We start from the raw sequence: 112,445 nt of genomic DNA, 5'->3' as shown, positions 1-112,445 counted from the left end.
GGAAGTAGTGGTCCTTGAGGTCGTTCAGCGCGTCGGGGCCGAAGTCGCCGTACATCGCGACCGTGCGGGCCGCCGTATCCGTCGAGCCGCCGAGGATCAGCGCGAGCGCCGCGGCGTTGCGGATCTCCGGGTTCTGCAGCTTCTCGAAGAGCTTCGCCTCCGTCGCCTGATCAAAGCCGCCGATGCCGATCGCGCGGGCGTAGGCCATGCGCAGGCCGATGTCGAGCTCGGGCGTGAGCAGGTCCGCGAGCTCCGACGCGATCGTCGGCACGGGCTTGAGCGAGAGCGTCGAGGCGTAGCAGGCGCCGATGAGCTGCTTGCGCGGCTCCTTCTTCGCCCCGTACTCCTTCGCCTTCTTCGCGACCTCGCTCATCGTCTTGTCGTCGGCGCACCACGCGAGCGCGTCACAGGCGGCGGCGCGCGCCTCCTCGTGCCACGACTCGTCCTCGATGAGCTCCATGAGCGGCTTCGAGGCGCGGTTGTCGCCCCACTGCCCGAGGCCCTGCGCCGCGCCGTAGCCCACCGCGCGGAGCGCCATGCCGAGCATCGCCAGGCCCGCGCCGTTCAGCGCCTCCTGCGTGATGTCCATCTTCTTGTCGGGCTTGCGCTTGAACTGCTCGAGCAGCTTCGGGAACGCCGACTCGTCCTTCATCAGGCCGACGTAGCGGAGCGCGCTCTGCGCCGTCTCGAAGGCCGTGGGGAAGGGAGGCTGCGCGCCCTCCTTCGGCAGCGGGTCCTTCGGGAACGCCCAGTCGCGCAGGTCGTTCTTGACCTTCTCGCTCTGCACGGCGGCGAGGAAACGCAGGCCGTTCGCGTGCGGCTGCGGGCGGTCCTTGATCCAGAAGAGCACGCCGTCCTCGGCCGCGGCCTTGAGCTCGACCTTCTTGTCGGGGTGGATCATCGCGAGGTCCGCGAGCATGCGGGTCGCGACCACGCGCGGCAGATCCGTGCGCGAGAGATGGCCGCCCTCGTCGGCCTCCCAGAACCGCTCTTGCGCGTAGAGCTTCCCGGGATCGATGCGCATGCGCTCGCCGAGGTACTTCGCCGCGCGGACGTCGCCGACCTCGGCGAGCCGCGTCCCGGCCTCGCCCTGCCAGTGCAGCGTGGGCTTCGAGCCGTCGAGCCACTTCACGAGCGAGTCACCGACGCGCGGATCGGCGATGTCCTTCATCATCTCGAAGAGCTGCTTCGTCTGGAACCACTCGCTCTCGGGCGGATCCTTCTTCACGCTGTCGAGCGCGAGCACGAGGCCCTCGCCGCCGATGCCGTCGCGCAGCGCCTCCAGGAACTTCTGCCGGTTCTCCTTGCTCGAGCTGCTGAGCGCCGAGAGCAAGGGGGCGCGCGCGGTCTCGTCGCCGATCTTGCCGAGGCCCGTGGCGGCCTCGCGGCCGACCTCGGAGTCGGGATCCTTCACGAGCGTGATGAGCGTCTGCGTCCACTTCGGGGACGCGTCGCGCGAGAGCAGCGTGGCCACGAGCTGGCGCACCGACGGGCTCTGATCGCTCGCGAGCTTGGCGAACTCGTCGAGCGGCACGAGGCTCGCGAGCCGCTCCGGATCGAACGCGGTGCCGCCGCCGAGGCGCTCGACCTTCGACAGGAAGCCCTTCCTGTACTGGTCCATCGCGTCCTTGAAGACCTGCGGCTCCTTCAGCATGACGAGGGCCCACACGATCTGCGGCTTGTCGCTGTCGTCGGCCTCCTGCAGCGCCTTGAGCAGCGCCGCCTTGCCGGCGTCGCCCTTCGGCGATCCGTAGTAGGCGAGCACCTGCGCGGAGACGCCCTTCACGCGGTGATCGGGCTGCTCGAGCGCCTTGATCGCGTGCGTCACGCCCTCGGGATCCTCGGCGTAGGCGAGCTGGATCAGCGCCTCTTGCTGGAGGGACCACTCGTTCGGGTTCGCGGCCCACGTGCGCCAGCGCGGAATCTGGTCCTTCACGGGCAGGACGAAGATGTTCTTCTTCTCCTTGACGACCTGCTCGACCGTCATCTTCTCCTGGCCCTGCTTGATGCCGAAGAAGAGCGCGGCTGCGCCGCCGGCGACGATGAGCAGCGCCACGATGATCGTGACGGGGTTGAAGCGACCCTTCTTGAAGTCGCCGTCGCCGAAGTCGGCACCACCGCCGCCGCCGCCTGCGGGCGCGGGGGGCACGGCGCCGCCGTCGGGCGCGCCGCCGGGAAGGTCGGCGTCGTCCGGCGGCCACTTGGCGAGGTCGAGCCGATCGGGCGTTCGGAGCCTTCGCTTGATGGGTTTCGCTGTGCCCCCGAGCCCCTGGGGAGGAGGCTTATGTCCGTTGGGAAGAGGAGACGGTTCGGGCTGTGGATTCGGACGATCGAGCATGGTTCCTCCCCGCGTCGCTCTCGTGCGACCGGCGGAGCGGCGGCGCCGCTTTGCGGGGAGCGAACATACCAGGGGACGCCTTTCGGGCGCAGCCGCAAAGAACTTGCTAAGGAGAACGGGTGCCGACGCCCGCCTCCGCTCCCTCCGACGGCAAAGTTCGCTCCTGGGTGTTCGCGGGCCTTCTCGGCCTGGGCGCGCTCGTGGTGCTTTCTCTGCTGCCGCGCGTCGTCGGCGGGGGGAGCCCGTTCGAGGGCAAGCCGGCGCCTGACGCGGTCTTCGCGGTCGCGGCGAACGGCGATCCCGGGGCGCGCATGCAGCTCGAGAGCCTCAAGGGTCACCCGGTGGTCCTGGACTTCTGGGCGACCTGGTGTGGCCCGTGCGCCGCGCAGGCCCCGATCCTCGACCGCATCGCGCGAAGGTACGAAAAACAAGGCCTCATCGTGCTCGGCGTGAACGCGCACGACCCGCCCGCGAAGGCGAAGAGTTATGCGGAAAAGAAGGGACTTTCGTACCCCATCGTGATCGACGCGGGCCAGGAGGCGGCGCAGGCGTACGACGTGCAGAACCTGCCGAGCCTCGTGGTGATCGATCGCGAGGGCCGCGTCGTTCGGTACATGACGGGCCTCGTGGACGAGGCCTCGCTCGACGAGATCGTGGCGGCGACGCTGTAGCTAGGCGGCCGACGTCGCGCCCTCGGCCTCGCCGAGCACGCGCGCCGGGCGCTTCTCCTCAGCGCTCTCGGCGCCCGCGACCTCGCGGCGATGTTGCGACCACTGGTACGCAAGGAACCGCTCGACCGCGGCGAGCGCGTGCCCCGTGCGCTCCGAGGGGAACACCTCGAAGGCGTGCTGCGCGCCCGGCAGCTCCGCGTAGAGCACCGGCGCGCGGCTCTCGGCGCGCAAGAGCTCCACGAAGAGCCGCGCCTCCTGCACGGGCACGAGCGAATCGCGATCGCCGTGGACCACGAAGAACGGCGGCGCGTCCTTGCGCACCAGGCTCATCGGCGAGGCCGCCTCGAACGCCGCGTGATCCTCGTCGAGCCGCTTCTTCATCACGCTCTTTTCGAGGATCGTCCGCAGGAGCGTACCCCGCCAGATCCCGCGCCGGTCCGTGAAGTCGTAGACCCCGTAGAACGGCACGCAGGCTTGCACGCGCGTGTCCACGTCTTCGAAGCCCGGCTGGTAGCGCGGATCGTTTGGCGTGAGCGTGGCGAGCGCCGCGAGGTGACCGCCCGCCGAGCCGCCCGTGATCACGAGGAAGCTCGGGTCCGCCCCGTACTCCTTGCCGTGCTCGCGGATCCAGCGGATCGCGCTCTTCACGTCGATCAGATGATCCGGGAACGTGAAGCGCGGCGAGAGCCGGTAGTTCGCCGACACCACGACCCACCCGTGCGCGGCGAGCCGGTACGCGAGGGGTTTGCCCTGGTCGTCCTTGCTCCCGATCACCCACGCTCCGCCGTGCACGAACAGCACCGTCGGGCGTGGTTTCGTGTTGCCGCGCGGCCGGTAGACGTCGAGCCGCAGCTCCACGCCGCCTGCGCGCGAGAAGACGATGTTGCGCACGACCTCCACGCGGCCGTCGAGCACGGGCAGCGGGAAGAGGCGTTGCCGCAGCGAGAAGTGATCGTCGACGTGCGCGCTGATCTCCTCGGGGATCACGCTTCGATACGTTGTCCCGAGCCCCTCGCGCAGCGCCGACTCCGTCACGTCGCGCGCCTTGCGTGCGTCGATCACGATCCGCACGAGCCCGATCCACGACATCGACACGATGAGCAGCGCGACCCAGCCGGGCCAGCCGTCGAGCCCGCCGGCCCACACGAAGAGCGCCGTCGCGACGACCTGCCAGAACAGGTGGTGCGCCGCGAGCTCGCCCGTCAGCCACGACGCGAAAAACCCCGCGCCGACCAGCGGCCAGAACTTCCGGGCGGGCCGAAGCGCGTTGAGCGTGAACATCGCCCCGACGGCTGCGGCCATCAGGAAGAGCACCGGCGAGGGAAGCAGGAAGGGCAGGGGCACGTCGCGTGGAAAATAACCGAGGCGCGTGGTGTTGTCCCGCGCCGAGGCGGCATGAAATGCGCCGTCGGGCGAGCACGGCCCTGCGTGGTATCTTGCGCTGCGATGAAGAAGAGGATCGCGTTCGGGACGATCGGCGAGGTGCTCGTGCTCGCGCACGCCGATTCACCGCCGACCGATCCCGAGTGGAATGCCTACGTCGAGGCCTGGGAGGCCCACCACGCGACGCATGGCCGCTCTCGCTTGCTCGTCTGCACCGAGGGCGGCGCGCCGACTGCGGCCCAGCGCCACGGCCTCGACGAGCGCGTCCGTCGGTTCGGGTCCGACACCGCGCGTGCCGCGATCCTCAGCGAATCGCTCTTCGCGCGTGTCGTCACGAACGCCTTGAGCGCGATGGCGCACGCGCGTGATGACAACATCTTGGGGCGGTTCGGCGACAGCCACGGGCCCGCGTCGTCCCGCGTGTATCGCATGTTCGCGCGGAATGATCTCCGCCACGCGCTCGCCTGGCTCGACGTCTCCGCCACGCGCGAGCCCGAGATCGTTCGCTGCATCGAGCAGCTCAAAGCCGCGCTCGAGAACAGCGGCTGACCATCACGCCCACACGTCTTCGGCCACGCTCGCCACGACCGCGTGCTGGAACCGGAACGTCCGCGCCCGGTCGTACGTCCCCGTCAGGTTCAGCGCGATCTCGTCGAACGACGCGCATCGCGCGCGCCGAAACCCTTCCTCGTAGAGCATCGGCAGCACGTGATCGACGCCGAAGACCACGGGCTCGCCCATCTCCGCGACGTTGTCGCGCGCCGCGATCGACGACGCGTCGCGCACGTTCCCTTCGCCCATGCGTTTGCCCACGTGGTCGAAGAGGATCACCGAGCTCGGGTGGAGCTTTTCGGCGATGCGCCGCAGCGTCGCCCGTACGGCTGGTTCTTCCAGGTAATACGTCACGCCTTCCCAGATCAGGAGCGCTGGGAGTTCCGCGCGAAACCCGCTCGAATCGAGCCGCTCCACGAAATCGTTCACCGCGAAATCGCAGGGCACGTACGTCGCATTCTCGAACGGATACCCGGGCAGCGCGGAGAGACGCGCGAGTTTGTCCGCCTGCGTCGTCGGGTGATCCACCTCGAAGAACCGCACGCCCTTCTGCCCGAGCCGCGCCGCGCGGGTATCGAGCCCGGCGCCGAGCAGCACCACCTGGGTACACCCTCGCGCGAGCCAGCGCCGCGTCTCCCGGTCGAACAGCGCCGTGCGCAGCGCCACGAAGAGCTCGATATGCGGGTACCCCTGCTCGTAACGCGCCGCGTCCTCGAACCCGCGGGTCCCGGCGAGCGTGCGGGCGAACGGATCGTCGCAGAGCGGCGTTTCCCGCTCCGTCGCTCGTGCTCGGAGCGCCGCCACCATCCTCGCCGTTCGGCTCGGCTGCTGCATCGCCTCAGAATGACAGGGCATGCCGCAGCGCGCAACGTCCACGTTTCACCCAGGACGGACCAAATGCCTCGCGGGTCTCCCTGTCGTGTGGCGTGCGTCGGGGACATCGTCGACGGCAAGGGCGACCTCGAGCGCGTGATCGAGCGGTTATGCGAGCACCCGGGCGTCGCGGTGCGTGGCAATCACGAGCCCCCTACGCCCTTCGAGATGCCGTAGGCTCGAATCCATGCGCGCCGTCGTCTCGCCCCTCTTCTCGCTTTTCGCCCTTCTTTCCGCGTGTGGCGGAGGGCCCTCCGCGCAGCAGGAGCCGGCGAAGGCGCCTGTCGTCGAGATGGGCGCGGGTTCCGACGCGCCGCCCTTGTCTGCGCAGGGACCCGAGGACGACGGGGACGCCGAGCCGCGCGCCGCGAACGACGCCGAGGCCCTCGACACCTGTATCGAGCACATGCGGGACGGCCGGGGTTTGCCCGAGCGCGCGAAGGGCTCGCCCGAAGCCTCGCAATATGCCCAGACCCACGCCGCCGAGCGGGCGGGCAAGCTGGACGATGCGAAGAAAGGGTACCTGAAGCTCGTCCAGCAATATCCGGAATCGCTCTACATGCCGCTCGTCTTTTTCGCGTTCGGCGAGCTCTTTTTCAAGGACGGCCAAAAGGACCCCATCAAGCTCGATTTCGCGGAGCAGTCGTACGTCGAAGTGCTCAATTTTCCCATGCCGAACAACACCGCCTGGATCGCGGCGAACTTCCGGCTCGCCGAGGTCTACCGGCAAAAAGGCGAACACCCGCAGGCGCTTTCCTCGCTGAAGAAGGTCGCCGAAGCCGCGGCGAAAGAGCCGGGCGCGCCATGCGCGGCCTCGCTCGCCGCCCCCGGACGCGCGCGCCTCGTCGCCGTGTATGCCGACGCGGGCCGGCCGAGCGCCGCGTTCGATTTCTTCAAGACGGCGAGCGGCGACAAGGGAGACGAACGCACGAATGCCATCGCGATGGTCGCCTCGCTCGCAGAGCTCTACGTCCAGCAGCAGAAACACGACGACGCAGCGACGGCGCTGCTCACCGTGAATGCGAGGTTTTACGACGCGGCATATTGCCGGCGGGAGGGCCAGCTCGTCACGAAGCTCGGGCCCTCGCTCACGGCGACGCGCCGGGACGAGCTCGCCCGCGCGCATTCGCTCCATTGCGTCGCGCGGTGAGACATTTTACCGCGAAAGCTTCACCCATGCTGCCGCCAGCACCTCGGCCGCCCGCGTGATCTCCGCCTCCGTCGTCCCTCGCCCGAGCGTCAATCGCACCGAGCCGATCGCCTCCTCCGGCTTCACGCCCATCGCGAGGATCACGCTCGACGCCGACTCGTGGCCGTCGTGGCAAGCCGAACCCGTCGACGCCGCCACCTCCTCCGCCTGCGCGAGCAGCGCCGTCCCGCTCACCCGCGGGAACCGCACGTTCAGCGTGTTCGGCAATCGCTTCTCGGGATGCCCATTCAGCGCGAGCCCCGGCACCCGCTCGCGCAGCAGGACAAACAGCTTGTCCCGTAAAACCCGCACCCGCGCGCTCTCCGCCGCGAGGTCCCGCCTCGCCGCCTTCGCCGCGACCCCGAGCCCCACGATCGACGGCACGTTCTCCGTCCCGGGCCGGATCCCCCGCTCGTGCCCCGCGCCCAGCATGAACGGCGCGATCGGCATGTCTTTCCGGATGAACAGCGCGCCCACGCCCTTCGGCGCATACAGCTTGTGCCCTGCGATCGACAGGAGATCCGCGCCGAGCTCGCCCACGTCGATCGGCACCTTGCCCACCGATTGCGCCGCGTCCGTGTGCACGACCGCGCCCGCGCGCCACGCGGCCCGCGTGATCTCCTCGATCGGCTGGAGCACGCCCGTCTCGTTGTTCGCGTGCATCACCGTGATCACGCCCGTCTCGTCCCCGAGCTTTGCGGCGACCTCCTCCGCGCGCACCCGCCCCTCCGCGTCGACGCCCACCACATCGACGCGATGCCCGTGCCGCGCGAGCCACGCGCAGAGCTTCGACGTCGCCGGATGCTCGATCGACGACGTGATCAGGTGCGTTCGATCGGGCAGCGCCTCGGCCACGCCTCGGATCGCCAGGTTGTTCGCCTCGGTCCCGCCCGACGTGAAGACGAGCTCTTCCGGCGTGCAACCGATCAGCGCCGCCACCTCTGCGCGCCCCGCCTCGATCGCGGCCCGCGCGCGCCTTCCGTACACGTGGCTGCTCGACGGATTGCCGAATCCACCTCGCAGCCAGGGCAGCATGGCGTCGACCACCTCGGGCAGGAGCGGCGTCGACGCGTTGTAGTCGAGGTAGATCGGATCTTCGGCGTGCACGATCTCTCGCGGTACTCAGCCCCCGCCTTCGCGTCAAGCGCGCTTTTCGCCGCGGAGCCCGTGCGACTGCCTTGACGTGTCGCTCCCGCTCGTGCCTCCATTCGTTATGGGCGTCGCACCCCGGCGCCCGCTTGATCTGGAGACGCACGATGAAAATGCTTGGTATCCTTGGAATTCTGATCCTTTCGGCGACCTCCTTCCTCGCGTGTAGCAGCGGCGAAGGATCGAGCGGGAGCGAAAACACGCCTCCCGCATCTTCGCTCGACGTCACGCCCTCGATCAGCGCGTGTGGCGGCTTCCTCGGCGCATCGGAGGGCGCGAAGATCCCGCCCTCCCCCGATCCGGCCACGTATTGCGAGGCCGAGCGCCTCCTCTGGAATTACGACGCCGCCACGCGCACGCTCGGCCTGCTCGACGCGCGCATCCAGCTCAATTGCTGCGGCCGGCACTCCATCGACGTCGCCGTCGAGGACGGCGTCCACGTCGTCACGCAGACCGACGCCCCGGAAAAACTCGAAAACGGCGACGAGGCACGTTGCGGCTGCATGTGCGTCTTCGATTATGCGGCCGACGTCGCGCCCGTCGAGAGCTCCACCATATCGATGCGCATCATGCGCAACGTGACGGACCAGAAGCCGCCCGTCACGCTCGTATGGGAGGGCACCGTCGACCTCACGGCCGGCTCGGGCGAGGTCGTGATCTCCACGGCGAGCGCCGAGCCCTGGTGCAGCAACAAGGAACCCTGATCCTCGGGGCTTCCCCGCGCGCGCGGCCTCGGTTATCCTTCGGCGCGAAAAGCGGTCCGGAGGACAGATCATGGCGGAAAAGTACCGGCTGGTGACGCGGAGCGACTTCGACGGCCTCGTGTGCGCCGTTCTCTTGAAGAAGCTCGGCATCCTCGACGAAATCAAGTTCGTCCACCCGAAGGACATGCAGGACGGCAAGGTCCCCGTCACCGAGCGGGACATCACGACGAACCTTCCGTACGTCGAGGGGGTTCACCTCGCGTTTGATCACCACGCGAGCGAGACGCAGCGGGTCGGCAAGCGCGACAACCACATCATCGACCCCCATGCCCCCTCCGCCGCGCGTGTCGTCTGGCGCCATTATGGCGGCAAGGACAAGTTCGCCGACATCCCCGACGAGATGATGGAGGCCGTCGACAAGGCCGACGCCGCGCAGTTCTCCCGCGACGAGATCCTCTCGCCGAAGGGCTGGGTCCTCCTCAACTACCTCATGGATGCGCGCACCGGCCTCGGCCGATTCCGGCAGTTCCGCATCTCGAACTACGACCTCATGATGCGCCTCATCGACGCGTGTCTCACGTCCTCGGTCGACGAGATCCTCCAGATGCCCGACGTCAAGGAGCGCGTCGATATGTATTTCGAGCACGAAGAGCGCTTCAAGGAGCAGATCCAACGCTGCTCCACGGTGCACAAAAACCTCGTCGTGCTCGACCTCCGGAACGAGGAGACGATCTGGGCGGGCAACCGTTTCATGATCTACGCGCTCCATCCCGAGACGAACATCTCGATCCACGTCATGTGGGGCCTCAAGAAGCAGAACACCGTCTTCGCCACCGGCAAATCGATCCTCGACCGGAGCAGCAAGACGAACGTCGGCGCGTTCATGCTTGAATACGGCGGCGGCGGCCACGAGGCGGCCGGCACCTGCCAGATCGACAATGACAAGGCCGACGAGGTGCTGAAGACCCTCATCGCCCGCATCAACGCCGATGGCTGATCGCCCCTCGGGCGATCGTCGTTCACAACCCTCCAGCGCCGTCGTCCATCCCTCGCCATGATCAAACGTCGCTCGTTCCTCGTCGGTTCGCTCGCCGCGGCCGCGTCCACGACCTTCGGCTGCGCGTCCCAGCCGCCCCCGCCTCCCGCCGATCCTGCGGGGGCTGCGGGCGCGGGCGCGGGCGCGGCGCCTCCGCCCCCGACGAACCAGAAAAAGAGCCTGCTGATCCTCGGCGGCACGGGGTTCGTCGGGCCCGCCGTCGTCGAGGCGGCGCGGGCGCGCGGGTTCGCCATTACCCTCTTCAATCGCGGCAAGACCCGCCCCGAGCTCTTCCCCGACATCGAAAAGCTCCGCGGCAACCGCGACCCCAACAAGGACGAGGGCCTCAAGGCCCTCGAAGGCCGGAGCTTCGACGCGGTCATCGACACCTCGGGCTACGTCCCGCGTATCGTCCGCGCCTCGGCCGAGCTGCTTTCGAAAAACGTCAAGCAATACATCTTCATCTCCAGCATCTCGGTCTACAAGGACACCTCGACGCCGAACATGGACGAGACCGCGGCGGTCGGGACCATGGCCGATCCCACCGTCGAGACCATGGGCAAGGAGTTCGAGAATTACGGCCCCTTGAAGGCTCTCTGCGAGCAGGTCGCCGAAAAGGCCATGCCTGGCCGCGTCGCCAATGTGCGGCCCGGGTACATCGTCGGCCCGGGCGACGGAACGGATCGATTCACGTACTGGCCGCTCCGCGTCGCGAAGGGCGGCGAAATGCTCGTCCCCGGCTCGGCGAACGATCCCATTCAGGTGATCGACGTCCGCGACCTCGCCGAATGGCTCGTCAAGCTCGTCGCCGACGGCACGAACGGCGTCTTCAACGCCACGGGCCCCGGCACGCCCCTCACGATGGGCGGCGTGATCGAGGCCAGCAAAAAGGCCTCGCCGAAGAGCGACGTCAAGCTCACGTGGGTCCCGGCCTCGTGGTTGAAGACGAAAGAATCGGGCGGCGGCGAGCCGATCGATCTGCCGATCTGGGCGCCGGCCGAGGGCGAAACGGCGGGCTTCCACCGCGTCAGCGTCGATCGTGCGCAGAAAGCAGGCCTCACGTTCCGCCCGCTCGACACGACGATGACGGACCTCCTCGCCTGGTTCAACGCCTTGCCCGCGGAGCGCCAAGCCAAACGCCGCGCGGGTCTCTCGCCCGAGCGCGAGGCCGAGCTGCTCCGCGCGTTCCACGAAGAATCGAAAAAGAAATAGCCGCCTCAGCGCGGATCGAGCGCCTCGCAGACGGGGGGCTTCACGTCCGTGTTCCAGCGGAACGATTGAAGCCACGCGTCGAGCGTCCGCTGCGCCATCGGCTCCTTGAACGATTGCAGGAACACGAGCGACCCCGTCCCGCCGCAGATCGGGACCATCACGGCGCGCACCGAGACCGACGTATCGCCGATCGTCCACCATCGCTCGATGCCAGCCCCGAGCGGCGTCGCCACGGGCCCAGTCCTCGCGGGCACCACGGGTTTTCCCTCCGCGCCCTTGGCGAGCCCGCCCGCGACGTCGGCGAACAGTTTTTCCTGGAATCGCGGCGTCGTCACGAGGTCCGAGACGAACAGGGCCCCGCTGACGAGCACGTCGGGGCGGCTGATCCGGAGCTCGAGCCCCTCGTATCCGAGGACGGCATTCACCCCGAACGGGATGCGCCCGGCGACGCCGAGCCACCGGCTGAAATAATCGTGACCGACGAGCCACCCGCGCTCGCGCTGCGGCAAGGGCACGCGCGGCGGGAGCTGATAGGGGAGAGCCACCGGCGGGCCCGCGGGCGCGGCGATCGGCGCATCGAGCATCTGCGTCGCGGCCGCCTCGGCGAGCGCCCCTGACAAACCACGGACCACGGCCACGCGGTTTTTCTCCGCGCGCACCACGATCCCGTCCTCGATCGACGTGCCTCCGAGCGACAGCGCGCGCAGGCAGCCGGGCCTCGATTGAAGGGCCGCGACGAACTCGGCCGCGTCGCTCTCCGAATCCCACGCCGTGCTCCAGAGCAGCCCCACGCCGCCCTTCGGCGACGCGACCAGCGTGTACCGATCGCCGCCCCAGCCCGCGGCCGCCGCTGCGGAGAGCGGCGAACATCGATCGAGCACGACCCGCGTCTCCAGCTCGCCGAGCGTCCCTTCGTCGAGCGTCCGGTATCCCTCGGGCGCCCGCGGCGCGGCCAGCACGACAGGCCGCTCCCCCGCGAGGTACTTTTCGGGGTGGATCACCTGTTCGGTCGAAACGGGCGGCGACACGAACATGCGATTGACGAGATCGAGCCCACCCGCGCGATAAAGCTCCGCGACCATGGCGGTGCCGGCGTGATACCGGAACAGGAGGCGCTCGCGCACGATGGGCAACGCGCGAAACAGCGCCGCATCGCCGTCGCCCGCGACAAACCGCTCGGCCGGCACGTCGCGCATCACATCGGCGGCCCTCCGCACCATTCGCTGGAACGGCACGCCGCGCTCCGACGCGAGATATGCGAACATCGTGAGCATCGCGTCGCCTTCGAGCAGCGACCCGTACGCGAGGACCTCGTCCGCGTCCATCGTCGCCTGCTTTTGCTTGTCCGGCCGACCGAAGCTCTGGTCCTGCAAGGCGTGCTCGATCTCGTGCGCCAGGATCGCTCGTTCCTTTTCGGCCTCGGCCTCGGTGCGCGGCCGCGACGCGCGCACCACGATGATCCGCTGTTCGTGATCGTAAAAACCGCGCACCTGCTCTTCGAGCACCTCGCGCGTGCTGCTCGGCGGCGCGGCGCCCGGCTTTCCGTCGGGCAGGAGATCAAACGCGAGGTGAAATGCCGTGCGCGCCTCGGTCTCGGCCGCCGCCGCCTTCCGCTCGGCCCGCGCGCGCAACGCTGCGAGGAACGCCGGCTCGTCGAGCAAATACACCGGCACGGGCGCGCGCTGGGGCAAACCGCGCAGATGCGCGACCTCGGCGACGAGCGCCTGAATGCGCTCCTGCGTGAGTGGCGCCGGGGGAGCGGCCGCAGCGGGGTGTTCCGACGCAGGCGGCGGCGACCCGGCGCAACCAGCGAGGGCGAGGCAAAGACCTAACGCCGCGGCTCTTTGACCTGTTCGATCACCCATCGCGCGATCTCCTTCGCCCCTGGGCCCCCGAAATGCATTCCATCCGGCCGGATCGGCTCGCCTTCGCTCATGAGCGCGCATTGCCCGCCGGGGCAGAGATGCGCCGCGAGGTCGAGCAGGTGGATTCGCGGTTCCCCTTGCGCCGCCTTTTCGATCAGCGTGTTGAAGCAATCGACCTGTGCGTTCAGCGCCGGCTTTTGCCATCCGCCCACCGGATACGGCACGCGCGCCACGTAGACCCGGCCGCCCTTGTCCGCGAGCATCGCGAGCTTGCCCCCGAGCTCCTTCGCATACGCCGCGTCCCAGCCCGGCTCGCAGATGTGCTGCCAGCGCCCCTCGACCTCCACCCGCGCGAAATACCCGCCGCCGAGCACCACCAGCGTCGCGTCCGGGTGCAGCTCGTCCACGTCGCTCCCCCAGCGCGCGTCGCAATCGCCGCCGTCGTGCGGCACGTTCGTCAAGGAGCGCGCCGGCAGCGTCCCCTCCATGATGCTGCAATCGGGCGTCCCCCGCTCGATCACGAATGCGCCCGTGCCCGTCTGCACCGCCTTCATTCGCTCGCCGAGCGCCTGCGCCACGGAATCGCCGACGATCAGGATCTTCACCGTGCCCGGCGGCACGGTCTCCGGCCAAGGCAGGAGCTGGAGCCCGATCTGCATCACCCTCCGGCTCTGCGTGCCGACGAGCAGCGCGCCGATGCAGAGCGCCACCGACGACGAGAGCATCACCGCCGGCCGCCCGAACGGCGCGCCGCGCTTGCGGATCGGCTGCTCTAGGAAATGGTAGGAGATCAGCGCCACCGCGAACGTCGCCGTATACCGCAGCGCCGAGAGCCCGAGCCCGGACAAACCAATCCGCTCCGGCCGCAGCACCACGTAGATGGGCCAGTGCCAGAGGTAAAGCCCGTAACTCACGAGCCCCACCCACGCCACCGGGCGGAACGCGAGCGCCCGCGCCACGAGGCTCTGCTCGCCGTGCGCCGCGCAGACGATGAGCACGAGCACGCAGAGCTCCGTCCCGAAAAATCCCCCGCGGTAGAGCAGCGGGTTCTGCCCGTCGAGCTTCACCCAGGCCCACGCGAGCCCGATCGCCGCGAGCAGGCCGAGCCCATCGAGCGCCCGCACCACCTGCTTGTTTTTCGATGTCCCGCGCTCGGCCATCAGGCACGCGAGCGAGGCGCCGAGCAGGATGGCCACGCCGCGTGTATCCGTGCCCATATAGGCCCGCGACGTGTCCGTCCGGTTGCCCAGCCAAACCATCACCGCGCCCGAGATCACCGCGAGCCCGAGGGACACGGCGAGCATCACGCGCCGCGAGCCCCGCGACAGGTAGAGCACGCCGAATGCGAGCAGCGGCCAGACGACGTAAAACTGTTCCTCGATCGCGAGGCTCCAGGTGTGCTCGAGCGGCGAGGGCACCTGGAACATGTCCCAGTAGCTCCGCCCCGAGAAAATCGCGCGCCAGTTCGCCACGTAGGCCAGCGTCGCGAGCCCGTCCTTGCGGATCCGATCGAGCTCTTCGGGCTTCGCGAGCTTTTGTGCATACGCCGCGACCACGGGCAGGAGCGCGAGGAGCGCCGGGAAGAGGCGGCGCGCGCGGCGAACCCAGAAAGCCTTGAGATCGATCGTCCCGGCCTTGGCCCACTCCGCGAGCAGCAGCGAGTGGATGAGGTATCCGGACAGGACGAAGAACAGGTCGACGCCGAGATACCCGCCGTCGAGCCTGCCATCGTGGAACAGGAGCACGCCGAGCACGGCGAGGCCCCGGAGGCCGTCGAGCGCGGGCAAATGCGGGATGGTGGCGCGGCGGAGCGGATTAGGGGGTTGTTCGAGGGCAGGCGGGCTCACGGGCAGCCCGGGAGATAGCGCATTCCGGGCGCCCCGGACATGAAGAATGTGCGGGTGAAGGTCAGTGGACGACGGCGGCGCCGTCGGGCATGCCCGCTTCCTCGGCTTCGGCCTGGGGTGCGTCGGGCCTGCGGACGAGCCGGCCCGTGGGCACGAGCGTCGTCGTGGAGTCGCGCAGCTCGCGGAAGTAATACTTTCGGAAAAACAGCGTCGGCGCGTCGGTCGCGACGGACGGCTCCTCGCCCGGCGGCGGCACCTCGGGCGGGTTCGAGGTTTCGAGCACCTCGCGATCCTCACCGAGGATGTTGTTGAACTTCGTGGCGAACCAGGTGATGAGCTCCGCGCCGAGGAACGTCCGCGCCGAGATGAGCAACATCTTCGTGTGCGCCTCGTCGACCGGAATGCAATAGACCTGGATGCACATCCGGCGCTTTGGCTCGTCCATGATGTGGAGCTCCATCGCGTTCGGCCTGCGCCACTTCAAAATCTGCTTCTCCTCCGCCTCGTAATCCCATTTTGCGTAAACGAGGCCGCCGAAGGGAGCGGGCTCGATGCGCATCTCGAGGGTCGTGTCCGGCCGGAGCTTTTTCCTGACGTCCTTGCCGATGCTCTTGCGGTGGATGTAAGGCAGATGCGGCGTGTCGAGCATGTTCTCCATGGCCCGCGTCCAGTGCGTCTTCCAGATCTCCTGGGTATACCCGACGTGCCACCCCGGCTCGACCAGCGCGGGCGGCGGCTCGGGCTCCGTGCCGGCAGGATCCGGGCCCGTGAAGATCCAGACGAGCCCGCCGATTTCCCGCACGGGGACGGCCGTCGCGCCATAACGCGCGCGTTTCTCCGGGGAAACGGTGTTCAGGGGGATCTTCGCGCAGGCGCCGTCCTTCTGGAAGGACCAGCCGTGAAAAGGACAGGTGAGGCAGCCGGCCGCATCGACCTGACCCAGCGAGAGCGCGACGCCGCGGTGCGGACATCGATCGAGGAGCGCGCCCACGCCGCCCTTTCCATCCCGGAAGAGGGCGATCGTCTCACCGGCGACCTTCACCGAAAGCGGCTTCTTCCTGAGCTCTTTGGCCGTGATGACCGGAGTCCACACGTTGGCGAAGCTCTCGAACACGTTTGCCTCCTGTTTTGTTACACCAAATGTTCTAGAAAACAGGAAGCGGTTGTCAAGCCCTCGCTCGGAGAGTTCGCGGGGCCACGGCTGCGGAGGCACGCTCGCGGGCGAGATCCGTGGCGGCGAAATACTCGGTGATCCAGGAGGGAACGTCGCCCTCGCCCGGCGCGTGTGTGGTGCAGAAGAGGACACGCGTCGTCGCTTCGGCCTCGGGGAAACAGTAGAGCAGCGTGCGCTTTTCGGGCGTGCGCGGCGGGAGAAACAACTCGACGCAGCCGGGCGCGCGAAACACGAGCACGGGCTCCTCGGGCGTGTCGCCGAGGGCCCATGTGAAGGGCAGGTTCGCCGGATCGAGCAAGGCCTCGATCACGCGCCCGAACGGCGCAGACCAGGTCTCGGCGTGGACCACGAGAGGCCGCACCGGATCGAGCAAAGGCAACACCGGGCCCTCGGCCGGGGCCTCGCGGCCCGTGAAGATCCAGACGAGCCCGAGGGCCTCACGCGCGGGCACGGGCAGACGAGCCGGCAGCGTGACCACCTCGGGCAGAGCCGAGGACGCGTGATCGACGCACGCCCCGGGCTCCCCGTGCTCGTCGCGAAAGAGCAAGATCGGCTCCCCGGCGACCCGTACGCGCCGAGCTTCGTCCCGCAGATCCCGCGCAGGCAAGACCGGCGTCCATACGTTCGCGAAGCCCTCGAACATGGAAGCCTCCATTTTGTAGAACGGTGAGTCTAAGAAAAATCCGCCGTTCGTCAAGCGGGCCAGGCCGGGCTTGCGACGGCGGCCGCGCCCGAGTCTTGAACTGCAAGATGGATGATCTAGAGTTCCGGACGACGAGATGGGCAGGCCCGCAGGATCACGCAACCCGGACTTCGAGGCGACGCGCGCGTCGCTCGTCGCGTCCGTGCAGAAGCGGCTCTCGGAGCCGGACGGCCCGCGGGCGAGCTTCCGCGAAATGGCGGCGGCCGCGGGGGTGAGCGTGGCGACGCTCCGGCACTATTTCGGCTCGCGCGAGGGCGTGGTGTCGGCGGTGCTCTCGCATTGGCACGAACGCGGGCAGAGGTACATGCTGGAGGTCGCGACGGGTCCGCTCTTGCCCGTACGTGCGTCGCTCCGAGGGTTTTTGTTTTATCTGGACCTCGGCTTCCGGGCTGGCGTCGGGGAGGTGCACGCGATCGGCATCGCCTGCGGCCTGCGCGAGCCCACGCTCGGCCCGAAATACCTCTCCGAGGTGCTCGATCCGACGCTCGAATCCGTGGAGGCGCGGCTCGCCCGGCACGTGGCGCGGGGCGAGCTGCGCGCGGGCGACGTGCGGCACATGGCGCTCGCGCTGGTCTCGCCGCCCCTGCTCGTCTTTTTGCATCAACACCCGCTCGGCGGGACGAAGGCGCGCCCGCTCGATTGGGACAAATTCGCCGACGAGCATATCGAGGCCTTCCTGCGCGCCTACGGCACGGGCCACGAGGCGCCGGCCGAGCCGGGCGCCGAGGCGTCGTTCGGCGGCGGCGGTCCCCCGCCCCGAAAACGCCCGCGTGGGCAACACGACGCTTGAGAGGGCTCAGCGTTTGTCCGGGTGAATGCCGAGCGACGTGACCGTCTCCGGCGTCGCGGCCTCGACGAAGGCGCGCAGGCTCGCCGCGTCCATGGGGAGATCGTCCATCCAGCGCCGCACGGTCCGGTCTTTTCCGGCCGTCACGAGGGAGCGGCCTCCCTCGGCGAACCGGACGGCGAGGACGTTGCCCTCGTGCCCTTCGAGGAGCCGGCTCTCGCCCGCTTCGAGGTCCCATAACCGCACGATGCCGTCCGCGCCCGCCGTCGCGAGCCGGCTGCCCTCGGGCGAGACGTCGATCCCTTCGACGACGCCTCGATAGCCGCGCAAGACGTCGAGCAGCCGGCCGTCCACCGCGCTCCAGAGTTTTACGTTCGCCTCGCCGCCCAGCGTCGCGAATCGCTTGCCGTCCGGGAAAAATACGAGCCGCGTGAGCCCTGTCCCCGCGGCGTCGATCACGTGGCGCAGAGCGCCCTGGGGCACGTCCCAAAGGCGAACGGAATGGTCCATTCCGCCGGACACGAGCAGGCCGCCGTCCGGGGAAAACACGAGCACGTGGACCGCGTCGTGGTGGCCGGCGAGGACGGTCTCCCGGCCCGTCGTCAGTTCGCGCAGAAGGACCCGGCCATCGGCGAAGGAATACGCGAGGCGCGCGCCGTCCGGAGAAAACGCGAGCGCTGTGGCCGCGACCGAATGCCGCGCGAGGATCTGGCCCTCGCCGCCCTTTGCGGGAAAACTCCGAAGGACCCCGTCCGCGCCGGCCGAGACGACGCGCGCGCCGTCGGGCGAAAATAGCAGGTGGCTCGCCGCGCCATCGTGCGCGTCGAACGAGATTGCCGCGCCCTGTGTGCTGAAGATACGCACGCGGCCGTCCGCGCCGGCCGAGGCGATGGCGGTGCCGTCGGGGGAAAACGCGACGTCATGCACTTCGCCCGCGTGCTGGCCGAGCGTCCGCGGGGTGCCGTCTGTGAGGTTTGTCCAAACAACCGTCCCGTCGGCGCCGCCCGAGGCGACACACGCTCCCTGGGGTGAGACGGCGATCACGTGCGCCGCGCGCTCGTGTACAGCCATGACGCGGTCGCGCAAGGCTTCGAGCGAATAGACGCGCAGGCTGTTGTCGTAACTCGCGACGAGCGCGCGCTTGCCGTCGCGGGAAAACTCGACATCCGAGATCGAGTCGTTCGGGCCCCGCAGGATGCGCGACATGCTGGAGGCCACGTCCCACACCCGCGCCGTCTGGTCGGCGGCGCCCGACATCAAGGTCTTTCCATCCGGAGACACGGCGACGGTATAGACCGATCCTTCGTGTCCCCTGAGTACGCGCGCCTCGCCCGTGTGGACGTCCCATATTCGTACGGTGCGGTCGATTCCCGATGACACGAGGCGGGAAGAATCCGGGAGAAACACGACGGATCGCACCTTCCCGGTATGACCTTCGAGGCGCCTCGAAACACCCGCCGCGACGTCCCACAACCGAACAATGCCTTTTTGATCGCCCGTGGCCACGAGGGCACCGTCAGGGGAGAACGTGAGCGCCTCCGTCTCGTGCGCCTCGCCCTCGAAGCGGCGCTCGGTCCCGGCGTCGACATCAAAAAGAACGAGCGAACCTGCCGATACGAAGGCGAGGGTGCGTTCGTCCGGGGAGATGGCGAGTTTTCGCTCGGCGCCACCCACAGGCCACACGGGTTTGCATTGCCCCGCGGTGATGTCCCACAAGCAGACCGAGCCATCGCGGCCCCGGGAGGCGAGGCGACGCCCGTCCCGGAAAAACTGAATCGCGCCGAGCGGCGCCGCGTGTCCCGCGAGGACCTTGGTTTCGTTCGTCTTCACGCTCCAGAGCCGGACCGTGGTGTCCTTGCTTCGGCTCGCGAGCCAGGCGCCGTCCGGAGAGAATGCCGCTTCCCATACTTCGTCGGTGTGCCCTTCGAGGACGCGTGCCTGGGCTGTCGAAAGGTCCCATAGACGGAGCGTCCGGTCGTCGCTCGACGAGGCCACGAACCGGCCCTCCGGCGAAAACGACGCGCGATTGATACCCGCCGCATGCCCACGCAAAAGCATCGGGACGCCCTTTGCAAGGGCATCCGCCGCCACGAGCCGCTTGCGCCGGTGCCCCCGGAACGAAGCCGACAACGTCTTCAGCCAGGCGAGCGCTTCGAGGGGATCTCGCGAGGCCGCCGCGCGCGCCTCGACGAGCGTGAGCGTATCGGCGCGCTCCGATTCTCGCCGCTCGGCTTCCGCGGCCCTGTCGCGCTCGCGCCGCGCCTCGTCGCGCGCGTCGAGCACCCTTCCCACGGCGAGCGCGCCCGTGACCGCGAGCGCGGCAAGCGCGGCGAATGCCATGAGAAGCGTCGCGCGATGGCGACGGGCGAACCGAAGGAGCCGCTCGCGGGCCGAATAGTGATGCGCCTGGACAATCTGCCCTGTCTGGAACCGACGCAGGTCCGCGGCGAGCTCTCCGGCCGTTCGATATCGCTCGGCCTTCGCACGTGCCATGGCCTTTTGCACGATCGTCACGAGGTCGCGCGGCACGCCCGGCTGCAGCTTTTCGATGGGCACCGGTGGCTCACGCAGCACGCGCCGGACGATCTCCATCGGGTATTGGCCCTCGTACGAGGGTTTTCCCGCGAGCAGATGATACAGAATGGCCCCGATCGCATACACGTCGGCGCGCTCGTCCACGCTGCGCCCCGCCGCCTGCTCGGGCGGCATATACGCGGGCGTGCCCATGACGACACCAAGCACGGTGAGCGCCATCGATCCCGGCGAGGACGGCGACGACAATCTCTGCGGCGGCAGCGACGAGCAACGCGACAGCTCGGGGGATTCCTCGTTGAGGTCCTTCGCGAGCCCCCAATCGATGACCACGGTCTCGCCAAACGGACCGAGCAAGATGTTCTGCGGCTTGAGGTCGCGGTGAATGATGCGCTCGTTATGCGCATATGCCATCGCCTCGGCGACCGCGAGCACGTGGGGGAGCAGGACGAGGCGCTGATCGAGCGTGCTCGCCTCCTCGATGAAATGGTCGAGCGAGCGCCCGGAGACGAGCTTCATCGCGAAAAACGGCTCGCCCGAGGGCCAGATGCCCGCCTCGTAGAGCGGCACGATCGAGGGGTGCTGCAGGCGCGCCGTGATCCGCGCCTCGCGAATGAAGCGCTCCTCGGTCTGCGGATCCCGCGTGATGAGCTCCTTCAGCGCGACGGGGCGATCGAGGTGCGTGTCATACGCCCGCAGAATCCGGCCAATGCCGCCCTTCGCGACCTCCGATTCCACCGCGTACGTCTCTGGATCGACGACGCGCATTCGCCGCGTGGCGGCGCTCTCCGGGGCCTCTTCGTCCTCGGCCTCGTCCCTCCCGGTGCGCGCGATGAGCGTCTCCATCGGGGGCACGGGCAGCGTCTCGCCGAGCGTGCCGGGCCGGACATGTCTCCCCTCCGCGGGATCGAGCGTCGCGGCTTCGAGCGTGGAGGGGAGCGTGCGTCCGGCGGTCACGGCCAATCGAAGAGCGCGCGGCTCACAAATCCCAGGGTGACGCTCGCCATGTTCGCGGCAAACGCCCACCCGAGCGTCTTTTTCTTACCAATGAACCGGAAATATCCGGCCTCCGCGGTCACGGCGAACGTCTCGGCGATGACCACCATGATCCAGTACCGCGGCGTCTGCGATATCCATAACGAGGGATGGGGCGCGAGCACGGCGAGGTAGAAGCGCTCCCACAGGTTCGGAATGACGAACCAAACGATCGGGTGCGTCAGCGCGCTCGCGCCGAACGCCTCGTACACGCGGACGCGGAGCCCGTAGACGTAAATCGGGATCTCGACGACCTGCGTGAAGACGAATGCCCAGAACCAGTCCACCCCTCAACCCGCCGGACGCGCGCGGCGTTTCGCCCGGCAGAGCGCGAGCGCGGCCAGGGCGACGGTGATCCCGAGCGGGGCCCCTTCGTTCGAGCTTCCCGCCGCCGAGACGGAGCAGCCCTTTTTCTCGGCCACGGTCACGGTCGCGGCGGACGGCTGCGGGCCGGCCGTCTTTGCTTCGTTCGTCTGCGGAGCCGGTGCTTTTGCGCCCGCCACGCAGCGGAGCAACTCTCGGCCCCGGAGGTCCTTCACGCCGGTGCACGTGCCGGCCGCGCCGGCGGGATCGGCGCACGCATCCCCGGCGGCCTTGTTGTAACAGCTCTCTTCCAGCGGCCCGACCTCGTCCGCCGCCGCGGAGGCGGGGCCGACGAGCGCGGCGATCGCGAGGAAGACGCCGGAAAGGCGACGCAGGAGGGAGGGTTTGTCCTGGGAAATGGGGGCGTGCATCAAGAACACCTCGCTCCTTCGCCCGGCGAAGTCAAGGGCGACGGGGCGCGCGAGGCGCGGGCGGTGGAGGGCTGCGTCGCCAGGGCCGGATCGGGCGGGCAATTCTTCCCCTCGACATCCGGCGCGATCGGGCGGCACAATGGCGCCCATGTCTCGATGGGTCGCTCGCGCCGCGCTCGTCCTCGGCCTCGCCGAGGGCCCGCGCGCGCACGCGGGCGAGCCGGAGAATGTCTCGAAGGCGCGCGAAGCGCGCAGCCAGCGGGAGCGAGCGCTGCGCGCGTGGGGGCCGTCGCTGCTCGTCGGGGTCACGGGCGCCGCGACCGAGGAGGTGAAGGCGACGGTCGACGACAACCCCCTCGCGCTCGGGATGAAGGAGGTCGTGCTCGATGAGGAGGGCGCGCCCGCCGCTTCGGCTTCGGCCGCGCCGGGCCCCCTGCCTGCGAGTGAAGCAAAGACTGTCAAACCACTGCCTTCCGCGACGACGAAGAAGACGCGTGACCTCGGGTATTGAGAGACCATGGTGAGCACGAAAGCCGGCACGACGAAATCGACGAAGACCACCAAGAAGACGGCCACGAAGAAGGCCAAGGCCCCCACGAAGAAGGCGGCTCCCCCGGCGAAAAAGGCAGCCGGACGAGCGAGCAAAATGGAGGGGTCCGGCGGAACGCTCGAACGGTTCCGCGCCATTTGCATGGGTTTTCCCGAGGCGAGCGAGGTCGAGGCCTGGGGGCACCCGACGTTCCGCGTGCGGGACAAGATCTTCGCCGCGATTGGCAGGGAAAACGGCGTATGGTCGTTCGGCGTGAAGACCACGTTCGAGATGCAGGCCGGGCTCGTGGCGACCGACCCGCGATTCACGATTGCGAAATACGTCGGCAAACACGGATGGGTCAACGTGCGGATCGACGAGCCGAACGACGGCCCGGTCGACTGGAACGAGGTGCGGGCGCTCGTCACGGGCAGCTACAAGATGATCGCCCCGAAGACCCTTGCCGCGCGTGTAGACGACTGAGCCGCACCACCTCCTTACGTCACGTCACGCCGTTGGTAGATCCTTGATTATTCCTTTCGGGGTGTAATCAATTTTGCATATTTCCTGCTCGACGATGCCACGAGCGGCGTGATAGTCCCTCCGTTTGAACCCGTAGGTTCGTGGAGACTGTAATGGATTCGGCTTGGTTCCAGCATTGCCCGGGTATCCTCGTGGCCACGAGCCAGGAGGGCGCGATTTCAGGCTTCAATCCCGAGGCCGAGCGTGTCCTCGGAGCCGAGCGCGTGCGAGGCGGCTCCTTGTTCGAGTCCGTTCATCCCGATCACAGGGACGCGGTCGCGTCGGCGTGGGCGAAGATGAGCGAGGGCGAAGCCTGGAACTCCCTCTGCCAGATGCGTGACGCCGATGGTTCCTATCGTGCGTTTTCTCTGCATGCGCGGCGCGTGTCGGGTCGGTCCGAGATCTACGTCACGATCGTCGCCATGCCGCAGCTCTCCTCGGGTCATCTCGCGGTGCCCCCCGCCGAGGACTTGAAGTCGCTTCCCGTCATCGCGCCCGAGCGCGTGCTCCGGGAGATCCTCGATTGCCTGGATCTATCGGTGTACGTGATCGACCACCAGGGCACGTACCTGCTGCACGACGGAAAAGGGTGCAGAGCCGGCGGCTTCGAGCCCGGGACGCTCATCGGGCGAAACCTTTTCGAAATTTTCGGCGCCGATAAAGACTCCATGACCGATATCCAGCGCGCGCTCGCAGGCGAGCCCGTCCACGCGACGGCCGAGGCCATCGACGTCCTGTGGGAGAGCTGGTTCGTGCCGATGCGCGAGAACAGCGGCGAGGTCGTGGGGATGCTCGGCCTGACGCTCGCCAAGAGCGACGTGCGGAAAGCCTTGGTCGAGCTTCGGACGAAGATGGAGCTCATCGAGCGGCAAGAAGAGGTCATTCGGAACCTGGAGACGCCGGTGATCCAGGTATGGGAGAAGGTGCTCACGCTCCCGATGATGGGCATGGTCGACAGCCAGCGCGTGGGGCGCCTGATGGACGATGTGCTCTCGGCCGTGGTGCGCACGTCGGCGCGGTTCGCGATTCTCGATTTGACAGGCGTCGATATGGTCGACACGGCCACGGCGAGCCACCTCTTCAGCCTGATTCGAGCGATTCGGCTCCTCGGCGCGGAGGGCATCGTCACGGGGATCCGGCCGACGGTGGCGCAGACGGCGGTGACGCTCGGGCTCGATCTGTCGAGCGTGACGACGTGTGCGAACTTGCGCGAGGGGCTCCGGCTCTGCATTCGCCGGATGGCGGAGGAGAATCGGGGCCGTCGGAACGAAATGGATCAATAACCGACCATGTCTTCCTGCCGCGGCAGGTTTTCCACTTCGCGCGGGCCCTCCGCGAGCAAGGCGCGCCCGCGGCCGAGCGCGAGGTGGCAATCTCGTACCGTTGTGCAATCGCGGATCCAGCCGACGATTTTGGAGCGGCGCGCCACGACCTCGACGTCGAAGGCCCATATCATGGCCATGAGCGGCCAGACGAAGAACCGACCCGGGCTCACCCGGCTGCGCAAGGCCGGCGGGACGTGCTCGCCGCCGAAATGGCCCTCGGCCGCCGAGAGGATGAAGCCGGTGAGCGCCGAGCGGAACGTCTGGTTTGCATAGACGTGCTCGATGCAGCGTTTGTAAAAGTCGAATCCAGGGCTCGTCGGTTCGAGGCTCACGGCGCCGAGGAAGCCGCCGGCGTCGGTGAGCTCGGCGATGGCCCGCAGGCTGGCCGCGTCCGAGACACCATTGAAGCGGTCGGCGCCGAGGCCGACCGAGCAGAGCAGCTTGAGTTTCACGCCTTCGAGCGAGGCCACGGCGCCCACCGAGACCGCGTCTTCGATCGGATCGCCGAGCCCCTCCTCGTCGCCGCGCATGAGCGAATCCGAGCCCCCGTCGACGAGGATCACGGCGTCGACGGCGTGGCGCTGGACGAGCTCGGCATAAAAGGCGCGGAGCGCGGGCACGGTGAAGGACCGCGCGTAATAGGCGTACACGAAATGCGGCGCGCTCTTGGGGCGCTCCTGGTCGAGGAAGCTCGCGAGGTGGACCTCCGGGCCGTAATCGGGCGGGGGGCTCGAATGCGCGAGGACCTGCTTGACGACGGCGCCCGTCTCGGCCGTGTACACGACGGCCGCGTCGTCGATGCGCTCGGGCTGCCCGAACGAATAACTGCCGAGGATCACGCGCTTACCGAGGCGCTCGAGCTCGGGCAAGAGCGTCGCGCCTTGCAGGAAATCGAAGCCTCCGCCGCAGCCGCAGAGGAGGACGGTTTTGATCGAAGGGTCGGCGAGCCGCGCGAGGAAGGTCGGTAGCATGGCGCGGCGCCGAGGATACCACGGCGGCAGCGGATGTCGTAGTCCGAGCGCGTCAGCGGCGGCGCTTCGGCGTGCCGGGCTCGATGTGCCTTGGCTGCACGTGTCCCTCGCCGGAGAGCCGGGCCGCGAGGTAGTCGTGGTTCATTTGTGTGATGACCTGGAGGGGGATGCTCTTCGGGCATGCGGTCTCGCATTCACCGGCGAACGTGCAATGGCCGAATCCCTCCGCCGCCGCGGCCCGGACCATCCGGAGCGCGCGCCGCCCTTGCTCGGGCTGGCCCTGCGGGAGTTTTCCGAGGTGCGTGATCTTCGCGCCCGTGAAGAGCGCGGCCGAGGCATTCGGGCAAGCAGCAATGCAGGCCCCGCACGCGATACACGCGGCCGCGTCCATGGCCTGCTCGGCGTCGTCCTTGTGGATCGTCGAGGTGTTCGCCTCCGGCGCATTGCCCGTGTTGACGGTGACGTAGCCGCCCGCGGCGATGATCCGATCGAGCGCGCTCCGGTTGATGACGAGGTCCTTGAGGAGGGGAAATGCCTTGGCGCGAAACGGTTCGATCCAGAGCGTCTCTCCGTCGCGGAAGTTCCGCAGGTAGACCTGGCACGCGGCCGCGCCCTGGAGCGGGCCGTGCGCGAGGCCGTTGACCATGAATCCACAGGTGCCGCAGATGCCCTCGCGGCAATCGCTGTCGAAGGCGATCGGCTCTTCGCCTTTTTGCACGAGGCCCTCGTTGACGACGTCGAGCAGCTCGAGGAGCGACATGTCGGGCGAGGCCTCGGTGGTCTCGTACCGGACGAACTGTCCAGGCGCCTCAGGGCTCCGCTGCCGCCAGACCTCGAGCGCGATCCGCATCACTTGTAGCTCCTTTGCATGGGCGGGGCTGCCTCGAACACGAGCGGCTCCTTGTGCAGGATGGGCGGTTCGCCTTCGCGCCATTGCCACGCAGCGACGTAGGCGAAATGCTCGTCGTCGCGCAGGGCCTCTCCGTCCGGCGTCTGGTATTCCTCACGGAAGTGGCCGCCGCACGATTCTTCGCGGTGGAGGGCGTCGCGGCAGATGAGCTCGCCGAGTTCGAAATAGTCGGCGACGCGGCCGGCAGTTTCGAGCTCTCGGTTCAAGGTTTCGCCCCGGCCGGGGACGAGCAGTTCCCGGTAAAACCTGTCGCGAAGCTCGGGGATATGGGTGAGCGCGCGTTCGAGCCCTTCGCGGTTGCGCGACATGCCGCATGTGTCCCAGAGGAGCTTGCCAAGCTCGCGATGGAACGAGGCTGCGGTGCGCTTGCCGCGTACCGAGAGGAGCCGCTCGATGCGAGCCGCCGTGTCGTTGCGCGCGTCTTCGAACGCGGGGTGCGCGTCGTCGATCGCCGGCGGCTTTGCGCGCGCGAGGTAGCTGCCCACGGCGAGCGGGACGATGAAATAGCCGTCGGCGAGGCCCTGCATGAGCGCGCTCGCGCCGAGCCGGTTGGCCCCGTGATCGGAGAAGTTCGCCTCGCCGATCACGAAGAGGCCGTCGATCGTGCTCATGAGATCGTAATCGACCCAGAGGCCGCCCATCGTGTAATGGATGGCCGGGTAGATCCGCATCGGGGCGCGGTAGGGGTCCTCGCCCGTGATCTCGGCGTACATGTCGAAGAGATTTCCATACCGCTCGGCGATGACGTCCGCGCCGAGGCGGCGGATGGCGTCCGCGAAATCGAGGTAGACGCCGAGTCCGCTCGGGCCGACGCCGCGGCCTTCGTCACAAACAGCCTTGGCCGCGCGGGAGGCGACGTCGCGGGGCGTGAGGTTTCCATAACTCGGGTAGCGGCGTTCGAGGTAATAATCACGCTCGTCCTCGGGGATCTGCTCGGGCGAGCGTTTGTCCCCGGCGCGGAGCGGCACCCAGATGCGGCCGTCGTTGCGGAGTGATTCGCTCATGAGGGTGAGCTTCGATTGATGCTCGCCGCTGACGGGGATGCACGTGGGGTGGATCTGCGTGAAGCACGGGTTCGCGAGGTACGCGCCGCGGCGATGGGCGCGCCAGATCGCGGTCGCGTTCGAGTTTCGCGCGTACGTGGAGAGGAAATACGCATTGCCATAGCCGCCCGTGGCGAGGACGACCGCATCGGCGACGAACGTGCGGATCTCGCCGGTCACGAGGTCCCGCGCGACGATGCCGCGGGCTTTGCCGTGGGCGACGACGAGGTCGAGCATTTCCGTGCGTGGCGAGAGGCGCACCGTGCCGGCCTGGACCTGGCGGAGCAAGGCCTGGTAGGCGCCGAGGAGGAGCTGCTGGCCCGTCTGGCCACGCGCATAAAACGTGCGGGAGACCTGGGCGCCGCCGAAGGAGCGGTTCGCGAGTTTTCCCCCGTACTCGCGGGCGAACGGGACGCCCTGCGCGACGCATTGGTCGATGATGCGCAGGCTCACCTCGGCGAGGCGGTAGACGTTGCCCTCGCGGGCCCGGTAATCGCCCCCCTTGATCGTGTCCTGGAAGAGGCGCTGCACGCTGTCGCCGTCGTTCTGGTAGTTCTTCGCGGCGTTGATGCCGCCCTGGGCCGCGATGCTGTGCGCGCGGCGGGGGCTGTCGTGGAAAAATACGCATTCGACGCGGTAGCCGAGTTCGCCGAGCGTGGCCGCGGCCGAGGCGCCCGCGAGGCCCGTGCCGACGACGAGGACCCTGTATTTACGGCGGTTCGCCGGGCTCACGAGCGCATAGTCGAGCTTGCGGCGCTCCCATTTCTGCGGAAGAGGACCGCCGGGGATCTTGCCGTCGAGGTGCATGAATGCCTCCCCCTACCGCCCCCGCAGCAGCGAGAGCGTGAGCGCGGTGATCGGAATGGCGGCGAGGCCCACGGCGACGATCCACGCGAGGGCGGCGGCGAACCGCCGGAGCCCACGCAGCCGGTCACGCCGCAGGGTGAGGCCGAGCGATTGCGTCATCGCGAGCGTGCCGTGCGAGACGTGCAAGCCGAGCGCGATCATGCTGAGCACGTAGATCACAGTGGGCATGATCGACGAAAAAGCGGCCGAGACATTCGAATGGACGCGGCCCGGGGAATACGCGGGGAGGAAGAAGCCCAGGGTCAAATGGAGGACGTGGTAGACGACGAACCCGAGCAAAATGAGGCCGGTCCAGAGCATCGTGCGCGCGCCGAGGCTGCTCGCGGCGCGCTCGTAGCGGCCGTACGAGATCGGGCGCGCGACCTGGCGGCGCATGTAGAGGTCGAGTGCGACGAACACATGGACGCAAAACGACGCGAAGAGGACGGTTCGGGCCGACCAGAGCAGGGCGGGGTTTTTGTGGAGGAGCGCGCCATACGCGTCGAGCGCCTCGGGGCCCGCGAAATAGAGCAGGTTGCCCGCGAGGTGCAGGACGACGTACCCCGTGAGCACGACTCCGCTCGCTGCCATGAGCGCTTTTTTCGCGACGCTCGTCGCCCCGAGTTTCACGGTCGCCGCCATCCCGGGCCCCCTCCCTGCACGACGATCCGGATGCCTCAGCGCGGATACCCGTAATAATAGACGCGCGGCTGCGCCGGACCTCGCGGAACGACCACCGAGCGCGGATAAAAGAACGGATCGTACCACCAGTACGGATACGCCCCGCCGCCCCAGCCGTAGCCAAACCCGTACGTCACCGTGGACGGGGGAGGCTCGATGCTACGCCGCTCGAATGGGGTCCGCTGGGTGACGATACGATCGTCGGTGTGCACCCGCCAGACGATGTCGAATTGCGGTAGGTCGCGGGCACCCCGGAGCGACTCCGGGAGCGGAAAGTAGGCGTCGATCGTCGTCGATTCGCCGCGCGGGATCACGACGACGGGCATGCTCGCGTGGGTCGCATTCGCGAGCACGGGCGCGGTCTCGCCCGCCATGTCGGCGAACTGCACGCGGAGCTCGCGTGTATCGACGGTCCAGGGCTCGGCGCCGTCCTCGTTTGCCACGACGAACCGGACGTGGAGCGCGCGGACCGGCTCTTCGTCCTCGGAGAGGCGCACGTCCGTCACGCCAAACGAGCTCACCCGCACGTCTCCTTGGCCCGTGCCCGGCGGGATGTCGTACCGCGCCGCGGGATACCCCGATACCGTCGCGTTGGCTTGCTCGGCAGGCTGGTAATAATACGAGCCGCCGCATCCGGTCACGGCGAGCGCGAGGGCGAGGAGCAAACGGCGCATGTCCTTCGATCCGTGCAACCTTCATGCGCGAGGGAGCGCGATCCTCCTTCCAGGACGCCCGCTCGTGACCCTCCGAGGCAAGCTCCTCCGTGGCACTGTGCAATCGTCACCGTGCCCGGCCTGCGCACGAATCGTGCATGAAGCGCGCGCGAATCTGTTCGAATGAGGAGGGGGTCGTCATGGCTGGATTCATGCGCAAACGAGAAGGTCGAGAAGGGCAGGGCCCATCGCGGGAGATGACACAGGCGGGCGCCCGGGAGCCGAGGCGCGAGCAAAGGCTCGCGACGGCGGATCCGTTCCGCTCGCTCGGGTATGGAGATCCATTCCGACGCATGCGCGAGATGCTCGCGTGGGACCCGTTCGCCGAAATGGAATCCTTTCTGCCGCAAGGCCGGGCCTTCATGCCCGACATGGAGGTGCGCGAGACGAAGGATGGATACGCGATCCGCGCGGATCTGCCGGGCTTGAAGGAGGACGACATTTCAATCGACGTCTCCGGCCGGCGGCTCACGATCAGCGGCCGGCGCGAGGAGGAGCAGCGCGACGAGAACGAGCGGTACTGGGCCTACGAGCGTTCGTACGGGAGTTTTACCCGGTCGTTCACGCTGCCCGAAGGGATCGATCCGGAGCGGATCGACGCAAATCTTTCGAACGGCGTGCTCGAGGTGCTCATCCCGAAATCGAAGGCCGAGGAGCCGAAGCGCATCAGCGTGAGGCGCGGAGAAGCCCGCGCCGAGGAGCAAGGCGCGCAATCGAGCGTGCGTCCACAAACCTCGGCGAGCGGCGCGTCGGGCACGGGCGCGAGCACGACCGCAGGACAACCTTCCGCGGCCGGCGGGGGTGCGGCCGGGACGCACGGGACCTCGCAGGCCACGACGGGCGCGGGAGGCAGTGAACAGGGCATGACGCAGGGCGGCTCACGGGAGAAGGCGGCCTAGCAGCCCGATTTACAAGGGCGCCGCGGCGCTGCTATCACTGGCCGCGTGCTGCCGCTCGCGGAGGTCGTGCTCTTGGCCGGGATTCAGGGCCTCGCGGAGGCGCTGCCGATCTCGCGCTCGGGGCACGACGCGGTCGCCCGCTTGTGGCTCGATCCGGGCCGCAGCGCCGCGGCGCTCGAGTCGATCCTGCACGTCGCGACGGCCTCCGCGCTCCTCGTCGGCGCCCGGCGTCACCTCGTCGCCGCGGTCTCCGAGGGGCTCAGGGCCGTCGCGCGTCCCTCGCTCTTGCGCTCGTCGCCAGGCGCGCACGACGCGGCCGTGCTCGTGGTCGCGGCGGCCACGAGCCTGCTCTCGCGCGCGCTCGCGGCGCCGTTCGTGGAGCTCTGGAGCGGCGCGCCGATCGCCATCGGCTTCGGCCTCGTCTGGACGGGGCTCCTCGTCGGCACGATGAGCCTCGCGCCGGCCGGGCGCGTGGAGGCGCCGTCGCTCTCGCTCGCCGCGCTGCTCGGCCTCGTGCATGGGACGGGCGTGTTGCCCGGCGGCTCGGACGTGGGCGCGGCGCTCGTGATCGCCATGTGGATGGGCACGAAGGCCGATCGGGCGCTCGATCTGGCCTTCGCGCTCACGGGGATCACGCTGCTCGCGTCGTTCGTCGCGGGCCTCGGCGCGCGGTCCGAGGTCACGGAGCTCGGCGCGCCGGCGATCGGCTTCGGCCTCGTGACGGCTTTCCTCGGCGCGACGGTCGCGATCGGCCTCGCGCGCAGCTTGCTCGAAAAACACGCCCTCGCGCGGCTCGCGTTCTGGGTCCTCCCCTTGGGTTTCGCCACGGTCTCGTACGGCCGTTCCTTCGGCGAAGCTTCGATGCGGGAGGCGCCGGCGCACGTGATGATGGTCGTTATGTCCGAGGATGACATACCATGCAAACCGCTCCTTCCGTCTACGCCCTGATCCTCGCCGGCGGTGCCGGCACGCGTTTCTGGCCGGCCTCGCGCGCCGCGCGGCCGAAGCAGCTTTTGCCCCTGGTCGGGAAATCCCCGCTCATCCGGCAGACGGCAGAGCGAATCACGCCGCTCGTCGACTGGGAGCGGCTCTTCGTCGCGACAGGCAAGCACCTCGTGGAGCAGACGGCCGAGGCGCTGCCGGAGCTCTACGCCGAGAATACGCTCGTCGAGCCCGCCGCGCGGAACACGGCGCCTTGTATTGGTTGGGCGAGCTTTCACATTGCCCGGACGAACCCGGACGCGGTGCTGATGGTGCTGCCGAGTGACCACCACGTGCGCGACGTCGCGGGCTTCCGGTTCGCGCTGGAGCGCGCCGTGGCCTCGGCCGCGAGCGGGACGATCACGACGATCGGAATCAAGCCCACGCACGCGGAGACGGGCTATGGGTACATCGAGCTCGAAGGCGAGGCGCGCGGCATCGAGGCGCTGCCGGCGAAGCGATTCGTGGAGAAGCCGGACGCGGCGCGTGCGGAAGCCTTCGTGGCCGGGGGCAAACACCTCTGGAATGCGGGCATGTTCTTTTTCCGGGTGCGCGACATGGTGGATGCCATCCGCGCGCACATGCCCGCCCTCGCCGAGGGGCTCGACGCGATCGACCGCGCCGCCGAGGAGGGGGAGAAGCAAGCCGCGCTCGAAAAGATTTTCCCGACGTTGCCGTCGATCAGCATCGATCACGGCGTGATGGACCACATCGACCATTTCGCGGTCGTGCCTGGCGATTTCGGCTGGAGCGACGTGGGGAGTTTTCAGACCGCGTTCGATCTCGCCGAGAAGGACGCGCAGCAGAATGCGGCGCCCCATAGCGCGTTGTTCGTCGATGCGCGGCGAAATCTGGTGCTCGATCTGCGCACGGGGGCGGAGGAGGGCAAACGCGTGATTGCGCTCGTCGGCGTGGAGGATCTCGTGGTGGTGGAGACCGACGACGCATTGCTCGTGGTGCCGCGGGCGCGGGCGCAGGATGTAAAAGAGGTCGTGGCGGCGCTCAAGTCGCGCGGCCGAACCCGCCTCGTTTGATAGGGCCTGTGGGGACGGACGCTCGCGAGGGGTGGACAGGGCGGGCGCGAGGCTCCATTCTTCCCCCGGCCATGAAGGGACACGCGCGCCACATCATGACGCATCACGCCGAGGCCGTCTCGCTCGGGACGCCGCTCGAGGAGATCGCACGGCTGCTCGTGGACGCGCGGATCGGCGGCGTCCCGGTCGTCGACGAGCACGAGCGCGTGGTCGGATTCGTGAGCGAGACGGATCTGATGGCGACGCTCCTGCAAGGGCAGACGCCCGGGGCCGCGGCGCGCGACGTGATGAGCCATCCGCCGATCGTCGTGGACGAGTTCGCCACGACAGACGAGGTGATGGCCATCCTCCGAACCGGTCAGATCCACCATTTGCCGGTGGTGCGGAGCGGACGGCTCGTCGGGATCATCACCCCGCTCGACGTGCTCAGATATTTCGTGGAAAAGGTGATGCCGCCCGAGCCCGAAGTGGGCTGATGCTCAGAGGTTGAAGAGCTCGGCGCAACAGCTCGTCTTCGGGCCGCATGTCTCGGGGTCGGGGTTCGTGCAGGTGCCGACGACCGTGTCGCCCTGGGTGCACGTACACGTCGTCATCCCGCCGTTGCCGGGGGTCTCGCAGTTCGTCGAATAGGCCACGCCCTTGCAGGTGGAGGTGCAGCCGCAGCTCGATTCGCCGTTCGGACCGGCGCCGGCGAAGCATTCTGCGTCGTCGACGCAACCGTTCGCCATCTGGCACGTCTCCGCGGCCTCCATCTCGTCGTTGCACTCGGGCGGGGGGTCGTTCGGGCAATCCTTCGCGGCGGGGATGTAACACGCGAAGAGCGAGCCGAATTCGTCCTCGCATTCGGAGGGCATGTCGGCGAATACCTCGTCGCAGAACTCGTTGCAATTGCCGGTCTGCATGCCGCAGTTATTGACCTCGCCGATGTGGCAGAAATCCAGGCACGCCTGCCTGGCGTCGCCCGGCGATGTGCCACCGCTGCCGCCCGAGCCGCCGCTGCCCCCGGCGCCGCCTGCGCCCGAGCCGCCTTGCCCGTTATTCGTGACGTCACTGCCGCACGCGACGAGGATCGGCGCGGCACCCAAAAGAAAAAGCCCAACCAAGGAAACACGAAGCATATGCATGACGCGACCATACCCGCTCCACGCGGCTATGTCGAGGACGCTTCCGTGCGTCCTTATGCCCGTGTGATCGGCAAGCGCGCCGCGGAGAGCTCGTCGTAACGTTTGCCCGTGCGCGGGTGCGCCGCGTCGGGGGCGACGTCGAGGAGCGGGCGGAGCGCGAAGACGCGGCCTTCGAGGCGCGGATGCGGGACTTCGAGGCCAGGCTCGTCGATGCATTCCCCCTCGATCCAGAGGATGTCGATGTCGATCGTGCGAGGCCCCCAGCGGACGGGATCCGGTCGGACGCGGCCGAGCGAGCGCTCGATGGCCTGCGTCCGCATGAGGACGTCACGCGCAGGCAAGGCCGTCGCGACGAGGACGGCGCCATTCAAATAATCCCCCTGGGGTGGTCCGCCTGCCGGTGGTGTGACGTAAAGCGGCGAGCAGTCGACCACGACAAACCCCGGCGTGTCGCGCAGGTCGGCGATGGCGCGTTCGATCGTGGCGGCACGGTCGCCGAGGTTCGAGCCGAGGGCGAGGGCGATGCGCCGGGCGTGCTGCATGCGTGTCGTGTAAGGCGCGGGCTCAGTCGTGAGGATCGGTGGCGCGGCGGCCATTCGAGGCGCGGCGGCCTTCGGGGCGCGGCGGGAAGGCGCGCCGATCCTCGCCCCAGCGGCGCGGAATCGGCGACCTGCGTTCGACGCCGCTGCCGGTGCGGATGGTGACGCCGACGAAGAGCGCGCGGAGCTCTTCGAAGGTCTCCGGGCGCGCAGCGACGACGGTGGCCGCGTGGTTGCGGCAGAGGTGGAGCGTGCGTCCCTCGATGTAGACGCGGACGAGCGAGGTCGTTGCCGAGGCCTCGGCGGCGCAGACGGCGCATGCGTGGGCGGGCGGGGCCATGCGCGAACCCTGGTCGAGAGGCGTCGCGCGGGCCAAATTTTGGAGGAACGTTCAGCGCGAATGGGCGTTTTTTTCGGCCCACTCGATGACACGGGCCGACTGATCCTGGCCGGTGAAGCGGCTGAGCTCCTGGATGCCGGTCGGGCTCGTGACGTTCACCTCGGTGAGGTGTTCGCCGATGACATCGAGGCCCACGAAGTAGAGGCCGTCGGCCTTGAGGCGCGCGCCGACCGAGCGGACGAGCTCACGCTCGCGCGGCGTGAGGTCGGTCGGGACGACGCTGCCGCCGACGTGGATGTTCGATCGGATCTCGTCGCCGCGCGGGACGCGGAGGATCGCGCCGAGGGGCTCGCCGTCGAGCAGGAGGATACGTTTGTCGCCCTGGGACACAGCCGGGAGGAACTCCTGCACCATGGCGAGCTGCCGGCCCTCGCCCGTGAGCATGTCGGCGATGGCGCGGGCGTTCTTGTCGTCCGAGCGGAGCATCATGACGCCCCAGCCGCCGGCGCCGTCGAGCGGCTTGATGACGGCTTTTCCGCCGACATCACGGACGAAGTCGTGGATCATGTCGCGATCGGCCGTGACGAGCGTCTTCGGCGTCCACTCGGAGAAGCCGAGCGCGTAGAGCTTTTCGTTGGCGTCACGCAGGCCACGCGGGTCGTTGATGATGAGCGTCTTGCCGCGCGCGGGCTCGAGCATGAGCGTCGCGTAGAGGTAGGCCTGGTCGAAGGGCGGATCCTTGCGGATGAAGATGGCCTCGACGTCGTGCAGCGGCAGGCGTTGCGCGCCTTCGTCCCGACGGAGCGTGATGTAAGGCGGATCGGGGAGAATCTCGACACGGTGCGCCGTGACGAACGGAAAACCCTGCGAGACGTAGAGGTCCTGCGGCAAGCAGTGGAAGCTCTGATGACCACGCGCCTGCGCCGCGCGGATGAACGCGAAGGTGGTGTCCTTGTCGTGCGTCACGCGGGTCAGGGGGTCCATCACGAACACGAAGCGCATGGTTTGGCTCTCCCGGCGGGGATCGAGTGCTTTCTCCGGCCACGGTTGATCCCCGCGGCGCGGCCGGGGCATCCTAGCGCACGCGCGGGGCACCCGCGCAGATGGAGCTGTGCCATGCGAACTCTCCGTGCCCTCTCGACGGCATCGTTTGCCGCCGCCCTCGCGCTGCTGGTCGCCTTGCCCGGATCAGGCTGCAGCGCGCCGGCCGCGCGCTCGCCGGACGAGACCACGGCAAAGGCCCCGCCGCCCGCCGCGCCCACGCCCGCCGCGCCACCCGCGAACCTGATCCCCCAAGGAACGGCGCAGGCGCCCGCGCCCGCCGCGCCGACGAAGCACAAGTACGCCGTGGCGACGGAGAACGCGACGGCGTCGGCGATCGCGATGGATGTGCTCGCACGCGGCGGGAGTGCGGTGGATGCGGCGATCGCGGGCGCGCTGGCGATCGGCGTCGTGCATCCGGTGTCGAGCGGGCTCGGCGGAGGCGGGTTCGCGACGGTGTACGACGCGAAGACGAAGGAGATCCGGATCCTCGATTTCCGGGAGACCGCGCCGAAGGACCTCGTGCCGACGGAGCTCGCGAAGCGGCCAGTGCCCGAGGACCAACGCGGCGTGATGACGGGCGTGCCCGGCGAGGTCGCGGGGATCGCGGAGATGCACGCGCGCTGGGGCAAGCTCGCGATGGCCGAGCTCGTGCGCGGCGCGGCGGACATGGCGGAGAAAGGTTTTCCCGTGAGCGCGCACATGATCCGCGCGCTGAAGTGGAACGAGAAGTGGCTGCTCTCGTCGCCGCGGTACGGGCTCTTCGCGAAGGCCGGCGCGATCGTGCCGGCGGGCGAGATCGTGAAGAACCCGGCGCTCGCCGCGACGCTGCGGAGGATCGGCGCCGAGGGGAAGAAGGCGTTTTACGAGGGGGCGATCGCGGCCGACATCCTGGCCACGGCGCGGGCCGGCAAGTGCCGCATGACGAAGAAGGATCTCGAGGACTACAAGGTGCTCGATCGCGAGCCGCTGCGTACGAAGTGGGAGGGCTACGAGGTCGTCACGATGCCGCCGCCCTCGGCCGGCGGCGTGATGATGCTGGAGACGCTCCACATGCACTCGAAGGCGGATCTCGCGGCGCTCGGGCACAACACGGGGGCGTACACGCACCTGCTCGCCGAGACGATGCGCGGCGCGGTCGCGGATCGGGTGCGGCTGCTCGGGGACCCCGCGTTCGTGAAGATGGACGTGGCGAAGCTCGTGAGCCCCGAGCGGATGAAGGCGCGGCGCGCGAGGATCTCGATGACGTCGACGACGAAGGCCGAGAACTTCCCGGTGACCGACGCGGGCACGACGCACATCGTGACCGTGGACGCGGAGGGGAACGTCGCGTCGATCACGACGACGGTGAACAACATGTTCGGCTCGCAGCTCGTGACGGAAGGCGGGTTCTTGCTGAACGACGAGCTCGCGGATTTCACGGCCGAGCGCGTGGAGAAGCTGTTCGGCATGTCGAAGGGGCCGAACTATCCGCGCGGCGGGGCGCGGCCGACGTCGAGCATGACGCCGACGATCGTGACGAAGGATGGAAAGCCCGTGCTCGCGCTCGGCGGGTCGGGCGGGACGCGCATCGCGACGGGCACGACGCAGGTGCTCCTGTCGCATCTCGTGTTCGGAATGCCGGTCGACAAGGCCGTGGCCGCGCCGCGCTTCGAGACGCCGCCGACGGGCGGGCTGTTCATCGACGCGGCGATCGGGACGGAGGTGCTGCAGGACCTGGAGAAGCGCGGCGAGGTCGTGGACACGAGCAAGCCGAACTTCTCCGCGGTGCAGGCCGTGTCGATCCAGGAGGGCCCGGACGGCGCGCGCGTGATCTCCGTCGGCGCTGATCCGCGCAAGGGCGGCGCCGGGCTCGTGCAGTAGGGAGGGCTTGTCGGGGACGAGGAGGGGTTCGTCGGGGTTGTCCCCGCGAACCCCTCAAGCGTCGAGCGGTTTTACTGCTGCGTGGCGGCGAGAACGAGCTGCGCGCTGCGTTCGTCGTCGAAGTCCGTCGCGAGCGCGTAACCAACGCCGCTCTTCTCGACGGCCGCGACCGAGTAGCCGCGGAGTTTGCCCACGTAGACCGGACGCTCGCGCACGACGCGTGGTTCGAGCCGCGTCACGCGCATCATCGGCACGGCGCGCGGATCGAAGACGTACACCGTGACGCGGTGTTTGCCCTCGACCGTGTACTGCAGGAGCGCCGCACGTTGATCACGCATCGCGTGCACACGCGCGCCGTTGAAGCTCGCCACGAACGGCTGGAACGCAGGCCGACGCACGGGCACGCCGACGAGCGGGTCGAAACGGACGAGCTCTTCGGGGTTTGTCGTCTCGGGCGGCAAGGGATGCGCGTGGAGCGCGACGAGATCGTCGAGCAGCGAGTCCATGCCAGCCGCAGCCATCTCCGTCGTCGCGCCGATCCGCGCGAGCTCCGGCGTGACCACCACGTCCTTCTGGTTTTTCGCGGCCGCCACCGTGAGCGCGACACCAGCCGCAGCCGCGAGCGTCGCCGCGTATTTCCAGCTCACGAGCTTCGCGGAGTGGACCTCGCGATCGGCCTCCTTCACGCGGCGCTTCTCGGCGAGCATCGCGGCATGGATGCGCGCGCGCATCGCGTCGGGGACACGCTTCGCGGCCGTGCGCTTCATGCTCGCGCGCATCACCCGCAGGAACGTCACGCGCTCGGAGCACGTGCCGCAATGAAGGACGTGCGCCTCCATGTCGACCGCGTGTCCTGGATCGAGCTCTCCGTCCACGTACGCAGAGATGCAACGCGAGAACATCGAGCACTCGTCGGTCATCACCTTGAGCCCATTCATACCGCAGCACTCCGCTTCCGCTTCCGGTACGCCGCGAGGTCCGTCGGGGCCTGGTCGGCCTTGTTCGAGGACCCCTCGCTCACGATGCCCATGGCGACCGCATGGTCGCGCAACGTCTTCTGCAAGAGCTTCCGGCCGCGGTGCAGCCTCGACATCACCGTGCCGATCGGCGTGCCCATCGCCTCGGCGATCTCCTTGTAGGAGAGCTCCTCGATGTCCGAGAGCACGACCGCGATGCGGAACTCCGGCGGCAGATCGTCGAGCGCGCGCTGCACCTCGGCCTCGACCAGCGGCGCGAGGGCCGCCGTCTCGGGATCCCGCATGCCGCGCATCGTCGTCGCGCCGATCCATCCGTCGGTCAGCGACTCGACGTCCGGACCTTCGAGGATGTCGCGCTCGAGTCCGCCGCGGCGGTAGCGGTTGATGAACGTGTTCGTGAGGATACGAAGCAGCCAGGCCTTGAGGTTCGTGCCCGGCTCGAACTGATCGCGGGCACGCATGGCCTTCACGACCGTGTCCTGGACGAGATCCTCGGCCTCGGTCGTGCTTCGTGTCATGCGGCAGCTCACCGCATACAACGTGTCGAGGTGACCAAGCAGCTCCACCTCGAAATTGTCGACCCCCGGCGCACCGTCCCCGGCGCCGGCGAAGCTCAGGTCCTGGGCGACCGAAGCTGGCTTTTTACTGAAGAAAAACGCCATCGCGGTCTCCCAACAGGAGCACCCCCCCGACTATTCCTCGGTCGTCGAGGTTTCGGGCTGCGCGGGCGTCTCGGGCGTGTCGGTCGGCTCACCACCGAGCTTGCGCACCACGGCTTCGAGCTCCTCGACGCGCTGCGAGAGGCGGTGGACGTCGGCCTGAAGGTCGCGGAAGAGGCCGACGCCGGGCAGGATGTGACGGATCCGATCGTCCACGGCGTGCTGCCACTGGTCGAGGGTCTGCTTCGAGCTCTCGACGATCTCGGACAGACGTGCCTTCGCACCATGGGTGGTGGCGGGTTTGTCCGCTTCGGTCGGAGCGGGGGCCGCGGCAGGCGGGGGCGGCTGCGTGGGCGGTTTGTCCGGGGTGGTGGCCGGCGCGGCCGCCTCGGCGGGGGCGTCTTCGGGTCCGCCGCCCGGGATGAGCCGCCCGATCGGGCCCTCGCGGAGCGTGTTGAGCAGGCGTTCGCCGCGCTCCTGGATCAGGTCCCGCAGCGTCCCGAGGGGCACGCTGCGCGGCTGGGACTTGAGGTCTTCCGAGATGATGAGCGCCAGCGTGACCTCGGTTTTGTCCTCCTTGGTCGCGTTGTCGATGATCTGGACCTCTTCGCCCGCACGGACCATCTCCCCGATCTGCTGGAGGGTCACGTAGCGGCTGTCCTTCGTATCGTACAACTTACGGTTGGAGTACCGCTTGATGACGCGCCGCGGCGTCGCACTGGCCCCCGAGGTCTCCTTCACCGTATCCATGATCTCCCCTTCGCGCCTCGACTGAATTGGACCACCTGTAACTCATATGTGCAAGCTGATGACAGCGTGAATCGTCCGAGGGCCGGAAATGTCGCGGATGCCATGAATGCCATCGAACTTACCGGGGTGTCGGTTCGCTACGCAGCGGGAGGCGGCGTGGCGCTCGAAGACATCGACCTTTCCGTGCGAAAAGGCGAGATTTGCGCGGTCCTCGGGCCGAACGGGGCCGGGAAGTCGACGCTCGTGAAGGTGATCTCGGGCGCGCTTCGGCCCCAGCGTGGAGAGGTACACGTTCTCGGCGAACCACTCGCGCGCCTGGAGCGTCGGGAGATCGCGAAGAAGATCGCGCTCGTGCCGCAGTCGTCGGAGCCGGCGGTGGGCTTCGCGGTGCGCGAGATCGTGAGGATGGGCCGCGCGCCGTACCAGGGCGCGTGGATGCGCGCGTCGAAGCACGATGAAGAGGCCGTGGAGAGGGCGATCGCCGCGTGCGAGCTCGAGACGCTCGCCGATCGGCGCGTGTCGGAGCTCTCGGGCGGCGAGCAGCAACGGGTCGCGATCGCGCGGGCGCTCGCGCAGGAGGCGCCGGTGCTCTTGCTCGATGAGGCGACGGCGCACCTCGATGTGCGGCACTTCCTCGCGCTGTCGGAGCTCGTGTGGCGCGAGGTGCGGGATCGAGGGCTCGCATGCCTGATGGTGCTGCACGATCTGAACGCGGCGGCGCAGTACGCGGATCGGATCGCGCTCTTGAAGGCCGGGAGGCTCGTGGCGCACGGGACGATCGAAGAGGTGATGACGTACCGGCGCCTCAAGGAGGTGTTCGAGGCGGAGCTCTACGTGGGCGTGAACGAGCTCGACAACGCCCGGTATTTCCTGCCGGTTCGCCCTCAACTTGGCCCTCTGCCGCGGCGCGATGGATAAGCCCGGGCCATGCCCGGACATGGAAGGATCACGCTCGCCCTCGCCTGCCTCTTGGCGATCGGCTGTAACGTGAACGACACCGCGCCCGACCTCCTGCGGGTGGTCGACGTGGCGCCGCGTGAGCTCGAGTCGGGCGATCGGCTGGAGGTGCTCGGGACGAACCTGCCGACGGGAGAGGCGCGCGAGGCGACGATCACGTTCCGCGGGACGCTGAAGCGGCCGGGAGAAGCGCCGATCGAAGGGCAGACGATCATCGTCGACAAGGCGAGGATCTCGACCGACAAGGTGAGCGCCGCCGTGAGCGAGGCGCTCGTGGCGCGGTTTTGCGGGCAGGGCGATGACGCGGCGCACACGACGTTCCACGGAAACGTAACCGTGACGCTGGAGACGAAGGCCGAAGGCGCGCTGCCGGTGACGGGGTCGGTCAAGGACGTGACGATCGACGTGCGGCCGAAGGCGCCGCGGCGCGCGATCGCGCTGGCCCGCGAGCGCGACGGGCAACGGGCGCTCGATTTTCTGGGGATCACGGTGTCTCCAGACGCACCGACGTCGAACGGGATCGTGGTGGCGGCGGTTCGTCCGGACAGCCCCGCGGCCGCGGCGCGGATCGAGGGCGGCGACGTGATCACGAGCTTCGAGGGCATGAAGGTGACGAGCGTGGCCGACGTGATCCCGAGCGGTGAAGAGCGCGCGCCGCTCGCGACCGTGCGGCGCGGCGCGGAGGATCCGCGGGTCGTGTCGATCTCGATCGAGGGCTTCCACGCGAGCGCGCCGTCGGACCTGCTCGGCGCGGCGATCGTGCTGGGTTTGTCCGCGGCGACGCTGCTCGTGTTCGCGACGCCGCTCGGCGCGCTCGTGGCGTGGCTCGTGCGGCGCGTGGCGTCGCGGCTCGCCGCGCAGAGGAACGGGAAGAAGGCGCTCGCGCGTTCGCCGGTCGCGCGGCTCGCCTCCGAGGTGCATCGCGAGGTGGCCTCGGCGATCGCGCCGCCGGACGCCGATCCGATCCTGTCGAAGCTCGCCCCGGTGCTCGCGTTCGCGGCGATCTCGGCGACGTTCGTGGTGATGCCGTTCTCGCAGCGGCTCGTGGGCGCGGACCTCGACGTGGGGATGCTCTTCCTGCTCGCGCTCGTGGCGCTGCTCGGGCTCGGGTTCGTGACGGGGGGATCGCTCGCGGGGCAGGCGTGGTCCGTGCTGCGAGGTCTGCGCGGCGCCGGGCGGGTGCTGCTGCAGGAGCTGCCGGCCGTGGTGGCGATCGTGTGCGTCGTGTCGAGCACGGGATCGCTTCGGCTCGAAGACATCGTGGCGGCGCAGGGCGGGCAGGGAGGCTCGCCGTTCGACGCGGGCGGGTGGCCCTGGCACTGGTTCGTGTTCCGGAACCCGGCGACGTTCGTGTTGTTTCTCGCGTACGTGACGTCGATGATCACGGCCGACGGGCGCGTGTCGGGCGCGCTGCGGGAGGCCGAGGCGAGCGGGGACGAGCTCGCGCCGCCGGCGAAGATCGGCGCGCGGCAGCTTCTGTTTTACTTCGGGGAGTGGGCGCACGTGTTCGTGGCCTGCGGGATCGCGAGCGCGATCTTCCTCGGCGGCTGGCAATTGCCGGGCGTGGCGGGCGCGACGCAGGAGAGCGCGGGCGCGCTGAAGATCGTGGGCGCGCTCTTGTTCTTGCTGAAGAGCTGGGGCCTCGTGCTGACGGTGGTTTGGCTGCGCTGGGCGCTGCCGCGGCTCTGCGCGGAGGAGCGGTCGCGGATCGCGCTGCGGTGGTTCTTGCCGCTCGCGATCGTGGCCTCGGCGTTCGTCCTGCTCGGCGCTCTCGCGACGACGACGATCGGGTTCGGCCGGAACGCGGGGCTCGTCAGCGGGGTGGTCACGTTCGTGACCTGGGCCGCCTTTGCGGCGCATTTCGTGCGGCGGATTCAGGTGGATCTGCGGGAAACGCGGTCCCCCCTGCACCTGAACCCCCTGATCTGATCGGGGCGAACAGCCCCGGAAAAGGCGGCGCGGATCACGGCGCGCGCACATTGTGCCCGCGGCGGGCCGCGTTCGCTTTATCCTCTGCGCGGTGGGAGCCGCGAGCCGAACGGCCCGGGAGTTCTGCACGGTGTGCGGATGGCCCGTCCACGGGCCACGCTGCGACGCCTGCGGGGAGTACCGCGCTCCGCTGGCGCTCGAAGACTCGATGCGCAGGTTCGTGCCGCGCGGGCACGCGTCGCTCGATCCTTCGGGGCTGGAGAGAGCGACCGAGTCGTTCCGGCGTGGCGAGTACGCGCGGGCGCTCGGTCTTGTCGTTGGTACAGAAACGAATTTGACGGCGCGCGCGGTGAACCTGCCCGAGGGGCCGGGCTGGGCGCTCATCGGCAAGGAGTCGAGCGTGTTCCTGTCGCTCGACATGCAGTCGATGCACCTCATCGTGGAGTCGCCGGTGGCGCGCCTGCCGCGCAGCCAGCGTGTCCCCGCGATGCGGCTCTCGCTCGAGCTCTGCGACGCGGAGGCGATGACGTCGCGCGTGTGCCTGCGCGACGATCTGCTCCTCCTGCGCTTCGTCACGCAGCTCGGCGCGGCGTCGCCGCCGCTCGTGCGGCACGTGATCCGCGAGATGATGGCGACGTCGGAGCGGTACGCGGAGATCTTCGTGGCGTCGTTCGACGCGCGCACCGCGGCGCACGGAGACGCGCGCGGAGGCGGCGGGTGGGAGTCGCTCGGGAGGAAACGAACGCTGTCGACGCTGCAGCCGGCGCCGCAGCGACGATCGGTCGTACCGCCGCCGCCCTCGACGCTCCGGCCCGCGGACAACACGACGCCGCCGGACGACGATCTGCCGCCGATCCTCGCGCCGGCCTTCGCGAACGAGCCGTCGCGCGGCCCTGCCGCCGAGGAGGAGCTGCCGCCGGTGCTCGCGCCGTTCCGCCTCTCCGATACGTGGCGCGGCGAGGACGGGGTGCCGCCGGTGCTCGCGCCTCCCGAGAACGTGCCGCAGACCGCGCGGCTCGGGGTTCCGCAGACGTCCGCGTTCGCCGCGCCGCCTGCGCCGGACCGCGAGCCGTCGCCGGAAACCGCGCGCCTCGGGGCGATCCCGTCGCTCACGACACCGCTCCCGTTCGCGGCGCCCGTCGCGCGTCGGCGCACCGTCCCGGGGATGCCCGCGGTCGAAGGCGTGACGCGCCCCGGCTCGCCGGACCTCGACGATGCAGCCGCGCGCCGGGCGCTCACGCCCGCGGACAAACTCTGTGAGCTCTTGCATCAGGCGCAGGCGCTCGCGACGGCGCTGAGCTACGAGGAGCGGCCCGCGACGATGCTCCTGCTCGTGCGGGCCGTGGTGTACCGCGCGATCTACGAGTTCGGCGAGGCCGTGCCCGACGCGGTCTCGTACCTCTACCGGAACGCGGCGGGCGTGACGCGGGCGATCTGGCCGAGCGCGTCGCCCGGCGGCAAACGTCCTTCGTCGCCGATCCCGATGGCCGAGCCCGCGCTGCTCGCGATGGAGCGGATCGTCGCGGCGCGCGCGCAGCTCCCGAAGGAGCGCGCGGTCATCGTCGAGCCGCTCGCGACGGCGGCGCAGGCGCGTGAGCACCTTGCGCGGTACGCAGAGGAGATCGAACTCGCGCCCCAGGACGCGACGCTCCGCCACTTCCTCGCGCTCGGCGCGCTGACGGAGCTGCTCTCGCGCACGCGCTTGCCGGCGCAGACGTCGCAGCGGCTGAAGGAAATCGTGGCGCACGCGCTTCGCGACGTGCCCAAGCAGGCGGCGCTCGATCTGATGATGACGGCGCTGAAGAGGATCGCGTCCGGATGAGCTCGCGTATCGCCTCGGCGCTCGAGGATCTCATGCAGCACGGCGGCGCGGAGGAGAGCGTGCTCGGCGTCGCGCGTCGTGGTGTCGTGACGGTGACCTCGGGGATGTCGAGCGGCACGGGCTGGGTCGCGCTCGGCAACGGCGTGATCGTGACGAGCTGGCGTACGGTCGGGTTCCAGGCCGAGGTGACGCTCTCCACGGAGGAGGGCAGGCGCGCGGCGGGGCGCGTCGTCGCCGTGGATGCCGAGCGGGATCTCGCGTTCGTGCTCCCGCTCGAAGCGATCGGCTCCGCGCCGCTGCCGCTCCGCGCCGATCCGTTGCCGCGGCTCGGCGAGGCCGTCATGACGCTGATCGCGACGCCCGGCGATACGCTCGTGACGGCGATGGCCGTCGTGTGCGCCGAAGGTCGTGGCGGCGAGCTCGCGGCGCTCGATCCGGATCTCGGCGTGCGTGCAGGTCGCGGCGGCTCGCCCGTGATCGACGCGGTGGGGCGCGTGATCGGCGTGATCACGACGGCGCGGCGGAGCGGCCGGGATCCGCTCGATCGATCGCGATGTGTCCTGCCCGTCGGGCTCCTCTCGCGTGACCTCCGCGCGCTCGACGTGCCGGCGGAAGGGCTCGGCGAGCGCACGCTCATCCACCGCTGTCCTGGCTGCACCGAGGCGTTCTCTGCGGACAACGATCGTTGCGAGTCGTGCGGGATCCTCCTGCCGCATGCCTACGAAACGGAATCCCCCGGGGCCGAGCGTGTGGTGCGTGATGCGCTCGTCGCGCTGGGGCTCGTCGCGAACAAGGCGCGCGTGGGGCCGCGGGCGTGGCGCATCCAGCACCGCGCGCTCGGCGGAGACGCGACGCCCTCCGAGGTCACGGTGCGCCTCGACAGCGTGGGCTTGCAGGTGATCCTGCGCGTGCCGCTCGTGCGGTTGCCCTCGGCGAACCACGAGCCGTTTTACCGGCTCCTTCTCACGGCGAACGATCAGACCTCGGGCGTGTGTCGCCTGTCGCTCGCGGGGGACGTCGTCGTCCTCTCCTTCTCTGAGCCCGTGAGCGCGTTCGCGAGCGAGCACGACGTCGCCGCGGTCTTCCACGACCTCGTGCGGCTCGCCGATCAGTACCGCAAGGTGCTCGCCGAGCTCTTCGGCGCAGAGCCTCTCCGCGACGGCTCCTGGTGATCACGCGCTTCGAAAAGAAAACCCCGATCCCGGGGAACCGAAACCCGGGATCGGGAGGAGGAGCCGACGACCGCGCTGCTCAGTTGCCCTTGCTGGGGATGAACTGGCTTCCGCCCTTGCTGGGGACGAACTGGCTTCCGCCCTTGCTGGGGACGAACTGGCTTCCGCCCTTGCTGGGTACGAACTGGCTGTCGCCCTGACCGACGTTGTTGTCCACGCCGTACTGGGTGTCGCCGCGACCGCCGTACTGGGTGTCGCCGCCGTACGGGACGTCGTCGCGACCGCCGTACTGGGTGTCGCCGCCGTACGGGACGTCGTCGCGACCGCCGTACTGGGTGTCGCCGCCGTACGGGACGTCGTCGCGACCGCCGTACTGGGTGTCGCCGCCGTACGGGACGTCGCCGCGACCGCCGTACTGGGTGTCGCTGCCGTACGGAACGTCTCCGCGACCGCCGTACTGGGTGTCGCTGCCGTACGGAACGTCTCCGCGACCGCCGTACTGGACGTCGCCCTTGCCGCCGTACTGGACGTCGCCCTTGCCGCCGTACTGCGTCCCGTAGTCGCCGCGGTCCTTGGCGCCGTGCGCGTCGCAGGTCACGCGCTCGCGCAAGTAGGGTACGTTGTTCGTCTCGTCGAGCAGACGCGCGTTGACGAGCGTCACCTGCGTGAGCTCCGGCTGGTAGTCGCCGCCGCGGCAAGCGCCGGCGCCGCGGAACCGATCACGCGGCATGATGAACTCCCCGTAGACGCGGCCCTGCCGGTTCGCCTGGAAGCTCTTCGCGTCCTTCCACGAGTCGCGCATGACGATCGGCTCGCCCGCGTACTGCCCGCGCCGATCCTTGCATCGGTACGTCGCCTGGAGATCGGCGTCGAGCGAGTAACGGATGTTCTGCCGGCGGATGTTCGACTGCTCGAAGCCGAACCGCAGATCGCCGTTGTCGAGGAGCTTGGCGTCGACGTTGCCGAAGCGCGGGTTGTAGTCGTAGCGGCCGCCGTCCGCCGAAGCCTCGTCGATGCTCAGGAAGGGTGCGCTCGTGGCGATCGTCGCCGCCATGAGGAGCTTGATCGAGTTCTTCATCGAGATACCTCTCCTTGTGTCGCGTGACGCCCTCGCTCGGCTCGCGCCGCGCGCGGGGGAAGATGCCTCGCGACGAGCTGTCCGCTCGTCGTCGAAGCGCTCGCTCACGTCGCAATGCAAGGCGGCGGCCGTGGGCCTTTCGGGCCTCGCGCATCCAGCACATGCGGGGAATTCTCGGACCACGCGGCGCGTGTTCTCCACGAATCGTCTCGCTTTGGAGCCGTGTCCGCCCCGAGACGCTCGATGCCGTCTTCGGCGGTTCGCGCGCGTTCGTCCTGCGCGTCCGTGCGTGCGTCGATTTTGCCCCCGTCTATCTGCCCACGACCCGAGCGTGTGCACGCGCGTCCGGACACGTCGACGCGAGCCGAGCGGGACGTACGCGTCCGTCGTCAGTCCTTCTGCGTCCTCTTCGAAACGACAGCGGCGAAGACGAGGCCAATCGGGCCGAGCACCGCGCACGTGAGGAACCAGAAGCAGCCGCCGCGGCCCTTCGTCGTGGCGATCCAAGCGCCGAGGATGCCGCAGAGCAGCCAGACCGGAATGCCGAGCTCGAGCTTCATCCCTGCTGACGCTAGCACGCGGATGCACGTCGCGCGGTTCGCCCCCCGTCACGCGCGCCTCGTGTAGCCTCTCGCCATGGCGGCGACGAAGACGCTCGTGACGGAGACGCTCGACCTCGGCGATGTCGAACTCTCGTGCACCGTGTACGGCGACGGGCCCCTCGTCCTTTGCGCGCACGGCTTCCCCGACGACGCGCGCTCGTTTCGTGCTCAGATCGATCCGCTCGTCGCGCGAGGCTTCCGCGTCGCGTGCCCGACGATGCGCGGCTACGCGCCGAGCGGCATCCCGAAGAGCCGTCGTTACGATGCGGAAGCGCTCGGCCGCGACCTCTGCACGCTCGCGGATCGGCTCTCGCCCAGCTCGCCCGTGCGCCTCGTGGGCCACGACTGGGGCGCCGTCGCCGCCTACGCCGCGACCGCGCTCGCGCCCGCGCGCTTCTCCCACCTCGTCACGATCGCCGTGCCGCACCTCCGCGCCACGTTGCCGAGGCTCGCGCAACCCGCGCAGCTCCGCCGCTCCTGGTACACCGCCTACTTCCAGCTCCGCGGTGTCGCCGAGCGTGGCCTCGCGAAGGACGACTTCGCGCTCATCGATCGCCTCTGGCGCGACTGGTCCCCTGGCTACACCGCGTCCCGCGAGGACCTCGATCCGATCAAAGCAGGCATCGCCCCTCGCGTGCCCGAGGTCATCGGCTACTACCGCGCGTTCTTCTCGTCGCGCGTGCTCCTCGGCGCGTCACGGCGCCTCCTCTTCGCGAAGACGACCGTGCCCGCGATCCACATCCACGGCGAGGACGACGGCTGCATCGGCGCCGAGCTCGCGCGCGGCGTGGATGAGCGACATTTCCTCGCGGGCATCCGCGTGCATATGGTGCCGCGCGCGGGCCACTTCGTGCACCTCGAACGACCCGAGGTCGTGAACCCGGTCCTGCTCGATTTCCTCGGCGCGCCCTGACGCGCGTCTACCGCGCTTCGCCGTCACGCACGCGCGCGAGCACGCGCACGATGCCCGTGAGGTTCCACGCGGCGAAGCCCAGGAAGAGCGCGACCAGCGCGACGGCCCAGCGCGACGCGCGCGGCGAGCTCCCGTCGATGAGCACCCAGGCGTCCTCGGGCACGGCCTTGTTCGTCTGCTCGTGCACCGCTTCGGGCAGGCGCGCGTGGCGCAGGCCTGCTTTGCGGAACGGCACGAGCCTGCCGGCGAAGCTCGTCGGCGGCACGAAGCGGGGACCCTCGAAGCCCTCCGGCACGCGGATCTCCACCCAGATCTTCTCGTTGCCCGCGATGGGCGCGAGCCGGAACGAGTCTCCCTCCGCCGCGCGCCCGTAGCGGATCGCCCCCGTCGTGCCGAGCAGGCCCGTCGCGCGCACGTAGCGGTTCTCCAGATCCGCGCCCGGCGCGAGCGTCGCGAGGTCCGGCACCTCCATGAGCTGGCCCGGCGTGAGCGCGTAGCGCGCTTCTCCAGACAGCACGAACGCCATCCAGGCGGCCGCGAGCGTCGTGAGCGCCATCAGCACCACCGTCGCCGTGCGCTCGCGTTTGGGCGGCGCGGGCAGCGCGATGAGGTCAGGATCCGACCCCGCGGCGTCGAGGGCCGGCGGGCGGGGCGCGGTCAGGGTGGGCGACGGATCGCGGGGCACGAGCAGGGCGTTGGGGGTGGCGTAGCGGTGTCCGGTCACGAGTATAACCGACGGACATCGCCGGGCGGGCCGGGTTCCTTCTTCCTCGCGTCGGATTTCCGCCGCCTGCCCGTCAGGTTCCTCGGGGCCGGGCGGGGGATCTCTTGCCCTCGTGCCCTCGCTTTTCTAGCCTACGCCCGTGGCAACGTCCGCGAAGAAGGTTTCCTCCGTCGTCTGCCCCTCCTGCGGAGCGACGAACTCGCCTGTTCCGCCGAGCGGTCGGTGCGTCTCGTGCGGCGCGTCGATGGATCTCGGCCGGAGCCGCGACGAAGGCGGCGATGGGCGGCGCGGCAGCGACGGCTTCAGCGTCGCCTGGGCCGGCATCGCGCTGCTCGTCCAGGCCGTGCTCACGGCCGCGATCGTCGTCGGTTTGCCGATGGTCGTCAGCGCCTTCGACTTCGAGGGCCGCTACGGGATGATGATCGCGGTGCCCGTGTGGTTCGTCGGGGGCATCCTGCTCGGCATGATCTCGCCGGGAAAGACGGTGGCCGAGCCGGTCATCGCCACGCTGCTCGTCGCGATCCCCACGGTCTTTCAGCTCATGAAGTCGCAGACCGTCCGGACGCTGCCGCTCTTCATGTACGTCATCCTCGCGGTGATCGGCGTGCTCTTCACGATGGTCGGCTCGTACATCGGCGAGCGCATCCAGATGGGCCCGGCGCCGAAGCGCGCGGGCGCGGATTGATCCGCCGAGGCCTGCTCCTCCTCGCCCTGGGCCTCCCTTCTGCCCTCGGCTGCATGTCCGCCGAAGCCGAGGAGGAGCGCGCGCTCCTCGCGGCGATCGAGGCGCTCCGCGACGCACCGGCCGACGACCTGACCGGACGGAAGAACCGGCTCTCGGCGCTCGAAACGAAGCCGGCCCCGAGCCCCGAGGCCCGGCGTGCCCGGGACAGTTGCGTCGAGGCCTACCGCCTCCTCGGCGAGGGCAAGGAGGGCACCGAGGCCGTCAAGCGTGCGCTCGGCGGCGCGGGCCCGGTGCCAACGACCCTGCTCGCCGACCTCGCCGCGGCCGAAGAGAAGATCCGCAAGAGCAGCGAAGAGGCCATGCCGGCCTGCGAAAAGGCGGCGACCGAGCTGCGCCTTCGCCGCCGCTGACGGAGTCTGAGGAACCAGGCAAGGGAAAACGCGCGCGAGGGGGTACGGACGCGCGCGCCTCGTGCTAAAGAGCGCCCCCGTATGTTCGACACGCTCGCCCGAGGTTTTCGTCAGGCCCGCAACCGCCTCGCGGGGCTCACGGAGCTCTCCGAGTCCAACATCGAGCCCGCGCTCCGCGAGGTGAGGCTCAGCTTGCTCGAAGCCGACGTCGAGATCGGCGTCGTGAAGGCCTTCCTGAGCCGCGTGAAGCAGAAGGCCGTCGGCCGCACGCTCGAGGCGAAGGTGAAACACGAAGGCGAGACCCTTCAGGTCTCGGCGAGTGATCACTTCGTCAAGATCTGCCACGACGAGCTCGAGGCCATGATGTCGCACGAGGGCGAGCCCATCGTGTGGGCGTCGGGCCGCCCGACCGGCCTCATGATGGTCGGCCTCCAGGGCTCGGGTAAGACGACGACCTGCGCCAAGCTCGCGCGGCACATCTCGAAGCTGGGCAAGAAGCCCATGCTCGTCGCGGCCGACATGCAGCGCCCGGCGGCCGTCGAGCAGCTCAAGGTGCTCGGCAACCAGATCAAGATCCCGGTCTTCAACATCTCGGGCAAGTCGCCCGTCGAGATCTGCGCGGCTGCCGAGGCCGAGGCGAAGAAGCTCGGCCGCGACGTCATCATCTACGACACCGCGGGCCGCCTCGCGATCGACGAGAAGCTCATGCAGGAGCTCGCGGAGATCAAATCGCGCGTCGCGCCGGAGAACATCTTCCTCGTCGTCGACGCGATGATCGGCCAGGACTCGGTGAAGACCGCGCGCTCGTTCCACGAGCGGCTCGGCATCAGCGGCGTCGTGCTCACGAAGCTCGACGGCGACGCGCGCGGCGGCGCGGCGATCAGCATCAAGGAGGTCACGGGCGCGCCCGTCCTCTTCAGCGGCGTCGGCGAGACGACGGACAAGTTCGAGGAGTTCCGCGCCGACGGCATGGCGAGCCGCATCCTCGGCATGGGCGACGTCGTCGGCCTCATGCAGGACTTCGAGCAGGTCGTCGATCAGAAGAAGGCCGAGAAGGACGCCGAGCGCTTGCTCCAGGGCGACTTCTCGCTCGACGACTTCCTCGAGCAGGTCCGCATGATCCAGAAGATGGGGTCGCTCAAGGACCTCGTCGACAAGCTCCCGCTCGGCGGCATGTTCCCCGGCGGCCTGCCGAAGGACGTGAACCTCGACGACCGCGAGCTCGTGCGGATCGAGGCGATCATCCAGTCGATGACGCGCTTCGAGAAGCGTGATCCTTACGCGCTCATCCGCGAGCCGCGGCGCGCCGAGCGTATCGCGAAGGGCTCGGGCACGAACGCCGAGGCCGTCGCGGAGCTCGTGCAGAAGTTCCTGTTCATGAAGCAGATGATGTCGGGGCTCGGCCAGAACATGGGCATGATGGGCAAGATCCCCGGCATGAAGCAGATGGCCCAGATGCGGAACATGCAGAAGGCCATGGCCGGCATGGGCGGCGGCGGCGGCATGCCGGGCTTCCCGGGCATGGGCGGCATGCCGGGCATGCCGGGCGGCTTCCCCGGGATGGGGATGCCGGGCTTCCCGGGCATGGGCATGCCGGGCTTCCCCGGGATGGGGATGCCGGGTATGGGCATGCCGGGCGGCGGCGCCGAGGGGCCGAGCATGACGAAGATGCGCACCCTCAGCCAGGCCGAGAAGAACGCGAAGAAGGCGCAACGCAAGCGCGAGCGCGACGCGCGGAAGAAGGGCCGGAAGTAGCAGGGAGCGCGCATGCGTCGATTCCTCTTCGTCGCGTGCGCGCTCGCCCTCGCCGCGTGCTCGCGGGATCCGGGCGGCGGCAAATCCGAACAACAAGCGGGCGGGACGGGCGCTACGAGCGCGCCGGGCGAGGATCCGCGCCGCGTGATCAAAGAGATCGCCGTGAAGGCGATCGCGTCCGGCGACACGATCACGATCGACGGCAAGCTCGACGAGCCTGCGTGGGCGAAGGCGACGGAGACCGGACCGTTCGTCGACGTCGCGTCGGGCGCGCCCAATCCGCGGATCCCGGTGCAGGGCAGCGCGCGGCTCCTCTGGGACGACCAGCACCTGTACGTCGCCTTCGACGTGAAAGACACGACGATTCGCGGCGGTTTTCCCACGGACGCGCCGGACCCGCACCTTTGGGAGCGCGACACCGTCGAGGTCATGATCGACCCCGACGGCGACGGCGACAACAAGGACTATTACGAGATCCAGGTAAGCCCGCAGAACCTGGTCTTCGACTCGCAGTTCGACGATTACAATCGTCCCCGGGGCGGCAACGCCGGTCCCTTCGGGCACCAGGACTGGAGCGCCGGGCTCGCGAGCGCGGTCGTCCTCCGCGGCACGATCGACGCGGACGAGGACAAGGACGAGGGATACACCGTGGAGGCGCGGATCCCCTGGAAATCGTTCGCCAAAGCAAAAGCCTCGCCGCCCGCGCCCGGGGATGTCTGGCGGATGAATTTTTATGCGATGCAGAACAACGGCGGCGTCGCCTGGTCCCCGATCCTCGGGATGGGGAACTTCCACAAGGCGTCGCGGTTTGGCCGTGTGAAATGGGTGCGCGAGTAGCCGCTCAGCGCGGCTCCTGCTGCGTGATGCAATGAATGCCGCCGCCGCCGAGGTTCACGGCCTCGGCGTCGATCGGGACGATCTTCCTCCCGGGAAACACCTCCCCGAGGATCCGCTGCGCGGCCGCGTCCTTTTCTTTCACGCGCGAAGGCCTCCCCTCTTTGGAATACACCTGCACGAGGACCACGCCGTTCGTGACCAGGAAATTCAGGTAACTCGTCGACACGATGATCCGCACCGGCGAGCCCTTCGGAAACGTCACGCCGCTCGTGTACCGCATTCTCTTCAGCGACTCGTAGACGCCGTCGCCGGAGCCGAGCGTGTCATAGAGCGGCTCGGGCATCGGGACACGCACGAGCCGGAAAGGACGGCCGTCCTGATCGACCGACGCCTCGATCGCCGCGCGCGCTCGTTCGAGCCGCTCGCGCGTCATGGCGTGGATCACATCCTTCCGCGCCTCGTCCTCGGTCACCTCGCCGAGTAGAATCGTGTGGGCGTCGGCGAAACGTGCATATTCGTCGATGTGCCCGCCCGGCGTGAGCGGCGTGTAAATGCCGCCCGGCAGCGGCCCTTCCCACGTCGCGTCGTCCTCCGCGATTCCTTGGGGCAGCCACACGAAAGCTTTGGCGCCGAGCGTCCTCCGGAACTCCGCCTCGATCTGCGCGCGCGACATCCCCGGGTTTCGCTGCCGCTCCACCTGTTCCGTGAGCATCAACGTCCCCGCGCCGTTCGACTCCCGATTGCCCCCTTCGCTCGACATGCTCGATCGCACGACCGGCAGGCCCCGCAACGCCGCCACGTTTCGATCGATGGCGTCCTCGCGCAATGCCGTCGGGCTCGATCGATCAAACCCGGGATATCCCCAGCCATTGTACGCGTAATCGACGACCGCGCGTCCGCCGCCGCTCGTCTTCACGAAGATCGGCCCCATGTCGCGCAGCCAGATGTCCGCGTGCGGCATGGCGTGAATTCGCACGTGATCGGACGGCACGGCATCCCGCGCGAACCGCTCCCGGATCACGCCTGCCTCCGCCTCGTCCTGGGCGAGCAGGTCGACCGACACGTGGCCGTGGAGCGCGCGGACGATGTCCTCCACGACGCGCTCGGTCGGGTGCCCCGCCTTGTTTTCGTAGGTCGGCCAGGCGAGCCAGATCGACGCGTGTGGCTCGAACTCGGCCGGGAACGAATACGTGGTTCCGGTCTCCGCCTGCGGGACGGCGGCCTCCGGGGCCGTCGTACACGCCGCGATCACGAAGCCGAGAAGGGCGAGGGCCATCGGACGCATGGGAGGCGTGACTCGTACCACGAGTTGCGTGGGCTCGTCAGGCGTCGCGTCGCTGGATTCTAAGGGTTCGTTCTCGCGTCGCCGTCGGAGAGCTCGGAGAGCAGCGCCGCCTCTTGCGCCGCGAGATCGGCCTTGAGCTTCTGGAGCGCTTCGAGCTTGGCCTTCTTCTGTCGCTGGGCGGCCTTTGCCCGCTCGGCGGCGATCTTTGCTTCTTGCTCGACGAGAGCGTCGCGCTGCTTCCTCAGCGCTTCGAGCTCCGCCTCGACCGCGCCGATCTTCTTGTCGAGATGGCTCAGGGTCGGCTCTTCGGCCGACTCTTGCTGGAAGAACGACTCTGCCCAGCCGGCGCCGAGCTTGTGCTCGTGCTGGATCTCGCCCAGCTTGCCGTATAGCGACTTCCGCAATTTGTTGAGATCCTGGTTCAGCTTCACGCGTGTGCCGATGGTGCGGAAGTTAGCCAGGTTCAGGGTCGCGGTCTTCTTCTCGTTTGCCGCCGAGGTCCCCGCCGTCGCGCGTGTGGCGAGCACGGGCGCGTGGTCCTTCAGGACGGCTTTGTCGGTTTCCGCCAGCGCTTCGGGCCAGGATGTCATGATATCGAGCTGACCGCCGAGCGTGGGTCGCTTCAATTCACTCGGGCGCAGGTCGCCGAAGAGTCGCTGCGCGAGGAGCGAGCCCTTCTCCACGTTCGCGGCCACGAAATCGACCGAATCGTCGAGGTCCCGATCGGCGAACTGCACGGCCGCGCCGGCTTCGGCCTCGGCTTCGATCAGGTTCTTCTCTTCCGCGATGGCCGCGTCGATGCGCGGGTGGAACGCCTCCATCTCGGCGACGAGGTGTTGCGTGTACGGATTGCGCCGCATGCGTACCAAGGTAAAGCGGAAATGGCCTTCCGCGCTCCCTGTTGTCCCCGCGTCGGGGAGAGTCTTGATTCCGACCATGGTGGAGCACGGTAGGATGCCGGAGTACGGGGTGTCAACAGCAAGCGAACATACGCGGGAGGGTCGAAGCGCTCCGGAGACGCGTCGCGAGGGCGGCTCGGGTGCCTGAAGTGCTGTTGCAACGTGGTATGGGGGGGTTGGGGCGGCGGAAACGGGGTTGCAACGTTCCCGAGCGACCCAAGAGCGGGGGGAGCGGGGGCGCGAGCGGTTGCGGGGGGCGCTTTCGGCGAGCGCGGCGAACGCGGCCCGGGTCTTCGTGGTGGCCGGGGCGGCCGAAGTGGAACTGCAAGCGAGGCACGGGGCGCTACGGGCAGCCCGAGCGCGGGGGTGACGCGTCGACGGTTGGGTTTCGGCGTCCGGGGAGGCGTCGAGAATTGGCGCGCACGCGGAAGCGGCGGCGGAAGTACGCTCGTGAATTCGCGTCGGCGCGGTTCGGGTGTTCGAAGTGCAGCGGTGCGCCGTCCCGGAAGCACTTGGGGCATGTGGGCGTGTGGAACGCAGGGAAAATGCCGGCAAAACGGTTGACGGAGGCATTGACTCTTTCGTAGCCTACCCCACCTGCGTCGAGGCCGAGGGGGTGGGCTCATGAGGAAGCGGCGGCTTGCGGGGGCGACCTTGGTCGCTTTGTGCATGGCGGTGGCCATGGTGCTGATCGGATGCGGGGCGAGCGACGAGTACGCCGCCGCGCCCAGGCAGGGCAGCGGGCTCGCGCTCCCTCCGATGACGGTCCAGGGGCTTCAGGCGTGCGTCAAAGAGGGGGGCCAGCGGCTTCGGCACAATGCGTACGAGATCGAGTTCGCGGTCGAGTTGACGGGCGACCGCATCACGGCGGTGAAGCCCAAGGGCCTGCGGCTCGACGATGCCGGTGTCCAGCAGTGCATGATCGAAGCGCTGCGGGCGATGGCGGACGCGGGGTTCTCGCCGGACCCCGACGAGCTGGTCTCGCGCGGCGGCCTCTTGCCTACGCGAGGCCTGCTGGCGAACACGTGGGCGCTGCCCCAGGTGATCAGGCTGATCCCGGTGGTCGTCGGGTCGTCGGGGACGATGATCGTCGTGGCGGTCGCGGTCCTCGTCGTGGTCGCGGCCGTGTCGTTGAAGGATGATACCGACGAGGAAGCCGAGAAGGAACGGTGCAAGAATGCGGCCTATACCCCACTTGAGGCATGTTACAATGCGTGTGAAGCCATTTGGAATATGGACAACGCGCGCTGCCGCAAGTTGCGAAGTGCGAGGGACAGGGCCATTTGTTGGGCGCAATCGAACGAGGACCGGGCGAACTGTCGGCGCGCCTGCGAACGAGAGGCAATGAAGGACAAATGCCCACGATGAAAAGGATCGTTGCCGAGAGGATACTTGAATTCCGTCACTCCCAGGATTCAAAGCCTAAAAATGTCAGGGTGCGAATCGGCGCACCTCAAAAAGAAGGAAACGATTGGTCCGTCGTGTATGAGATACGCGGGCCCGGTAGGCGGCGAGAAAAGCGGAAAGTTTGGGGGGTCGATTCCGTGCAAGCGCTTCACATGGCAATGGGAAGCGTGCCCGTCGACGTGCGAGGAATTGAAATGTTGACGGGCGGCAAGGTGACATTCCTCGGAGGGGAGGATCTCATGTTTCCAGGCTTCAAATGACACTGCCGCTCGGGCCCCGTGGTGGGCCCGAGGTGCGCGCGCGGCTGCATTTTGTTTTCAATGAAATGATTGAATTTGCGCAATCCCGTTGCGACAAAGGCGAAGAGCGCGTCGTTCGGCTTGCTGTCGATTGTGCTCTTTCGGAGCTGCTGGACAGGCTCATGACCCCCATTCTCCGCGAATACCCGGACCTCTTTCCCGAAGGCATCGAGTATACGCCGTTGAAGGGTCCGACGTTCACGGAGCTAGCCGCAAAGTTGAGGCCGGAGCCTCCTCCGAACGAAACCCGGAGCAGCAAGAAACCATAAGCGCCCGACGGAGTACCTCTACGCGGTTCTCTCGCCGGGGGGCATGCGTGCCGAACGTTCACGCCGCCCCCCGTACCCCCGAAAGTTTGTCGCGGTGCTTGATACCTCGGTTTGTCCCCGGTAAGGGTTGTCCCCGGAGGCCCACGCTGGGCGTGCGCTCCTGACCCGAGTCGCACCAAGACGCTCGCGTCGGCCTCCCCCTTTTTCGGCACGATTTGCGGTATCTTCTCCCCATCATGCCGCGCGCCGCAGCCCTCGCCCCGCTCCTCGGCCTCTCGCTCCTTGCGCCCATCGTTTACGCCGACGAACCCGACACGACGCTACCTGAAGCCCCATCCCCCTCGGAGCCGCCTTCGCCGTCCCCCGAGGCGATTACGAAGGCCTGGAAAGCCTTCGTCGAGCTGGGCGACGCAGCGCGGGCGCGCGGGCAGGTCGAGGAGGCGCTGAAGGCGTACCGGCGAGCTTACGATCTTCACCCGGATCCGGAGCTCGCTGCGCGTGTGGGACTCTTTCTCCTGGAGGTCGACAGGCCCCTCTCGGCCGCGACACTCCTCATGGAGGCCCTGGAAGGCGGCGCGGGGAAGGACGCGAAAGAGAAAGAAAAGATCATGCGGGGGATCCTCACCGTAAGGTCGCGGATCTGTCTGCTCCACGTGCGAGGAAACGTCTACGACGCGACGGTCACCATCGACGGCAGATCCGCGACGAACGAACTCGGCTCGACGTTCCGCTCGTTCGAGCGCCCTGGCCGCCTCGTCATCGTCGGCCAATCGAAAGAGCACGGCGAGTCGCGCGAGGTCGTCGATTGTCCGGCCGGCGGCCAGGTGTACGCGCATCTGCGCTGGAAGTTGCCCGAGCCGGCGCCGCAGGCCACGGCGGAGCCCGCGCCGCCGCCAGCGCCATGCACGCCCGTGGCACCACCTTCGGTCGGGGCGCCGCTCGCGGTGACGAAGGCGAAGGCCGATCACGCGCTCGGTATCTACGTCGAGCGGTACACGAAACAGGAGAATCCGTACGGGTATGACGAACCGCCCGCGAAGCGTGCGGACGCAGAGAAAGCGGGGATGCGTGGCTTCGTCGGCTTGGGGCCAGTCGTGGTGTTTGGCGCGGCAACGTGGGCGCCCGCGGTGGGCGCGTCGATCACGGGAGGACTGCGGCTCCATGAGCATGTGTCGCTGGAGCTGGAGGGGCTGCATGGCTTGCGGGGGATGTCAAGGGACAACCGATCTCCACCATGACGGCGGGGGGCCTGCTTGGGCTATGCGGGCACTGGCGGTGGTTCTTCGGGTGCGGGCTCGGGCATCTCGGGGTGATCACGGTCAGCGGGGACGAAGAAGCATTTCAGGACAAGATCGATGTCTTCCTCCGACCGGGGTTTGGTGTGCGCGTAGGCGGCCGATTCGATCTGGGCACCTCGTGGGGCGTGCAGGTGGCCGGGGATGTCCTGGGGCTGTCCCGGGCGACGCGGATTGCTCTCGGGCAAACCATCCTCGTGGAACAACCTGCGGTCATGGTTGGCACTTCGCTAGCGGCGTTCTGGAAGTTCTAGGGTTCGTCCGAGAACGCTTGACAGTACCGTGACGAACCCACGACCATGATCCTCATGAGGAAGTCAAAGGTAGGAACAGGGCTCGCCCTCGTGTGCCTGATGGGCGGGGCCGCTGTCGCGCTCGGAGCTGGGTGCAGCGGGGTGCCGGAGACGTCGAGATGGGATTGTGATCCCGATTCGCTCTTTCCCGCCGCCGGCTGCGTGCAAGACGCCGGCATCGACGACGCAAGCGACGCCGGTACTGACGGCCCCACGGCGGACAACGGCCGCTGCCCGGCGGACACGCATACGTGCGTACCTCTCCCCGAAGGCGACGACGCGATTTTCTGGCACGCGGATCCGCCTCTCCTCGTGTGGTTCGGCGACAACGTCGAGGGCGAGGAGAACCAGCCAAAGTGCCCCGCGGACACGGCGCCCGCCGTGCAGGCGCGCATGTACGCCGATCTCATCGCGCCACCGGCCACGTGCGATTCATGCTCCTGCAAGTCGGCGACGGCCGATTGCGACCCGGTCCCCACCTCCATCACGATCCGCGCGGGCACCTGCGACGACCCGAGCGCCGCGACGATTTCCTTCGATGGCCCTGCCGGCTGGGACGGGAGCTGCACGGCCGCGAATGCCTTGCCCGAGGGCGCCGAATGTCCGCCCGGCAGCGGCGTTCCCTGCCTGCAATCAATCGAGATCGGGCCGCTGCCGCCCCCGCAAAATGGAAAATGCGAAGTGGACGTGGTCGAAGTGCCCAAGGTCGCCGGCCTCATCACGAAATGGCAGACGACGAGCCTCGCCTGTCGCGGAGAGAACGATACGTCGCTCTGCGATGATGCGGCCCGGATGTGCCTCCCGAAGGCGCTGTTCCCCGACCGGATCTGCGTTTGGCGCGAGGGGCTTCATACGCAATGCCCCAGGAACTACCAGGCCGAGCCCGCACGCTGGATGTACCCGGAGCAGGTGAAGGAAGGACGAGGGTGCACCGAATGCGCGTGCGGGGCACCGAGCGGCGGGGCGTGCGTGTCGTCGTTGCGGCTATTTCAGGATGAAGCGTGTTCGGCGCAGTTTGACGAGTCCACAACGGCGTCACTCGGCGGAGATTGCGCGCCGGTCTTCCCGAACGGCCGCGCCCTCGGCAGTAAGGAGGCGGGGCCCGCGATGTACATGGCCGGCACCTGCGAGGCGAGCGGCGGCGAGCCCTTCGGCGAGGCGATGGTGGACCTGGACAACGCGGTCACGTTCTGCTGCCGGCCGTCGTACGTATTCGAAACGTGAGCCGTCCAGGAGGCGGACTCAGCAGAGGGGCTCGCATGTGTCCAGTTCCGCCAGCAACTCTTTCCGTTTCTTGGCGTTGGGGGTGTTGTTCCGCGGGCGAATGAGTTCTTCGACGTGCAAATCCTCGGCCGTAATACCTGTCACGAGCAAAAGGCCGAATCCGAACCGCTTGAGCTTGTTGTTGAGTACTTCCGGATCCCAATGGTGCACGTTGCGTGCGTTCGCGTGCTTGTCGAGGTACTTCGGAGCCATGCAAGGTAGCCCCTTCGTGTTCTTGATGCCGTCCTCCGACCCTCAGGCGTCGCCCAAGGCCGCCCGCGACGCCCGCTCGATCAAATCGATCGCCGACTTCTCCAGCGGATCGACCCGCTCCGCGCCCACGCGCAGCCGCAGCGTGAGCCGCCGCGTCTCCTTGCGTTTGCCGAATTCCTCGCGGAGCTTCTCGCTGAGCGCTTTCGCGAACGCGCGCGAGAACTTGCTGCCCGCGTCCGGCACGATGAGCACGAGGCTCGACGGCCCGTACCGGCCGAGGAAGTTCTTTCGCCCGTAGAGCCCGTGCAGCGTGGTCACGAGCTCGCGCACGTCGGCGTCGATCGTCGCCTTGTCCCGGATGGGATCGAGGCCGCGCAGCGGCATCTCGAAGACGACGATCGAGAACTTCGTGCCCGTCATCTTCGCCTTCGCGATCGCCTCGTCGAGCGTCAGGCGCAGGTACCGCTCGCTGTAGGCGCCCGTCGCTGGATCACGGAAGAGCGGGACGTTGTCCTCCCAGGACTCGTGGACGGGCTTCGTCTTGCTCTTCGGCGGCTTCGCCGAGGCGGAAGGCGGCGCGGGCGCGTCGGCGTAAAGGAACGGTTTGTCCGCGTGCGGCGAGGGCGAACGTAGGGCCGCGGGCGCGTGGGATGCCGGCGGCGCGTCGGCGTAGAAGAAGGGCCTGTCGGCGACCGGCGGCGGACGCGCGGGCAGGGCCGGCGTGCTGCGCGGGCTCGACGGCGGGGGCAGGGCCACGGCGATCGTGGCGTTCGAGGTCACGACGCCGAGGGCCTCGCAGAGCTCGGCGATCGCCTGCGTCGCGCGCTCGGGGCGCCTCTGCGGTTCGAGGTTCGTGGTGCGCGAGAACCAGGCGTCGAACGGGGGCGTGATGCGCACGCCGCGCCGCGCCGCGCGGGTCGTCGCAGGCTCGGGCGGGCCCGCCATGATTCGCTTGAAGAGCACGAAGAGCGAGAGCGAGCTCTTCGCCTCGCTCATCCAGTACGCCTCGCCCGAGAGCAGCGTGTAGGCGAGGTGGCCGAGCGCGTAGACGTCGGCGCGCGGGCCGATCGCGCCGTCGCCCTGGACCTGCTCGGGCGCCATGTAGAGCGGCGTGCCGACGATCGCGGTGCGGCGCTGGAACGTCGTCTCCACCATCACCTTCGCGACGCCGTAATCCAGGATCTTCAGGCAGGGGCTTCCGTCGTCGCGCATCGTGACGAACAGGTTCTCGGGCTTGAGATCCCTGTGCACGATGTTCGCCGCGTGCGTCTTGTCGAGCGCGAGCGCCGCCTGTCCCAGGTAGAGCACGACCTCGGCCGGCGGCAGCGCGCCGCGGCGCACGATCAGGCTGCCGAGCTCTTCGCCCGAGAGCAGGTCCATCACGAGGAAGGGCATGCTCGTGCTCTCGTCGATGCCCGCGTCGGAGACCTGCACGATATGGTCGCTCTCGATGCCGCCCGTGATCGTGGCCTCCTGCGAGAATCGCTCGCGCAGGATCGGGTCCTCGATCGTGCCGGGGAGCATCACCTTGAGCGCGCGCCTTCGCCGCGTCGTTTCGTCGGCGACCTCGTAGACCGCGCCCATGCCGCCCGCCTTGATGCAGCGGAGGACCCGGTAGCGGCCGTGAAAGAGCACGTCGGGTACGAGCACGTGGGCGAGGCGCCGCCCTGCCGGGAAAGCCGGAGGCGAGCGCGGAGAGCATGGATGAAGTCGGGGACGCAGATCAAGGCCGACGCGTCTGCCCTCGTACGTCGCGCGTGCCCTCGCTCTGCGTCCCTTGGATCAGGGCGCTTCTTCGTCGACCGGCTCGCTCGACGCGGCTGCGTCGACGGAGAGCACCGTCAGCATCGACGACGTCGGGAAGTCGGTATCGACGTGCGTGTCGGTGTTTCGAAGGATGCGGAACGGCTGCAGGTTGAGCGTGGTGCTCACCTCCGACCCGTCGGAGCCGAGGAGCGTCGCGTCGGCCAGGTACGTTCCTTCGGGCAGGGTCACCGTCATTTGCAGCTCTCGGCAGGGCTGATAGGCGCGCGCCACCGTGCGTCCGGCCGTGTCGCGGATGACGAGCTCCATGCGATCGGCGCCATACATGCGGCAGCGGCTCGGGTCGAAGCGCCCGCCGAGCGACCAGCTTTGCGTCACCGTCCCCGTGTCGCGGCCGATGGGCACGAACACGGCCCCCTCGGCCTGGCACCCGATCGCGGCGGGGGCGAGCGAAAGCACCAAGGCCCAAGGGCCTGCCCATTGGATGATGGAATTGCGCATGGAAAACCCCTCCCCCTGTGTGTCGCCGGTCAATGCGGCCGGTACTCGCGATGAATTTCGCGCGGTTTCGTCGGACGAACCGGCGGATAGCCGTACTCGACCGCGGGCGGCGGCACGGCGCGCGGCGCGGTCTGGACATTCGTGCGGTACCTCGTGAGCTCAGGCGGCTCTTCGACGAACACGACCCAGCCATTGTCCGTCGGCCAGTACCAGCGCCCCTCGACGAGGTAAGCGAGCCGGCCCCGATACTCGACGGCCGGGTACATATTCACATCGACGGGGACCGCCTCCGCGTACGCCACGTCGTACCCGCCCACGTTCGGGGTCCCGGCCGACAGCGTCGCGACACAGCCCGCGGCCAGCATCGACAATGCGATGACGGGCGCGAGGAGCCACGCGCCGCTTCCGTCGCGATTCACTCGCCTATATCGTCCGTCCCGGGCGCCAACGTTGCATCGGATCCGCACAGGTCACCTCGCTTGCGGCTCGGACGAGCAACCGAGGTGCCATCCCGCGGCGAGCATGCACAACCGTTTGACAAGGGCGTCGTCGCTCTGTAGGGAACCGCGCCCGTGAGCGCGTCCAAAGTCCCCGTCTCGATCCTCGGCGTCAGCGGCTTTGCCGGCAGCGAGCTCGCGCGGCTCGTCGCCGACCACGCCTCGCTCTCGCTCGTGGGTGTTGCTGCGGATCGCTGGCAGGGATCGAAGCTCGGCGAGCGCGTGCGTGTGCCCGCGAGCGTCGCCAAGCTCCCTGTCGCGCCGATGAGCGACGCCATCGCCATCGCCCGACAGAGCGAGGTCGCGCTGCTCGCGACGCCCGCCGAGGTCTCGGCCAAGCTCGCGCCGGAGCTGCTCGCGCACGGCGTGCGCGTCGTGGATCTCTCGGGCGCGTTTCGCCTGGAGGATCCGGCCGCGTATCCGCGCTGGTACGGCTTCGAGCACCCCGCGCCCGAGCTGCTCGCCGAGGCGCATTACGGCCTGCCGGAGGTCGCCTCTGCCTCGACGCGCACGGGCGGCGCGAAGGACGCGCGCCTCATCGCGAACCCCGGCTGCTACGCGACGGCCGCGATCCTCGCGCTCGCGCCGCTCGTCGAGGCGGGCGCGATCGACCCGGCGTCGATGTACGTCGACGGCAAGAGCGGCGTCTCGGGCGCGGGCCGCAAGGTCGAGGAGCGGCTCCTGTTCATGGAGGTCGACGAGAACCTCTCGGCCTACCGCGTGGGCAACCACCAGCACACGCCCGAGATCGAGCAAGCGCTCTCGCGTGCGGGCCGCGCGCGCGCCTCCGTGACGTTCGTCCCGCACCTCTTGCCCGTGCGTCGTGGCCTGCTCGTCACGGCCTTCGCGCGCCTCTCGGGCGCGGTCCCGCCCGCGCAAATCGAGGCGCTCTTCCGCCGCGCGTACGCCCCCGCGGACCTCGTCGAGGTGCGCGCGCCGGAGGACGTCACGCTCGCCCAGGTCGCGTACACCCCGTATGCGCGCCTCGGCGTCCGCGCCGACGCCGAGCGTGGCTCGGTCGTCGTCACCTCTGCGCTCGACAACCTGCTCAAGGGAGCCGCCTCGCAGGCGCTCCAGAACCTCTGCGCCATGATCGGCGCGCCGCCGCTTTCGCCGCATTGACCCACGAAGGGCTCCCCCGCGTCGCCCGCGCGCCGCGGCTCCCCCTATCCCGAGGTGGCCCGTGAAAATTCCGCTAGGTTTCTCGTTTGCCGGCGCCTCCGCCGGCATCAAGGTCAAACGCTCCGACCTCGCGCTCGTGCTCTCGGAGGTGCCCGCCGTCGCGGCCGGGTGCTTCACGCGCTCGAAGTCGCGCGCGGCGTGCGTCGACTGGAACGTCGCGCGGCTGCCTCGCAAGGACGCGCGCGCGATCGTGGCGAACAGCGGCAACGCGAACTGCCTCGCGGGGGAAGAAGGCGTCCTCGCGAACCAGCGCATGGCCGCCTCCGTCGCCGACGCGCTCGGCATCCCGATCGACGCGGTCCTCACCTGCTCGACGGGCGTCATCGGCGTGCCCTTGCCGCATGCAAAGGTCTCCGCCGCGGTCCCTGGCCTCATCGCCAAGCTCGGCCAGGATCCCACGCCTGCGGCCGAGGCGATCCTCACGACGGACACCTGCACGAAGCTCGCCTCGCGCGAGATTTTCCTCGGCGGGGATCGCGTGCGTATCGCGGGCATCGCCAAGGGCTCGGGCATGATCCACCCGAACATGGCCACGATGCTCGCGTTCCTCGTGACCGACGCGGCGATCGATGTCTCCGTGCTCGACGCGATCCTCCACGCCGCCGTGGACGAGACCTTCAACATGGTCAGCGTCGATCGCGACACGTCGACGAACGATCAGGTCCTCGTGCTCGCGAACGGCATGGCGGAGAACGACCCGATCACGCGCCGCGACTCGCCCGAGGCGCAGAGCTTCGCCGCTGCGCTCATCGACATCTGCCGCGAGCTCGCGCGCACCATCGCCGGTGATGGCGAGGGCGCGCAGCACCTCATCACGGTCACCGTGCGCGGCGCGGAGGATCTCACGTCGGCGCGCGCGCTCGCGCGTGCCGTCACCGAGTCGAACCTCGCGAAGGCCGCGTTTTTCGGGACGGACCCGAACTGGGGCCGCGTCCTCGCGGCGGTTGGCTCACGCGCCGCCGAGCAGCACATTCGCTTCGATCCGGCGGTCGCGAGCGTGCGCCTGCAGAACGTCCTCGTCTACGCGCAGGGCAAGCCGCAGCCGTTCGACGCCGACGCCCTCCGCGCGCTCCTCCGCGGCGAGGAGGTCTTCGTCGACATCGAGGTCGGCTCGGGCCTCGGCGAGGCCACGGCCTGGGGCTGCGACCTTTCCTACGACTACGTACGAATCAACGCGGACTACGCGGCGGTGCTCGTCGACTCGCCCGACGGCCCCGTGCGCCGGGATCCGAGCCTCGACAGGAAGACGCCGGAGCTCAAGGCCGACACGCTCGTGCAGGCGCTCCGGTACATCGAGCGTTTCGCCGGCACGCGCGCGGTCATCAAGTACGGCGGCGCCGCGATGGTGCGCGCCGACCTCAAGGACCGCTTCGCCGAGGACGTACGCCTGCTCCAGGCCGTGGGCCTTCGGCCGATCATCGTGCACGGCGGCGGCCCCGAGATCTCGCGCACGCTCGAGCAGATGGGCCAGACGACCGAGTTCGTCGACGGCCTGCGCGTCACCGACGCCGCGAGCCTGCGCGTCGTCGAGATGGTCCTCACGGGCCAGATCAACAAGGAGGTCGTCGCCTCGCTCGCGCGCGCGGGCACGAAGGCCGTGGGGTTGTCCGGCAAGGACGGCGGCCTCATCGAGGCGCGCAAGATGAACATGCCGCCCGGCAAGGACCTCGGCTACGTCGGCGAGGTCGCGCGGGTCGATCCCGACGTGCTCGAGCTCTTGCTCGGCAAGGGGTACATCCCGGTCATCTCGCCGATCGGCCTCGGCAAGGACGGGAACACGTACAACATCAACGCCGACACGGTGGCCGCGGAGGTCGCGGTCGCGTGCGGCGCGCGCAAGCTCATCTTCCTGACCGACGTCGCGGGCATCCTCTCGAAGGGCCTGCTCGTCTCGGAGATGAGCGCGGAGGAGCTCGACGCGCGCATGCGTGACGGCACGGTCACGGGCGGCATGCTCCCGAAGGCGGCGTCGATCCTGCGCGCGCTCGAAGGCGGCGTGGAGACGGTGCACATCATCGACGGCCGCGTCCCGCACAACGTCGTGGCGGAGCTCTTCACCTCGCGCGGCGTCGGCACGATGATCCGCGCGGGCGCGCCCAAAGAGGGCGAAGAATTCCCCATGGGCTGAGCCCGCGCTCCCCATGCTCGACGCGGAGATCGTGATCGTCGGCGGCGGCCCCGCCGGCATCTCGACGGCGCTCTTTTTCGCGCACGCCGCGCCGCGGCTCGCCGAACGCATCGTCGTGCTGGAGCGAGCGACGTATCCGAGAGAGAAAATCTGCGCGGGTGCGATCGGCGCCCGCGCGGATCGGCTGCTCGCGTCGATCGGCGTGCGCGTCGACGTCCCCTCGGTCCCGATCCACGGTTTGTCCGTGGACGCTGCGGGCCGCCGGCTCGCCGCGCGCGCCGAGGGACCGCCGATCGGCCGTGTCGTCCGGCGCTTCGAGTTCGATCATGCCTTCGCGCGTGAGGCGATGGCGCGCGGCGTGCGGGTGCGCGACGGCGTGAAGGTTACGGGGCTCGTGATCGGCGATCACGATGCGCGGATCGAGACCTCGATCGGCGAGATCCGCGCGCGCGCCGTCGTCGGCGCGGACGGTGTCGGCAGCGTCGTGCGGCGCGCGCTCGGCTTGCCGCGCGGCGCGTTCATGGCCCAGGCCGTGGAGGTCGACACGCAGGCGGCCCGCGGCGACGGTCCTCGGGACGTCCTCCATTTCGACATGGCCGCGCGGGGTTTGCCCGGGTACGCCTGGGACTTTCCCACGCTCGTCCACGGAACCCCCATGGTTTGTCGTGGCATCTACGAGCTCCGCGCCGAGGGCGTCCCCGAGCGCGCCGCGACCGAGCCAGCGCCGGGCGAGCGGCTCCTCGCCCGCGCGGACGAGCAGGGCGTGCCCGTGCCCGTGTCGTCGCTGCGCCGCTTCGCCGAACGTGGCCTCTCCTTGCACGAGCCCTTCGCGCGGCCGCGTGTGCTCCTCGTCGGCGAAGCAGCGGGCATCGATCCGGCGCTCGGCGAGGGCATCGCACAGGCAATCCAGTACGGCGCCGTCGCGGGCCCGTTCCTCGCGCGCGCGCTCGAAGCAGGCGACCTCTCGTTCGCCTCGTTCCCCGCGGTGCTCCGCGCGAGCCGCCTCGGGTTGGATCTCCGCCTGCGCGCGCGTGCGGCGCGCTTCGTCTACGGCGGCACGCGCCCCGTGATCGAGCGATGGATCACGCGCTCACACGCGCTCGCGCGGGCGGGGATGGAGTACTTCGCGGGGGAACGGGTCGATCGGCGCGCGCTCGGCAGGAGCGCGCTCGATCTCGGGGGGGCCTTGTTCGGCTGGGCGTTCGATCAGGCGCGCTTCACTTGGGCGCCTCGGTCGGGGGCTTCGCCGTGACGTGCATGAAGTAGTTGCCGATCGACTTGATCTTGAAGAAGGCCATCCCCGTCGAGTCGTCGATCTTCTCGGGCGCGACGACGGTCCAGGTGATCTTCTCGCGGCCCTTGTCGTCGACCTTCACGTCGCCGATCGCGAGGTTCGCGTCCTTCTTGTTGCCCGCGGGGAAGCTGAACTCGAAGGGTTTGTCCAGGGTCTCGAGCGTGGGCAGATCCGGCGAGTTCTCGATCTGCACGAGCAGCCGGTAGATCTTCCCGATCGGCACGCCCGTCGACTTGCCCTTCGGATCGAGCTTGAACGTGATGATGTGCGGCGAGCCCAGCGAGCCTTCGCGGATGCGGAAGATGGCGCGGCCGCTGTCGTCGCCGAGCTCGAGCTTCGCGCCTGGGCTCATCGTGAAGATCGACTGGAGCTCCTTGTCGGAGCTCATCAGCACCGGCGGGCGCTCCTCCGTGGGCTTCGGCGCCTCGGCGCTCGCCGACGCCGTGGGCTGGGGCGGGGGCGTCTCGGGCGCGGCTGTCGGGGTCTCCGTCGGCGTGGGCGCAGGCGTCGCCGCGGGGGGCGGCTCGGGCTTGGCCGGGGGCGGCGTCTGCTCACCGCCGCACGCCGCGGCGACGACGGCGACGAGCGCCGAACATCCAAGGGTCGTGATGCGGAGCAGGTGGTCTTTGCGGGTCCGTACGCGCATGGAGTTCGGCGTAGGACGAGGCGGCGCGGAACGCAAGCCCGAGTCCGCGCGTGATTCGGGCTCTCCTCGACGCCCGCTTCCGCCCGCCGTATAAGGCGGACCATGCGTACGTCGCTCCTTCCGGCCGTTGCCCTCCTCGCCCTCGCGTGTGGCCCGTCGCCCGCGACCGTCGAACCTACGAAGACCCCGGCCGATACCCCGAAGGACAAGGGCGCAGCGCAAGTCGCCGTCGCGCCGCCCACCGAGACGGCCTACGACCTCTCGCCGGTGCCGGAGCCCCAGGACGTCGTCGCATTCTTCGGCTGGAAGAGCCCCGCGGCCACGCTGAATGCGTTCGGGGGCTGCGCGGCCATTCCGTCGGAGCCGCTCATGGGCGGCGTCGAGGGCCAGCTCCGGGCGCTCTTGCGCGACGTCGTGTCGAGCAACGTCGACGTGCGTAGCCTCGCGGCCGCCGTCTCCCTCGACGCGCCGGTGTTCGCCGTGGCCTCGCTCGAAACACAATCGAAGCGCCCCGGCGCGTTCGTGGCCTTCTCGCTCGGCCTCACCTCGATCGAAAAGGCGAAGATGGCCGTCGAGGGCGCGGGCCCCGTCACGGAGCTCGGGCCGGGCATGTTCCGCATCGGCGGCAAGTCGGGCTCGACGTGCGTGATCGCAGCGTCCGCGGGCGCGACGCCCGCGCGGCTCGTGTGCGGGCCGAAGGAGAAGGACGTCACCACGCTCGCTCCGTACCTCACACGCACGTTGCCGACGCAGGCCGGCGCGGCCTCGGACATGCACCTCGAAGTGCGCTTCGCGCCGGCCGAGGCCCGCTACGGCTCGCTCCTCCGCACGCAGGTCCAGGGTTTGCCCGTGATCGCGCAGGCCGAGCTCTCCCTCGGCGAACCCAAGTTCGACCGCGCGATCGTCGACGCTGCCACGGGCCTCGCGGACGAGATCGTCGCGTTCGCCTCGGATGCGGACAAACTCACCTTCGACGTGGCGATGGACCCGGCCACGTGCCTGCGCGCGAGCGCCTCGCTCTCGATGCGCGGGAAAAACTCCTGGGTGAGCGGCCTCATGGGCGAGCGTCCCGAGCGCGCCGGCCCGCCGCCCGCGATTTTCTGGCGCGCGCCCAAGGACAGCGCGAGCGTCGTGTATGGCCGCGGCACCGAACCGAAGCGCTTCCAGCCGCTCCTGCGCACGGCGCGCCTCCTCAGCGAAGGCGTCCTCGCGAAGGTGAACATCGGCTCCGAGGCCGATCATCGCGCGTTCGGCGACCTGTTCGACTGGCCCATGAGCAAGGACGTCGAGACGGTCTCGGCGAGCGGCCGCAACGAGGTCTCGGAGGTCAAGGGCAAGCGCACGCCGCAGCAAGAGGCGGATGCCCTCGTCAACACCTGGATCGGTTGGGGCCTCGTGGGCTACGAGGAGGGCTCGGCGAACCTCGGCAAGCAGCTCCGCAAGATCGCGGACGTCTACAACCGCAAGGGCTTCCAGGATCCGATGCGCAAGGAGTTCGGCCCGGAGCTCTCGAAGGCGATCCCCAAGGTGAAGGTCGGCCCCGGCCCCGCGGCCCTCGGGGCCGATTCGCTGGACCTCGCGATCCGGATCGAGAACCTCCCGGCGGCGTTGCTCGACAAGAGCGCCTCGAAGAAAAATCTCGTCACCGTGGAGATGCACGTCCTGCTCATGTCGGACGGCAAGTCGCGCACGTGGCTCGCCGTCGGGGGCGGCAAGCCGGACGGGCTCGTCAAGCGCCTGCTCGCGGTGAAGACCGGCGCGCCCGACACGGGGACGATCGCGTCGCGCACGGATCTCGAGCCGCTCCGCCGCGGCACCTACATGGGCGCGGGCTTCATGTCGATGGGCCCGCTGGTCAAGAACCTGGAGCGCATGAAGGACGTCATCGGCCCGCGCGAGGATGCGCGCGTCGAGCAGCTCATGCGCGCCGTCGCCACGATGCCGCACCAGGGCGACACGCCCATCTTCCTCACGTCGAGCTCGTCGGGCACCGTGGACGCACCCCGCGGTGAGGTCGCCCTCACGGCCTCGAAGGCGGCGCTCGAAGACATCGGCTGGCTCATCAAGACGCTCGGGGTCGGCGGCGCGCGCCGTTGAGCCTGCTAGGCTCTCCGTCCTTCGGCGCGACGTGCGATTCGTGCGCAGGACGGGGGGCATGTCCTTTGCCGTTCGTCCGGAAAACACTCGCCGAACGGCAAAGGGAACCATGGACGCTCGAAAGGGAGTAGGGATCGGGAGCATCGTGCCGCAAAGGCCCGTTGCAAGGCCGGCGACGCGCGAGTCGATCGACGAGCTACCCGAGCTCACGCAAGAGCAGCGCGAGGAGCTGCGCTCGTTGCTGGAGACGCGTCGCGCAGAGATTCTGGCGAGCATCGAGACACGCCAGGAGCAAGAGCGCGACACCGGCCGCGAGGTCGGCGACGAGATGGACGAGGCGAACATCGAGGGCGCGACGGCGATGGCCTCACGCCTGCTCGAACGGGACGTGCAGCTCCTCTCGGAGATCGACCGCGCGCTCGCGAAGTTCAGCGACGGCACGTATGGCCTGTGCGAGGGCACGGGCGAGCCGATTGGCGTTCCGCGTCTGCGCTCGCGGCCCTGGGCGCGCTTCAGCGTGGAGTACCAGGAGCAGCTCGAGCGCGAAGCGCGCACGCGCGGCGGCATCTGAAAACCGGCCCGACGGGGGCGCCTGCCTGATACAGTCTCGGGGGTGATTCGCCGCCGAGATCGCTTGTTTTTGCGCAGCGCCGTGGCCCTCGGCGCGCTCGCGCTCCCCGTCGTCGTGTTCGCGTGCTCGCCGGTCGAGACGGTGTCCCCCGCGCCCGTGGACGCGGGCGCGGAGGCGTCGTCCTCGTCGTCGTCCTCGTCTACGTCCTCGTCCTCGTCCTCGTCTAGCGGCGCAGGAGGGCAGGGGGGCGGCGGAAGCGGCGGCGCTGGTGGTGTCGGCGGAAGCGGCGGCACGGGCGGCGTCGGCGGAAGCGGAGGCGGAGGCGGCACCGGAGGCGGAAGCGGTGGCGCGGGCGGCAGCGGAAGCGGCACCGGAGGCGTTGGCGGAAGCGGCGGCGCCGGAGGCGTTGGCGGAAGCGGTGGCGCCGGCGGCAGCGAACCCGACGCTGGACCGGGGGATGCCGGCGCCTGCCCCGTCACCACGATGGCCGTGCCCATCGCGCCCGCCCCGCACGTCGTGATGTGCTCCCCCGTCGTGTACGCGACGAACCCTCCGACCTCGGGCCCGCACTACCCCTCGTGGGCTGCGTTCAAGTGGTACGACGCGCCCGTCCCGCGTGGTTTCCTCGTCCATTCGATGGAGCACGGCGCGGTCGTCATCTCGTACCATTGCGAAGGCGGCTGCGAATCCGAGCTCGCGACCCTCGCGGCATTCCTCGACGCACGCCCGGCCGATCCGCTCTGCGTCGCACCCTTGAAGGCGCGCATCATCGTCGTCCCCGACCCTGCGCTGGACGTCCGATTCGCCGCGGCCGCGTGGGGCGGGCTCCTCCGCGCCGATTGCCTCGACACCGCCGCGCTCGGCGCCTTCCTCGACACGTATTATGCGAAGGGGCCCGAAAACTTCTGCTACGACGGCGTGGACGTCCTCGCCCCGGGCAGCGGGGTCCCGGCCGATTGCGGCACGGCGCCCATGGACGCGGGCGCGGATTGACGCGAATTCAGCGATATCGTTCAGCGCAGACGCCGAGCGCCACGCCTGTCGTGTGCAGGCATTTGTTCAGATCGGCGCACGTGGACAGAGGTTCTCGGTAGCTGCATTCCTGTGCCACGTTGTAGCAGCGGATGCAGGCCGCCTCGTTGAACTTCTCGGTGGTGAGCTTGTGCTCGTAGACCACGAAGTCCGCGGTGCCCCGCCCGGGCTCGAATGTGGGCGGGTTTTTCAGCGCGCTGCCGTCGAACGTCGTGAACGAGAGCTCTGCCGGCTGGGTCCGATAGACGGGGCAGGCGATCTCCCCGGCGCCCGTGCGTGACCAGATCCCGTCGAGGAAGTGCTTCGAGTAAAACCTGCTCTGATCCCCGTCGCGCCGCTGGCTGAAGCCGCCGGCGCCGGCGTTGTTGTGCGGTATGCCGGGGAAGACCTCCGGATTGGGGACCTTGTACGTGAAATTGATCGAAGTGACCTCGCTGAACTTCCGCTCGATGGGTTCGGGGTGGAAGGCGATCGCCATCATGTAACAATGCCCGCGCTTGAGCTGGATGGTCTCGGGCGCCCGGTCGCGGAGATCTTCGAGCTTCGCGGTGAATCGTTTGACCTCGCGGTAGCCGTCCTTGGCCAGCGAAAGCCGCCCGAGGAGCGTCTCGACGTCGGGGTATTTGGGCGGGTCGGGGGCGAGGGAGACGGCGTAATAGGTCCGCCTCCGCTCGGGCATTCGAGCGAAGGGATCGGTGACGCTGCTCGTCAGGTAGAGAGCGTTTGCGCCATGGCGCGCCGCCTCCGCGGCGAGGAGTTTTTCCCGGCGCGCGCGCAGGGCCTCGTTGTTGAACGCGGCCTTGAGCCCCTCTTTGTCGTACCCCGAGACGTCGACGCGCTCCTTCAGGGAGATCATGCCGAGGACACGATGAGGCCGCTCCTCGCTCGGATACCCCGGCGCTGCCGTGAACCTCTTCTCCGGCGTCGCGCCATATTGGTCGTAGAAGAAGGCGTCCGGCTGTTCGAGTGCCTCGTGGATCTCGACGCGCGACGCTTCGGCGGGGGGCGCGTCCTCGACGAAGGACTTGTAGGCGAGGTCGTGCTGGTGCTCGAAGTTGATCCCGTCCGCCCCGTGCCTTCGGCAACTCGAGGCCGAGGCGACGGACAGGACGAGCGCGAGGAGGAGGGCGGTGCGCTTCACGGATGAGCTCGCTCGTGGGAGGGGCGCCGCGTATTACCCCAGGCACGAGCAAGCGCGCAAGCGCTCGGGCGCGTCGACTGGCACGAAGACGAAGGGATGGCCCGCGCTCCGCTGGGCCACGGCTCTACCCATGGCCCGCGAGCTCTCGTCAGCGTTTTTCGATCGATTGGAGGTAGCGGTAGAAGTCGGAGTCTGCCCTGAGCATGAGGGTTGTGTTGGCCCCCATCGTATCGCGGTAGGTCTCCAGGGTTTCGAGAAAGCTATAGAACTCGGCGTTCTTGCTATGGGCACGACCGTAGAGGCGGGCCACCTGGGCATCGGCGGCTCCGCGGATCTCTTCGGCCTTGCGTGAAGCTTCCGAGCGGATGTCCTGGAGCTCTTTCTGCATCTCACCGAGGATCTCCTCGCTGCGGCCACGGCCCTCGGAGCGGAATTTCTCCGCGATGCTTTGACGCTCGGAGATCATGCGGTTCTCCACCTGCTCCCGTACGCTTGCGATGTAGTTGACGCGCTTGATACGGACGTCCAAAAGCTCGATTCCGTAGCTGGACATCTGAGCCTGGGCAGCTTCCAGGATCCCTCGCTCCAGCTCTTCTCGGCCCGGAGAGCCGATGACCCCTTCCAGCCTGGCGCCGGAGACCTTGTCGCGCACGGCAGCGTGGAGGATGTCATCGAAGCTGAGCTGCGCGCCGCGCTCGTCGTGCACGCTTTCCAGAAACAGCCGTGGATCGTCGATACGCCAGCGGGTGCTGGCATTGACCAGGATGAACTCGCGATCGCGGGTCGGAACCTGCTCGACATCTCCCTCCCAGACGAGCCGGCGCTCGTCGAAGCGGCGGACCTCCTGGACGAAGGGCAGCTTCCAATGGAGACCGGGTTTGGTAATCGCCTCGCCCTTGATCTCGCCGAACTGGAGGATGAATGCCTGGTCCGTCTCGCTCACGACGAAGGCAGAGGAATAGACGGTGATCAAAAGGATGGCAAAAAGAACGCAGAGGCCGGCGGTTTTGAAATTCATTTCTGCGCGTCTCCCGATTGCTCGTTCAGGTGGAGGAACGACTGTGGGTGGCTGTCCCCATCCTGCACGACAATGATCTTGCCGGCCTTGGGTGCGACCTCCCGGAGGGCCTCCAGATAGAGGCGTCTGCGGGTCACCTCCGGCGCTCGCTCGTACTCCTTGAGGATGGCCTGGAACCGGGCGACATCACCTTTGGCACGATTGACGCGCTCGATGGCGTACGCCTCGGCCTCGGCGATGGTACGTTTGGCCTCGCCGATGGCTTTCGGGATCGCCTGGTTCTTCTGCTTGATGGCGTCGTTGATCATCTGCTCGCGCTCTTGGCGAGCCTGGTTGACCTCATTGAAGGAGGAGCGCACCCGCTCCGGGGGGACCACGGCATGCAATTCCACCGCCGTGACGTGAATGCCGGAGGCATCGTCGGTCATCGCCTTCTGGATCTCGTCACGCGCCAGCAGGGAGATCTCCCCCCCGCCCGTGGTCAGCACGTCACTGGCCGGGTGCATCCCCACGAGGCGGCGGATGACCGCCTCGGAGACGTCCCGTAACGAGCGCTCGGGATCCTTCAATTGATACAAATATTCGACCGGGTCACGGATCTGGTACTGCACCACCCAGGACACATCGATCATGTTGAGATCCCCCGTGAGCATCTCGCGCTCCTCTCGGTCATCCCCGATGGGGGCGTGGGCGCGATCGCCCTCCTTGCTCGATTCGGTGGGGAACCCGAACTTCTGCTTGAGGACGCGCTCCGTGGGGACCTTCTGGACCTCGTCGATACCGAAGGGGAGTTTGAAGTGAAGCCCGGGCCCCGCCTGGCCGATGACCGCGCCGAAGCGCGTGATCACGGCCCGCTCGTCCGGCTGGACGGTATAGAAAAGATTCTGGGCTGCCATTCCCCCGATCACGAGCACCGCGACGAGGATGTTGATGGTCAGGATGCTGGTTTTTTCCGACGAGCGTGTGGGCTCCTGCTCCGCGGGTGCGGCCTCGACATTTTCGGGTGTAGTTTCAGCGTTCACGATGGTAGACCTCCGGGCATGAAATGAGCCATTTGTGGACCGTCGAAAGCGGCTGGTCAGCGAGGGACGGGATTCTGGTCCGCCACCGCCAACATCTCCGCCGGGCTCGGATAGAGCTCCCTCACGAGAGGGTATTTGTCCTGCACGTGATGCAGGAACCTGAAGGCCTCTTCGCGCGTGATGCGTTGGGTCTTCCCGAACAGGGTCACGAACTCTCTCCGCAGATCCATGTCCAGCAATGCACGCCGGAGGTGATCGCGAAGGGAGCGTCGCGAGCCCCGCGCCCGGAGGCGCGAGACGAGGCCGTCGAACACCTCTTTGAATGGATGGAAGCTGAACGCGACCCGCGCGTCGGAAAGCCGGCCTGAATCCAGCATCGCCGGTGCCGCGCTTTCTCCGGTGCCGTCTGCCGGCTCCTTGCTCGGGCCTCGTCGCCGGATGTGGAGCGACAAGAAGGCCAGCATGCAAAGGAGGAGCGCGGCCACCGCCCATACGATATGGCGGTACGACGCGGCAAGGGAGGCGTGGTCGGCAAAAAGCCCCATCGAATAGGAGAGGCCTTGGGCCCCCAGGGTGCCTGCCATCAGACCAATGCCTGACAGCATCGAGCTCTTCGTGGGGGCGAGCTCCATCGACAAGCCCAGCATCAGCGGGAAGAGCGCTCCCAGACCGAAGCCGAACATGAAGTTCAGGGTACAGAGGGCCGAGTAGCTCTGGTGGTCCACCACGGATGCCGCTGCGACGGTGGCGATCGAGACGAGGATCGCCATCAAGGTCGTGGATCGGAAGATCCAGCTGAGCCAGCTCATCAGAAGCCGTGACGAGGCCATTCCGACCAGAAAGAGACTGAAGGCCTCTCGGGCTTGTTCCGTAGAGAGGCCTATGGCCTCGTGGGCATACGTGACGAACCAGACGCAGTGCCCCCATTCGGTGGCTTGCAGGAACAGGCATCCCATCATGAATGCCAACGCGATTGGGCTGCGGAGCACCGAGAGATAGTCGGACCCGACGCGCGCAGCCGCCTTTGTCGGATCCGGTCGCGGCCCCTCGGGGCGGCGTGCGGCCAGCACCAGGACGACGACCAGCAAGGCTGCCGCGACCAGGAAGACGAGCCGCCAGTTGCCGATCGCCTGAGCGCCGGAAGGAGCGAATCGATTGACCAAGAGAGGCGTCGACAAGCTCCCCATGCTGAACGAGAAGTCCATGAAGCTCAGGGTCGATACCTTGTTGCCTCGACTGGCTTTGGCGGCGGTCGCATGCCCCGCGGTGAAGAACACGCTCCCCGACAAGGACAGAGCGAAGATGTAGAGCCGATAGAACGGGAGTTCCCTCTCTCCGTAGAGCAGCAAGAGGCAAGCGATGGAGGACAGAGAGGTCACGATGAGGAGCGTCCTCGCCGAGGCAACGTAAAATGCCTTCCCGCCGAGATAGGCGCCGACGAGGACCCCGCAGGACCAACAGACGAACACCATGCCGGAAGCTTCGTTCGTGATGCCAAACTCCTGTTTTACATTGGGTATCGTGACGCCTATGATCGTGCTGAGCAGGCCAAACACAAAGAACCCGATGAACAGCAGGGAGAGCCCGCCATCACGTGCTTCGTTCTTCGATGCGGCAGTGCCTTGCGACATCTCCGTGGTTCCTTCGCGTTCCATCGCAGTGGGTCGGCCTGTCATCACGCCTGGCGCTGGACGCGATAGGCGGGCGTCCCTTCGAAGTCCTTCTTTCCCACATCGACGCCTGCTGATCGGAGCAGGGAGTACACGACGGTGATGTGGAAGTAGAGATTGGGGAGGACATAGTCGAGCAGGAAGGAGCGGGTCTCGAAGATGCGCGCCTCCCCTCGCTTGGCCACCGTGATGGTGGCCGGCGCAGCCTCGATCTCCTGGCACGAGAGCGTCTTCAGGTACGCGATGGCATCTTCGATCTGCGCCTGCAGCTCGTCGAAGGACGTGAGCCGGTCGCCAAAGGATGGCTCGTCCCCTCTGTTGAAGACCGCGAACTCCGGCCTCTCCTCCTTCGGATCCAGGCGGCCGGCCAGCCGGGCGGCGCTGCCCTTCACGCCTGAGACCACGATTTCCACCTGCCGCGAGAGCGGAAACATGTCTGGATGGAGGCTCCGGTCGAGCAGGGCAGCCGGGCTCATTCCTTTCTGGCCAGCAAAGGCGGCCCCCTTTTGAAGGATCTGCCTCAGATTCTGCAACATGCGAATCATGGTGGGGATGCTGGCGTCGTACAGAGATACGTTCATGCTTACATCCGCCTCTCCGCCGTCGGGCTTTGGATGGGTTCGATCAATACTTGCAGTTCACCGATACCGGCGGTTCATAGGCCGTCGAACCGAACAGGATCGCTGGCCAATGCCTGATCTTGTTGTGCCTTAGCTCTTCGAACATCCGGACGTAGGGTTGAAACAGGAAGCGCAGGGGCGTGCGGCAGTAGTCGGCCTCCTCGCTGAACAACCCCGTGTCTGGTATGTGGGCGGGCGGCTCGACGTAGGTCCCGAAGAGCCTGTCCCAGAGGGTCAATCTCGCGCCGAAGTTGCATCCGTTCACGATGTTGTGAATCGGCTCCCTCGAATGGTGCGTGAAATGCACGGCGGGGGTGACCAGGACCGCACGGAACAACCTCAGCACGCGGAACCTGTTCTCGGCGTGGTAGAGAACGACGGAGTGGGAGGGGTTGGTCCACGCGTCGAGGAGGATCAGGACGATGAAGACCCAGCCGCTCTCGCGAACGTCGAGCGCGAAGACCTTCGTCACCAGGGGGAGCAAGAAGATCACGAAGGCCCTCCCGCCGGCCACGTCCAGGAGGGAGGACTGTGGGTCGACGGCCTGGGTGAGCTGGGACAGGTTACGCGAGCGATGATGATTGATGTGCCCGAGGTTCCAAAAGAATCGGTTCCCGTGACTCCATCGGTGGGACCAGTAGTAACAAAAGTCCGCAAGGAGGCACGCGACGATCAGCGCGAGGGCGCCGTGCAGGTGCACCATCGTCGGGACACGGTCTATCAAGGCTGCGTAGTGCTGCAGCAGCCGCTGAACCGATGGGTTCATGAAGGTGAACACCGTCGTCAACAGAAACACGACATTGACGACGGAGACGTTGATCATGGCCTCCCAATCGAACGGGCGTCCCGTGATCCTCTTGTAGAATGCGGCATCGAGGATCCCGACGAGGATTCCAAAGACGATGCGCGCCATCGCCGCGGCGACGATCCATGAGGCGATCGGGGCGTCCACGTCGGAGAGCGCCAATGCCTTCACGTTGTAGAAGATCACCACGCTCTTCGCGTGCAGGAGTTCCAGCAACCCGAGTCCGTCGTGATGCCAGGACAGCTCCGCGACGAGCGCGGCGGCGGCGAGGACGGCGAGAACCATGACCTGCGGCCCGGCTCTCCCGAAGGAGATGTCTCTATCCCATACCCACCGCTTCAGCGCCTTCAGCCGCTGAATGGCCTCATTCGCTTGCCGGTTGCAGTTCGGTACATCGATTCGTACTTCCATGCCCGATGGCTCCTCCCCTTCGCACCATGGCCACGTTTTGCGACGCCCTCATTTCAACCGGAGCGCGTGATGGCCGCGCGTCGCCTTGGCCTCGAGATAGGCGCGGTTGTGCGAATCGTCCCGGAGATCGGGCGCGAATCCGAGCCGCTCGTTGGCCAGGAATCGCGATAGGGAATCCCTCGGCGATGGTTGCCCTTGGCGACGGTCATGCGCAGGCGGTCGGTCATAGGTGCTCCGTTTCGGCGCTCTGCAATGTGGCGTCTTCGTCGGCGACCACGGACAGCACCTCTCGTGCCACGCCCCGCAGCGGCCTCCGGCGGCCTCGAATCCCAGCAGGGTCGCGCTGGAGACCGATCCGGCACATGGCGCGCGTGCGGGCTCGTGGAAGACGGCTTGCGCGATGACGCAAACGCCTGCCGTAGGCCGAGCGCCCATGGGCTCAGCCAGCCGCGACCGAAACGCGGAGCAGGCGCTGCGGGACGGGAAGCAGGTGCGGTCGCAGACGCGACGCGTGGACCCGATCGGGCGCTGTCAAGAGCCCACGTGCATGCGGGCGGCGGGAAGGTCCGGCTCAGCCGACGAGGGCAGCGAGACGTAGAGCGGCCGTGGGCAAGCCCGTAGGGTCACCCGCCACGAGCTGCCCCGCCGCTCTCAGGTCGCGAGCCAGAAATCCGCGCCGAGCAGGCTCTTCGCCGTCTCGATCGTGCTGAACGCGCGCTTCAGGTCCGACTTCGCCTGGTGCTCGGAGAGCTGCACGATGTACGGGATCCACAACGGGCGGCACACGAGCAGCGCCGCGTAAAACCCCTCGGCCTCCTCGTGCCAGCTTTGCGCCGCGGCGATGCGGGCGAGCAGGGCGTTCACCGGCACCGGCGAGCCGACCTGCCCGATCTCCGACGCGCGCGCCATCACGTCGCGGGCGAGCTCCGCACGCGCGGCCTCGTCCTCCACGTTCTTCGTGCCCCGGAACTTCTGGAACGCGATCTCCAGCCGTTGCTCGTTGTCGACCTGCTCCTGCAGCCGATCCCGCACGATCACGCTCCAGGCCTCCAAAAACGGCCGCCCGACGAGGTCGGACGACGCCTCGCAGTGTGCGAGCAGGAGCTCGGCTTCCTTCCAGTCACCCGCGTCGCGCGCGAGCTCGAGGCCCGAGACCACGCGCTCTTCGTCGCAGCGCCCCGGGTCCTTCTCCAGGAGCCAGCGCTCCCAGTAGAGGGCGCCGCGCGAGAGCGTGCGGAACACCATCGCCGGTTGCGTGAGCCGCGCGTACATCGCCTGCTGGATCAGGAGGCTCTTGTGGCGCTCGACGTCCGGCACCGTGAGGCTCTTCGGCCAGGCCTCGGCCCCGAAGGCGAAGGTGATCATGACAGGACCCGGATCGCGGCCTTTCCTCCGCCGAAGGCCACGGCGCCGGCGATCTTCCGCCCACCCGGCGCGCCATGCACGTGCTTCACCACGTCCGCGAGCACGCCGTCGGGATCCGCGCCCTGGGTCCCGAACACGACGAGCACCCCGTCACCCCGCCCATCGAGCCGCTGGAGATGCAGATCCAGCCACGGGCCACGCTTCGACACGCGCGCCACGCGGAGATCGTCCCGCGCCCGCAGGATCGCCGTGATCACGCCGGCCGCCGCCACGTGCAGCAGATCCTCGTGCCCGGCGGCGCGCAGCGCCTCGACGTCGGAGGCCGAGACGTCGGTCGCGTGCACCAGCGAAAAACGTTCGATCGTCGGATCCTGGACGCCCTGGGCGAAGTAGGCGAGCTCGAAGGAGCTCGTGGTCCCGGGCGCGGCCTCGCACGCGAGCAGACACGCAGGCAGCACGAGCGGCGGCCACAAATTCGGCTGATCCGCCCTCAATTTCGCGAGGTTATAAGTCTGCATCGAGGAGATCCGCGAGCAGGGTACCACGCCGCGACCATGCTCAAAAGGCCCATGCGCGAGGGGATGGCACGGAACCTCGGCGCGCCTGCGTGGTGGGCTGTTACACTCACGAAAGGACAAACACAGGAGCTTGCACATGCACTTCGAGCGTCATCGTCATGACCGTCGGCCCACGTTTTTCCGCCGCCTCTTCGTGCCCGCCCTCGCGATCGGGCTCGCGTCCTGGGTCGCCGCGCTCGCGGCGAGTTGTGGATCGAACAGCACCGGTGCGGCGCCTTGCGAGTCGGTCTACGCCGGCAAGTGCGGCGGCACCTGCGGCAACGACTTCGCGTGTCCAGAGGGCCTGTATTGCGGCATCAGCGGCACCTGCACGGCGGACTGCGCCTCTGGCGCGGCCGGCTGCCCCGCGGGGAGTGTCTGCAACGTCAAGGGCCGGTGCATCCCCACGGGCGAGGGCGGGTCCGGCGGCATGGGCGGCATCGACTTCGTGACGTCGGTGGGCACCATGGGCACCGGCGCCGACGCCTGCGCCGACGTCAACGTCAATTTCGACAAGCAGATCCCCACCGTGATGTTGCTCATCGACCAGTCGGGCAGCATGACCGAGGGCTTCGGCAATGGAAATCGCTGGGACGTCCTTTACGACACGCTCATGGATCCGAACACCGGAATCGTGAAGAAGCTCGAAAAGGACGTGCGGTTCGGGCTCGCGCTTTACACGAGCAATGGCGGGAACGCGGGCGGCACGTGCCCCATGCTCGCGAAGGTGCCGCTCGCGCTGAACAACCACGCGGCCATCGACGCCGTGTACGCCCCGCAGAGCCCCGCGGGCGACACGCCCACCGGCGAGAGCATCACGGCCGTGACCACGGATCTCGTCGCGTACCAGGAGCCGGGGCCGAAGATCCTCGTGCTCGCGACCGACGGCGAGCCCGACACCTGCGCGGAGCCGAATCCGCAAAATGGCCAGGACGAGTCGATCGCCGCCGCGCAAGCCGCGTTTGGCAAAGACGTCCGCACCTTCGTGATCAGCGTGGGCGCTGAGGTGAGCCTCGGCCATTTGCAGGACCTGGCGAACGCGGGCGCGGGCCTGCCCATCGGCGGCGCCGAGAAGGCCACGTATTACCAGGCGCTCGACCCGCAAACGCTGATCGACGCCTTCGACAAGATCATCAACGGCGTCCGCTCGTGCGTGCTCAAATTGAACGGCATCGTCGATGAGACCGCGGCCGCCGAAGGTCAGGTCTACCTCGACGGCATGGCGCTGCCCTACAACGACATGAACGGTTGGCGGCTGAACAGCCCCGACGAGATCGAGCTGCTCGGCACCGCGTGCGATACGATCAAGCAGGGCGACCACTCCATTTCGGTCCAGTTCCCCTGCGGGATCGTCATCCCGAAGTGATTCGCTGAATCAGCCCCCCATTCGCTTCACGAACGGCACGATCCGCTCCACGAACGCCTGCTTGTGGAACCGGTCGAACTCGGCCCACGTGCAAAGCGTCGAGGTATCGGTCACCCGATCCACGAAGAGCTTCCCGTCGAGGTGGTCGACCTCGTGCTGGAACGTCCCCGCCGTCAAACCTCGCGCCACGCGCTCGAACGGCGCCCCGTGCCGATCCCAGCCGGTCACGCGCACCTCGGCGAACCGGGAGACCATGCCGCGCAGGTTCGGCACCGACAGGCACCCCTCGTTGTTGTCGAATCGCTCCTCCGTGAGCGGTTCGACGACCGGATTGACCACGATCGTGAGCGGGATGTTCGGCTTGTACGGGTACCGCGGGTTGTCCTTGACCTCGATCGCCACGATTCGCTTCGGCACGTGGACCTGCGTGGCGGCGAGGCCGGCGCCGTTCGCGTCGCGCATCGTCTCGACGAGGTCGTCGATGAACGCCTGCACCTCGGCCGTGGCGAGCTCGTCGCGCTCGACCTCGCGCGCTCGGCTCCGGAGCACCGGATGTCCAATCTGAGCAATTTTGAGGAGCGTCACGGGGGCGAGCCTACCACGAGACGTCGTGGACGACGCGCGCTCGACGTGGACGCGCGTGCGCCCCAGGGATCGGCGCATGAACCAGGATAAGCGCCAGCCCGACTATTCCACGAACGTCCCCCAAGGCAGCGACACCGAGACGAGCGGACGAACGGACGTCGAGCACGAGGTGCAGGGCGAGGAGAACGCCCCGATCGAGCGCAGCGGCGGCGATGAACGCGAGAGCGGCTCGATCGAGCGGGCCAAGGCCCACCTCGGGCACGCGGGCCGCGACATCGCCGCGGCGGCGAGCGAGGTGGCCACCGTCGCGCGCGCCGCGGCCGAGTCCGCGAAGGAAGCGTTCAAAGACGAAGTCCCCTCGACCCGGCGCACGGGCGAGCCCTCGAAGGAGAGCACGCTCGACCGGCTGAACGACCTCTTGCGCGGCGAGCTCGCGAGCGTCGAGACCTACGATCTTGCGCTCCGCAGCGTGCGCGACCCGGACCTGACGAGCTCACTGCGCCAGATCCACGAGAGCCACGAGCGGCGCGTCGACAAGCTACGCGCCAAGGTCCGCGAGCTCGGCGGCGAGCCCGCGCTGAGCTCGGGCGTATGGGGCGCATTCGCGCGGATCGTGCAGCGCGGCGCCGACCTGCTCGGCCACCGCGCCGCGCTCGCCGCGCTCGAAGAGGGCGAGGATCAGGGCAAAAAGCGATATGCGCGGGACATGGACGAGCTCGAACCCCCCGTGCGTGATTTCGTCCTCCAGGAGCTCGCGCCCGAGCAACAACGGACGCACGACCTCGCCCAATCGTTGCAGAAGTTCGTCAAGGCGGCTTGACGCGAAGAGGGGCGAGTTCGGACATCACGAAGCAGTCGTCATGTGGAGCCGTCGCTCGCCTTTTCGGCGGCGGCGGCTTCTGCGGCAGCCTTGGCGTTCTTGCGCCTCGTCGCGGCGGCTTTCTCGCCGATCTGGGAGTAATACTTCAGCGTCTTCTCGAAGGGCGCGGCCACGCTGGGATCGACGTGTTTCGCGGCCGTCTGCACGGTCTTCGCGACGATCGCGATATCGCCTTCGCGCAGGTGTTCCTCGTGCGCTTCGGTCTCGTCGAGGACCTCGTACATCTTCTTCGCAATGCCCTTCTTCTCGCGGACGACCTTGAGCCTGCCCGTGCGACCCTCGATCCGCGCGACGACATCGATTGCGATACCGGCCTTCGCGAGCGCGCCGCTTTTGGCCTTGAGGAGCTCGTCGAGCACCTCTTCGAACCCGTCCTTCTCGAACTTGAGATGTTGCTTCTCGCCGTCCGGGAGGTCGATGATGTCGTCCTTGATATCCGTGATGTCGCACACGCTCGGCCCGTTGTAGATCGCTTTGGGTCCGTTGCTCATCCAGTCATCCCCTTTCTCAGTGTCCTACATTTCAAGAAGGGGGAAATTTTGTCAACAACGTATCGACGCGCAGTGGTCTGAGTAGCAAAATTTCGGCGACCGGGGCCGGAACGACCCACGGTAGGACGGCTGGGTGTGCGATATCGTACCGTCAGTCGACGATGGCATGGTCCCGGGCGGCGTCGACGTGGTTCGAGGCGACGATGACGTGGTGCGAGGCGACGATGACGTGGTCCCGGATGACGTCGACGTCGTTGCACGCGACGTCGACGTCGTTGCACGCGACTCGATGTCCTTGGAGGCGACGGTGACGTGGTCCATGTCGACGGTGACGTGGTCCATGTCGACGGTGACGTGGTGCCGGACGACGTCGACGTGGCTCGATGTGACGATGACGTGGTTCGATGTGACGATGACGTGGTTCGAGGCGACGGTGACGTGATCGCAGACGACTCGACGTCATCGAAGGCGACGGTGACGTGGTTCGAGGCGACGATGACGTGGTGTCGGGTGGCGTCGACGTGGATCCATGTGACGTCAGCGTGGTCCGCAAAAGAAGCGCGCGACCGTGGCGATGGTCTCCGGTGTCTGGTCGCATCTCGGCCATGCTGTTCCAGCGCACACGAACGCTCCTCTCGCTCGGGCTCCTCGGCTGCGCGACGATGGCGCTCGTCCCGCTCGGCTGCGGGGCCAAGATCACCTACCCGGCGGCGAGCGAGGGCCCGCGTGTGCCGGATGCCACCGCCGAGCGCCTGCGAGCGTGTGCGGAGGAGTTCGGAGGTGACCTTGACCGGGGGTCCTACACGTTCGATTACAAGGTGCTGGTCGACGAAGAGGGCCGCGTGGTCGATGTGGCGTCGAAGGGCGTGCCGCACGCGGATCTCGCGGGCTGCACGCGGATCGCGCTGCGAGGCATGAAGGTGCCGGAGGAGCTGCTCCGGCTGCGCAAGCTGCGCCTGGCCGAATCGCCCGCGCCTGCGAACGGGCAGACGATGCCGGAGCGGGGGCTGGTCGGGGAGGTCGTGATCGTGACCGTGACGACCGTGACGACCATCTTCGTCGACATCCTCATTGAAGCGGGCGTGGCGACGATGGTGTTTGCTGTCACCATGGAGATTGCCAAGGATGTCGCGGAGGCGATTCAGAAGAAGCCCAAATGGGAGAAGGAATGCAATCGACACCGGACGGCTTGCCTGGACACGCCTGTGCAGAGCGAACCCGGGCACGTGTGGAACGCGTCAAGATGTAATGAATGTCATGACCAATGCATGGCGAACAAGAAGTGGCCAACGGAAGGCCCTTGGAAATCGTGTATATACCCGAACATCAAATGGTAACATTCGAGACGATATGACCACACAAGAAGTAAGAGTCGATCAGCTCTTCTCGGAACTCACGAGAGCGAGTAACGCCATCCTGTTGGAATCGTTCAATCGGACCCGAAGCTATGCCGAGGTCGTCGACGACTACCGAAAGATCGAAACCGAGTTCGTGGCGTGCATGGGTGACGACGAGTTCGGCGTGCTCGAGACGAAGCGACGCATCGCCGAGTCGATCTTTTCGCTGGCGCGTCGCAGGGGTCCCAGCTTCGAGGTCTGCCGAGAGGCCTGGAACGATCTCGTTCGCGTCGGCTTCACGGGGCCCCTCATGAAGTGCATGCATTCCTTGATGTATGCGGACTTTTGCGCGTTCGACGAGCAGCCCCAGGAAGGGCTCGCGGTGCTCGAGCCGCTCCGCGCCGAGCTCGAGGGATGGCTGGAACAAGCCAGGGCGGCGCAACGGTCCACCATGTTTTACGAAGAACAGCTCGAGCACCTGGGGGACCTAAGAGACGAACTCGAAGCCCAACGAAGAGGCGAGCACAACCCACATCGCGTCACCCGGACCGAGGTCGAAGCGTACGATCCGGGCCCTGAGGGGGAAGAAATCAACCAAGTCTACGAGGCGATTTGGGAAGCGCGCCGCGCCGTTCATAAGGCCTTTGCACGATCGCGGGGTCGGGGCTTTGCCGAGATCGCGGATGACTACCGGCGGGTCGAGGCGGAGGTCGTGGTGCGGGCACGCGCATGTGATGCCTACAAGCCTTTGGTACCCAAAGTGCGTCGATATATCGTCCAAGATGCTTTTTGTGCAGCCTGTGGTTCCGAACAACCCTTCGAGGTCTACCGCGACGCCTGGAACGAGGTGGTCCGACTGGGCTTTTCGGACTTCGAGGCGCAGTGCAGGATGACACGCATGTACGCGGAGTCCGCTGGTGTGAACCAAAAGCCCGAGGAGGGGCTCGCCGTGCTGGAGCCTCTGCTCGTGGACCTCGAGCAAGGGCTCAAGGCGAAGGAACTCACGCGAAAGCGATGGCTCAAGGTACGCGCGAAACGAAAACCACCCATGCACGAGAAGGAGCCGCCCCCGAGCTTTTACCGAGAATGGATCACGAGCATGACCGAGCTTCGGGACAAACTCGAAGCCCAGCGAAAGGGCGGCGAGCCATCGACCTGAGGGAGGAGAAGGCCGATCCGCTCGGCACGGCTGGGACCAAGAGGTCGGATCCCTGTGCGGCACGACGAAAATCGACGCGAGCCACTCGATTTCTTCGATCCAAATTCCTCGGCCGATCATGAAGGGGGAACATGGCGCGTACAACGATTCCCTCTCCGCTCACGTCCGAACTGGTCGCGCTTCGTCCAGATGTGGCATGCATGCTGCAACGTCGCTCGGACACCCTCGCCACCGACAGGATGCAGGAGCTCATGCTGCGGGGACTCGCGGCGCTCTCCGGCTACACGCCACACCCCGACGGGGTTCGGCCTTTCCTGTTCGGCATCGCCAAGAACCTCCGGAGCGAGGAAGCGCGCCGAGCGCAACGCGAACGCGAGCTTTTCTGTCCGGACCTCGGCGACGCGGAGCGCACGGCGACGCCGGACGTGTCGCCGGAGAAGGAAGCTTGGCGTTCCGAGGCCCGTCGCGCGCTTCTATCGGCCTTGAAGATGCTTCCGCCGGAGCAGTTCCTTGTGATCGTGCTCGTCGACCTCGCCGAGTGCACGTGTTCGGAGGCGGCCGAGCTGCTCGATATCCCGCTTGGAACCGTGAAATCACGACTCGCCGCCGCGCGTACGAACATGCAGCGCGCCCTCGGACCGAAGGAGCAGTACCTCGGCAGCCCCGGACTGCTTGCTCTGTTCGGACGCCGCGTCCTCAAGGCCGTCAGCGAGTATGCGTACCCGCTCGGACACCTTCTCCTCGCCATGCTGTTCTTCGCCTTGCCCCGGCCCGCACCGCACGCGCCCCATGCCGTCGCGACCGGGGCTGCCCGCGTCATCGGCGCATCGGCCGCCGACGTGGCAAGGGCAGCGGATGTCTCGGGCCCACTGACAAACCCCGAGCCGCCCGCGACAGCGCCAGCGACGACGACGGTGGTGCCGCGCCGTGGAAGGGCTCCCGAGCCGTTCGTGGTGAAACCCTCGGGGCGACGGCATTGGTTGGTCGGCGGGAACGGTTCGTCCGGGTAGACGTCGCTGTCGGATTGCGATATCGATCGCGGGTATGCTCCGCCTCGGTCTCGTATCGGTTCTCCTCTGTGGACTCGCATCGCCCGCATGGACGGACGCGCCGCTCGAGAAGGAAGAGGGCGAGGAGAGCGCGGAGGACATGCGCTTCCGTGCGCTCGCATCGCTGGGGGATTCGGCGGTCGGCTCGGCGTCTTGCTCGTAAAGCTCGGCCGGCCCGAGTTGCCCCCGAGTATTTGCTCGACGCGATCCACCCATTAGGGCCGCGGCCCCTTCCCGGGCGCTTCACCTGTGCCGCCGTCGCCCGTCCCGGCGTCCGGAGCGGGTGCCGGGGCCGGATCGATCAGCTCACACGGCGCATAGTCGTACGTCTCATGGTTGCCGCAGAGGATGGAATTCTCATTGCAGCAGTTGGCACAACTGTAACTCGCCTCTCGTCGAAAGCAGCTATAAAAGCACTCCCGGTCCAATTGGTCGCAGATCTCGGGCCTTTTGCGCGGCTTCTCCTCCTCATCTCGGTCGCGCTCCGGCCTGTACGGGCCGCAGCCCGGGCGCGAACTTCCGAGGGAGGCCAGGACCACGAGCGCGAGCAGCACCTTCTTCATGAAGACCTCGAGGCATCGAACATAGGATGGTTGTAGGCCGCTGCTATTCCTTGTTGGGACACCAAAAGAAGCTGTGGCTCTCGGCCTTCCTGCACGCATCTCGGGCGTCGGTGCAGCAACTGTTGCACGCGGGGCCGGCCTTGAAGCAACTGTTCTGGCAAGCGATCGCCTTCTTGTCGCACGAAGGGAGGTCGTCAAAGTCATCCGAGCATCCACCGAGAACAAGGGACAGGGCAACGAGGGAGAGACGGAGGACAAGCGCTCGCATCGTGGGGCTCCTTGTTCCCCATGGTACCGCGGCCCACCCCCTGAACCAAGGAAGAAGCGAGGGGCCACGTACAGGCCATCCTTGGTCCGGACCGCTTCCATTTTCGGTCGCTCCCCGGCGAACATTCGCGCGCCCGCTCTGCCCATCCACGAGAGGAGACGACCGATGCTTGCCGGACGCATGATGGTCTTTCCCCTCACCCTCACGCATTTCCTCGAACGCGCGCGCACCTTCTTCGGTCGCAACGAAATCGTCTCGCGCCTCCCGGACAAGACCCTCGTCCGCGGCACATACGGAGATTTCTACCGCCGCACGTCCAAGCCCGCGGCAGCGCCAGCGACGACGACGGTGGTGCCGCGCCGTGGAAGGGCTCCCGAGCCGTTCGTGGTGAAACCCTCGGGGCGACGGCATTGGTTGGTCGGCGGGAACGGTTCGTCCGGGTAGACGTCGCTGTCGGATTGCGATATCGATCGCGGGTATGCTCCGCCTCGGTCTCGTATCGGTTCTCCTCTGTGGACTCGCATCGCCCGCATTGACGGACGCGCCGCTCGACAAGGAAGAGGGCGAGGAGAGCGCGGAGGACATGCGCTTCCGTGCGCTCGCATCGCTGGGGGATCGTGAGCGAGCCGCGGGCCATCCTCGCGCGGCGGCGCGGGCCTACATGGAAGCGCTCGACGTGCGCCACGATCCGCTCGTCGCCGGGGGCCTCTGCGCCGCGCCACCGCATGCAGAGCCACCGCGTGCACCCTGCCTTGACGCAATTCGAGCTGTCTGGTCGCATCTCGTCCATGCTGTTCCAGCGCACGCGAACACTCATCTCGCTCGGGCTTCTCGGCTGCGCGACGACGGCGCTCGTGCCGCTCGGCTGCGGGGCCTCGGTCAGACAACTGGCGCAGCAGGACGACCGCCCGCGTGTCCCCGACGCCACCGCGGAGCGCCTACGCGAATGTGTGGATGAGTTCGGTGGTGGCCTTTCGGGGGGTACTACACGTTCGACGTCGCAGTGAAGGTCGACGAGGAGGGCCGCGTGGTCGATGTGGCGTCGAAGGGCGTGCCCCACGCGGATCTCGCGGGCTGCATGCGGATCGCGCTGCGAGGCATGACCGTGCCGGAGGAGCTGCTCAGGCTGCGCAAGCTGCGCCTGTCCGAGTCGCCCGCTCCCGCGAACGGGCAGACGCCGGCCGAGCGTGGCCTCGTCGGCAACCCCGCGGTGCTCGTGGCCGTGGCGATCGCCCTCGCTGACCTCATCATCGAAGTCGGCCCCGCCGTCATCATCGTGTGTGCCGCTTCGCTGGAGCTCAGCAAGGCGGATATTGTGGAGACGGTTCGAGAGCGGGGAAAATGGGAGGAGGAATGCCAAAATGGTTTAAACGATTGCCTGATGTCGCCTCTGCAGAGCAAACGGGGCAGCACATGGAACTCGAAGAGATGCAAGATGTGCTGGGAGCTGTGCAAGGCGCACAAGGAATGGCAGGACGGCGTCGAATTCACGGACGGTACGTGGGCATCCTGCAAATAACAGGAGACCATCTGGAGTAGGTGGTATGATCACGGAAGAAGAACTCGAGCAACTCGGCCAAGAGTTTGCGAATGCGAGCGAGGCCATTTTGGCCAAATCGTTCGAGCGTGACTTCGTCGATGTCGCCGAAGACTACCGCAGGCTGGAGGCTGAATATGTGGCACGAATGGGCGACCATGAATTCGGCGTGCTCGAGACGAAGCGCCGCATCGCCGAAGACATTCTCTCGGCGGCACACTCCAAGCATCCACCCTTCGAGGTCTGCCGGGAGGTCTGGAACGAGCTTGTTCACCTCGGCTTCTCGAACACCTTCCGAGAATGCCTGATGAGCGGATTTTACGCGGATTGCTGCGCGTACGACGAGCAGCCCGAGGAGGGGCTCGCCGTGCTCGAACCTCTCCTCGCGAAGCTCCAGCGACGGCTCGACGAAGCCAAGGCGGTGCAGAAACCCACACGCTTTTACGAACAGGAGCTGGGAAAACTGCACGACCTCCAGGGCGCGCTCCTGGCGCAGCAGAGGGGACAGCTCGGCCCAGAGCGAAGCACCCGGCGGCTCGACGAGGCGCACCCTCCCCCCACCGCGGAAGAAGAGAGGAGCGATGCGCTCGGCGAGCTCCGGGACAAGCTCGAAGCCCAGCGAAATGGCGGCGCGCCAACGACCTGAGGGATGGGATGCTGGAGCGTATACTGGCGGGGGCTCGCGACGCCGCCGAGCGTGGCGTCGCCGGAGCCGTTCGTGGTGAAACCCTCGGGGCGACGGCATTGGTTGGTCGGCGGAAACGGTTCGTCCGGGTAGACGTCGCCGTCGGGTTGCGCTATCGATCGCGGGTATGCGCCGCGTCGGTCTCGTATCGGTTCTCCTCTGTGGACTCGCATCGCCCGCATGGGCGGACGCGCCGATCGACAAGGAAGAGGGCGAGGAGAGCGCGGAGGACATGCGCTTCCGTGCGCTCGCATCGCTGGGCGATCGCGAGCGAGCCGCGGGTCATCCTCGCGCGGCGGCGCGGGCCTACATGGAAGCGCTCGACGTGCGCCACGATCCGCTCGTCGGCGGGCGGCTCGGCGTCTTGCTCGTAAAGCTCGGCCGGCCCGAGTTTGCCCCCGAGTATTTGCTCGACGCGATCCACCTCGCGACGACGTCGGCGGAGGAGCGCGGCGAGTTCTTCAAAGCGCACGAGGCGGCGCGCGCGCAAGGCGCGTGGATCGAGCTGATGGTGTCGCATGTGGGCGCAGAGGTGACGATGGACGGGGCGCCCAAGGATACGGGCGGGCACACGGCGTCCTGGTTCTTCGTCCGCGCGGGGGAGCACGAGGTACGCGCGAAGCTCGACGGGTACGAGGAGGTCGCCGTGAAGTTCACGGCGCCGAAGGGCGGGAACTTGCCGGTTCGGATCACGTTCAAGCCGCTTCCGGCGCCGCCCCCGGCCGTGTCGGCGGTGTATGAGCCGGAGAAGGAGCCGCCAAAGAGCGTTGCGCCCGCGGTGGTGGTGGGTGAGCCGAAGCTCTCGAAGCAGGAGGACCCGTACGCCTACGACGACAAGCCCGCGACGAACCGAGGCGACGGAGAGAAGAAAGGAGTGCGGGGCTCGATTGGCGCGGGGCCGGTCGTCGTGTTTGGCGTGGCGTCATGGAGTCCCGCGGTGGGACTTTCCGTAGGGGCGAGCTTGCGGCCGAGCGAGTACGTGTCGCTCGGGATCGAGGGGCGCGCCGCGTGGCTGACCTCCGGCATCGAGGGACGACAAATCAACGCCATGACCGCGGGTGGGCTGGCGAGCGCATGCGGGCACTGGCGCTGGCTGTTCGGCTGCGCGCTTGGGCACCTTGGCGTGATCAACGTAGCCTTCTCCGACGGCAGCTACACCGGAAAGTCCTTCGTTAACGTCAAGCCTGGCGCTGGGGCGCGCGTCGGTGCGAAGGTCCACGTAACTTCCTCGTTCAGCTTGCTGGGAGCGGCAGACATTCTTGGCTTGACGAGCGGAATAAAGGTGGTGGCTGGTCAAACGGTACTCGCAGATCAATCACCTCTGATGTTTGGGACACAGTTTATGGGGGCGTGGGAGTTCTAGCGATGGCTACTCGATTTATTTTTACGGCACCTTTTCTCATGAGCGTCGTCGTTGCGTGTACCGCGGCGCCTTCGATCAACCGCGATACGTGCGATCCCGAAGCACTTTTTCCGGATCCTGAGTGTGTCCCCGACGCCGGCACCGACGCAGGCGACGCCGACGCGAGCGACGACGCAGTCAACCCTGGGCCCCAAGCCATCGAATGCCCCGGTCGATGCGTCCCCGAGCCGAGCAGCGAATCGGCTGGAGATTGGCCGCGCACGACGATGCTCCTCTGGTACGGGCCGCGTGAACTCGCGCCCGCGAACTGCGACGAGGCGCGCAAGCTAGGCGGCTACAGCGATGACGTGGAGCTCTTCGAGAAGTACCGACGCTTCGCGTACCTCGACGCGCCGCCAGCGGCATGCGAGTGCTCGTGCCCGGCCTCGGAAGGCTCGTGCACCAAGCTCCCCGAGACGATCGAGGTCCGCGCGGGCACGTGCGCGGAGGACGGAGCCTCCGCGCTCCCTTTCGGCGGACCCGTCGGCTGGGACGGCTCGTGCACCAGCACGAACGCCCTGCCGGCGGGGGCTGATTGTGGCGGCGAGCCCTGCGCACAGTCCGTCTACGCCTCTCCGCTCCCGGGCCCGACGAGCGAGGCGTGCCCGGCGATCACGAAGCCGGCCGCGTTTACCAAGACCACGGATTGGCGCTGGATAGGCCTCGCCTGCGAGGCGAAGGAGCGCGAAGGGAGATGCGAGACGGCCACGCACCGATGCATGTACGATATGCCGTACCCGTTTCTCCAGTGCGTCGCGCTCAAGGGGATACACGACAAGTGCCCTGGCAACTACGACCGCTATGACCCCATCTACCTCTACGGCGAGGTGCCCATCGATACGCGCGGCTGCACGACGTGCGAGTGCGGGGGAAGCCCGGTCGGGAGCGGGTGCATCGGAAACCTGCGGTTTTACAGCGATGGCGCATGCACCACTGGGGCGAATACGGTGGACGTGGCGTCCTTCGACGAGCAGTGCACGAACGTCTTCCCGCCGGGCCGAGCACTCGGAAGCAAAGCCATCACGGACCTCGCCTACATCCCCGGCCTCTGCCTCGCGACGGGCGGAGAGCCCACAGGCGCAGCCTCGGAAGACCCCGCCGACGCCGTGACGTTCTGCTGCCTCGCGCCGTTCGAGTTCGCCGAGTAGGACAAGCCCCCACCTATTTATCACGTTCGTCGATCCGAATCGCCTCCTCGATCATGTAGCGCAGGTGAGGGGCGAGACTCGGGACTCCGGCGAATGCGCGCCAGGCTAAACCGAGGGCTCGACGCTCGTCCCTCCTGCCCGAGCCGAACACGGTCCTCCTGGCCTCGTAAACGAAAAGGCGCCGTGTTCGGCTTCGGGCGGGTTCTACGACCCGCAGAAGAGGGCGATGGGGGCGCGTGCACCTGGGCAAGCACCTCTCGCCTCCATCGTCCTCTCCTGCCGGTCGTTCGTCGTCGATCCGAGCCGGCTGCGCCGCGCGGCGTTTCCCCGTACGCGCACGCTTCACGCGACGCAGCCGCCTCGGGTCGGTGACTTTCCTGGAGGTAAACGATGAGCGCCGCACCGGACATGGATGACGACGACGCCAAAACCACCGTCATGGATCGGGCGGCCTTGCCCCCGGCGAGCGGAACGCGCGTGTCCGTCGCGCATTCCGAGCCGCCAAGGGATACGGTCGTGGATCCCCTCTCGCCTTGGCGCCGCGCACGAGCCGCGATTGGGACCGCGTTCCGCCACATCGGCCAGCGATTCCGGAAACCGCGTCTTTCCGACCGCCTGCCTGCGCTTCCGCCACCTCGGTCCATGACCGCGACCCGCGTATCCCCGGGCGGCGTCGGCCACGACGAGCGCGGCGAGCAGCTCCTCCTCGACATCATGCGCGCGGCGCGGTCCTACCAGGACGCCGCGGTCTACGTGGCGAATTACGCGATCGCCCTCCGGAAGCTTGGCGGCGACGAGTACGCCGAGGGCCTGGCCCATTTCGCGCTTTCACGTATGCGTCCGGATGCCGACGGGCACGTCTCCATCGCACGCTTGCGAGATAGGCTTCCCGAGCTGTCGCACTTGGGAATGCTCGTGCCCGCGCTGACGCGGCTGGAGGCGGCACGGCTCGTCGACCTCGTAGCAATGACGGATGATGCCGCACCGCAGGTCGACCGCGTGCGGCTTCGGGTTCCTTTGTGATCAAGCTGCGGCCCGTCGCCTTCGGGTACGACCTGCAATGGCGGGGGCAGATCATCGGCCGCATCAAACGCGAGGGCGAAGGGGGGCGGGCGCCGCCGCCCGCTTTTACTTCCAAGCCGGCGGCGTCATCCCGAGCTTGTTGTAGAAAAACTTCGCCGCCGTCCGCGAGAGCTGATCCTTCGGCTCGTACACGTCCGGCCCGCGCGACAGAAGCCCTGCCGACAGCGACCCGAGCCGCTTGCCCATGAGCCGCTCCAGGTCGTCGCAAAAAGCCTCCATCGTCGAATACCGATCCTCGGGCTTCTTGCGCAGCGCCTTCAGGATCACGCCTTCCGTGGCTCGATCGATGCTCGGCAGCACGTCCGAGGGCTCGCGCGGCGGCACGATGAGCTGCCTCGCCAGAAGGACCGCATAATCGTCCGCGCGGAACGGCAGCTCCCCGACCAGCATCCGATACATCATCACGCCGAGCGCATACACGTCCGACCGCGGATCCGACTTGTCCCCCACCACCTGCTCCGGCGGCATGTATTCGGGCGTCCCCACGGCCACCCCCGCCTGCGTGACCGCCTTGGCCGCTTCGAGCTTCGACAAGCCAAAATCGAGCACCTTCGTGTTGTAGGGCTCGCCCGGCTCGCCGACCAGAAAGAGATTGTCCGGCTTCACGTCGCGATGCACGATCCCCGCGCGGTGCGCCACCCCGAGCGCCGAGGCCGTGTGCGACAGCACCGGGAGCGCGATGTGGAGCTGCATCGTCGTCTCGCGACGCAGCCAATCCCCGAGCGTCTCGCCGAAGAGGTACTCCATCACGAGGAACGGCACGCCGTCCGGCCGCTCCCCCGTATCGAGGACTTTTACGATGTTTGGATGGGCGAGCGCGTTGGCCGCCTTCGCCTCCCGGTCGAAACGCGCGCGCGCGCCGGGCGCGCGGAGGTGCAGCGAATCGAGCATCTTGATGGCGACCGGTTCGCTCGTATTTCGATCGAGCGCCAGGTAGATCCGGGCCATGCCCCCCCGACCGATGAGCCCTCGCACCTCGTAGCGGCCTCCGAGCACCACGCCGGTCTCGGGCGTGGGCTTGGCGCGGAGCGCCGATACGTCGGGCGTCGCGACGAGCTTGGTCCCGTCGTACGGACAGAAGCGGTGCTCTTCATCCTCGAAACGCCTGAGACAACGTGGGCAATACATCGGTCCCCGTCCCATTCAACAAATCACGGCATCGCGCCGCCGCAGATCCAGTCCGACACCACCTGAATCTTGGCATCGGAAAGCGCGATGGACGGCGGCATCTTGTTTCCGGCGCATTTGTCGACGTTCATCATCTTGTCGATGATGTAGCTCTCCGAGGGGGCGCCCGGCTTGACGCGCATCCGCGTCTCGCCCGCGCATTGCTCGGCCGGCACGTTCACGAGTTCCGCGTGCGCGTTCGCGCTCGTCAGGTCGAGCCCCTGCTTCGGCGCCGCGCCCGAATGGCAGCCGCCGACGGCGCAGCTCGCCGACAGGATCGTCTGCACCTCCGCGAACGCGACGCTCGTCGATCCGCAGGTGCAAACGCCGCCCGCGCACGTCTGGCCCGGCGCGCATTGGTTGTCGCAGGTGCCGCAGTTCGCCGGATCCGTCATCGTATCGCCGCAGCCGCCGCCCGCGCCGCCGGCCCCGCCCATGCCGCCCATGCCGCCGCTGCCCGAGCTGCTGCTGCTCGAGCTGCTGCTCGCCGGCGAGCCGCCCGCGCCACCTTCACCACCGGCGCCGCCCGAGCCGTCCGGCTCGTCCGAGCACCCGGTCCCCGCAAAGCCGAGAGCCGCCGCGCAAGGCACGGCGAAAAGCAAAGTCTTCATCCACCGATTCGTCGACATCGACCGACCTCCAACCAAGTCATCCGAAAAGCGGCCCCTCGGATCAGCCGAGGTGCCGGTGCAAGAAAGCAATCGAGCGGCTCCAGGCGAGCGCGGCCGCCTCCGGGACGTACACGTCCTTGCGCGACTCGTGCGCGAACGCGTGCCCGGCCTCGTAGACGTGAAGTTCCATGGATTGCCCGCGCGAATGCATCTGCTCCATCACCGCGCGGGCGTTGTCCGCCCGGGCCCACTCGTCCTGGGTGGCGAAATGCGCGAGGATCGGCGCCTTGACCTTCGCGTAATCGAACTTGTCCGAGGGGGCGAGCCCGTAAAACGGCACGACGGCCTCGAACTCCGGCACGAGCGTGGCCGACGCGAACGAGAGCGCGCCGCCGAGGCAGAATCCGATCACGCCGACATGGCCGTTGCTGCGCGGATGCTTCTTCAGGTAGGCCGCCGCGCTGCCGATCTCGTCGAGCGCCCGCGGCCAATCGAGGCCTTCCATGAGCTTCTGCGCCTCGGCGGGGTCGACGGTCCAGCGCCCGTGATAGAGATCGGGGATCGCGACGAGGAACCCCTCGCGGGCGAGGCGGGCGGCGACGTGACGGATCTGCCCGTTGAGCCCCCACCACTCCTGGATCAGCACCACCGCGGGCGCCCGCTCCACGCCCTCGGGCGCCACGAGCTCACCCGGCGCTTCGGCCCCACGTTTCGTTGGAAATTTGATCGGTTCGTACAAGGTGCTCGCCTCCGTGCATCCTCGCGCAGCCGCGCGGGCGGGCGGAGCATAGCCTAGTTCGTCGTGGCGGGGGGCGGCTGTCGAGGTGGGGTGTTCAGTACGACAGCGAAACAACCCTGCGCTCACTTCACCGGAGCCACGCTTCGATCTCGGCGATCTGCGCCTCGGTGCCGGGGCGGCCGAGGGAGCGGAAGAGCTCGACGGCGCGGCGGGCGTGCGGGAGGGCCTGGGCCTTCGCGTGGCCTGCGCAGACCCACGCCTTCGCGTGCAGGAACTCGAGGACCGCCGCGTCCTCGGGCTCGCACGCGGACTTCGCGCAGATGGCGAGCGCCCGCTGCGTCTCGTCGAGGCCTTCGGCGCACGCGCCCTCCGCGACGTACACCTGGCCGAGGCCCGTGAGCGCGCGCGCGCGGTCCGGCGCATCGGGCCCGAGGGCCCGCTCCAAGGCCGCCGCCGACTCGATGTAACGAGCGCGCGCGTCCGGATATCGCTTCAGGCGGTAGAGCGCCTCGGCGAGGTTCGAGGCCGCACGGCCAATCCGCGGATGGTTCGCGCCGAGCGTGCGCTTGTATCCGGCGAGCGCCGCCTCGAACACCGGGACCGCCTCCGTGAAGCGGCCGGCGTTGCCGAGCGCCGCGCCGTAGGAATTGAGCGCCTGGAACGCGTCGGGGTGATCGGCGCCGAGCGCCGCGACGGAGAGGTCGTACGACTCCTTCAGCAACGGCAGCGCGTCGTCGAAGCGACCCTGGTGCAAGATCGCGCTCGCCAGATTGGAGAGCACGCGGGCGCGGCTCGGGTGCGCCGCGCCGAGCCGCTTGCGGACGCTCTCCTCCACGCGGCGAAAATGCTCCTCGGCCAGCCGCAGGTTGCCGCGGCGCGCCTCGATGACCCCGCGCACCGTGGCGACGCGATCGAGGAGCGGCGCATCGTCGGGGCCGAGCAGCGCGTCCGCTTGCGACGCCCATCGCTCGCCGTCATCGGGACGCGCGCGCAGGTACCCGACGACGTAGGCGAGCTCCGCGAACGCCTCGGCGGCGAGGGCGCGGCTTCCCACCCGGTGCGCGGCCAGCGCTGCGTCGAATATCTCGCGCTCGGCCTCGTCGAGGCGGCCGAGCGGCTCGAGCGTGCGCGCGTGCTCGACGAGGAGCGCGGCCCGCGCGGCGGCGGCGTTCGGCGGCGCCTCGCGCGCGAGCGCGCCCTGGGTGACACGCTCGGCCTCGGCGAATTTTCCGAGCTGTTGCAGGGTCCTTCCGCGCTGCACGTCGGCGCGGATCGCCACGCACGCCTCGCACGGCTCCGCGTCGGCAGGTCCGGCGCGGGCTGCCACGCAGGCGTCGAGCGGCGCCATTCGCTCGACGACGGACGTCGCGCGGTTGACCGCGTCGGCCCCGCCGAGCGAGAGCACCTCGACCGCGGCATCGAGCTCCGCCAGGCGTTCATCCAGGCACGCGACACGCGCGCGGAAGAGGGGATCGGGCTGCGGCGCTTCGACGAGCGCCTCGCACGCCTCGGCGCGCTCGGCCCGCCAGGCGGACGCGCGTGCCGAGACCGCGCTGTCGACGGCGCCAAAGGCCTGCGCGGCATACGAGAGGCCCGTGCGGTCGAAGCCCTCGCGCACCACGGCGCGGCGCGCCTCGTCCCACCCGGCCCGGTGCCGCTCCTCGGCGAGCACGCACGTCGGGTGACGGCGGACGGCCTCGTTCGGCCGCGCGACGACGACGACGACGACGACGACGAGGGCCAGCAAGGCCGCGCCGATCCGCATCGGGAGGCCGAAACGACGAGGCGCCTCGGTCGCGCGTTCGAGCGCGTCGACGAGCGCGGTCATCGAAGCATGACGTTCGCGTGGATCGGGATGGAGCCCGCATTGCAGCAGGCGACGCACGGCGGGAGGCACCGGCGACGAGGCCGGCGCGCGGGGCGCCTGCGCCCGCACGACCCGCGCGAGCTCGGCGATCGTGTGACCGGCGAAGGGGCGCTCGCCATGCAGCGCTTCCCATAACGACACGCAGAACGCGAACTGATCGGAGGCCTCGGTGGCCGGCGCGCCTTCGAGCTGATCCGGCGCCATGTAGACCGGCGTCCCGAGGAGCGCGCCCGTCTCCGTGAGGGCCATCTCGGTCGGCGCGGCCGCTTCGTCGCCGAGCCGTGTTTCGGCGGCCAGGCCGAAGTCGGTGACCTGCGCGCGACCATCGGCGCGCACGAGCACGTTGTCGGGCTTCAGGTCCCGGTGCACGACCCCGGCTGCGTGCGCCGCGGCGAGCCCGCGCCCGACCTGGATCCATAGCTGCACGATCTCGCGCCACGTGCGCGGTTCTCGCGTGGCCCATGCGCGGGCCGACCCGCCGGGGACGAACTCGAGCGCGATGAAAAACTGCTGCTCCCACGTCCCCACGTCGAACACGGTCACGACGTTCGGGTGCGACAGGCGCGCCAGCGTTTGGGCCTCGCGCGCGAGCCGCGCGCGCCGCTGCTCCTCCTCCGCGCCTGACCGCGACGAGAAGCGCAAAAGCTTCAGCGCCACCTTGCGGTCGAGCTCGGGATCGTAGGCGGCGAACACCTGCCCCATGGCGCCGACGCCGACCCGCTCCACGACGAGGTAGCGGCCGATCGCCGTCCCGCGTTGCACGAGGGCCGGGGGCTTCGGCGCGGCGGCCCCGCTCGCGCGCAGCGTCGCGGCCACCACGCGCCGGCAGCGGGGGCAGGTGTCGAGGTGCTCTTCGGCCTTGGCCAAGGCGGCCCCGTCGAGCTGCCCGACGGACAACTCGAACAAGAGGTTCTCGTCGAGGCAGGCCATCAGCGCGTCTTCTGCCTCAGGGCAAGACGCACTGCCCCAGCGCGTCGTTGCACTTGAATGCGCTCGGGCAATCGGCGTTGTATTTGCACGGCAGCCCGCCGCACTCGGCGCTCGCCTCCACGCAATGCCCCGTGGCCTCGTTGCAGCCCGCGTCGCCCGAGCAATCGGAGTTGTACATGCACGCGGCGCCGTGACACGCCGGGGTCGCGACGGCGATGCGGCAATACGAGCCGAACCCGTACTCGTCGCGGCACACCGTGCCGACGAGCTCCGGCTCGCCGACGGCGTTGCAGGCCCAGTCCCCGGCCTGCGTCTTGCCGAGGCAATCGGTCTCCGCGACCCACTTGTCCTGGCATAGATCGGTCTGCGTCTTGCTCATGATGTCGACGCACTGGGCCGTCGATGTGAACCAGGCGGGGCAGCCGGCGAGCATCGTTTTCTCGCAGTAGACCTGGAGGCGCTCCATTTCGGTGATGCCGCTGGGCCCGGACGACGTGGACGACGAGCTGGAACTGGAAGAAGAAGAAGAAGACGAAGACGAACCAGGGCCGCTCCCGCCCTCGCCCCCGCCCCCGCCCTCGCCGTTGTCGGAGCCGGAGCTCCCGGTGCCGGCGCTGCAGGCGAGGAGGAAAGCGAGAGGGAGCGACCACACGAGTTGTTTCACGACGAGACTCCTTGGTGACGTGGAGGAACACCGCGGCCGGTGCACATGCACCCCGCACCAAGGGACAGGTCGCCTCCGATCGAGGTCGCAACAAATCGTCAGGTCGCATCAGGCGGGGCCTCGGCGCCGTGGGACTCGCGCAGCAGGCGGGACAGGCTGAGGTCGAAACGGCTGAGCACGCCGCCGAGCAGGCTCTCGAGGTCGTCCGGGCGCAGGCGCAGGCGGCTGGCGAGCGCCTGCCGGGTCCGCGTGGCCAAGAGGTCGCGCGCGGCGCCGAGCCAGCGGGCCACGGTCGCGCGATGGGCGCCGTACATCGGCGCGATGTCGTCGATCGAGAGGCCATCGAGCAAGCTGAGGCGCAAAAGCGCGCGGTCGCGCGACGAGAGCGTCGCGAGCGCCTCCCGAAAGGCCGCGCGAAAGTGCTGCTGCTGGTCCAGCCGGCAGAGCCCCGCCTCCACGTCGGCGGCCTCGGGCAGCGCGGCCAGCGCGTCGTCGTCGTCCTCGATGGGCTTCGCCGCGGCCTCGTCGTTCGCGAGGAGGTGGACCGCGACGGTGCGTACGAACCCGCCGACGGGCCCGCGACCGGCGTACAGCGCGAGCTTGGGGGGGCCGTGAAGCTCCGTGAGCAGGCGCGTGCGCGTCCGTTGCAGCATCTCATCGACGCGCGCTTCGTCGGCGCGCATCGACAGCGCGCGTCGCGCCGAGGGCAAGACCTCCCGCTCGAACGCTTCGAGCGCCGCAGGCACGCCGCGCAAGCAAGCGGCGGCGAGGTACAGGCCGCCCGCGTCGATGGCATCGAGCTGCGCCGCGAGGGGCTCGCCATCGCGGAGCTTGCGGGCCAGGTGACCGAACCACACCTCGTCCTCGATCTGCACCGCGGGCCACGCCTCGCGGCCGCGCGCCGCTGCCCGCGCGAGCGCGGCTTCGGCCCGCGCGTCGAGCGCGCCACGCAGCGGCTCGGGCAGGCCCGCCTCGAAGGCTCCTCGTGCAATCCTCTCCTTCTCGATCACGGCGCCATTGTTGCACACGTCCTCCCCGCGACCACCGCGCATGGCGCCGCGCCGGATCAGGGGGTCCCGCCGAAGACATCGTCGGCTGCGCGCTCGAATGCCGAAAGCGCGCGCGCCCCGAACAGCACCATCCGCACGAAGGACGGCGCGCCGTGGGCGCGCAGGTCGTCCCGCACCGCCGTGAGCGACACGCGCGCGGCCTCGTCGAGCGGATAGCCGTACACACCCGTGCTGATCGCGGGGAATGCGATGGACGACAGACCCTGCTCGCGGCAAAGGTGCAGCGCCTCGGTATGACAGCTCGCGAGCAGCCCCGGCGCCCGCGCGCCCTCGCGCTCGTACACCGGGCCGACGCAGTGAATCACGTGCCTTCCGCGCAGGCGGAACCCGGGCGTGATCACGGCCCCGCCGGTCCGCAAAAGGCCACCGGGGAGGGTCTTTTTCACCTCGCGGCAAGCGGCGACGAGCTCGGGACCCGCGGCCCGGTGAATGGCGCCGTCCACGCCGCCGCCGCCGAGCAGCCCGGCATTTGCGGCATTGGCAATGGCGTCGACGTCCTCGGTCGTGATGTCACCTTCGACCAGGGAGACTTTGCAGGGACCCACGGCGAACTCGCGCGGCATACGTCGCTCCTTGTTTCGGGGGACGTACGATACGGTAGGATCGCCCCTTTGGCACATGAATGAATGGGCGTGGTCCCGGGGGAGGGGGCCGGACGAGACGAGGAGGGGGTCCGGAAGACAGGCGAAAGGGGGGCGCTCGTTCGGCCGCCAACGACATCTCCTGTGCTAGGGTGCGCCGCGATGTCGAGCGCCCCGCCTGCCCTGACCCCGAAACCCACGCGTTTCCTCGACGCCGTTCGTCGCGGCGTGCTCGTCGTCGACGGGGGCATGGGGACGCAGATCTACGAGCGAGGCGTCCTCTTCAACGTCAACTACGAAGAGCTCGTCGTCTCGCGCCCGGAGCTCGTCCTCCGCATCCACGAAGACTACGTGCGCGCCGGCGCCCAGGTGGTCGAGACCAACACCTTCGGCGCCAACCGCGTCCGGCTCGCCCGCCACGGCTACGCCGACCGCGTCCGCGAGTTCAACGTCGCCGCCGCCCAGCTCGCCCGCAAGGCCGTGGGCGACCGTGGCCACGTCGCCGGCGCCATTGGCCCGAGCGGCCTCGTGTTCGCCGCCTTCGGCGAGGACGACCGCACCCGCGTGCGCGACGCCTTCCGCGAGCAGGCCGAAGCCCTCACCGAGGGCGGCGCCGACGTCCTCCTGCTCGAAACGATGCGCCAGCCCGAGGAGCTGTTCCTCGCCATCGAAGGCGTCCGCAGCGCCGTCAGCGACGCCTTGCCCATCGTCGCCCATGTCTCCGTCGACGCCGACCTCACCCTCTCCGACGGCACGCCCGTCGCCGACATCGGCGCCCGCCTGCGCGACGTCGGCTGCAATGTCATCGGCGTCAATTGCTCCGACGGCCCCCAGGTCGTCCTCGCCGCGATCGAAAAACTCCTGCCGCTCGGCATTCCGCTCTCGGCCATCCCCAACGCCGGCATTCCCCGCCGCGTCGACGACCGCTTCATTTACGTCTCCACGCCCGAATACTTCGGCGTCTTTGCCCGGAGGCTCTGCAAGCTCGGCGTCCGCCTCATCGGCGGCTGCTGCGGCACCACCCCCGAGCACGTTCGCCGCATGGCCGCCGCCGCGCGCATGGAGGCGAGCGCCGCCGCGGGCGCGTGCGAGGATCCCGGTCCCCTCTGGGTCGGGGTCGCCGATAGCAGCATTCCCCCCGAGCCGCCCGTCCTGGTGATCGGCCAGCGGCCCGTCGCCACGGCGGAAAAGAGCAAACTCGCGTCCAAGATCGGCAAGAAGTTCGTCGTCTCCGTCGAGGTGAACCCGCCCGTCGGCGTCGACCCCACCTCGGCCATCCAGGCCGCGAAGATGCTCGTCACGGGTGGCGTCGACATCATCAACATCGCGGACGGCGCGCGCGCCCAGGCGCGCATGTCGAACCTCGCGCTCGCCGTGCGCATGCAGGAAGAGCTCGGCGTCGAGACGCTCTTGCACGTCTGCGGCCGGGATCGGAACCTGCTCGGGCAGGTCGCGCACCTCCTCGGCGCCCACGCGCTCGGCATTCGCAACCTCGTCGTGGTCACCGGCGATCCCCCCAAGATGGGCGATTTCCCGGACGCGACGGCCGTCTACGACCTCGACTCGATCGGCATCCTCCGCCTCGCCTCCCGCCTCAATGCCGGCATCGATCCCGGCGGCAAGCCGCTCGGCGGCGTCACCTCGTTTTTCTGCGCGACGGGCGCCGAGCCCGCGGCCTTGAACTACGAGCGCGAAATGGAGCGCCTCAAGCTGAAGAAACGCGCCGGCGCCGAATTGATCATGACGCAGCCGGTCTACGACCCGAACGTGCTCGATCGATTCTTGAAAGACGTCGAGCCCCTCGGCCTGCCCGTCCTCGTCGGCATCCTGCCGCTCGCGAGCCACAAGAATGCCGAGTTCCTCCACAACGAGGTCCCCGGCATGCAGATCCCGCGGGACGTGCGCGACCGCATGCAACGCGCCGGCAGCGGCCCCGCCGCGCGCAAGGAGGGCGTCGCCATTGCCCGGGAGATGCTCGCGGCGGTGCGAAATCGCGTCGCGGGGGCGTACATCATGCCGCCGCTCGGGCGGTACGAGCTCGCGCTCGAGGTGATGGACGGGATCGTGTGACCCCGGGGGGGGCGCCTCGACGTGCCGGGCTTTGCCTCGCCATGGCCTGGCTTGCCCTCGCGGGGTGTCGAGGCGCGTCTTGCGCGGCCCCTCGTGAAGAGGTGACGATCACACCCGCGCCGGATCCGCCGAAACGTATCGAGACCGTGGTGCTCACCCTGGAGGGCGCGCACGTGACGAGCCTCGTCGCGACGGGCAAAAACGACCTTCTCGTCGGAGGGAGGTTCTTTCGCCAGGCGCGCATCGGCGATCACACGGTGCACGGCGATCCCGCCGACGAGCTCGGCCACGTCTTTCTTGCGCGCGTGGTCGATGGGCAGGTCCAATGGGCACGCGTCTTTCCTGCGATGAGCGTCGCGCTCGCACGGTCCTCCGACGGAATCCCCTGGGCGGTGCTCACCTACGAGCGTCCGATCGTGCTCGGCCCTCATCGGTACGTGCCGCGGGGCCGCGCGACCGAGGATTACGATTGGAAGGGGCCGCTGGACCTGCTCCTTTGGCGTGTCGATGCGACGGGCGCATCGGCGCAGAATGAGTCGGGCCCGCGCTCGGTAGGCTGCTCTCCAAAGAGAATCTTCACGAGGAAGCCGCTCCCCGGGCCATCGGACGGCCCCTCGGGACGACCTCTTTCGCGCGTACAGTCCCGGGCGGAACGTGGCTCTTTTCGGTCCGCATTGGCCTGAGGGCCCATTCCAGGTGAGCCCGACTCTCGTGCGACGCGGCGCATGGCGTAGACTTTCCGTTTAGGCTCGCAATGGGCCGGGGGGAAGGGAAACGATGCGTGCAGAGAGCGCGGCCCGCGTGCTCGTGGCCATGGTTCCGCTGGTACTCTTGTCCGCATGCCAGGCGGGGCGGAGCTCCACCGCCCAGGACGCGCGGGCGCCGCCGCCCGCGAAACATGGCCCTCACGCGCCGCCCGTGGCCTCCGCGGAGCGGCCATGCCCGCTCCCGTCCGGCAACCCCTTCTGCCCTCTGAACAGCGCCTTCCGCGACGCTTACGCCGAACGCCGCGCCGCCATGCTCGCGGCATCCGGACCGGTGCTCGTGCAATCCGGCGATACGCTCGTGCTCCTGCATCGTGGCGAGCGGCTCGAGCGGCCGGCCACGAATGAACGTTATCACGAGCTCAAGGCCGTGGCGCACGTGCCCTTTGCTCTCTATTTGCTGCTCGTCGGGGTGGACGGCCCGATCGACGTGGCGCTGCTCGGCAAGCTCGTCTCGTACAAAGCCCTCGTCGAGGCGGCGCTCGCCACCATGGACGGGAGGTTTTCCGACCCGGCGCAGCACGAGCGACAGCGGCGCATCCTGACCCGCTCGCTTTCGTGGATCGAGCGAGTCACGCGCGAAAAACGCCTGACGTCGAGCGAGCTCGGCGCGTTCGTCCGCTCGCAGCGCGCCGACGTCGTGCAGAACGTGAAGGACGCCGCCTACCAGAATGTCATGACCTTGCATGCGCAAGTCACGGCGCTTTCGGCGCGCATGACGCCCGAGGAGCGCGCGCGGCTGCAGGTGGTCATCGGGACGCCGCACATGGCCCGCCCCGGGAACCTGTCGCTTCAATACTTCGCAGCCTGGCTCGGTGAGCCCTCCGCCGGTCGCAACGCCGACGAGCGCGTCGCCGAAGGGGCGCGTATCATCGTGGCCGAGAACATTTTCGATACCGACCGCTCGGCCGCGCTCGTCGGGACGCACCTCGTCGATCGAGCCGCCGCGGCGGCATTTTTCGACGAACCCTTGCGCCTCGACCGGGACCTCCTGTCGGACGCGGCCGAGGAGGTCATTCGCGCGCTCTTCGGCGGCTCACCTGCGCAGGGAACGCCGCCACGTGCTTCGCCGCACCTTGCAGGGGAATGACGCATTCGTATGCGCTGGTGACGTTCGTGTCGATGACGCGTCGCGCCGCGCGCGAGGGCCGTGCCGCGCGCCGGCGCTGCGCGCGGCAATCGCAGGAAGGGGCCTCCGGTGAATTCGTGAAATTTTGCCCTGCGTACGGTGTGTGTTTACCGTTGCCTGCTCGAACCTTCATTCGAGCGGAAGGGGCCATTGATGAGCCGGATGCAGCACTCCTTGGTTGCGGCTGTGACGTTGTGTATTCTTTTCGCCTCTACAGGCTGCGGCACGAGTGCCGGGCCGTGGGACGAGGACGCGCTCGGCGCGACAGCGGATGAGCTGGGGGCGGGCTCTTGTGTCTTCTCCTGGGACGGTTCGGAGATCTGCCCCCTCGGAGGGGCGACGATCGCGCCCCCCGATGCCGCCGGCACGATCCGCGTCGGGAACTTCGCGAAATCCGGTGCCGGTTTTTCGACGTCGTTTTCTCCGACCACGGAATGGGTGCATGCAGGGAACATGATCCGCTCCGCCGGAGGTGGGAATTCCATCACGTTCACCGATTCATCGAGCGGCACAGTGGGTAGCTCGGTCAGCTTCGTTCAGGTCGGTACAAGCGACACGTTCCGCGTCACGCCCAGCTTCAAGGACGCTCAGGGGAAGGCGGTTTCGTACAATGTTCGGGTCCTGCTGCACGGGCAGGTCGTCGCCGAAGAGCAGGGGGTCCCGGGCGCCACCGACTTTCATGTCGTCATCAAGGACGCCAGCACGATTCCCGATCTCTTTTGGAGATACATGCACATCACCCTCAAAGGCGAATACACCATTCCGATCGCGATGCCCGCGGGCCAGACGACCGTCGGTGATGCCATCGAGGTCTCTCCGCACAAGTCCCCAGCGTTCGTTCTACCCGTCTCCAAGGTGGCTGTGACGGGGACCATGAAGGCCTACGAGATCTTGCCGACGAAATGACGCCACGTTCGGGGTCCTGACCACCGGAGCGGGCGGTCAGGACGGGGGAACTTGCCGCAGCAGGACTAGGGAAGAATCTTCACGAGGAAGCCGCTCCCCGGATACTCGGACGGCCCTTGCATCTGCGACACGCCGTTGAAATCGAGCGTCGACTCGAAGTATCCCGTGACGTAGATGTTGCCCTGCGGGTCCATGACGAGATCGGAGGCGTCCTGGTGGCTTTCCGTGCCGGAGAGGGCGGTGCTGTAGAGGTGGTTTCCTGACGGATCGAGCTTGACGACATAGGAATCCCGCGTCCAGTGGGGGTTCAGGTTGTCCAGGATCCCTCCGCCGAAATCGAAGCGGCCGACGAATTGGCCCGTGAAGGCCACGTTGCCTGCCGGGTCGACCGCGAGATCGTTGAAGTTCATCGCTCCCCCCTCGATCTCATCCGGGGAGATGAACTGCCTCGCCCACATTTGCGCGCCCGAGGCGCCGCTGAATTTCGCGACGTGGATGTCGTTCAGCGAATAGCCATTGTTGGGCAAGCCCGCGGCGAGGATGTTGCCCGCGGCATCGAAGGCGACGCCATCCATGTCCGTGTCGACCGGCAGGCTGAAGAGGGTATTTCCCGCGGCGTCGAGCTTGACGAGGAATCCGAGGGTCGAGCCCGACAGGGGACCCTTGCCGAAATCGGGCTGCCCCTCCCGTCGTCCCACGATGGCCACTTCGCCCGCCGGGGTCACCGCAATCGCCCACGGCCTCACCTCGTCGCCGTCCGCGAGGGTCGTGATCTTCTTGCTGAAGATGTGCTCTCCGCCGGGGCCGTATTTCGCGAGGAAGAGGCTATCGTCGAGATAGAGGTAGCCGCCGCCGAAATTGATGCCCTGGGGATCGATGCCCGTGACCAGCACGTTCCCTGCTGCGTCGGCCGCCATGTAACGGCGACTGTACGCGACGCCGTCCGCGTACCCGATCTTCTTGGCCCAGAGGCCGTGGCCCGAGCCGTCGAGCTTGGCCACGAAAGAATACCCATGGCCCTCGGCGGTGAGGGTCACGCCGTCGAGATCGAGCTCATACTTCATGATGCCGCTCAGGAGCAGGTTGCCGTCGTCGTCGATGGCGAGCCTGTCGACGCGCTCTACCCCATCGCCGCCAAAGGCCTTGGCGTAGAGGATCTGGCCTTGTGCATCGAACCGCGCCAGGTACATCGCGCTGGGCGCCGGCGGGACGAGCGGGCCCAATCCGAGATCGATCGTCTCGTGGAGGATCCCTGCCACGTAGACATTGCCTGCCTTGTCGATGGTGATCTGCTGGCCGTCGTAGTCGGCGGGCAGCTTCTTGCTCCACGCCATGACGCCGGGATTGCTGCTGCCGCCTGCGCCGCCTTGCCCACCGTCGCCGCCTGCGCCGCCTTGTCCGCCTGCGCCGCCTTGTCCGCCTGCGCCGCCTTGCCCACCCGCGCCGCCTTGCCCGCCCGCGCCGCCTTGTCCGTCTGGGGTCCCTTGTCCGCTGGTGCCGCCGCAGGCTGCCGAAAGCACGAGGCACGCAATGCCGAGGGCATGGATCCCCGGCAAGACCAGACGAAGGCTCTTTGAATTCGTACGAAAGGAAGTCACGTGATTGGCTCCTGAAGATGAAGATCGACGACTCCGCCGCGTCGACTCGGCAGTCGTAGCGCCCGAAAGGCCGGGGGAGAATGCACGTCGGCACCCGACGGCCGTGCAAAAATCCACAGCCTCTGACCGTGCATCGCCTGCGGGCGACCTCTGGGAAGGCAGGGCCGACCTCTGGGACGTTGTGGGCGACCTCTGGGAAGCTGCGGGCGACCTCTGAGAAGCCGCGGGCGGTCTCTGGGAAGCCGCGGGCGGCCTCTGGGAAGCCGCGGGCGGCCTCTGGGAAGCCGCGGGCGGCCTCTGGGAAGCCGCGGGCATGTCTTTGAGAAGCCGCGGGCGGTCTCTAGGAAGCCGCGGGCGGCCTCTGGGAAGCCGCGGGCGGTCTCTAGGAAGCCGCGGGCGGCCTCTGGGAAGCCGCGGGCGGTCTCTAGGAAGCCGCGGGCGGCCTCTGGGAAGCCGCGGGCGACCTCCGAGAAGCCGCGGCACGCCTCGAACCCGGCGCGCGCCCTCTCAGACTCAGTGCGCCGCGTACCAGGCCGCCCAGGTGGTCCAGAGGTGCACCTGGTGGGCTGGCTCCCCGAAGCCGTGGGGCTCGCGGGGGTAGCGGTGGAAGCGCACCTCACAACCGATGTCGGTCAGGGCACGGTAGAGGAGCCAGCCGTTGATCGGGGGCACGCGCGCGTCCTCGTCGCCGTGCGCGATCAACGTAGGGGTGACCACCTTGCTCACCGAGCGCAGCGGGTTCGAGTCGGCGAACTCCTCGGGCTGCTTCCAGGGATTGCCGCGGAACTCCCATTCCGCGGCCGCGCCATGGTTGATGTCCGAGTTCGCATACTGCGCCACCACGTCCACGACCCCGGCGCCCACCAGCGCGGCCCGGTAGCGGCGCGTGTGGCCGATGGTCCATGCGGTGACGAATCCGCCCCAGGACCAGCCGCCATAATAAAGCCGCTGCGGATCGACACGCCCGGCCTTGATGAGCGCGTCCACGCCGCTCTCGATGTCGGCGAACTCGACCTCGCCCAGCCGGCCCCGGTTCGCCGCGTAAAAGGCCTGCCCATACCCGAAGCTGCCGCGGTAGTTCGGGCGCAGGACGGAGTAGCCGCGCGCCGCCATGTACTGCGCGAACGGGCTGAACCCGTCCTGGCTCACGTCGTCGGGCCCGCCGTGCGGGTAGACCAAAAGCGGCGCCGGCCCGGCGCCCGCGTGCGGCGAGACCGTGAGAACGCCCTCGATCTCCATGCCGTCCGCATTCTTCCAGCGCACCACCTCGCTCTTCGCGAGCGTCCATCCCGCCACGCGCGGCGCTTGCGGCGCGACCACCTGGAGCGCGCCGGTTTGCAGGTCGACCACCGTCGGCGCGTGGGGATCGGTCGGCGCGGACGAGACGGTCGCCGCAAACCGCCCCGATCGGTCCGTCGTGCCGAGGGGGCCGAGGATACGCGTCGTCCGGCCGAGCTGGGTGGCGCTGCCACCCGCGGCGGGGATGCGCACGAGCTTGGTCCCGGTCCGCTCGGCGACGACCAGGGTCAGGTTCCGGCTGTCGCCCGACCACGCGAAGCTCGTGATCGTCGCGTCGAGCTTGTCCGCCAAGTCCCAGGAGCGCCCGCCCGCGACTTCGTACACATGGAGCGCGTTGAGCATCGAGAGCGTGTTCTTGCCGCTGTGCACGGCCAGGTGGCGCCCGTCCGGCGACCACGCGAGGCTCCCGAGCGGCCGCGGCTCCCGGGTCAGCTCGCGGACGAGGGCCCCGTCGGCGGCGCCGAGGATACGCACCGAGTGCGAGATGGCCGCGTCATGGGGCTCCGCCGACGGCGAGGTGATCACCGCGAACGTCCGCCCATCCGGCGACCAGCGGAACGTGATCACGTTCTCCTTGCCCGACGTCACCCGCCGCGGAACCTTGCCGCCCCGCGGAAGCACCCAGAGCTGCGACGACCTGAAGTGGCTGGCCTCGTCGACCACGCCGCCATTGCGCCAGGTGGCCTCTTTCTCGGCCGCAGTGAGCGGCGGCGCGGCCGTGAAGGCGAGGGCGCGCCCGTCCGGCGAGAAATCGTAGTCCTCGAATTCGAGCTCGCCGAGGTCGAGCACCTCGGCCTCGCCGCCGTCGAGCGGGAGCACGTGGATCTTGCGCCCCTTGCCCTGCGCGCGCACGAACGCGACGGCGCGCCCATCGGGCAGCCACCTCGGGTTTCCGACCGATTTTTCAGCCCGCGTGAGCTGCCGGGGCGTCCCACCCGCGCGCCCCACCACCCAGAGCTGCGCCTCGGACTTCCAGCCGCCGGACGTGTCGCTGTCCGAGGGCTGTGCGTCCGGGTCGAGCCGCGTCTCTTTCACGACGTAGGCGACCTGCTGCCCGTCCGGGGAGATGCTGACGGCCTGGATGCGCGGCAGGGACGCGACGTCCACCGCGAGCGGGCGCGTCTCGGGGTGCGTCTCCGCCGGGAGCGTGGGCACGGCGGCCGGCGCGGAGGCGGCGGGCGCGGCGGGCGTGGCGGGCGTGGTCCACGGGGGCAGCGCGGCCGCGCTCGGGGAGGCGGGGGCCGTGGACGTCGCGGAAGGCGTGGCGGGGCCCGAGGCAGGGGCCGCGCCGCAGCCGAGGAGGGCGAGGACCAGCAAGGTCGGAAAACGCGTGCGCATGGCGGACGGACGCTAGCACGCCCCCGACGAAGAAGGCCCACGCGGAGACGCCCACGGGCGCTCGCTTCAGCCGGTCGTCGGGCGCACGATCAGCACGTCGCTCGGCAGCGTGGCGAGCAGCCGCAGGGCCACGCTGCCGAGGAGGGCGCCAAGGAGCCCGGTGCGGCCGGCGGTGCCGAGCACGACGAGGTCGAGCCCGCGTGTATGGGTGAGATCGGACAGGAGCACGCCGGGGTCGCCGTATTCGCAGATCAGCGGGATGGCGTGGCCCGTTCCGGCGTTCGCGCGGAGGTTCGCGACGAACGCGAGTCCCTCGTCCGTCGCCCGGTGATGCGCCGCATCGCGCGCGGAGATCCGGTCGTCGATGTGTCCCTCGAAGAGGACGTCGTAGGCGTGGAAGAGGCTGATCTTCGCGCTTGCCGGGAGCAGGGGGAGCGCCGTCGGCAGCGCGCGCTGGGAGCTCTCGGAGTAGTCGGACGTGAGCATCACGTTCCGGTAGGCGTCGTGGGGCCGCGACTTCACGACGAGCAGCGGGACCCTGGACTTGCGGACGATCTGCTCGACGGTGGTGCCGAGGAGCATGCGCCCGAGCGTCTCGCCGCGCGCCACGCCGGTCACGACGAGATCGGGCTCCAGCCGCTCGATGGCCCCGAGGAGGACCGACGCCGGATCACCTTGCTCCACCACCATGTCGACGTGGACATCCGGGGCCTTGGGCATGTCGGCGCGGATCTGCTGCAAGGCGAGCTGCGCGGGGGTGAGCGTCTGGCGCCACGAGGGGAGGTCCGTCACCGACGGCGATTCCTCGAGCGCATGCACGACCGTGAGGCTCGCGTGCCACGTGGAGGCGAGGAGGGCCGCGCGGTCCAGGGCGCGATCACAACGGCAGCTCAGGTCGGTCGCGAGGAGGATTTTCTTGCGCGTCACGAGGTCTCCATCGTTTGTGGTGCAACGACTTTATCGAAACACGTCCAGGGCGGCAACAGTCCAAGGAAGGTTTTCCCGCTTGACCGCACCTCCGCGTTGGCTCCGTTGCGATTTTCCTGCGGAAGATGCGCTCCCCGCCGGGACCGTATTTCGCGATGAAGGTTGCTCGCAGCGGTGGGAAACCGCGTCGCGGGGGCTTGCATCGTGCCGCCGTTCGGGCGGTACGAGCTCGCGTTCGAGGTGATGGCCGGGATCGTTTGACCGGACAAGGGCGCGCTTGCCGGTGGCGCCGGTCAATCGAGCGGATAGATGGGCAGGTCGACCGCGACGTTGAGCATGACTTGCATCGGCCCCTGCCAGCATGCCTGCTTGCCGCCGGCCCCGCAATCCGTGGCGCCCGCTTTCATCAAGGGCTGCCAGCGTACCCCGCCCATGAGGGCGATGGGCGAGCGGAACATCCCCCAGCGCACGAACAAGCCCGGCGACACGACGCCGTCGAAATCGTACTCCACCTCCTGATCCTCACGCTCCACGACCCGAAGCGCCAGGGGATCGAGCACCGTCAGGGTCAGGCCCACGTTCTGCGTCTTCCGCGAGACGATCGTCCAGTCGATCCCGATGGGGGCGGACAAGGGGACGAAGCTGAAGTCGTCCGGCCTCTGGATCACGCTGTTCTTCTCGCGCCTGCGCATTGTCCAGAAGTTGTAGGAGCCGCCGAGCCCGACGAATCCGTTGATGAACCACCGGTTCGTCCCGACGTATTTCGCCCGGTAGCTGCCGAGGGGCGCGGCGTGCTCATCGAGGAGCTTGCGGACGTCGTCCCTCGTCTTCGCCTGGCCGAGCGCGAATACGAACGTGAGGCCCTTCTTCGTCTTCTCGTGGATGTACGGTGCCACGAGCGGGCTGTTGAGCATGACGTGGAGGCTCGCCGCGACGGCGCGATAGTCCTGCCGCGTCGCCGCGGTCGTCGCCTTCAGCCCCTCGTGGACCAGGCCCGTCACCTGCTTCAACTGCTGGAGCTTGTTCAGCCCGTTCCCCAATCCGTTCGACGACCCTTGCGTGGTCCCCACGTGTTTCGCGATGGCCTCGCCGAGGCTCAGCATGGAGCCGGTCAGCGCGTCGAGGGCCGCCGCGACGCCCTCCGCCGCCTCGGCGCCGGCCACCATGGGCGGCTTCGATGCGAGCGCCGCCTTGTATTGCGCCTCGACGGCGCTGACCGCGTCGTGGAAGTCGGCGATCGCCTGCACCATCGCCTGGAGCTCGTTCCATACGG

General features: G+C 68.4%; 107 protein-coding genes (2 of these 107 running past the window's edge). 52 read left to right on the top strand and 55 right to left on the bottom strand.

Annotated features, from left to right (window positions below; all coding sequences use genetic code 11):
• A protein-coding gene (locus tag POL67_RS47410; RefSeq protein WP_271928454.1) for a HEAT repeat domain-containing protein crosses the window boundary here: on the bottom strand, positions 1–2,338 show its 5' portion. Its footprint begins 431 nt before the window's first position; the window shows 2,338 of its 2,769 coding nt (coding positions 1–2,338); its start codon is at positions 2,336–2,338; the stop codon falls past the left edge of the window.
• A 119-nt stretch (positions 2,339–2,457) separates the two neighbouring features.
• On the opposite strand from POL67_RS47410, the gene POL67_RS47405 reads away from it, so the two are divergent.
• A complete protein-coding gene (locus tag POL67_RS47405) occupies positions 2,458–3,009 on the top strand; it encodes a TlpA family protein disulfide reductase (RefSeq protein WP_271928453.1) in 552 nt (183 codons plus the stop codon).
• On the opposite strand, the gene POL67_RS47400 is transcribed toward POL67_RS47405, so the two are convergent.
• Positions 3,010–4,353: an alpha/beta hydrolase fold domain-containing protein gene (locus tag POL67_RS47400; protein ID WP_271928452.1), complete on the bottom strand. Its 1,344-nt coding sequence runs from the start codon at positions 4,351–4,353 to the stop codon at positions 3,010–3,012.
• Positions 4,354–4,455: 102 nt separating this feature from the next.
• Between POL67_RS47400 and POL67_RS47395 the strand changes: the two genes are divergently transcribed.
• On the top strand, positions 4,456–4,941 hold the full coding sequence (locus POL67_RS47395; RefSeq protein ID WP_271928451.1) for a hypothetical protein: 486 nt from the start codon (positions 4,456–4,458) through the stop codon (positions 4,939–4,941).
• Between the two features lie 3 nt (positions 4,942–4,944).
• On the opposite strand, the gene POL67_RS47390 is transcribed toward POL67_RS47395, so the two are convergent.
• Positions 4,945–5,799 carry a class I SAM-dependent methyltransferase gene (locus POL67_RS47390; protein ID WP_271928450.1) on the bottom strand — a complete coding sequence of 285 codons (855 nt, stop codon included), beginning with the start codon at positions 5,797–5,799 and terminating at the stop codon, positions 4,945–4,947.
• 42 nt (positions 5,800–5,841) lie between these two features.
• Between POL67_RS47390 and POL67_RS47385 the strand changes: the two genes are divergently transcribed.
• Positions 5,842–5,994 (top strand): hypothetical protein, encoded by a 153-nt coding sequence (locus POL67_RS47385; protein WP_271928449.1) that lies wholly within the window; start codon positions 5,842–5,844, stop codon positions 5,992–5,994.
• A gap of 10 nt (positions 5,995–6,004) precedes the next feature.
• Entirely contained in the window at positions 6,005–6,967 is a 963-nt protein-coding gene (locus POL67_RS47380) for a tetratricopeptide repeat protein (protein ID WP_271928448.1), read from the top strand.
• A 6-nt stretch (positions 6,968–6,973) separates the two neighbouring features.
• Here the strand turns inward: POL67_RS47380 and POL67_RS47375 are convergent, their stop codons facing one another.
• Positions 6,974–8,113: a cysteine desulfurase family protein gene (locus POL67_RS47375; protein WP_271928446.1), complete on the bottom strand. Its 1,140-nt coding sequence runs from the start codon at positions 8,111–8,113 to the stop codon at positions 6,974–6,976.
• A gap of 149 nt (positions 8,114–8,262) precedes the next feature.
• Between POL67_RS47375 and POL67_RS47370 the strand changes: the two genes are divergently transcribed.
• The 3 genes from POL67_RS47370 (at position 8,263) to POL67_RS47360 (ending at position 11,107) form a co-directional block, all read left to right on the top strand.
• Entirely contained in the window at positions 8,263–8,859 is a 597-nt protein-coding gene (locus POL67_RS47370; protein ID WP_271928444.1) for a hypothetical protein, read from the top strand.
• A 70-nt stretch (positions 8,860–8,929) separates the two neighbouring features.
• Positions 8,930–9,856, top strand: coding sequence for a DHH family phosphoesterase (locus POL67_RS47365; protein ID WP_271928443.1), 927 nt, complete (start codon positions 8,930–8,932; stop codon positions 9,854–9,856).
• Between the two features lie 57 nt (positions 9,857–9,913).
• Complete coding sequence (locus POL67_RS47360; RefSeq protein ID WP_271928442.1) at positions 9,914–11,107, top strand: NAD-dependent epimerase/dehydratase family protein; 1,194 nt, start codon at positions 9,914–9,916, stop codon at positions 11,105–11,107.
• Between the two features lie 5 nt (positions 11,108–11,112).
• Here POL67_RS47360 and POL67_RS47355 read toward each other — a convergent pair whose 3' ends face one another.
• The 4 genes from POL67_RS47355 to POL67_RS47340 form a co-directional block, all read right to left on the bottom strand.
• Positions 11,113–12,972: a hypothetical protein gene (locus POL67_RS47355; RefSeq protein WP_271928440.1), complete on the bottom strand. Its 1,860-nt coding sequence runs from the start codon at positions 12,970–12,972 to the stop codon at positions 11,113–11,115.
• Positions 12,936–14,819 (bottom strand): acyltransferase family protein, encoded by a 1,884-nt coding sequence (locus tag POL67_RS47350; protein ID WP_271928439.1) that lies wholly within the window; start codon positions 14,817–14,819, stop codon positions 12,936–12,938. The genes POL67_RS47355 and POL67_RS47350 overlap by 37 nt, the downstream gene beginning before the upstream one ends.
• 61 nt (positions 14,820–14,880) lie before the next feature.
• Positions 14,881–15,933 carry a Rieske 2Fe-2S domain-containing protein gene (locus POL67_RS47345; RefSeq protein ID WP_271928437.1) on the bottom strand — a complete coding sequence of 351 codons (1,053 nt, stop codon included), beginning with the start codon at positions 15,931–15,933 and terminating at the stop codon, positions 14,881–14,883.
• Between the two features lie 52 nt (positions 15,934–15,985).
• Positions 15,986–16,636 carry a Rieske (2Fe-2S) protein gene (locus tag POL67_RS47340; RefSeq protein ID WP_271928434.1) on the bottom strand — a complete coding sequence of 217 codons (651 nt, stop codon included), beginning with the start codon at positions 16,634–16,636 and terminating at the stop codon, positions 15,986–15,988.
• Between the two features lie 136 nt (positions 16,637–16,772).
• On the opposite strand from POL67_RS47340, the gene POL67_RS47335 reads away from it, so the two are divergent.
• Positions 16,773–17,486 carry a TetR/AcrR family transcriptional regulator gene (locus tag POL67_RS47335; RefSeq protein ID WP_271928431.1) on the top strand — a complete coding sequence of 238 codons (714 nt, stop codon included), beginning with the start codon at positions 16,773–16,775 and terminating at the stop codon, positions 17,484–17,486.
• 6 nt (positions 17,487–17,492) lie between these two features.
• Here the strand turns inward: POL67_RS47335 and POL67_RS47330 are convergent, their stop codons facing one another.
• Genes POL67_RS47330 through POL67_RS47320 form a run of 3 tightly spaced genes read right to left on the bottom strand, consistent with a single transcriptional unit; the run spans position 17,493 to position 21,784 of the window.
• On the bottom strand, positions 17,493–20,972 hold the full coding sequence (locus tag POL67_RS47330; RefSeq protein ID WP_271928430.1) for a protein kinase domain-containing protein: 3,480 nt from the start codon (positions 20,970–20,972) through the stop codon (positions 17,493–17,495).
• The gene (locus POL67_RS47325) at positions 20,969–21,337 is read right to left on the bottom strand and encodes a hypothetical protein (protein ID WP_271928428.1); all 369 of its coding nucleotides are present in this window, start codon (positions 21,335–21,337) and stop codon (positions 20,969–20,971) included. The genes POL67_RS47330 and POL67_RS47325 overlap by 4 nt, the downstream gene beginning before the upstream one ends.
• Before the next feature lie 3 nt (positions 21,338–21,340).
• On the bottom strand, positions 21,341–21,784 hold the full coding sequence (locus POL67_RS47320; protein ID WP_271928426.1) for a hypothetical protein: 444 nt from the start codon (positions 21,782–21,784) through the stop codon (positions 21,341–21,343).
• A gap of 148 nt (positions 21,785–21,932) precedes the next feature.
• Here POL67_RS47320 and POL67_RS47315 point away from each other — a divergent pair, with 148 nt between their 5' ends.
• From POL67_RS47315 to POL67_RS47305, 3 genes are all read left to right on the top strand, one after another.
• Positions 21,933–22,295, top strand: coding sequence for a hypothetical protein (locus POL67_RS47315; RefSeq protein ID WP_271928423.1), 363 nt, complete (start codon positions 21,933–21,935; stop codon positions 22,293–22,295).
• Between the two features lie 6 nt (positions 22,296–22,301).
• The gene (locus POL67_RS47310) at positions 22,302–22,796 is read left to right on the top strand and encodes an MmcQ/YjbR family DNA-binding protein (protein WP_271928421.1); all 495 of its coding nucleotides are present in this window, start codon (positions 22,302–22,304) and stop codon (positions 22,794–22,796) included.
• A gap of 152 nt (positions 22,797–22,948) precedes the next feature.
• Entirely contained in the window at positions 22,949–24,118 is a 1,170-nt protein-coding gene (locus POL67_RS47305; protein ID WP_271928420.1) for a PAS domain S-box protein, read from the top strand.
• Here the strand turns inward: POL67_RS47305 and POL67_RS47300 are convergent.
• Genes POL67_RS47300 through POL67_RS47280 form a run of 5 tightly spaced genes read right to left on the bottom strand, consistent with a single transcriptional unit; the run spans position 24,112 to position 29,285 of the window.
• Positions 24,112–25,131 carry a DUF1152 domain-containing protein gene (locus POL67_RS47300; protein ID WP_271928418.1) on the bottom strand — a complete coding sequence of 340 codons (1,020 nt, stop codon included), beginning with the start codon at positions 25,129–25,131 and terminating at the stop codon, positions 24,112–24,114. The two genes, POL67_RS47305 and POL67_RS47300, sit on opposite strands and share 7 nt — an antisense overlap.
• A gap of 52 nt (positions 25,132–25,183) precedes the next feature.
• Positions 25,184–25,981, bottom strand: coding sequence for a succinate dehydrogenase/fumarate reductase iron-sulfur subunit (locus POL67_RS47295; protein WP_271931027.1), 798 nt, complete (start codon positions 25,979–25,981; stop codon positions 25,184–25,186).
• Entirely contained in the window at positions 25,981–27,891 is a 1,911-nt protein-coding gene (locus POL67_RS47290) for a fumarate reductase/succinate dehydrogenase flavoprotein subunit (protein ID WP_271928417.1), read from the bottom strand. Before POL67_RS47290 ends, POL67_RS47295 begins: the two co-directional genes overlap by 1 nt.
• A gap of 12 nt (positions 27,892–27,903) precedes the next feature.
• Complete coding sequence (locus POL67_RS47285) at positions 27,904–28,572, bottom strand: succinate dehydrogenase cytochrome b subunit (RefSeq protein ID WP_271928416.1); 669 nt, start codon at positions 28,570–28,572, stop codon at positions 27,904–27,906.
• 35 nt (positions 28,573–28,607) lie between these two features.
• Positions 28,608–29,285 carry a hypothetical protein gene (locus POL67_RS47280; RefSeq protein WP_271928415.1) on the bottom strand — a complete coding sequence of 226 codons (678 nt, stop codon included), beginning with the start codon at positions 29,283–29,285 and terminating at the stop codon, positions 28,608–28,610.
• Positions 29,286–29,464: 179 nt separating this feature from the next.
• Here POL67_RS47280 and POL67_RS54590 point away from each other — a divergent pair, with 179 nt between their 5' ends.
• The 4 genes from POL67_RS54590 (at position 29,465) to POL67_RS47260 (ending at position 32,714) form a co-directional block, all read left to right on the top strand.
• Positions 29,465–30,223 (top strand): Hsp20/alpha crystallin family protein, encoded by a 759-nt coding sequence (locus POL67_RS54590; protein WP_271928413.1) that lies wholly within the window; start codon positions 29,465–29,467, stop codon positions 30,221–30,223.
• Between the two features lie 45 nt (positions 30,224–30,268).
• Positions 30,269–31,171: an undecaprenyl-diphosphate phosphatase gene (locus POL67_RS47270; protein ID WP_271928411.1), complete on the top strand. Its 903-nt coding sequence runs from the start codon at positions 30,269–30,271 to the stop codon at positions 31,169–31,171.
• Positions 31,141–32,238: a mannose-1-phosphate guanylyltransferase gene (locus POL67_RS47265; RefSeq protein ID WP_271928409.1), complete on the top strand. Its 1,098-nt coding sequence runs from the start codon at positions 31,141–31,143 to the stop codon at positions 32,236–32,238. Before POL67_RS47270 ends, POL67_RS47265 begins: the two co-directional genes overlap by 31 nt.
• Before the next feature lie 71 nt (positions 32,239–32,309).
• Positions 32,310–32,714, top strand: coding sequence for a CBS domain-containing protein (locus POL67_RS47260; protein ID WP_271928406.1), 405 nt, complete (start codon positions 32,310–32,312; stop codon positions 32,712–32,714).
• Positions 32,715–32,717: 3 nt separating this feature from the next.
• Here the strand turns inward: POL67_RS47260 and POL67_RS47255 are convergent, their stop codons facing one another.
• From POL67_RS47255 to gshB, 4 genes are read right to left on the bottom strand one after another with little or no spacing between them, the layout of a single operon-like run.
• Positions 32,718–33,362 (bottom strand): hypothetical protein, encoded by a 645-nt coding sequence (locus tag POL67_RS47255; RefSeq protein WP_271928403.1) that lies wholly within the window; start codon positions 33,360–33,362, stop codon positions 32,718–32,720.
• Between the two features lie 53 nt (positions 33,363–33,415).
• A complete protein-coding gene (gene folK / locus POL67_RS47250; RefSeq protein ID WP_271928400.1) occupies positions 33,416–33,904 on the bottom strand; it encodes a 2-amino-4-hydroxy-6-hydroxymethyldihydropteridine diphosphokinase in 489 nt (162 codons plus the stop codon).
• A gap of 22 nt (positions 33,905–33,926) precedes the next feature.
• The gene (locus POL67_RS47245; protein ID WP_271928398.1) at positions 33,927–34,241 is read right to left on the bottom strand and encodes a hypothetical protein; all 315 of its coding nucleotides are present in this window, start codon (positions 34,239–34,241) and stop codon (positions 33,927–33,929) included.
• Positions 34,242–34,292: 51 nt separating this feature from the next.
• Entirely contained in the window at positions 34,293–35,243 is a 951-nt protein-coding gene (gene gshB, locus POL67_RS47240; RefSeq protein ID WP_271928395.1) for a glutathione synthase, read from the bottom strand.
• Between the two features lie 114 nt (positions 35,244–35,357).
• On the opposite strand from gshB, the gene ggt reads away from it, so the two are divergent.
• Positions 35,358–37,145: a gamma-glutamyltransferase gene (gene ggt, locus POL67_RS47235; protein ID WP_271928393.1), complete on the top strand. Its 1,788-nt coding sequence runs from the start codon at positions 35,358–35,360 to the stop codon at positions 37,143–37,145.
• A gap of 71 nt (positions 37,146–37,216) precedes the next feature.
• Here ggt and POL67_RS47230 read toward each other — a convergent pair whose 3' ends face one another.
• The 3 genes from POL67_RS47230 to POL67_RS47220 are packed head-to-tail and all read right to left on the bottom strand — an operon-like array spanning position 37,217 to position 39,531.
• Positions 37,217–38,083: an anti-sigma factor family protein gene (locus POL67_RS47230; protein ID WP_271928391.1), complete on the bottom strand. Its 867-nt coding sequence runs from the start codon at positions 38,081–38,083 to the stop codon at positions 37,217–37,219.
• Complete coding sequence (locus POL67_RS47225; RefSeq protein ID WP_271928388.1) at positions 38,080–38,784, bottom strand: sigma-70 family RNA polymerase sigma factor; 705 nt, start codon at positions 38,782–38,784, stop codon at positions 38,080–38,082. The genes POL67_RS47230 and POL67_RS47225 overlap by 4 nt, the downstream gene beginning before the upstream one ends.
• Before the next feature lie 30 nt (positions 38,785–38,814).
• Positions 38,815–39,531, bottom strand: coding sequence for a polyhydroxyalkanoate synthesis regulator DNA-binding domain-containing protein (locus POL67_RS47220; protein WP_271928385.1), 717 nt, complete (start codon positions 39,529–39,531; stop codon positions 38,815–38,817).
• A 102-nt stretch (positions 39,532–39,633) separates the two neighbouring features.
• On the opposite strand from POL67_RS47220, the gene POL67_RS47215 reads away from it, so the two are divergent.
• The 4 genes from POL67_RS47215 (at position 39,634) to POL67_RS47200 (ending at position 45,411) form a co-directional block, all read left to right on the top strand.
• On the top strand, positions 39,634–40,449 hold the full coding sequence (locus tag POL67_RS47215) for an ABC transporter ATP-binding protein (RefSeq protein ID WP_271928383.1): 816 nt from the start codon (positions 39,634–39,636) through the stop codon (positions 40,447–40,449).
• A gap of 9 nt (positions 40,450–40,458) precedes the next feature.
• On the top strand, positions 40,459–42,417 hold the full coding sequence (locus POL67_RS47210; RefSeq protein ID WP_271928381.1) for an NADH-quinone oxidoreductase subunit H: 1,959 nt from the start codon (positions 40,459–40,461) through the stop codon (positions 42,415–42,417).
• A 91-nt stretch (positions 42,418–42,508) separates the two neighbouring features.
• A complete protein-coding gene (locus POL67_RS47205; protein ID WP_271928379.1) occupies positions 42,509–44,239 on the top strand; it encodes a hypothetical protein in 1,731 nt (576 codons plus the stop codon).
• The gene (locus tag POL67_RS47200) at positions 44,236–45,411 is read left to right on the top strand and encodes a serine protease (protein WP_271928377.1); all 1,176 of its coding nucleotides are present in this window, start codon (positions 44,236–44,238) and stop codon (positions 45,409–45,411) included. The genes POL67_RS47205 and POL67_RS47200 overlap by 4 nt, the downstream gene beginning before the upstream one ends.
• 79 nt (positions 45,412–45,490) lie before the next feature.
• On the opposite strand, the gene POL67_RS47195 is transcribed toward POL67_RS47200, so the two are convergent.
• Positions 45,491–46,489 (bottom strand): hypothetical protein, encoded by a 999-nt coding sequence (locus POL67_RS47195; protein WP_271928375.1) that lies wholly within the window; start codon positions 46,487–46,489, stop codon positions 45,491–45,493.
• Positions 46,490–46,878: 389 nt separating this feature from the next.
• Positions 46,879–47,049 carry a hypothetical protein gene (locus POL67_RS47190; RefSeq protein ID WP_170229311.1) on the bottom strand — a complete coding sequence of 57 codons (171 nt, stop codon included), beginning with the start codon at positions 47,047–47,049 and terminating at the stop codon, positions 46,879–46,881.
• A 76-nt stretch (positions 47,050–47,125) separates the two neighbouring features.
• Here POL67_RS47190 and POL67_RS47185 point away from each other — a divergent pair, with 76 nt between their 5' ends.
• Positions 47,126–48,004, top strand: coding sequence for an alpha/beta fold hydrolase (locus POL67_RS47185; RefSeq protein WP_271928372.1), 879 nt, complete (start codon positions 47,126–47,128; stop codon positions 48,002–48,004).
• A gap of 7 nt (positions 48,005–48,011) precedes the next feature.
• Here POL67_RS47185 and POL67_RS47180 read toward each other — a convergent pair whose 3' ends face one another.
• Positions 48,012–48,728: a hypothetical protein gene (locus POL67_RS47180; RefSeq protein WP_271928371.1), complete on the bottom strand. Its 717-nt coding sequence runs from the start codon at positions 48,726–48,728 to the stop codon at positions 48,012–48,014.
• Between the two features lie 139 nt (positions 48,729–48,867).
• Here POL67_RS47180 and POL67_RS47175 point away from each other — a divergent pair, with 139 nt between their 5' ends.
• The 4 genes from POL67_RS47175 to POL67_RS47160 all read left to right on the top strand — a co-directional run bounded on the left by POL67_RS47175 (position 48,868) and on the right by POL67_RS47160 (position 52,415).
• Positions 48,868–49,413 (top strand): hypothetical protein, encoded by a 546-nt coding sequence (locus POL67_RS47175; RefSeq protein ID WP_271928369.1) that lies wholly within the window; start codon positions 48,868–48,870, stop codon positions 49,411–49,413.
• Between the two features lie 53 nt (positions 49,414–49,466).
• Positions 49,467–49,823 carry a hypothetical protein gene (locus POL67_RS47170; protein WP_271928366.1) on the top strand — a complete coding sequence of 119 codons (357 nt, stop codon included), beginning with the start codon at positions 49,467–49,469 and terminating at the stop codon, positions 49,821–49,823.
• A gap of 81 nt (positions 49,824–49,904) precedes the next feature.
• Positions 49,905–51,578 carry a signal recognition particle protein gene (gene ffh / locus POL67_RS47165; protein WP_271928364.1) on the top strand — a complete coding sequence of 558 codons (1,674 nt, stop codon included), beginning with the start codon at positions 49,905–49,907 and terminating at the stop codon, positions 51,576–51,578.
• 12 nt (positions 51,579–51,590) lie between these two features.
• The gene (locus tag POL67_RS47160; RefSeq protein WP_271928362.1) at positions 51,591–52,415 is read left to right on the top strand and encodes a carbohydrate-binding family 9-like protein; all 825 of its coding nucleotides are present in this window, start codon (positions 51,591–51,593) and stop codon (positions 52,413–52,415) included.
• Positions 52,416–52,419: 4 nt separating this feature from the next.
• Here POL67_RS47160 and POL67_RS47155 read toward each other — a convergent pair whose 3' ends face one another.
• Positions 52,420–53,691, bottom strand: a complete 1,272-nt coding sequence (locus tag POL67_RS47155; protein WP_271928361.1) for an agmatine deiminase family protein — start codon at positions 53,689–53,691, stop codon at positions 52,420–52,422.
• Between the two features lie 68 nt (positions 53,692–53,759).
• A complete protein-coding gene (locus POL67_RS47150; protein WP_271928359.1) occupies positions 53,760–54,560 on the bottom strand; it encodes a hypothetical protein in 801 nt (266 codons plus the stop codon).
• 798 nt (positions 54,561–55,358) lie between these two features.
• Between POL67_RS47150 and POL67_RS47145 the strand changes: the two genes are divergently transcribed.
• The 5 genes from POL67_RS47145 to POL67_RS47130 all read left to right on the top strand — a co-directional run bounded on the left by POL67_RS47145 (position 55,359) and on the right by POL67_RS47130 (position 59,386).
• Entirely contained in the window at positions 55,359–55,967 is a 609-nt protein-coding gene (locus POL67_RS47145; RefSeq protein WP_271928357.1) for a hypothetical protein, read from the top strand.
• Positions 55,955–56,266, top strand: coding sequence for a DUF6968 family protein (locus tag POL67_RS54425; RefSeq protein ID WP_373372390.1), 312 nt, complete (start codon positions 55,955–55,957; stop codon positions 56,264–56,266). Before POL67_RS47145 ends, POL67_RS54425 begins: the two co-directional genes overlap by 13 nt.
• 544 nt (positions 56,267–56,810) lie before the next feature.
• Positions 56,811–57,812: a tetratricopeptide repeat protein gene (locus POL67_RS47140; protein WP_271928354.1), complete on the top strand. Its 1,002-nt coding sequence runs from the start codon at positions 56,811–56,813 to the stop codon at positions 57,810–57,812.
• On the top strand, positions 57,809–58,123 hold the full coding sequence (locus POL67_RS47135; protein WP_271928352.1) for a hypothetical protein: 315 nt from the start codon (positions 57,809–57,811) through the stop codon (positions 58,121–58,123). Before POL67_RS47140 ends, POL67_RS47135 begins: the two co-directional genes overlap by 4 nt.
• 54 nt (positions 58,124–58,177) lie before the next feature.
• On the top strand, positions 58,178–59,386 hold the full coding sequence (locus POL67_RS47130) for a hypothetical protein (RefSeq protein ID WP_271928351.1): 1,209 nt from the start codon (positions 58,178–58,180) through the stop codon (positions 59,384–59,386).
• A gap of 18 nt (positions 59,387–59,404) precedes the next feature.
• Here POL67_RS47130 and POL67_RS47125 read toward each other — a convergent pair whose 3' ends face one another.
• The 4 genes from POL67_RS47125 to POL67_RS47110 form a co-directional block, all read right to left on the bottom strand.
• Complete coding sequence (locus POL67_RS47125; RefSeq protein ID WP_271928349.1) at positions 59,405–59,638, bottom strand: hypothetical protein; 234 nt, start codon at positions 59,636–59,638, stop codon at positions 59,405–59,407.
• Between the two features lie 42 nt (positions 59,639–59,680).
• Positions 59,681–61,288: a protein kinase domain-containing protein gene (locus tag POL67_RS47120; RefSeq protein ID WP_271928348.1), complete on the bottom strand. Its 1,608-nt coding sequence runs from the start codon at positions 61,286–61,288 to the stop codon at positions 59,681–59,683.
• A gap of 132 nt (positions 61,289–61,420) precedes the next feature.
• The gene (locus POL67_RS47115; protein WP_271928347.1) at positions 61,421–61,903 is read right to left on the bottom strand and encodes a hypothetical protein; all 483 of its coding nucleotides are present in this window, start codon (positions 61,901–61,903) and stop codon (positions 61,421–61,423) included.
• A 29-nt stretch (positions 61,904–61,932) separates the two neighbouring features.
• Complete coding sequence (locus tag POL67_RS47110; RefSeq protein WP_271928344.1) at positions 61,933–62,322, bottom strand: hypothetical protein; 390 nt, start codon at positions 62,320–62,322, stop codon at positions 61,933–61,935.
• Between the two features lie 153 nt (positions 62,323–62,475).
• On the opposite strand from POL67_RS47110, the gene argC reads away from it, so the two are divergent.
• The 3 genes from argC to POL67_RS47095 all read left to right on the top strand — a co-directional run bounded on the left by argC (position 62,476) and on the right by POL67_RS47095 (position 66,962).
• The gene (gene argC / locus POL67_RS47105; protein ID WP_271928342.1) at positions 62,476–63,522 is read left to right on the top strand and encodes an N-acetyl-gamma-glutamyl-phosphate reductase; all 1,047 of its coding nucleotides are present in this window, start codon (positions 62,476–62,478) and stop codon (positions 63,520–63,522) included.
• Between the two features lie 61 nt (positions 63,523–63,583).
• Positions 63,584–65,710: a bifunctional glutamate N-acetyltransferase/amino-acid acetyltransferase ArgJ gene (gene argJ / locus POL67_RS47100; RefSeq protein ID WP_271928340.1), complete on the top strand. Its 2,127-nt coding sequence runs from the start codon at positions 63,584–63,586 to the stop codon at positions 65,708–65,710.
• Positions 65,711–65,723: 13 nt separating this feature from the next.
• Positions 65,724–66,962 (top strand): NAD(P)/FAD-dependent oxidoreductase, encoded by a 1,239-nt coding sequence (locus POL67_RS47095; protein ID WP_271928337.1) that lies wholly within the window; start codon positions 65,724–65,726, stop codon positions 66,960–66,962.
• Here POL67_RS47095 and POL67_RS47090 read toward each other — a convergent pair.
• Positions 66,928–67,650: a hypothetical protein gene (locus POL67_RS47090; RefSeq protein WP_271928335.1), complete on the bottom strand. Its 723-nt coding sequence runs from the start codon at positions 67,648–67,650 to the stop codon at positions 66,928–66,930. The genes POL67_RS47095 and POL67_RS47090 overlap by 35 nt on opposite strands.
• Before the next feature lie 102 nt (positions 67,651–67,752).
• Here POL67_RS47090 and POL67_RS47085 point away from each other — a divergent pair, with 102 nt between their 5' ends.
• The 3 genes from POL67_RS47085 (at position 67,753) to POL67_RS53990 (ending at position 71,311) form a co-directional block, all read left to right on the top strand.
• Positions 67,753–69,747, top strand: a complete 1,995-nt coding sequence (locus tag POL67_RS47085; protein ID WP_271928333.1) for a hypothetical protein — start codon at positions 67,753–67,755, stop codon at positions 69,745–69,747.
• A gap of 109 nt (positions 69,748–69,856) precedes the next feature.
• Positions 69,857–70,318 carry a TraR/DksA family transcriptional regulator gene (locus tag POL67_RS47080; protein ID WP_271928332.1) on the top strand — a complete coding sequence of 154 codons (462 nt, stop codon included), beginning with the start codon at positions 69,857–69,859 and terminating at the stop codon, positions 70,316–70,318.
• 42 nt (positions 70,319–70,360) lie between these two features.
• The gene (locus POL67_RS53990; RefSeq protein WP_271928329.1) at positions 70,361–71,311 is read left to right on the top strand and encodes a thioredoxin-like domain-containing protein; all 951 of its coding nucleotides are present in this window, start codon (positions 70,361–70,363) and stop codon (positions 71,309–71,311) included.
• A gap of 7 nt (positions 71,312–71,318) precedes the next feature.
• On the opposite strand, the gene POL67_RS47070 is transcribed toward POL67_RS53990, so the two are convergent.
• The 8 genes from POL67_RS47070 to POL67_RS47035 all read right to left on the bottom strand — a co-directional run bounded on the left by POL67_RS47070 (position 71,319) and on the right by POL67_RS47035 (position 79,920).
• On the bottom strand, positions 71,319–72,491 hold the full coding sequence (locus POL67_RS47070) for a hypothetical protein (protein ID WP_271928326.1): 1,173 nt from the start codon (positions 72,489–72,491) through the stop codon (positions 71,319–71,321).
• A 148-nt stretch (positions 72,492–72,639) separates the two neighbouring features.
• Complete coding sequence (hflC, locus tag POL67_RS47065; RefSeq protein ID WP_271928324.1) at positions 72,640–73,509, bottom strand: protease modulator HflC; 870 nt, start codon at positions 73,507–73,509, stop codon at positions 72,640–72,642.
• Positions 73,506–74,531 (bottom strand): FtsH protease activity modulator HflK, encoded by a 1,026-nt coding sequence (gene hflK / locus POL67_RS47060; RefSeq protein ID WP_271928323.1) that lies wholly within the window; start codon positions 74,529–74,531, stop codon positions 73,506–73,508. The genes hflC and hflK overlap by 4 nt, the downstream gene beginning before the upstream one ends.
• Before the next feature lie 56 nt (positions 74,532–74,587).
• Positions 74,588–76,162, bottom strand: a complete 1,575-nt coding sequence (locus tag POL67_RS47055) for an MFS transporter (RefSeq protein ID WP_271928321.1) — start codon at positions 76,160–76,162, stop codon at positions 74,588–74,590.
• A gap of 44 nt (positions 76,163–76,206) precedes the next feature.
• Positions 76,207–76,782: a DUF1993 domain-containing protein gene (locus tag POL67_RS47050; RefSeq protein ID WP_271928320.1), complete on the bottom strand. Its 576-nt coding sequence runs from the start codon at positions 76,780–76,782 to the stop codon at positions 76,207–76,209.
• Positions 76,783–76,825: 43 nt separating this feature from the next.
• Complete coding sequence (locus tag POL67_RS47045) at positions 76,826–78,037, bottom strand: sterol desaturase family protein (protein ID WP_271928318.1); 1,212 nt, start codon at positions 78,035–78,037, stop codon at positions 76,826–76,828.
• Between the two features lie 651 nt (positions 78,038–78,688).
• On the bottom strand, positions 78,689–79,402 hold the full coding sequence (locus tag POL67_RS47040) for a hypothetical protein (RefSeq protein ID WP_271928315.1): 714 nt from the start codon (positions 79,400–79,402) through the stop codon (positions 78,689–78,691).
• A complete protein-coding gene (locus POL67_RS47035) occupies positions 79,399–79,920 on the bottom strand; it encodes a hypothetical protein (protein WP_271928313.1) in 522 nt (173 codons plus the stop codon). The genes POL67_RS47040 and POL67_RS47035 overlap by 4 nt, the downstream gene beginning before the upstream one ends.
• 136 nt (positions 79,921–80,056) lie before the next feature.
• Here POL67_RS47035 and POL67_RS47030 point away from each other — a divergent pair, with 136 nt between their 5' ends.
• The gene (locus tag POL67_RS47030; RefSeq protein ID WP_271928312.1) at positions 80,057–81,325 is read left to right on the top strand and encodes a vWA domain-containing protein; all 1,269 of its coding nucleotides are present in this window, start codon (positions 80,057–80,059) and stop codon (positions 81,323–81,325) included.
• 9 nt (positions 81,326–81,334) lie between these two features.
• On the opposite strand, the gene def is transcribed toward POL67_RS47030, so the two are convergent.
• Positions 81,335–81,910: a peptide deformylase gene (def, locus tag POL67_RS47025; RefSeq protein ID WP_271928311.1), complete on the bottom strand. Its 576-nt coding sequence runs from the start codon at positions 81,908–81,910 to the stop codon at positions 81,335–81,337.
• A gap of 76 nt (positions 81,911–81,986) precedes the next feature.
• Here def and POL67_RS47020 point away from each other — a divergent pair, with 76 nt between their 5' ends.
• Positions 81,987–82,730, top strand: coding sequence for a demethoxyubiquinone hydroxylase family protein (locus POL67_RS47020; RefSeq protein ID WP_271928309.1), 744 nt, complete (start codon positions 81,987–81,989; stop codon positions 82,728–82,730).
• Positions 82,731–82,768: 38 nt separating this feature from the next.
• Here the strand turns inward: POL67_RS47020 and POL67_RS47015 are convergent, their stop codons facing one another.
• Complete coding sequence (locus tag POL67_RS47015) at positions 82,769–83,281, bottom strand: hypothetical protein (RefSeq protein ID WP_271928308.1); 513 nt, start codon at positions 83,279–83,281, stop codon at positions 82,769–82,771.
• 166 nt (positions 83,282–83,447) lie between these two features.
• On the opposite strand from POL67_RS47015, the gene POL67_RS47010 reads away from it, so the two are divergent.
• The 4 genes from POL67_RS47010 (at position 83,448) to POL67_RS46995 (ending at position 86,787) form a co-directional block, all read left to right on the top strand.
• Complete coding sequence (locus POL67_RS47010; protein ID WP_271928306.1) at positions 83,448–83,723, top strand: hypothetical protein; 276 nt, start codon at positions 83,448–83,450, stop codon at positions 83,721–83,723.
• A 142-nt stretch (positions 83,724–83,865) separates the two neighbouring features.
• Positions 83,866–84,618 carry a hypothetical protein gene (locus tag POL67_RS47005; RefSeq protein ID WP_271928305.1) on the top strand — a complete coding sequence of 251 codons (753 nt, stop codon included), beginning with the start codon at positions 83,866–83,868 and terminating at the stop codon, positions 84,616–84,618.
• A complete protein-coding gene (locus POL67_RS47000) occupies positions 84,539–85,777 on the top strand; it encodes a hypothetical protein (protein ID WP_271928302.1) in 1,239 nt (412 codons plus the stop codon). The genes POL67_RS47005 and POL67_RS47000 overlap by 80 nt, the downstream gene beginning before the upstream one ends.
• Before the next feature lie 200 nt (positions 85,778–85,977).
• Positions 85,978–86,787, top strand: a complete 810-nt coding sequence (locus POL67_RS46995) for an RNA polymerase sigma factor (RefSeq protein WP_271928299.1) — start codon at positions 85,978–85,980, stop codon at positions 86,785–86,787.
• A gap of 254 nt (positions 86,788–87,041) precedes the next feature.
• Here the strand turns inward: POL67_RS46995 and POL67_RS46990 are convergent, their stop codons facing one another.
• Positions 87,042–87,389: a hypothetical protein gene (locus POL67_RS46990; RefSeq protein ID WP_271928296.1), complete on the bottom strand. Its 348-nt coding sequence runs from the start codon at positions 87,387–87,389 to the stop codon at positions 87,042–87,044.
• Positions 87,390–87,822: 433 nt separating this feature from the next.
• Between POL67_RS46990 and POL67_RS54585 the strand changes: the two genes are divergently transcribed.
• From POL67_RS54585 to POL67_RS46960, 6 genes are all read left to right on the top strand, one after another.
• Positions 87,823–88,101 carry a hypothetical protein gene (locus POL67_RS54585; RefSeq protein WP_271928293.1) on the top strand — a complete coding sequence of 93 codons (279 nt, stop codon included), beginning with the start codon at positions 87,823–87,825 and terminating at the stop codon, positions 88,099–88,101.
• A 583-nt stretch (positions 88,102–88,684) separates the two neighbouring features.
• Positions 88,685–89,176: a hypothetical protein gene (locus POL67_RS46980; protein ID WP_271928290.1), complete on the top strand. Its 492-nt coding sequence runs from the start codon at positions 88,685–88,687 to the stop codon at positions 89,174–89,176.
• Between the two features lie 25 nt (positions 89,177–89,201).
• Positions 89,202–89,840 (top strand): hypothetical protein, encoded by a 639-nt coding sequence (locus POL67_RS46975; protein ID WP_271928288.1) that lies wholly within the window; start codon positions 89,202–89,204, stop codon positions 89,838–89,840.
• Positions 89,841–90,006: 166 nt separating this feature from the next.
• Positions 90,007–91,242, top strand: coding sequence for a tetratricopeptide repeat protein (locus POL67_RS46970; protein WP_271928287.1), 1,236 nt, complete (start codon positions 90,007–90,009; stop codon positions 91,240–91,242).
• A gap of 38 nt (positions 91,243–91,280) precedes the next feature.
• Positions 91,281–92,429: a hypothetical protein gene (locus tag POL67_RS46965; RefSeq protein ID WP_271928284.1), complete on the top strand. Its 1,149-nt coding sequence runs from the start codon at positions 91,281–91,283 to the stop codon at positions 92,427–92,429.
• Positions 92,430–93,071: 642 nt separating this feature from the next.
• Positions 93,072–93,452, top strand: a complete 381-nt coding sequence (locus POL67_RS46960; RefSeq protein WP_271928282.1) for a hypothetical protein — start codon at positions 93,072–93,074, stop codon at positions 93,450–93,452.
• A 105-nt stretch (positions 93,453–93,557) separates the two neighbouring features.
• On the opposite strand, the gene POL67_RS46955 is transcribed toward POL67_RS46960, so the two are convergent.
• From POL67_RS46955 to POL67_RS46925, 7 genes are all read right to left on the bottom strand, one after another.
• Positions 93,558–94,655 carry a serine/threonine-protein kinase gene (locus POL67_RS46955; protein ID WP_271928280.1) on the bottom strand — a complete coding sequence of 366 codons (1,098 nt, stop codon included), beginning with the start codon at positions 94,653–94,655 and terminating at the stop codon, positions 93,558–93,560.
• 8 nt (positions 94,656–94,663) lie between these two features.
• On the bottom strand, positions 94,664–95,290 hold the full coding sequence (locus POL67_RS46950) for a PE-PGRS family protein (RefSeq protein ID WP_271928278.1): 627 nt from the start codon (positions 95,288–95,290) through the stop codon (positions 94,664–94,666).
• A gap of 61 nt (positions 95,291–95,351) precedes the next feature.
• On the bottom strand, positions 95,352–96,029 hold the full coding sequence (locus POL67_RS46945; RefSeq protein ID WP_271928276.1) for a dienelactone hydrolase family protein: 678 nt from the start codon (positions 96,027–96,029) through the stop codon (positions 95,352–95,354).
• Positions 96,030–96,156: 127 nt separating this feature from the next.
• On the bottom strand, positions 96,157–98,826 hold the full coding sequence (locus POL67_RS46940; protein WP_271928274.1) for a serine/threonine-protein kinase: 2,670 nt from the start codon (positions 98,824–98,826) through the stop codon (positions 96,157–96,159).
• A 16-nt stretch (positions 98,827–98,842) separates the two neighbouring features.
• On the bottom strand, positions 98,843–99,490 hold the full coding sequence (locus POL67_RS46935) for a hypothetical protein (RefSeq protein WP_271928273.1): 648 nt from the start codon (positions 99,488–99,490) through the stop codon (positions 98,843–98,845).
• A gap of 98 nt (positions 99,491–99,588) precedes the next feature.
• Complete coding sequence (locus POL67_RS46930) at positions 99,589–100,542, bottom strand: sigma factor-like helix-turn-helix DNA-binding protein (RefSeq protein WP_271928271.1); 954 nt, start codon at positions 100,540–100,542, stop codon at positions 99,589–99,591.
• A gap of 14 nt (positions 100,543–100,556) precedes the next feature.
• Positions 100,557–101,123, bottom strand: coding sequence for an O-acetyl-ADP-ribose deacetylase (locus tag POL67_RS46925; RefSeq protein WP_271928269.1), 567 nt, complete (start codon positions 101,121–101,123; stop codon positions 100,557–100,559).
• A gap of 180 nt (positions 101,124–101,303) precedes the next feature.
• Between POL67_RS46925 and POL67_RS46920 the strand changes: the two genes are divergently transcribed.
• From POL67_RS46920 to POL67_RS46905, 4 genes are all read left to right on the top strand, one after another.
• Entirely contained in the window at positions 101,304–103,211 is a 1,908-nt protein-coding gene (locus POL67_RS46920) for a bifunctional homocysteine S-methyltransferase/methylenetetrahydrofolate reductase (protein ID WP_271928268.1), read from the top strand.
• A 101-nt stretch (positions 103,212–103,312) separates the two neighbouring features.
• Complete coding sequence (locus POL67_RS46915; RefSeq protein ID WP_271928267.1) at positions 103,313–103,894, top strand: hypothetical protein; 582 nt, start codon at positions 103,313–103,315, stop codon at positions 103,892–103,894.
• A gap of 94 nt (positions 103,895–103,988) precedes the next feature.
• On the top strand, positions 103,989–105,065 hold the full coding sequence (locus tag POL67_RS46910; RefSeq protein ID WP_271928265.1) for a hypothetical protein: 1,077 nt from the start codon (positions 103,989–103,991) through the stop codon (positions 105,063–105,065).
• A 192-nt stretch (positions 105,066–105,257) separates the two neighbouring features.
• A complete protein-coding gene (locus POL67_RS46905; protein ID WP_271928263.1) occupies positions 105,258–106,010 on the top strand; it encodes a hypothetical protein in 753 nt (250 codons plus the stop codon).
• 65 nt (positions 106,011–106,075) lie between these two features.
• On the opposite strand, the gene POL67_RS46900 is transcribed toward POL67_RS46905, so the two are convergent.
• The 4 genes from POL67_RS46900 to POL67_RS46885 all read right to left on the bottom strand — a co-directional run.
• The gene (locus POL67_RS46900) at positions 106,076–107,608 is read right to left on the bottom strand and encodes an NHL repeat-containing protein (RefSeq protein WP_271928261.1); all 1,533 of its coding nucleotides are present in this window, start codon (positions 107,606–107,608) and stop codon (positions 106,076–106,078) included.
• Positions 107,609–108,121: 513 nt separating this feature from the next.
• Complete coding sequence (locus POL67_RS46895; RefSeq protein WP_271928260.1) at positions 108,122–110,245, bottom strand: S9 family peptidase; 2,124 nt, start codon at positions 110,243–110,245, stop codon at positions 108,122–108,124.
• Positions 110,246–110,311: 66 nt separating this feature from the next.
• Complete coding sequence (locus POL67_RS53985; RefSeq protein ID WP_271928258.1) at positions 110,312–111,172, bottom strand: universal stress protein; 861 nt, start codon at positions 111,170–111,172, stop codon at positions 110,312–110,314.
• Positions 111,173–111,465: 293 nt separating this feature from the next.
• Positions 111,466–112,445 carry the 3' portion of a hypothetical protein gene (locus POL67_RS46885; RefSeq protein ID WP_271928256.1) on the bottom strand. 1,837 nt of this gene lie beyond the right edge of the window, so only the last 980 of its 2,817 coding nucleotides appear in the window; its start codon lies off the right edge, out of view; the stop codon is at positions 111,466–111,468.

Source organism: Polyangium mundeleinium, from assembly GCF_028369105.1.
Lineage (GTDB): Bacteria > Myxococcota_A > Polyangia > Polyangiales > Polyangiaceae > Polyangium > Polyangium mundeleinium.
This window is presented reverse-complemented; position numbering and strand designations above follow the sequence as displayed.

What these genes read in the sequence shown, in the direction of transcription:
- POL67_RS47150 (WP_271928359.1), bottom strand. Translation starts at nt 54,560, where the DNA reads ATGCGGCGCAATCCGTACACGCAACACCTCGTCGCCGAGATGGAGGCG.
- POL67_RS47145 (WP_271928357.1), top strand. Translation starts at nt 55,359, where the DNA reads ATGACGGTCCAGGGGCTTCAGGCGTGCGTCAAAGAGGGGGGCCAGCGG.
- POL67_RS47220 (WP_271928385.1), bottom strand. Translation starts at nt 39,531, where the DNA reads ATGGATACGGTGAAGGAGACCTCGGGGGCCAGTGCGACGCCGCGGCGC.
- POL67_RS47280 (WP_271928415.1), bottom strand. Translation starts at nt 29,285, where the DNA reads ATGCGCCGTTTGCTCCTCGCCCTCGCGCTCGCCGTGACCGGATGCGGC.
- POL67_RS46955 (WP_271928280.1), bottom strand. Translation starts at nt 94,655, where the DNA reads ATGGGACGGGGACCGATGTATTGCCCACGTTGTCTCAGGCGTTTCGAG.
- POL67_RS47300 (WP_271928418.1), bottom strand. Translation starts at nt 25,131, where the DNA reads ATGCTACCGACCTTCCTCGCGCGGCTCGCCGACCCTTCGATCAAAACC.
- POL67_RS47380 (WP_271928448.1), top strand. Translation starts at nt 6,005, where the DNA reads ATGCGCGCCGTCGTCTCGCCCCTCTTCTCGCTTTTCGCCCTTCTTTCC.
- POL67_RS47365 (WP_271928443.1), top strand. Translation starts at nt 8,930, where the DNA reads ATGGCGGAAAAGTACCGGCTGGTGACGCGGAGCGACTTCGACGGCCTC.
- POL67_RS47265 (WP_271928409.1), top strand. Translation starts at nt 31,141, where the DNA reads ATGCAAACCGCTCCTTCCGTCTACGCCCTGATCCTCGCCGGCGGTGCC.
- POL67_RS46970 (WP_271928287.1), top strand. Translation starts at nt 90,007, where the DNA reads ATGCGCCGCGTCGGTCTCGTATCGGTTCTCCTCTGTGGACTCGCATCG.
- POL67_RS46975 (WP_271928288.1), top strand. Translation starts at nt 89,202, where the DNA reads ATGATCACGGAAGAAGAACTCGAGCAACTCGGCCAAGAGTTTGCGAAT.
- POL67_RS46965 (WP_271928284.1), top strand. Translation starts at nt 91,281, where the DNA reads ATGAGCGTCGTCGTTGCGTGTACCGCGGCGCCTTCGATCAACCGCGAT.
- POL67_RS46895 (WP_271928260.1), bottom strand. Translation starts at nt 110,245, where the DNA reads ATGCGCACGCGTTTTCCGACCTTGCTGGTCCTCGCCCTCCTCGGCTGC.
- POL67_RS47130 (WP_271928351.1), top strand. Translation starts at nt 58,178, where the DNA reads ATGAGGAAGTCAAAGGTAGGAACAGGGCTCGCCCTCGTGTGCCTGATG.
- POL67_RS47020 (WP_271928309.1), top strand. Translation starts at nt 81,987, where the DNA reads ATGAACCAGGATAAGCGCCAGCCCGACTATTCCACGAACGTCCCCCAA.
- POL67_RS46990 (WP_271928296.1), bottom strand. Translation starts at nt 87,389, where the DNA reads ATGAAGAAGGTGCTGCTCGCGCTCGTGGTCCTGGCCTCCCTCGGAAGT.
- POL67_RS47355 (WP_271928440.1), bottom strand. Translation starts at nt 12,972, where the DNA reads ATGGGTGATCGAACAGGTCAAAGAGCCGCGGCGTTAGGTCTTTGCCTC.
- POL67_RS54590 (WP_271928413.1), top strand. Translation starts at nt 29,465, where the DNA reads ATGGCTGGATTCATGCGCAAACGAGAAGGTCGAGAAGGGCAGGGCCCA.
- POL67_RS54425 (WP_373372390.1), top strand. Translation starts at nt 55,955, where the DNA reads ATGCCCACGATGAAAAGGATCGTTGCCGAGAGGATACTTGAATTCCGT.
- POL67_RS46925 (WP_271928269.1), bottom strand. Translation starts at nt 101,123, where the DNA reads ATGCCGCGCGAGTTCGCCGTGGGTCCCTGCAAAGTCTCCCTGGTCGAA.
- POL67_RS47315 (WP_271928423.1), top strand. Translation starts at nt 21,933, where the DNA reads ATGTCTCGATGGGTCGCTCGCGCCGCGCTCGTCCTCGGCCTCGCCGAG.
- POL67_RS47185 (WP_271928372.1), top strand. Translation starts at nt 47,126, where the DNA reads ATGGCGGCGACGAAGACGCTCGTGACGGAGACGCTCGACCTCGGCGAT.
- gshB (WP_271928395.1), bottom strand. Translation starts at nt 35,243, where the DNA reads ATGCGCTTCGTGTTCGTGATGGACCCCCTGACCCGCGTGACGCACGAC.
- POL67_RS47295 (WP_271931027.1), bottom strand. Translation starts at nt 25,981, where the DNA reads ATGCGGATCGCGCTCGAGGTCTGGCGGCAGCGGAGCCCTGAGGCGCCT.
- POL67_RS47210 (WP_271928381.1), top strand. Translation starts at nt 40,459, where the DNA reads ATGCCCGGACATGGAAGGATCACGCTCGCCCTCGCCTGCCTCTTGGCG.
- POL67_RS47260 (WP_271928406.1), top strand. Translation starts at nt 32,310, where the DNA reads ATGAAGGGACACGCGCGCCACATCATGACGCATCACGCCGAGGCCGTC.
- POL67_RS47080 (WP_271928332.1), top strand. Translation starts at nt 69,857, where the DNA reads ATGGACGCTCGAAAGGGAGTAGGGATCGGGAGCATCGTGCCGCAAAGG.
- POL67_RS47285 (WP_271928416.1), bottom strand. Translation starts at nt 28,572, where the DNA reads ATGGCGGCGACCGTGAAACTCGGGGCGACGAGCGTCGCGAAAAAAGCG.
- POL67_RS47115 (WP_271928347.1), bottom strand. Translation starts at nt 61,903, where the DNA reads ATGCGCAATTCCATCATCCAATGGGCAGGCCCTTGGGCCTTGGTGCTT.
- POL67_RS47390 (WP_271928450.1), bottom strand. Translation starts at nt 5,799, where the DNA reads ATGCCCTGTCATTCTGAGGCGATGCAGCAGCCGAGCCGAACGGCGAGG.
- POL67_RS47230 (WP_271928391.1), bottom strand. Translation starts at nt 38,083, where the DNA reads ATGAATGGGCTCAAGGTGATGACCGACGAGTGCTCGATGTTCTCGCGT.
- POL67_RS46995 (WP_271928299.1), top strand. Translation starts at nt 85,978, where the DNA reads ATGCTGCAACGTCGCTCGGACACCCTCGCCACCGACAGGATGCAGGAG.
- POL67_RS47245 (WP_271928398.1), bottom strand. Translation starts at nt 34,241, where the DNA reads ATGGCCCCGCCCGCCCACGCATGCGCCGTCTGCGCCGCCGAGGCCTCG.
- POL67_RS47155 (WP_271928361.1), bottom strand. Translation starts at nt 53,691, where the DNA reads ATGGCCCTCGCCCTTCTCGGCTTCGTGATCGCGGCGTGTACGACGGCC.
- POL67_RS47225 (WP_271928388.1), bottom strand. Translation starts at nt 38,784, where the DNA reads ATGGCGTTTTTCTTCAGTAAAAAGCCAGCTTCGGTCGCCCAGGACCTG.
- folK (WP_271928400.1), bottom strand. Translation starts at nt 33,904, where the DNA reads ATGCAGCACGCCCGGCGCATCGCCCTCGCCCTCGGCTCGAACCTCGGC.
- POL67_RS47310 (WP_271928421.1), top strand. Translation starts at nt 22,302, where the DNA reads ATGGTGAGCACGAAAGCCGGCACGACGAAATCGACGAAGACCACCAAG.
- POL67_RS47360 (WP_271928442.1), top strand. Translation starts at nt 9,914, where the DNA reads ATGATCAAACGTCGCTCGTTCCTCGTCGGTTCGCTCGCCGCGGCCGCG.
- POL67_RS47010 (WP_271928306.1), top strand. Translation starts at nt 83,448, where the DNA reads ATGGTCCCGGGCGGCGTCGACGTGGTTCGAGGCGACGATGACGTGGTG.
- POL67_RS47090 (WP_271928335.1), bottom strand. Translation starts at nt 67,650, where the DNA reads ATGCGCGTACGGACCCGCAAAGACCACCTGCTCCGCATCACGACCCTT.
- POL67_RS47160 (WP_271928362.1), top strand. Translation starts at nt 51,591, where the DNA reads ATGCGTCGATTCCTCTTCGTCGCGTGCGCGCTCGCCCTCGCCGCGTGC.
- POL67_RS46905 (WP_271928263.1), top strand. Translation starts at nt 105,258, where the DNA reads ATGAGCCGGATGCAGCACTCCTTGGTTGCGGCTGTGACGTTGTGTATT.
- POL67_RS47195 (WP_271928375.1), bottom strand. Translation starts at nt 46,489, where the DNA reads ATGAAGAACTCGATCAAGCTCCTCATGGCGGCGACGATCGCCACGAGC.
- POL67_RS47370 (WP_271928444.1), top strand. Translation starts at nt 8,263, where the DNA reads ATGAAAATGCTTGGTATCCTTGGAATTCTGATCCTTTCGGCGACCTCC.
- POL67_RS47190 (WP_170229311.1), bottom strand. Translation starts at nt 47,049, where the DNA reads ATGAAGCTCGAGCTCGGCATTCCGGTCTGGCTGCTCTGCGGCATCCTC.
- POL67_RS47320 (WP_271928426.1), bottom strand. Translation starts at nt 21,784, where the DNA reads ATGCACGCCCCCATTTCCCAGGACAAACCCTCCCTCCTGCGTCGCCTT.
- POL67_RS47015 (WP_271928308.1), bottom strand. Translation starts at nt 83,281, where the DNA reads ATGAGCAACGGACCCAAAGCGATCTACAACGGGCCGAGCGTGTGCGAC.
- POL67_RS47255 (WP_271928403.1), bottom strand. Translation starts at nt 33,362, where the DNA reads ATGCATATGCTTCGTGTTTCCTTGGTTGGGCTTTTTCTTTTGGGTGCC.
- POL67_RS47095 (WP_271928337.1), top strand. Translation starts at nt 65,724, where the DNA reads ATGCTCGACGCGGAGATCGTGATCGTCGGCGGCGGCCCCGCCGGCATC.
- POL67_RS47040 (WP_271928315.1), bottom strand. Translation starts at nt 79,402, where the DNA reads ATGATCACCTTCGCCTTCGGGGCCGAGGCCTGGCCGAAGAGCCTCACG.
- POL67_RS47200 (WP_271928377.1), top strand. Translation starts at nt 44,236, where the DNA reads ATGAGCTCGCGTATCGCCTCGGCGCTCGAGGATCTCATGCAGCACGGC.
- POL67_RS54585 (WP_271928293.1), top strand. Translation starts at nt 87,823, where the DNA reads ATGCTTGCCGGACGCATGATGGTCTTTCCCCTCACCCTCACGCATTTC.
- POL67_RS47335 (WP_271928431.1), top strand. Translation starts at nt 16,773, where the DNA reads ATGGGCAGGCCCGCAGGATCACGCAACCCGGACTTCGAGGCGACGCGC.
- ffh (WP_271928364.1), top strand. Translation starts at nt 49,905, where the DNA reads ATGTTCGACACGCTCGCCCGAGGTTTTCGTCAGGCCCGCAACCGCCTC.
- POL67_RS47030 (WP_271928312.1), top strand. Translation starts at nt 80,057, where the DNA reads ATGCACTTCGAGCGTCATCGTCATGACCGTCGGCCCACGTTTTTCCGC.
- POL67_RS47085 (WP_271928333.1), top strand. Translation starts at nt 67,753, where the DNA reads ATGCGTACGTCGCTCCTTCCGGCCGTTGCCCTCCTCGCCCTCGCGTGT.
- POL67_RS47035 (WP_271928313.1), bottom strand. Translation starts at nt 79,920, where the DNA reads ATGCAGACTTATAACCTCGCGAAATTGAGGGCGGATCAGCCGAATTTG.
- POL67_RS46950 (WP_271928278.1), bottom strand. Translation starts at nt 95,290, where the DNA reads ATGAAGACTTTGCTTTTCGCCGTGCCTTGCGCGGCGGCTCTCGGCTTT.
- POL67_RS47050 (WP_271928320.1), bottom strand. Translation starts at nt 76,782, where the DNA reads ATGAACGTATCTCTGTACGACGCCAGCATCCCCACCATGATTCGCATG.
- hflC (WP_271928324.1), bottom strand. Translation starts at nt 73,509, where the DNA reads ATGAATTTCAAAACCGCCGGCCTCTGCGTTCTTTTTGCCATCCTTTTG.
- POL67_RS47055 (WP_271928321.1), bottom strand. Translation starts at nt 76,162, where the DNA reads ATGTCGCAAGGCACTGCCGCATCGAAGAACGAAGCACGTGATGGCGGG.
- POL67_RS46920 (WP_271928268.1), top strand. Translation starts at nt 101,304, where the DNA reads ATGTCGAGCGCCCCGCCTGCCCTGACCCCGAAACCCACGCGTTTCCTC.
- POL67_RS47215 (WP_271928383.1), top strand. Translation starts at nt 39,634, where the DNA reads ATGAATGCCATCGAACTTACCGGGGTGTCGGTTCGCTACGCAGCGGGA.
- POL67_RS47395 (WP_271928451.1), top strand. Translation starts at nt 4,456, where the DNA reads ATGAAGAAGAGGATCGCGTTCGGGACGATCGGCGAGGTGCTCGTGCTC.
- POL67_RS47045 (WP_271928318.1), bottom strand. Translation starts at nt 78,037, where the DNA reads ATGGAAGTACGAATCGATGTACCGAACTGCAACCGGCAAGCGAATGAG.
- POL67_RS47125 (WP_271928349.1), bottom strand. Translation starts at nt 59,638, where the DNA reads ATGGCTCCGAAGTACCTCGACAAGCACGCGAACGCACGCAACGTGCAC.
- POL67_RS47000 (WP_271928302.1), top strand. Translation starts at nt 84,539, where the DNA reads ATGACCAATGCATGGCGAACAAGAAGTGGCCAACGGAAGGCCCTTGGA.
- POL67_RS47385 (WP_271928449.1), top strand. Translation starts at nt 5,842, where the DNA reads ATGCCTCGCGGGTCTCCCTGTCGTGTGGCGTGCGTCGGGGACATCGTC.
- POL67_RS47340 (WP_271928434.1), bottom strand. Translation starts at nt 16,636, where the DNA reads ATGTTCGAGGGCTTCGCGAACGTATGGACGCCGGTCTTGCCTGCGCGG.
- POL67_RS47140 (WP_271928354.1), top strand. Translation starts at nt 56,811, where the DNA reads ATGCCGCGCGCCGCAGCCCTCGCCCCGCTCCTCGGCCTCTCGCTCCTT.
- POL67_RS46910 (WP_271928265.1), top strand. Translation starts at nt 103,989, where the DNA reads ATGCGTGCAGAGAGCGCGGCCCGCGTGCTCGTGGCCATGGTTCCGCTG.
- POL67_RS47135 (WP_271928352.1), top strand. Translation starts at nt 57,809, where the DNA reads ATGACGGCGGGGGGCCTGCTTGGGCTATGCGGGCACTGGCGGTGGTTC.
- POL67_RS47305 (WP_271928420.1), top strand. Translation starts at nt 22,949, where the DNA reads ATGGATTCGGCTTGGTTCCAGCATTGCCCGGGTATCCTCGTGGCCACG.
- POL67_RS46930 (WP_271928271.1), bottom strand. Translation starts at nt 100,542, where the DNA reads ATGCGCGGTGGTCGCGGGGAGGACGTGTGCAACAATGGCGCCGTGATC.
- ggt (WP_271928393.1), top strand. Translation starts at nt 35,358, where the DNA reads ATGCGAACTCTCCGTGCCCTCTCGACGGCATCGTTTGCCGCCGCCCTC.
- POL67_RS46960 (WP_271928282.1), top strand. Translation starts at nt 93,072, where the DNA reads ATGACCGCGACCCGCGTATCCCCGGGCGGCGTCGGCCACGACGAGCGC.
- POL67_RS47290 (WP_271928417.1), bottom strand. Translation starts at nt 27,891, where the DNA reads ATGCACCTCGACGGCAAGATCCCCGGCGGTCCTCTTCCGCAGAAATGG.
- POL67_RS46940 (WP_271928274.1), bottom strand. Translation starts at nt 98,826, where the DNA reads ATGGCCTGCCTCGACGAGAACCTCTTGTTCGAGTTGTCCGTCGGGCAG.
- POL67_RS47170 (WP_271928366.1), top strand. Translation starts at nt 49,467, where the DNA reads ATGTCCGCCGAAGCCGAGGAGGAGCGCGCGCTCCTCGCGGCGATCGAG.